Raw genomic sequence first — 105,639 nt, forward strand, 5'->3', positions numbered from 1 at the left:
GCCCAATCTTATCGATACCCGTATAGTCCGACATCACCGGCCCCAAAGCGTGGCCTGCGCTGACTTGCTGCAGAATGATTTCTGGCAGCGGCAGGGTAGCCGAACGGGCTTCACCGCGCTGCTGGCGGTTCTCGATCACCACCCAACTGAAGGTGCTACCTTCGTCGATACCGGCCTCAATGGCGACCCAAAAGTCGGCATCTGGTCTGATCTCCCGGGCATTCGCTACTCTGCATCGTGCGCCAGTTCGCGTTTCCTGACTACCGAAGGGCTGCTCCGGCACGCCACTCTCGACGACCACGGGCTCAATATGGCAGGATCCTTCGCCATAAATCTCGCTAAACGCCTGCAGAATCGCCTGAATTTTGGCGGGATTGGTTGTTGCAGCTACGACATGGTTCATAATAAGTCAGAACTCTCGATATTTCGTGACCGGAGTATAACGGAAAAAACGCATGTTACAGGTATACCTTGTTCGTCATGGCGAAACGCAGTGGAATGCTGAGCGCCGCATTCAGGGGCAGTCAGACAGCGCGCTGACTGAAAATGGAGAACGTCAGGCCTGGCAAGTGGCCGAACGAGCCAGAGCCCTTGGCATCACCCACATCATCAGCAGCGATTTAGGCCGTACTCGCCGCACCGCAGAGATCATCGCCGAAGCCTGCGGGTGCGAGATTATCCTGGATGCCCGCCTGCGCGAGCTCAACATGGGCGTGCTTGAACGCCGCAAAATGGACTCGCTGACCGAAGAGGAAGAGGGCTGGCGCCGTCGTCTGGTGGACGGCACGCCGGACGGGCGTATTCCTGAAGGCGAAAGCATGCTGGAACTGAGCAATCGCATGCACGAAGCCCTGAATGCCTGCCGCGAGCTGCCGGCTGGAAGCCGACCATTGCTGGTGAGTCACGGTATGGCGCTGGGTGGGCTGGTCAGTACGATTCTTGGCTTACCGGCGTGGGCTGAACGTCGCCTGCGTCTGCGCAACTGTTCGATTTCCCGCGTGGATTATCAGCACAGCCCGTGGCTGGCGTCTGGATGGGTGGTTGAAACAGCAGGAGACATCTCGCATCTTGATGCCCCTGCTCTGGATGAGATCCAGCGTTAACGGCGAACCGGGATCAGGTATTCACAGCGGATATGCATCGGCACATCCTGATCCCGCGTTTCATCCTGAGGATAGAAACGTTCGATGTCCTGACCTTTACGGCGCGTCAGGTTGAGTGATGGCATGCAGGTGCCATAAACCGTCAGGATAAAGTCCTGCAGCCCGGTGCCCAGCCCTTCATAGTTAAACTGCACATAATCCCCCCCTTCCAGCACCACCGGATGCGAGTCCGGCAGGAAACCATTCGCCAGCTCCGGCGTCAGCGCCGTAGTGTAGAAGACTTCCTGCTCGTCGTCTTTTTCCGAACTTGGGCGAGGCTCATGCAGGCCGTAAAGCACCCGTGGGATGGTCGGTGAGTTGCCGAGGAACTGTGTCCAGAACTGGATGCGCATCTCGTTACGGAAGTCGGAGATTTGCTCCAGCGTGCAGCTGTAGCTTTGCGTCACCCCAACCAGATGCGTTTCCGGCATCGTGATGAAGTGGGCCTGCGGCGGCGTAAACTCGCCGAGACGCAGCGGCGGTCGCATACCGAAAGCGCTCCAGTCAGGAGAACGACGGTAGAGCGCCGGCGTTTGAGCAAACTGCTTTTTAAACGCACGGGTAAACGTCTGCTGCGAGTCAAAGCGGTACTGAAGCGCAATGTCGAGAATAGGGCGCGCCGTCAGGCGCAGAGCAACGGCGGATTTGGAGAGTCGGCGGGCGCGAATATAGGCACCAATAGCGTGCCCGGTAACCTCTTTAAACATCCGTTGTAAATGCCACTTGGAATAACCTGCCTTTGCCGCCACATTATCAAGGGCGAGAGGCTGGTCGAGGTGGCCCTCCAGCCAGCTAAGAAGATCGCGAATGATCCCAGCCTGATCCATAAAATATCCTCATCCATACAAGCGAATGCCTGTTTACTAAGGTAGCGGATGATAGCATTTTTGTACTTTATGCATTCACCGTTTTTATTTAACAAGTTGTGCCAAATTTGCCGACTATGGAGGCAGGTTTTGCTAATAATGTGATATTCAACGGTTTTTTGTCCGATTGTTGAATAGTCCCGTAGGGTAATTTTTAAACAATGGTAACAATATGAAATATAAAGCTTTAGCACTTTGCAGTGCGCTTCTGGCCGTGAGCTACGGCGCGAGCGCGGAGCAGATCGGATCGGTGGATACCGTGTTTAAAGTCTTTGGCCCCGACCACAAGATTGTAGTCGAAGCGTTTGACGACCCTGATGTGAAGAACGTGACCTGTTATATCAGCCGCGCAAAAACCGGAGGCATTAAGGGTGGCCTCGGATTAGCGGAAGATACGTCTGATGCAGCAATATCCTGCCAGCAAGTAGGCCCGGTTGAGCTCAGCGATAAGATAAAAGCGGGTAAAGCACAGGGCGATGTCGTCTTCCAGAAGCGAACTTCGCTGGTGTTTAAAAAGCTGCAAGTGGTGCGTTTCTATGATGCGAAGCGTAATGCACTGGCCTACCTTGCCTACTCTGATCGCGTTGTAGAAGGCTCGCCGAAGAACGCCATCAGCGCGGTACCAATTATTCCGTGGAGTAAATAATCGGATCTGGTGTCGCTGAGGGAGACGTCCGCGCGCGACCGACATGAGAAGCCTGATGTATTTCTGATGCGTCAGGCTTGTCAGTTCTTACCTTCCTTATTAGTGTGTTATGACCGTGCCGTTGCCTTTTAAGGCTTCTTTGATGCAGATCGAGCCCCTACCGCCCCTGAATACTCTTATTGCTTTCGAATGTGTGGCCCGCTACGGCAATATTTCTCGTGCGGCGGAAGAGCTTAACCTGACGCAAAGCGCCACCAGCCGGCAAATTCTGCAGCTGGAAGAGATGCTCGGCTGCAAACTTTTTACCCGTACCCAGCGGCGAGTGCTGCTTACGCCACGCGGTGAAGCTTATGCCGAGCGGGTCAGGCAGCAGCTTGCAGCACTGTCGCATGCCACAGCGGAAGTGATGGGCTGGACCGGGTTGCCTCAGGTCACTATCGCCTGTACCAGCGCTATGAGTTCGCTGTGGCTGTCATCCCGACTTTCTGCCCTGCATCGTGAACTGCCGGATTTGCAGATTCGCATGAAAATTACCGACAACTTCTCAGAGCTGCGCTCATCGGAATTTGATCTGGCTATTTTTTACCTTCGGGATGTTCCCATCGGCTTTCACGCCACGCCGCTCTTCGATGAAGTCTGCTACCCCATGTGCTCCCCGGCTTTTCTGTCGCGCATTGGTTTGGACGCACCAGCGGAAGCGTTGCTGCAGCACACGCTGCTGATTCAGGACGATCCGCAGCGGGAGTGGACCGGGTGGAGTGACTGGTTTGCCTCGCAAAATGTTTTGAGCTTTGTGCCCCGGCAAACCTGGCGAGCCAATAACTATCCGTTTTTGGTGGAGACGGCGGTCCGAGGCGACGGGATATTACTCGGCTGGGAAGGGCTGGTGCAGGATTATCTTAACCGGGGAGAACTTGTCGCGGCGCACTCCGGAAAGCTGGCCGCCGCCAGTAAATGTTTCCTGCTTATCCCACAGGATCGCTACATGAAGCCGGTTGTTCGCCATGTGATGAGCTGGCTGCAGCGACAGCCGTTGGTGGAATAAGCAGAAAATAGATGTAAATCACAAAAGACGATTATTTTATTATTTTGGTCATCAATAAATTATCTGCTCATTCTATTGGCCATAACATTTTCTTATATAACGTGGCGGGAAATAAGTGACGGGACACTTTTAATCCTTTGGTTTATTTATTGTCTCTAAATCCAGAGGCGGTATTTTATTTTTCATAGCACCACGACGGCGATAAGAAGTATGCATACCTATAAGCGTGAAAACCAGCCACATTGACTGCGATATTACCGACGCTAAATTAAAATCATGGCTGAGGGAATACAGCCCGCCCACGCAGCCTGCGATGTTAAGGCAGGCATAACCATTTGAATCTATTGATAGCCTTCGCATTTGAACCAGCGCGTATGCCAGCAGGTAACAAAACACGCCAATTAAACCTACAAGGGTATGCAGTTCCACTTTTTCTTTCCTGATGTGACTCCGTGAACGGGAAATTATCTTTTTTGTCGTGGTTCTGCCGTGCATTTTTTTCATAGTCTGATACGAAAAACTCATGCCTCAGCGTTTAGCTGTTTTGATATAAATCATAAATAGATGTGCTATGGCATCTGGCCGATGGTCAGACAAACAAATAATAACGGAGAAAAATAAATGAAAGACGATCGTTCAGACGAAAAAAAATACCTGCAAGGCGTGAGCATGAGCCGCCGTTCATTTATCAATACGGCGGCGCTGATTGGTATGGGCAGTGCGTTATCGCTGTCGCCGCTGGCGGGCTTTGCTGCCGAAGCAACGCCTAAGAAGGGCGGTGTGCTGAAGCTGGGCATGTCGGGCGGCAATACCAGCGATTCTCTGGATCCTACGCTCTTTAGCGACTGGGTGCCGCTGAACCAGGCGTACATGCTGATGAACGGCCTGGTGGAAATTGATGAGAATAACCAGGCCACGCCGGAGCTGCTGGAAAGCTGGGAAGCGAAGCCGGGTGCGCAGGAGTGGACCTTTAAAGTGCGCCAGGGCGTGACCTTCCACAACGGCAAGGCGCTTACCGTGGAAGACATTCTTTATTCGATTAATCTTCACCGTGGCGACCAGTCGCGTAGCGCGATTAAAACGCAGCTGGCGGCCATCAAAGATCTGAAGAAGAGCGGTGAGAACGAAATTACCCTGACGCTGGACAGCGGCAACGCTGACTTGCCTTTCCTGCTGGCGGACTACCACCTCGTCGTGGTGCCGGATGGATTTACTGACTGGAAACACCCGATTGGTACCGGTGGCTTCGTCTTTGACCAGTATCAGCCGGGCGTGCGTTCCTACTTCAAACGCAATCCTAATTACTGGAAGCCAAACCGCGCGTTTGTGGATGCCGTAGAAGTGCTGGTCATCAATGATGCGACTGCGCGTACCAACGCCCTTATCTCAGGCCAGGTACACGCCATCAACCGAGTGGACTTTAAAACCGTCGATTTCCTGAAGCGCAGCCCGGCACTGAACATTGTGCGCGCGGCGGGCGGGCAGCATTTCACCTTCCTGATGGACTGCCGCGTAGCGCCGTTTAACAACAATGACGTTCGGACGGCGATTAAATACGGTATCGATCGTGAGAAATTATTGGCCACCGTGCTGCGGGGCTACGGCACGCTGGGCAACGACCATCCGATCCCGAAAACCGATCGCTTCTTCAATAAAAGCCTGGAGCAGCGCGCCTACGATCCTGACAAGGCGAAGTTCTTCCTGAAAAAAGCTGGCCTAAGCGCGCTGCCGCTTGAGCTGTCGTCCTCTGATGCTGCCTTTGCCGGGGCGCTGGATGCCGCCGCCTTGTTCCAGGGCGAAGCCGCTGCAGCAGGGATTCAGGTCAGCATCAAACGCCAGCCGGCGGACAGCTACTGGGATGACGTCTGGATGAAAGCGCCGTTTAGCATGGGCTACTGGGGCGGCCGCCCGACCGCGGATCAGATGTTCTCCACCGCCTGGCAGTCCACCGCCAAATGGAATGACACTCACTGGAAGAACGATAAGTTCGATAGCCTGCTGATTCAGGCGCGATCGCTGCTTGATGACCAAAAGCGCGCAGAGATCTACGGCGAGCTGCAAAGCATTGCCCGGGATGACGGCGGCGCGATGATCCCGCTGTTTGGCGACTATCTGGATGCTGCCAGCAAAAAAGTTGGCGGCGTGAAACCTCATCCACTCTTCAACTTTATGGGCGGTCGCCTGGCTGAACGCGTCTGGCTGGAGTCGTAATGAAAAAACAGATCCTTCATCGTTTATTGCTGGGCGTGCTGACGCTGTGGCTGGTTTCGGTCCTGATTTTCGTCGGCACCGAGCTGTTACCTGGCGACGTGGCGAGCGCCATCCTGGGCCAGAACGGCACGCCGGAGACTATCGCCGCGCTGCGTCTGCAGCTTGGCCTGGACCAGCCGGCGGTTTATCGCTATCTGCACTGGCTGTCCGGTGTCTTGCACGGTGATTTAGGCACTTCGCTTGCCAATAATCAGCCCATTGGTGCCGAGCTGCTGCCTCGCCTGGCGAACACGCTATTCCTCGCGGTGTATGCCGCGCTGATTGCGATTCCTCTGGCGGTGGTATTGGGCATTGCTTCGGCAGTATGGCGAGGCTCCTGGTTTGACCGCCTGGCAAATACGCTGACGCTGATGAGCATTTCGGTGCCGGAGTTTTTTGTCGGCTACGTGCTGGTGATCTTCTTTGCCATCCGACTGGCCTGGTTCCCCAGCCTCGCGCTGGTCGACCCGGATGCCAGCTTGCTCGACAGGCTCTATGCCTGCACGTTGCCGATGCTGACGCTGGTGTTGGTGGTGCTGGCACATATGCTGCGCATGACGCGTGCTTCCGTCGGCGCGGTGATGTCCAGCAGCTACATCGAAACGGCGCTGCTAAAAGGGCTTTCGCGCTGGCGCATTGTGCTGAGCCACGCCTTGCCCAACGCGCTCGCGCCCATCATCAACGTGATTGCTTTTAACCTGGCGTACCTGGTAGTGGGTGTCATCCTGGTTGAGGTGGTCTTTGTTTATCCGGGCATCGGGCAACTGATGGTGGATGCGGTGACAAAACGCGACTTACCGGTCGTGCAGGCCTGTGGACTGCTGTTTGGCGGGACCTACATCCTGCTGAATACGGCGGCAGATCTGCTGGCTATCTGGTGTAACCCACGACTGCGGCATGCGAGGTAGGCCATGAAAAATATCAAAATTCGCACGGTACCGCTGTCGGCAATATTGGGTTTGACCATCATTGCCGTCAATTTGATTGCTGCGCTTTTTGCACCCTGGCTGGCGCCGCACAGCGAAACGGCTCAGGTGGGTGACATCTGGATGCTGCCGTCCACTTCAATGCCGTTCGGTACCGACAGTCTGGGACGTGACATGCTGTCGCGCATTCTGTTTGGCGCCAGAACCACTATTGCGATTGCGCTGGCGATCACCGCTATTTCGTTTGTGGTGGGCATTATTACCGGTTTTACCGCCGCGATTTACGGGCGTTGGGTAGATGTCGTGCTGACCCGCATTGTGGATACGCTGATGTCGATTCCGGTGCTGATTCTGGCGCTGATCGTCCTTTCGGTGCTGGGGACCTCTATTCCGGTGCTGGTCGGCACGATTGCGTTATTAGACGCGACTCGCGTTTTCCGTCTTGCTCGTCTGGTCGCGCAGGGGATCGTCTGCCTTGAATATGTTGAGGCGGCACGCCTGCGTGGGGAAGGGTTGTGGTGGATCGTTCGTAAAGAGTTTCTGCCTAATGCCATGCCGCCGCTGCTGGCGGAATTCGGCATGCGCTTCTGCTTTACCTTCTTGTTTATTGCCGGGCTTAGCTTCCTTGGGCTGGGCATTCAGCCGCCGTGGGCGGACTGGGGCAGTATGGTGCGCGACAACGCGCAGGCCATCAACTTTGGCCAGTTCGCTCCGCTGTACCCCGCTGCGGCGATTGCTCTGCTGACGATCGGCGTCAACCTGGTGGTCGACTGGCTGCTGGTACGTAACAACCTTTCGCTGGGAGAAGAGGGATGACACAACCGATTTTACAAATGCGTGATTTACGCATTGAAACCGAGCAAGGCCTGCCGCTTGTCAAAGGTGTCTCTCTCAGCCTGATGCCAGGTGAAGTATTGGGGCTGATTGGTGAGTCCGGCGCGGGGAAATCAACTATCGGTCTTGCGGCCCTGGGCTATGCCCGACCTGGCTGCCGGATTGCGGGTGGCGAAGTCCTTGTGGCCGGGCAAAACATCGTGGCGCTGTCCAGCAAAGAGAAGCGCGAGTTTCGCGGTAAGCGCGTGGCGTATGTAGCACAGAGTGCGGCGGCGGCGTTTAACCCAGCGCTGACCATCGGCAAGCAGGTATGCGAAGGACCGCTTCGTCATGGCCTGATGAACCCGGAAGAAGCCCAGGCCTGGGCCGTAACGCTGTTTAAGGCGCTGGATCTTCCGGAGCCTGAAACTATCGGCCAGCGCTATCCGCACCAGCTTTCGGGCGGGCAACTGCAGCGGGCTATGGCGGCGATGGCGATGTCCTGCAAGCCGGACGTTCTCGTGCTGGATGAACCGACCACCGCGTTAGATGTGACGACGCAAATCGAAGTGTTGGTGATGCTGCGCAAACTGGTCCGCGAGTTTAATACCGCTGCGCTGTATATCACTCACGATCTGGCGGTTGTCGCACAGATTGCCGACCGCATTATGGTGCTGCGTCAGGGGAGTGAAGTGGAATGCGGCAGCACCGCCGATATTCTGCAAAACCCGGCTGAAGGCTACACGCAGCGGCTGGTGTCCGAACGCGCCCACGCTTTAACGCCGGTGCATGCCGAGAGCAAACCTGAAGGGCAGCTTCTGGCGCTGAATAATCTCTCGAAGGGCTACAACGGCAAAACGGTCGTCCACAACGTTTCCCTCAGCATTGCCAAAGGGGAAACGATGGCCATTATCGGTGAGTCAGGGAGCGGGAAGAGTACGCTGGCCAGGGCGCTCTGCGGCCTGCTGACTGACACTAAAGGCAGCGTCACCTTCGCTGACAAGGTGCTGGCCAACCGCTATCAGCAGCGTGATAAAGAGACGTTGCGCCGTATCCAGATGATCTATCAGCTGCCTGATGTGGCGCTTAATCCGAGGCAAACCGTACTGGAGGCGATTGGCCGCCCGGTAGCGTTCTATTTTGGCCTTGATAAGCAGCAGGTTCGCGCGCGGGTTCTCGAACTCCTGAAACTGACTGAACTCCCTGATTATCTTATTGACCGCTATCCAGGCTCGCTTTCCGGGGGCCAGAAGCAACGCGTGTGTATTGCGCGAGCGCTGGCCGCGAAGCCCGATCTGATTATCTGCGATGAGGCAACTTCCGCGCTTGACCCGCTGGTGGCGGAAGAAGTGCTGAAATTGCTGAGAAATCTTCAGGAGCAGCTGGGGCTGTCTTACCTGTTTATCACTCACGACCTGAGCACGGTGAAACGTATTGCCCAGCAGGTTGCCGTGATGTATCAGGGCAATGTCGTTGCACAGGGCCCAACCGCGCAGGTATTCAGCGCGCCAATGCACAGCTACACCGAAAAACTGCTGACTTCCGTGCCGGAAATGCGCCCTTCCTGGCTGGATGAGGTGCTGGGTCAGCGTCAGTTAAATGCGATGGCAGGAGCTTCATGAAAACTCTTATTACGAAATTCCCCCACAGCGTGAGCGTGACGGAACATTTGTGGATTGTTTTAAAAGACGGGACTCGGCTGGCCGCGCGGATGTGGCTGCCTTTGTCGGCTTCACAGCAGCCAGTGCCCGCTATTCTGGAGTACATTCCCTACCGCAAGCGCGACGGAACGCGTACCCGGGATGAGCCGATGCACGGCTATTTTGCCGGGAATGGCTATGCGGTGCTGCGGGTAGACATGCGCGGCAGCGGCGACTCCGACGGGCTGATGGCCGATGAATATCTTCTGCAGGAGCAGGAGGATGCGCTGGAGGTGATCGACTGGATCAGCCGTCAGGGCTGGTGCAACGGCGCCGTGGGCATGATGGGAAAATCCTGGGGCGGGTTTAACTGCCTGCAGCTGGCGGCTCGCCGCCCTCCGGCACTGAAAGCCATTATTACCGTTTGCTCGACGGACGATCGTTACAACGACGATATCCACTATAAAGGCGGCTGCCTGCTGAACGACAATTTGTGGTGGGGCGGCATTATGCTGGCCTACCAAAGTCGCCCGCAGAACCCGGAGCTGGTCGGGGAGGGCTGGTACCAGGCCTGGCTGAATCGCCTTGAAAATATGCCTTTCTTCCCGGCGCTGTGGATGGAACATCCGCTGAAAGATGATTACTGGAAGCACGGCTCGGTGGGGGAGGACTGGCAGGCGATCACGTGCCCGGTGATGGCCGTGGGCGGCTGGGCGGATTCCTATAGCAACGCGGTTTTCCGCCTGATGGATAACCTTAACGTCCCGCGTAAGGCGATCCTCGGCCCGTGGGCGCATATTTATCCTCAGGATGGCTCACCTACACCGGCCATCGGTTTTCTGCAGGAGGCCGTGAGCTGGTGGGATCGCTGGTTGAAACAGGTCGATAACGATGTACTGGATGGCCCGCGCGTTCAGGCCTGGCTCAACGACAGCCAGCGACCTGATTCGCAGCGGCCGCAGGCCTTTGGGGAGTGGATTGCCATTGAGAATGATACCGACGCTGAAACCTTCCCTCAGCGCTGGCATTTGCAGCCTGGTCGGCTGGCGACATCGCCTTTAGCTGATGAATACCGGCAGGATATCCGTAGCGTGCAAAACCACGGGTTGTTCGCCGGAGAGTGGATGGGCGCGGGTGTGCTGGGAGAAAGTCCGAGCGATCAGCGAATGGACGACGGTCTGGCAGAAAGTTTCGACAGTGCCCCGCTGAGCGAAAGCCTGGCGATTTACGGCTTCCCACAGTTTGATGTCACGCTTTCCAGCGATAAACCTGCGGCAATGCTGTATGTCCGCCTGTCAGACGTTGCGCCCGATGGGGCTTCGACCCGCGTCAGTCACGGCTGGGTGAATCTGAGCCATCTGCAGGGGCAGGAGCAGAACGTCGCGCTGGTACCGGGTGAGAAAGTGAATGTTACCGTGCAACTGGACGGGATCGCCTGGCGCTTTGCTGCCGGGCACCGGCTGCGGGTTTCTCTCGCGACCACCTTCTGGCCGATGATCTGGCCGATGGCCGAGAATGCGACCCTTAGCGTTGATCTGGCCAGCGCTCAACTGCAATTGCCGGTTTGTCGGGAAGTGAAGCCGATTGCTGGCCCGAATCCTCATCCTGAAACAGCAGCCAATACGCCGCTGACAATCCTCTCTCCGGGGCGGGTCGATCGCGAACTGCGCTATGACGTGGTGAAGGACAGCTGGCAGAGCATCACTCAGGGCGTGGGCGGTGTTTTTGGCGAGGGCGTGTACCGCTTTGATGATATCAATACCACCGTCGATCATAGCCTCAGACGTCAGCTGACCGTGCAGAACAGCGATCCGCTCTCGGCGCATTATCTGCTGACTCAGAACATGAAAATCGGCCGGGAAGGCTGGTGGACGGACACAGACATTGTGCTGGAGATGCGCAGTGACCTGACGCATTTTATCGTCAGTGGAAAGATGACGGTTCAGCACAATGGGGAAGTGGTCTTTACCCGCGACTGGAAAGAACGTATTGCCCGTTGAAAGACAGGCATAAAAAAGGGCTGACAGATGTCAGCCCTTTTCGTTATTTCTAACCGCTTATTCCTGCAGATCGCCGCAGAAACGGTAGCCTTCGCCGTGGATGGTGGCGATAATTTCAGGCGTGTCCGGCGTGGATTCGAAATGTTTACGAATGCGACGGATGGTCACATCGACGGTGCGGTCATGCGGCTTCAGCTCGCGACCGGTCATTTTCTTCAACAACTCAGCACGAGACTGAATTTTGCCCGGGTTTTCACAGAAGTGCAGCATCGCGCGGAATTCACTGCGCGGCAGCTTATACTGTTCACCGTTCGGGCTAACCAGAGAGCGGCTGTTGATGTCCAGCTCCCAGCCGTTGAATTTGTAGCTTTCAACGGAACGACGTTCTTCGCTGATGGCCCCTAAGTTCATGGTACGGGACAGCAGGTTACGTGCACGAATAGTCAGCTCACGCGGATTGAAAGGTTTGGTGATGTAGTCATCCGCACCGATTTCAAGACCGAGAATCTTGTCTACTTCGTTGTCACGGCCCGTCAGGAACATCAGCGCCACGTTAGCCTGTTCGCGCAATTCACGCGCCAGCAGCAGGCCGTTTTTACCCGGCAGGTTGATGTCCATAATGACGAGGTTGATGTCATTATCGGCAAGGATTTGATGCATCTCTGCGCCATCGGTCGCTTCAAAAACATCATAGCCTTCCGCTTCAAAAATGCTTTTAAGCGTGTTGCGTGTTACTAATTCGTCTTCGACGATAAGAATGTGCGGGGTCTGCATGTTTGCTACCTAAAATTGCCAACTAAATCGAAACAGGAAGTACAAAAGTCCCTGACCTGCCTGTTACATGCCATAAATTAACATGCCGGGCTTAACATGACTAAAGTACGTAATTGCGTTCTTGATGCACTTTCCATCAACGTCAACAACATCATTAGCTTGGTCGTGGGTACGTTCCCTTTGGACCCGACGGTGTCAAAAACGGCTGTTATCCTAACCATTTTAACAGCAACATAACAGGCTGGAGCTGCTTAGACACCTGATAAAACTACGCTTCGTTGACATATATCAATTTCAATTGTAGCACGTTAACAGTTTCATTAAATCATCGTAGCTCAATGCTAGCTTTTGTCACAACTTTTTAATAATCAAGATCGTAAAGCGTTAAAAAAGTAAGCTGAATCTGGCCTGCAACGGTAATGAGCTTACGGAAAATAAACCATGCTAAACAAGTGGATATAACCGGTGTTTACCCCACTATCATGGTATATAATCACGTAAAAGCATAAGCTTAAGTTATAAGTCCATCGGAAGCCGCTGTCACAATATATGTTGCAACAAAGTAAATTTGCGATGCGTATTATCCAAATTTGTGCATCACTTCGCACGTTTTAACGAATTTTAGAAGAGAGTTCCAATGCGTTTGCCAATTATCCTGGTTTCACCGGCCAGAGCAGAGAACGTCGGGGCCGCGGCCCGGGCGATGAAGACCATGGGGTTTACGGAGATGAGGATCGTTGCCAGTGATGCGCATCTCCAACCCGCCGCGCGCTGGGTGGCGCATGGCGCGGGCGATATCCTTGATGGGATTCACCACTTCGACACGCTCGCGGATGCCTTGAGTGACGTGGATTTTTCTATCGCCACAACGGCCCGCAGCCGGGCGAAGTTTCATTACTACGCGACGCCGCAACAACTGGTGCCAATGCTTGAAGAAAAGCGCCAGTGGGTAGGATGTGCGGCGTTGGTTTTTGGCCGTGAAGATTCCGGGCTGACTAACGAAGAGCTGGAGCTGGCGGATGTTTTAACCGGCGTGCCGATGGTTGCGGATTACCCGTCGCTTAACCTGGGGCAGGCCGTGATGGTTTATTGCTACCAGCTTTCCGCTTTGATGCAGCAACCGCCTGTGGAAAACGTGGCCGTTGACGGGCAACAGTTGAATGCGCTGCGTTTGCGAATGGCGGCGCTTTTGCATCGCCTTGAGGTTGCTGACGACCAAAAAATGGTCGATTGGGTTCAGCAACGTTTGGGCCTGCTGGAGCACAGAGACACGGCAATGCTTCACCGTTTGCTTCATGACATCGAAAAAAAATTGCCAGAATGAAATGTTTTTGAATTTCTCTTTTTTGAGACGTTCATCTAACTTATTGCGCTATTTCTGCTCTTTTACTGTCATTTTTAGTGGTTTTTTCAGCGCGACCGGGCAAGGCGATTTTTTGTGACAGAACTAAAAAAAATTGACTTGGTAAAGGGATTGCTTTAACCAATAGAGCTATTACAAATTTAGAGCACACAACATCCATGTTTCGCTTCAGCCTGATTACCACAATTATCACAACCACCATTACCACAGGTAACGGTGCGGGCTGACGCATACAGGTAAAAATGAAAAAAGCCCGCACCTAAACAGTGCGGGCTTTTTTTTCGGGAAAAAATCAAGGGGTCACAACAATGCGAGTGTTGAAATTCGGCGGTACTTCGGTGGCAAATGCGGAGCGTTTCCTTCGCGTTGCCGATATCCTGGAAAGTAATGCCAAACAGGGGCAGGTGGCGACCGTGCTGTCTGCTCCGGCAAAAATTACTAACCACCTTGTGGCGATGATTGAGAAAACCATCGGGGGCCAGGACGCTGTGCCGAATATCAGCGACGCAGAACGTATTTTTGCTGAACTGCTGAATGGTCTGGCAGAGGCACAGCCGGGATTTCCGCTGGCTGAACTGAAAGGGTTAGTGAATCAGGAGTTTGCCCAGCTTAAGCATGTTCTGCACGGCATCAGCCTGCTGGGCCAGTGCCCGGACAGCATCAATGCGGCGATCATTTGCCGGGGCGAGAAGCTGTCTATCGCTATTATGTCGGGCGTGCTGCAGGCTCGCGGCTACCAGGTGACCGTTATCGATCCGGTTGAGAAGCTGCTGGCGGTGGGGCATTACCTGGATTCCAGCGTGGATATCGCAGAGTCGACCCGCCGTATTGCCGCTAGCCGCATTCCTGAAGATCACATGATCCTGATGGCCGGGTTTACCGCCGGGAACGACAAAGGCGAGCTGGTTGTTCTGGGCCGGAACGGTTCCGACTATTCTGCCGCCGTACTGGCTGCCTGTCTGCGAGCCGATTGTTGTGAGATCTGGACTGACGTCGACGGCGTTTATACCTGCGACCCACGCCAGGTCCCTGATGCCCGACTGCTGAAGTCGATGTCTTACCAGGAAGCGATGGAGCTTTCCTACTTCGGCGCCAAAGTGCTTCACCCGCGCACCATCACCCCGATTGCCCAGTTCCAGATCCCTTGCCTGATTAAAAATACCGGAAATCCGCAGGCGCCAGGTACGCTCATTGGTGACAAGAGCGATGACGAAGGGCTGCCGGTGAAAGGCATCACTAACCTGAACAACATGGCAATGTTCAGTGTTTCAGGCCCAGGCATGAAAGGCATGGTCGGCATGGCCGCTCGAGTGTTTGCCGCCATGTCCCGTGCCGGAATTTCCGTGGTGTTGATCACCCAGTCCTCCTCCGAGTACAGCATCAGCTTCTGCGTTCCGCAGGCTGATTGCGGCCGCGCTCGCAAGGCGATGGAAGACGAATTCTATCTCGAACTGAAAGAAGAGCTGCTGGAGCCGCTGGCGGTGACTGAACGCCTGGCGGTTATCTCTGTCGTAGGCGACGGTATGAAAACGCTGCGCGGTATCTCCGCCAAGTTCTTTGCTGCCCTGGCTCGCGCGAATATCAACATTATTGCTATTGCGCAGGGCTCCTCCGAGCGCTCTATCTCCGTTGTGGTCAATAACGACGATGCTGTGACCGGCGTGCGTGTGACTCACCAGATGCTGTTTAACACCGATCAGGTTATTGAGCTGTTCCTGGTGGGTGTTGGCGGCGTGGGCGCGGCTCTGCTGGAGCAGGTTAAACGCCAACAGGCGTGGCTGAAGGAGAAGCATATCGATTTGCGCGTTTGCGGCGTGGCGAATTCTAAAGCCCTGCTGACTAACGTGCATGGCCTTGATCTCGAAAACTGGCAGCAGGCGCTGGAGCAGGCCAAAGAGCCGTTCAACCTTGGCCGTTTGATCCGCCTGGTGAAAGAGTATCATCTGCTGAACCCGGTGATTGTGGACTGTACCTCCAGCCAGGCGGTGGCGGACCAGTACGCTGATTTCCTGAGCGAAGGTTTCCACGTGGTGACGCCAAACAAAAAGGCCAACACCTCGAGCATGAATTATTACCACCAGCTGCGTAATGCCGCGGAGAGTTCGCGCCGCAAGTTCCTCTATGACACCAACGTGGGGGCGGGGCTGCCGGTGATAGAAAACCTGCAAAACCTGCTGAATGCGGGCGATGAGCTGCAGCGTTTCTCCGGCATTCTTTCCGGGTCGCTTTCTTACATCTTCGGGAAGCTGGATGAGGGAATGAGCTTCTCGCTGGCGACCAGCACTGCGCGCGAAATGGGATATACCGAACCGGATCCGCGTGACGATCTTTCCGGTATGGACGTGGCGCGTAAGCTGTTGATCCTGGCGCGTGAGACCGGGAGCGATTTGGAACTTTCGGATATCGAAATCGAATCCGTACTTCCGGAAAATTTTGATGCGAGCGGAGACGTCGAGTCTTTTATGGCACGCCTTCCTCAGTTGGATGATGAGTTTACGGCTCGTGTGAGGAAGGCGCGTGACGATGGGAAAGTGCTACGTTACGTCGGCATTATTGAAGAAGACGGCAGCTGCAAAGTGAAAATCGACGCCGTAGATGGCAACGATCCGCTGTATAAGGTGAAGAACGGCGAAAATGCCCTGGCCTTCTACAGCCACTATTATCAACCGCTGCCGCTGGTATTGCGTGGCTACGGGGCGGGCAACGATGTTACCGCCGCCGGTGTCTTCGCGGATCTGCTTCGCACCCTGTCATGGAAGTTAGGAGTTTAAGATGGTTAAAGTATATGCCCCGGCTTCCAGCGCCAATATGAGCGTCGGCTTTGATGTGCTGGGTGCGGCGGTCTCGCCGGTTGATGGCTCACATTTGGGGGATTACGTCACGGTTGAAGCGGCAGACAGCTTCAGCCTGACCAACCTTGGACGGTTCGCCAGTAAGCTGCCGGATGAACCACGCGAGAACATTGTTTATCAGTGCTGGGAGCGTTTCTGCCAGGAGATTGGCAAGACTATTCCTGTGGCGATGACGCTTGAGAAAAATATGCCCATCGGCTCCGGGCTGGGGTCCAGTGCCTGTTCGGTGGTGGCTGGCCTGATGGCGATGAATGAATTTTGCGGTAAGCCGTTGAGCGATACACGCCTGCTGGCGCTAATGGGCGAGCTGGAAGGACGTATTTCCGGCAGCATTCATTACGATAACGTTGCGCCTTGTTTCCTGGGCGGCATGCAACTGATGATCGAAGAAAACGGCATCATCAGCCAGCAGGTGCCAGGCTTTGATGAGTGGCTTTGGGTGCTGGCGTATCCGGGCATTAAGGTTTCAACCGCCGAAGCGCGTGCGATTTTACCTGCCCAATACCGCCGCCAGGACTGTATTAGCCACGGTCGCCATCTGGCCGGTTTTATTCATGCCTGTCATACCCGCCAGCCTGCGCTCGCGGCGAAGCTGATGAAGGATGTGATTGCTGAACCATACCGCGCCAAACTGCTGCCGAAGTTTGATGAGTCCCGTAAAGCCGTGGCGGATATCGGCGCGCTGGCTAGCGGGATTTCGGGTTCCGGCCCGACCTTATTTGCACTGTGCGATAACACCGATACCGCGCAGCGCGTGGCTGACTGGCTCAGCCAACATTATTTGCAGAACCAGGAAGGTTTTGTACATATTTGCCGTCTGGATACGGCTGGCGCACGAGTTTTGGGATAAGACATGAAACTGTACAACCTTAAAGATCACAACGAGCAGGTCTCCTTTGCACAGGCGGTTACCCAGGGGCTGGGCAAACAGCAGGGCCTGTTTTTCCCGCATGACCTGCCTGAGTTTGAACTGACTGAAATCGACGCCATGCTGGAGATGGACTTTGTCAGCCGTAGCAGCAAAATTTTGTCCGCATTTATCGGGGATGAGATCCCGCAGGAGATTCTGGAAGAGCGCGTGCGTGCGGCCTTCGCGTTCCCTGCACCGGTGAACATGGTTGAACCGGATGTGGGTTGCCTGGAACTGTTCCACGGCCCAACACTGGCGTTTAAAGACTTTGGCGGGCGCTTTATGGCGCAGATGCTGACCCACATCAGCGGCGACAAGCCTGTGACCATTCTGACGGCAACATCCGGCGATACCGGTGCGGCGGTGGCTCATGCGTTTTACGGCCTTAAGAATGTGCGCGTCGTTATTCTTTATCCGCGTGGCAAAATCAGTCCGCTGCAGGAAAAACTGTTCTGTACCCTCGGTGGGAATATCGAAACCGTTGCAATTGACGGTGATTTTGATGCCTGCCAGGCGCTGGTGAAACAGGCATTTGATGATGAAGAGCTGAAGGTGGCGCTGGGGTTAAACTCGGCAAACTCCATTAACATCAGCCGCCTGCTGGCGCAGATCTGCTACTACTTCGAAGCGGTAGCTCAATTGCCGCAGGAAGCCCGTAATCAGCTGGTGGTCTCCGTACCGAGCGGTAACTTTGGCGACCTGACGGCTGGCCTGCTGGCAAAATCTCTTGGCCTGCCGATTAAGCGCTTTATTGCGGCGACCAATGCCAACGACACCGTTCCGCGTTTCCTGGCTGAAGGCCAGTGGGCGCCTAAAGCGACCGTGGCCACGCTGTCCAACGCCATGGATGTTAGCCAGCCGAACAACTGGCCGCGCGTGGAAGAGCTTTTCCGCCGCAAAATTTGGCGCCTGACCGACCTTGGCTATGCTGCCGTGACCGACGAAACCACCAAAGATACGATGCGCGAGCTGAAGGCAATTGGCTACGTTTCTGAACCGCACGCGGCGATTGCTTACCGCGCTCTGCGCGACCAGCTGCAGCCAGGTGAGTTTGGGCTGTTCCTGGGCACCGCGCATCCGGCGAAGTTTAAAGAGAGCGTGGAAGAGATTCTGGGGGAAGCGCTGCCTCTGCCGGAAGAACTGGCGTCCCGCGCAGATCTGCCGCTGCTGTCCCACAATCTCCCGGCTGATTTTGCCGAACTGCGTAAGTTCATGATGGTTAAAGCGTAATTCTGAAGCCCCATTTTGCTTGTCGAACTGGGGCGTTTTTTCCTGTAAATCAGGGAGAAAATAAGCAGGCATTTAGCAGGAAAAAAGGAGAAATTCCCATAAAATGCGGATGCTTAGAGATTAGGATTGCGGAGAATAACGCGGGCGTGATTTCCGACATAAGCTCATCTTAACGGGCCCACTGGGCCGGCTTAAGAAGTAAGGAGCAAGCTATGTTGAAATCCATTTTTCTGGCGTTGTCCCTGCTGGTGGTGACGCCGCTGGCGGTACAGGCGGGAGAAATCACGCTGGTGCCCGCCGTGACGCTGCACTTTGGCGATCAGGACAACCACGGGCGCTATTGGGACGGTCGTTACTGGCGAGACCACGACTGGTGGGCAAGGCACTATGAGTGGCGTGAACATCGCTGGCAGCGGCATGCAAGATTCGATGGCCCGCCACGGGATCATCACGATAATCGCTGGGATAGATAACCCACGCTAGTTCACAGTAAAACGCCAGCTTAATGCTGGCGTTTTTTTATTGCTCGTGGCGCTTAAACACCAGTTCGTTTTTCTGTGATGCTTCTTCATCAAAGAAATAGCCGTCGGTATTAAACGCTTTCAGTTGTTCTGGCTTCGTCAGGCGATTCTCAATGATGTAGCGGCTCATTAGCCCACGTGCTTTTTTCGCATAGAAGCTGATGACTTTAAATTTGCCGTTCTTTTCATCGAGGAAAACGGGCTTGATGATCTCCGCGTTCAGCTTCTTCGGCTTCACCGCTTTAAAGTATTCATCAGACGCCAGGTTGACCACGATATTGTCGCCCTGGGTGGCCAGCACCTGATTCAGCTTGTCGGTAATTGTCTCGCCCCAGAAGTGATACAGATCTTTGCCCTTCGGGTTTTCCAGGCGAATTCCCATTTCCAGCCGGTAAGGTTGCATTAAATCCAGCGGACGCAGCACGCCGTACAACCCGGAAAGCATACGCAGGTGCTGCTGGGCAAAATCAAAGTCTGCCTCGCTAAACTCTTCGGCCTGCAGGCCGGTATAAACATCGCCTTTAAAGGCGAGAATAGCCGGACGCGCGTTTTGTGGCGTAAATGCCGGGTGCCACTCGTGGAAACGGGTTTCGTTCAGAGAGGCCAGCTTATCGCTGATGCTCATCAGGGAAGCAATTTGCGGGGCGCTTAGTTTGCGGGCAACGCCGATTAACTGCTGTGAATATTCCAACAGTTCCGGCTGTGTATAGCGGTCCGTCGGCAGCTCGCTTTGGTAATCCAGCGTCTTGGCAGGTGAGATAAGAATTAGCATGTCCACTCCTTGCATAGTTTGGCCGTTACTTTAGCAAATTTCCCGCCTGTCGCGGCCTATGGCTGCAATCAGCTAAGGTTTTTTTTCCACGTCTCTGTCCCAAACGCCGGGCGCCAGCTGGTTCTTAATCTCCGGGAAACGGTTGGGATTGAAAATAGGCGATATGCCCAGCTTTTGCTGGCGAAGATAATCTGCTGCTATCGCTTTCACCACCGGTGAAAGCAGCAGGATCGCCGTGATATTGGTTATCGCCATAATCGCCATCGCCACGTCTGCCAACTGCCAGACCAGCGGCAGCGCAGCCTGAGTTCCGAACATCACCATGGCGAGTACCATAAAGCGCAGTAAAAATTTCAGCGCGCGGCTGTCCTGGTTCAGGAACAACAAATTGTTCTCGGCGTAGGTGTAATTCGCCATGATAGACGTGAAGGCGAACAGGAAAACGATCACCACGATAAAGCCGCTGCCCCAGTCGCCCACGGCTGAGCTGAGCGCCTGTTGAACCAGAATAATGCCGCTGCGTGACGTTTCAATGCCGTCCATCATGCCGGACATCAGCACAATGGCGGCTGTCGCGGTGCAGATGATTGCTGTATCAATTAACACCCCAAACATTTGCACCACGCCCTGAGTTGCCGGGTGTGGAGGCCATGCGGCAGCGGCTGCGGCGGCATTTGGTGTGGAACCCATGCCCGCTTCGTTAGAAAACATCCCGCGCTGGAAGCCATTGGTGATGGCCTGGCTGACGGTATAACCCAGCGCGCCCGAAGCGGCTTCGTGCCAGCCAAAGGCGTGGCTGAAAATCAGCCTGATGACTTCGGGGAAACGTTCAATGTGCAGCCCCACAACATACAGGCTCATGCATACCCAGAGTAAGGCCATCAGCGGCACCAGCCACTGGGAGAGGCGAGCAATGGTCCGCATTCCTCGCCAGATGACTAGCGCGGTAACAGTCACCAGGAAAAGGCCCACCCAGATTTTCGGCACATCAAACGCGTAGTGAGTGGCAATCGCAATTGAGTTGGCCTGTACGGCGTTGAACACCATGCCGAAGGCAACGATCAAAAAGACGGAAAACAGCACGCCCATCCAGCGCATACCAAGCCCGCGTTCCATATACCAGGCCGGGCCGCCGCGATAGTTTCCTTCTTTGTCGCGGGTTTTATAGAGCTGGGCGAGGGAGCATTCTGCGAAGGCGGTGGCCATGCTGAGCACGGCGGCAACCCACATCCAGAACACCGATCCGGGGCCACCAGCTGAGATGGCCAGCGCAATGCCCGCAAGGTTACCGCTGCCGACGCGCGCGGCAAGGCTGGTGCAAAGAGCCTGGAATGAGGATATTCCGGAAGGATCCGGCGAGTCGCTGTTGCGCAGGAAAAGGCGCAGCCGGGTAAAGTAACGGAACTGGACGAAGCCGCTGCGGAAGGTGAACCAGATGCCCGCGCCAATCAGCAGCCAAAGCAGGACCGAGCCCCAAAGCACCTCGTTGATAAATAATAAAAAATCTGTCATTAACGTCCCTCTTGTTAATGCGTGATGGCGGCGAGGTTGACGAGCCCGGGCCATGCAATCCATTACGTTACAGATAAATTGGCGGTCGAGTTTAGCATATTCTCGCCCACTGGACGGACAGCACTTGTCGCGGTTGCACCTGATGGGCGGCGTGATATCATCAAGCCAGACCGGTTACATCTCCCTAACAAGCTACACCTGAAGAGAAACACTCATTATGACGGATAAATTGACTTCTTTGCGTCAACTGACCACCGTGGTTGCTGACACCGGAGATATCGCGGCGATGAAGCTGTACCAGCCGCAAGATGCTACTACCAACCCTTCTCTGATCCTTAACGCTGCACAGATCCCTGAGTACCGTAAACTGATCGACGAAGCGATTACCTGGGCTCGTAGCCAGAGCAACGATCGCGCTCAGCAGGTGGTTGACGCTTCCGACAAGCTGGCTGTAAACATCGGCCTGGAAATTCTGAAGCTGATCCCTGGCCGTATCTCTACCGAAGTGGATGCTCGCCTGTCCTATGACACCGAAGCCAGCATCGCGAAAGCCAAACACCTGATCAAGCTCTACAACGACGCGGGCATCAGCAACGATCGCATCCTGATTAAACTGGCTTCTACCTGGCAGGGCATCCGCGCTGCAGAGCAGCTGGAAAAAGAAGGCATCAACTGTAACCTGACCCTGCTGTTCTCCTTCGCTCAGGCTCGTGCCTGTGCTGAAGCTGGCGTGTTCCTGATTTCTCCGTTTGTTGGCCGTATCCTTGACTGGTACAAAGCTAACACCGACAAGAAAGAGTACGCGCCGCAGGAAGATCCAGGCGTGGTTTCCGTGACCGAAATCTACCAGTACTACAAGCAGCACGGTTATGAAACCGTGGTGATGGGCGCAAGCTTCCGTAACGTCGGTGAAATCATCGAGCTGGCTGGCTGCGACCGCCTGACCATTGCTCCTGCGCTGCTAAAAGAGCTGGCAGAAAGCGAAGGTACCATCGAGCGTAAGCTGAGCTACACCGGCGAAGTGAAAGCGCGTCCTGAGCGCATCACCGAGTCTCAGTTCCTGTGGCAGCACAACCAGGATCCAATGGCCGTAGACAAACTGGCGGACGGTATCCGTAAGTTTGCAATCGACCAGGAAAAACTGGAAAAAATGATCGGCGATCTGCTGTAATCATTCTCGTGGCCGGCTTGCGTCGGCCACGCTTTTCACCGCTTTCCCTGTCTGCAACGCCTTTCCCCGTGTATCATTCCTCTCAGACTTGCTGATTTCCGGGATTGATATGAATACCTTACGCATTGGACTTGTGTCCATTTCAGACCGCGCTTCCAGCGGCGTTTATCAGGATAAAGGCATTCCTGCGCTGCAAGAGTGGCTCGAACAGACGCTGACAACACCTTTTAAGATAGAAACCCGTCTGATCCCTGACGAACAATCCATCATTGAACAAGCGCTCTGCGAGCTAGTGGATGAAATGGCCTGCCATTTGGTGCTGACAACCGGTGGGACCGGGCCGGCGCGTCGTGACGTAACGCCGGATGCTACGCTTGCCGTTGCCGATCGTTTAATGCCCGGCTTTGGCGAACAGATGCGTCAGATCAGCCTGCATTTTGTCCCGACGGCGATCCTTTCTCGTCAGGTAGGCGTCATTCGTAAACAGGCCTTGATCCTCAACCTTCCGGGGCAGCCAAAATCTATTCAGGAAACGCTGGAAGGCGTGAAAGATGAAACCGGCAAGGTTGTGGTGCCGGGGATTTTTGCAAGTGTACCGTATTGTATACAGTTGCTGGATGGGCCTTATGTTGAAACGCATGACCATGTGGTAGCAGCTTTCCGTCCTAAAAGTGCTCGTCGCGAGACAAAACCCTGAATAATTAGCTTTTGTGACATAAGATCGAATTGGTATGGAGTGTGAACATTTTACCGTTATAGTAACTCTGGCTTTACAGCTAAACGGAAAAAATAATTAACACTCCTCTTTACAAGCGGTCCCCTATGTCAAAACAGCACGCCAGACCTCTTAACCGGCAGGATTATAAAACCCTGACGCTTGCTGCCCTCGGCGGCGCCCTCGAATTCTACGACTTCATTATCTTCGTCTTCTTTGCGGCAGTGCTGGGAGAGCTCTTCTTCCCGGCTGATATCCCGGAGTGGCTGCGCCAGGTGCAGACATTCGCTATTTTCGCGGCCGGTTATCTTGTGCGCCCACTGGGCGGGGTTGTGATGGCGCACTTTGGCGATCTGGTCGGCCGCAAAAAGATGTTTACCCTCAGCATTCTGCTGATGGCGGTACCGACGCTGGCCATTGGTTTGCTGCCAACGTATGCCTCGTTAGGCATTGCGGCTCCGTTGTTGCTGTTGCTGATGCGTATTCTGCAGGGGGCGGCAATCGGCGGCGAAGTGCCGGGCGCCTGGGTGTTTGTCTCTGAGCATGTGCCGGATAAGCGGATTGGTATTGCCTGCGGCATTTTGACGATGGGTCTGACCGTCGGGATTCTGTTGGGCTCCGTGGTGGCAACCATTATTAATACTTCCATGACCCAGCAGGCGATTCATGATGGCGGCTGGCGCATTCCTTTCTTCCTTGGCGGGATTTTTGGCCTGGTGGCGATGTATCTTCGCCGCTGGTTGCGTGAAACGCCAATCTTCCTCGAAATGCAGCAGCGTAAAGCGTTGGCTGAGGAGCTGCCGCTTAAGTCAGTAGTGGTTGGGCATAAAAAAGCAGTGGTTGTCTCTATGCTGCTGACCTGGCTGCTCTCCGCCTGCATCGTGGTGGTGATTTTGATGTCACCGATTTGGCTGCAAAAACAGCATGGGATCGCGCCTGCCTTAACGCTGCAGGCAAACAGTATTGCCACGATTATGCTGTGCGTGGGTTGTCTGCTGGCAGGACTGGCGGCTGACCGCTTTGGCTCAGGGAAAACCTTTACCGTCGGCAGCGTCTTGCTCGCCATCTGTAGCTGGATGTTTTATCACCTGAGTGGGACGCATCCGGAACATCTCTTCTTGCTCTATGGCCTGGTTGGGCTGAGCGTGGGGGTGGTTGGCGCGGTGCCATTTGTTATGGTGCGAGCCTTCCCGGCGCAGGTGCGATTCACCGGAATTTCGTTTTCTTACAACCTGTCCTATGCCATTTTTGGCGGCCTGACGCCGATTGCGGTCACAATGCTAATGGGCGTTTCGCCGATGGCCCCGGCCTGGTATGTGTTGGCGCTTGCTATCGTGGGTTTGGTGATGGGGATTTGGCTGAGAAAGGATATTCATCATCAGGATAAGATAGAAGAAGGGGCTCTGACGCCTTCCTGAATAAAAAAACGCGGAGCAAGGCTCCGCGTTTTGCTTTCCGCTAAAGGAAGATTAGTGCTTTTCGCCGATCGGCAGCACGGTGCGGCCAAACTGCTCGTTCAGCACTTCACCCATCGCCAGGTAGATAGCGCTTGCGCCACACACCAGGCCAATCCAGCCCGCGACTTTCACCATACCTTCGTTATCTGCCAGGTGGCCAATTGCCAGCAGGGCAAACAGCACGGTCAGGCTGGCAAAGACGAACTGCAGCATACGTGGTGCTTTCAGAGTACCGAAGAACATGAACAGGGTGAATACACCCCACAGGCCCAGGTACGCGCCAAGGAAGTGACCGTTGGCCGCATCGCTAAGGCCCATCTTAGGCATCAGCAGAATCGCCACCAGCGTCAGCCAGAAAGAGCCGTAGGAGGTGAAGGCGGTTAAACCGAAAGTGTTCCCTTTTTTAAACTCCAGCAGGCCCGCGAAGATTTGCGCGATACCGCCGTAGAAAATCCCCATCGCGAGGATAGTAACGTCAAAACCAAAAATACCTGCGTTATGCAGGTTGAGCAAAATGGTGGTCATGCCGAAGCCCATTAAGCCCAGGGGAGCTGGATTAGCCAACTTAGTGTTGCCCATAGTTCCTCTGAAAAATTCATCTGAAATGTAGTGTTAATTAAGGCCCCGCAGCCGGGAGTCCGGTTGCGGGCGCGGCATAATAATCAGGCAGCACGTCGCCGTCTATGATCTGAGCGGGGGGAAAGCGGAAAATTTTTTTTCACCTGCCCCTTGATGGAAAGCGTTGCGACCCCATCTTGTATGCAACCGCAGTTGGCGGACCTGAAAAAAAACGCTTCGGGCAGTTGAAACAGACGCTTTTGCCCGCATAACAGGTTCACAACCACATGATGACGAATTTTTAGTGGAGACGTTTAGATGGGTAAAATTATTGGTATCGACCTGGGGACTACTAACTCTTGTGTCGCGATTATGGATGGTACAACTGCTCGTGTGCTGGAGAACGCCGAGGGCGACCGCACCACGCCTTCTATCATTGCTTACACGCAGGACGGCGAAATCCTGGTAGGTCAGCCGGCTAAACGTCAGGCAGTGACTAACCCGCAAAACACTCTGTTTGCGATTAAACGCCTGATTGGCCGTCGCTTCCAGGACGAAGAAGTGCAGCGTGATGAAGCCATCATGCCTTACAAAATCATCGGCGCTGACAACGGCGACGCATGGATTGACGTAAAAGGTCAGAAAATGGCACCGCCGCAGATCTCTGCTGAAGTGCTGAAGAAAATGAAGAAAACCGCTGAAGATTACCTGGGTGAGCCGGTAACCGAAGCTGTTATCACCGTTCCAGCATACTTTAACGATGCTCAGCGTCAGGCAACCAAAGACGCCGGCCGTATCGCAGGTCTGGACGTGAAACGTATCATCAACGAACCAACCGCTGCCGCACTGGCTTACGGTCTGGATAAAGAAGTTGGCAACCGTACTATCGCGGTTTACGACCTTGGTGGTGGTACTTTCGATATCTCTATTATCGAAATCGACGAAGTTGACGGCGAGAAAACCTTCGAAGTTCTGGCAACCAACGGTGATACCCACCTGGGTGGTGAAGACTTCGACAGCCGCATGATCAACTACCTCGTTGACGAGTTTAAGAAAGATCAGGGCATTGACCTGCGTAACGATCCGCTGGCAATGCAGCGCCTGAAAGAAGCGGCAGAAAAAGCAAAAATCGAGCTTTCTTCTGCACAGCAGACCGACGTGAACCTGCCGTACATCACTGCAGACGCGACCGGTCCAAAACACATGAACATCAAAGTGACCCGTGCGAAACTGGAATCCCTGGTCGAAGACCTGGTGAACCGTTCTATCGAGCCACTGAAAGTTGCCCTGCAGGATGCTGGCCTGTCCGTTTCCGATATCCAGGACGTTATCCTGGTCGGCGGTCAGACTCGTATGCCAATGGTGCAGAAAAAAGTTGCTGAGTTCTTCGGTAAAGAGCCACGTAAAGACGTTAACCCGGATGAAGCTGTTGCTATCGGTGCAGCGGTTCAGGGCGGCGTGCTGACCGGTGATGTAAAAGACGTACTGCTGCTGGACGTTACCCCGCTGTCTCTGGGTATCGAAACCATGGGTGGCGTGATGACTGCGCTTATCAGCAAAAACACCACCATCCCGACCAAGCACAGCCAGGTGTTCTCTACCGCTGAAGACAACCAGTCTGCGGTAACCATCCATGTGATTCAGGGTGAACGTAAACGTGCATCCGATAACAAATCACTGGGTCAGTTCAACCTGGACGGGATCAGCGCGGCACCGCGCGGTATGCCACAGATCGAAGTCACCTTTGACATTGATGCTGACGGTATCCTGCACGTTTCTGCAAAAGACAAAAACAGCGGTAAAGAGCAGAAGATCACCATCAAGGCATCTTCCGGTCTGAACGAAGACGAAATCCAGAAAATGGTTCGTGATGCAGAAGCTAACGCCGAAGCTGACCGTAAGTTCGAAGAGCTGGTTCAGACCCGTAACCAGGGCGACCATCTGCTGCACAGCACCCGTAAGCAGGTTGAAGAAGCAGGCGACAAACTGCCGGCTGACGACAAAACTGCTATTGAGTCTGCGCTGACTGCGCTGGAAGCGTCGCTGAAAGGCGAAGATAAAGCGGACATCGAAGCTAAAATTCAGGCTCTGGCTGAAGTTTCCCAGAAGCTGATGGAACTGGCTCAGCAGCAGCACGCTGAGCAGCAGGCTGGCAATGCTGCTGATGCAGGCAACGCTAACGCCGGTAAAGACGACGATGTTGTCGATGCCGAGTTCGAAGAAGTTAAAGATAAAAAATAATCGCCCTGATGCAGGGTAATTAACTGGCACGGGCGCGGAGTTTACTCCACGCCCGTGCTCGTATGTTAAGGGCAGAAAAAAGAGATGGCGAAGAAAGACTATTACGAGGTTTTAGGCGTTCCGAAGTCAGCGGAAGAGCGTGAAATCAAAAAGGCTTATAAGCGCCTGGCGATGAAGTTCCATCCGGACCGTAACCAGGGCGATAAAGAGGCCGAGGCGAAGTTCAAAGAGATCAAAGAAGCCTACGAAATCCTTACCGACGCTCAAAAACGTGCGGCGTACGATCAGTACGGCCATGCTGCGTTTGAACAAGGCGGTATGGGCGGTGGCAGCGGCTTTGGCGGCGGCGGTGCGGACTTCAGCGATATCTTTGGCGACGTATTTGGCGACATTTTTGGCGGTGGACGCCGTCAGCGTGCGTCTCGTGGTGCAGACTTGCGCTACAACATGGACTTAACGCTTGAAGAGGCGGTTCGTGGCGTCACCAAAGAGATCCGTATCCCGACGCTCGAAGAGTGCGAAGTTTGCCACGGCAGCGGCGCGAAGAAAGGGTCTTCCCCTCAGACCTGTCCAACCTGCCACGGACAGGGCCAGGTGCAAATGCGCCAGGGCTTCTTCACCGTGCAGCAAAGCTGTCCGCACTGTCAGGGCCGCGGCACCATCATTAAAGATCCGTGCAATAGCTGCCACGGCCACGGCCGCGTAGAGAAAACCAAAACGCTGTCGGTGAAAATCCCGGCGGGCGTGGATACCGGTGACCGTATTCGTCTGTCTGGCGAAGGCGAAGCGGGTGAACACGGTGCGCCATCAGGCGATCTGTACGTTCAGGTTCAGGTGAAACAGCACCCAATCTTCGAACGTGAAGGTAATAACCTGTACTGCGAAGTGCCGATCAACTTCGCAATGGCTGCGCTGGGTGGGGAAATTGAAGTCCCAACCCTGGACGGGCGGGTTAACCTCAAGGTTCCGGGCGAAACGCAAACCGGCAAGCTGTTCAGAATGCGCGGTAAAGGCGTGAAGTCCGTGCGCGGCGGTGCGCAGGGTGATCTGCTGTGCCGCGTTGTTGTAGAGACGCCGGTTAGCCTTAACGAAAAGCAGAAAAAGCTACTGCGTGACCTGGAAGAGAGCTTCGGCGGCCCTACCGGGGCGAACAACAGCCCGCGCTCGAAGAGCTTCTTCGACGGCGTGAAGAAATTCTTTGATGATTTAACTCGGTAATTTCTTCCTGTTGTTATGCTTAAAAAAACCTGAACTGCTTCATTCGGTTCAGGTTTTTTTTATGCCTTTTTATATCGATCGGTTTTTTCGATCGTTACTTGCAATATAAGCTGTTTTTAACGATGTGTCATTATCGCTATGCTGGCTACCCTATTAGTGTTCAGGATGAATACTCTACTTAGAGAGTTGGGTGAAATAATGACTAAAAATCTGCAACGTTTTTTTCAGAATGATGCCGCCGGCGGTATTTTTTTGATTGTTGCCGCCGCGCTGGCAATGCTGCTGGCGAATATGAATGCGACCAGCGCCGGCTACGAGGCGTTCCTTGCCACGCCTGTTGAAGTGAGAATCGGGCCACTGGATATCAGTAAAAATCTGCTGCTGTGGGTGAATGATGCCCTGATGGCGATTTTCTTCCTGATGATTGGCCTTGAGGTGAAGCGGGAAATGGTTATTGGCTCACTGGCCGATCGCCGTCAGGCTTCATTCCCGGTCATTGCTGCCCTTGGCGGGATGGTCGTGCCGGCTCTGCTTTATCTGGTTTTCAACTATGCTGATCCTGTAACGCGTGAAGGGTGGGCGATACCTGCGGCAACGGATATCGCGTTTGCTTTGGGGATCCTGGCGCTTCTGGGCAACCGTGTTCCTCTGGCGTTGAAAGTCTTCCTGATGGCGTTGGCGATCATTGACGACCTTGGGGCGATTGTAATTATTGCGCTGTTTTATACCCACGATCTCTCGATGATGTCGCTGGGCGTTGCGGCGGCAGCTATTGTCGTACTGGCATTGCTGAACCTGTTCAACGTGCGCCGTACCGGAGTTTACATTCTGGTGGGCGTCATATTGTGGACGGCAGTACTGAAGTCGGGCGTGCATGCCACGCTTGCGGGCGTGATTATTGGGTTCTTTATTCCGCTGAAAGAAGAGAAAGGACGCTCGCCAGCTCAGGATCTGGAGCATGTGCTGCATCCGTGGGTGGCTTTCTTGATTCTGCCGCTGTTTGCTTTTGCCAATGCCGGCGTTTCTCTCAGCGGAGTGACGGTGCAGGGGCTAACGTCGCTTCTGCCGCTGGGGATTATGGTCGGTTTGTTTATCGGTAAGCCGCTGGGCATTAGCCTGTTCTGCTGGCTGGCGCTCAAGTTTAAACTTGCCTCGCTGCCAGAGGGAACCAGTTTCAGGGATATCATGGCGGTAGGCGTGCTGTGTGGCATAGGGTTTACGATGTCTATCTTTATCGCTTCGCTGGCCTTTGGCGACGTTGACGCGGAGCTGATTACCTGGGCGAAGCTGGGGATACTCCTGGGATCGTTGCTCTCTGCTGTCGTCGGTTTCATGATGCTAAAAGCACGATTGCCTAAGGCGACTTCATGACGTTACTGGCTGCCGGGTCATCGTCAGATGACCCGATAATGGATTAATTTTCAGGGAGTGAAGGGCATGTCCCATATCAATTACAATCATCTTTATTATTTCTGGCACGTTTGCAAAGAGGGGTCGGTTGTTGGTGCCGCCGAGGCGCTGTTCCTGACCCCACAAACAATCACCGGGCAAATAAAAGCGCTTGAAGAACGCCTGCAAGGGAAGCTTTTCCGCCGTCAGGGAAGGGGGCTTGTCCCTTCGGAGCTGGGGCAACTGGTCTTCCGCTACGCCGACAGAATGTTTACCCTGAGCCAGGAAATGCTGGATATCGTTAACTATCGCAAAGAGGCTAACATCCTGTTTGATGTTGGCGTCGCGGATGCGCTGTCCAAACGTCTGGTTAGCGGCGTGCTGGATGCAGCAGTCGTTGGGGACGAGCAAATTCATCTGCGCTGTTTTGAATCCACCCATGAAATGCTGCTCGAACAGTTGAGCCAGCATAAACTGGACATGATCATTTCGGACTGCCCAATTGACTCGACTCAGCAAGAAGGGCTGTTTTCGGTGAAGCTTGGCGAGTGCGGGATCAGCTTCTGGTGTAAAGGTCCGGCGCCGGAGCTACCTTTCCCCGCCTGCCTTGAAACTCGACGCCTTCTTATTCCTGGGCGCCGTTCTATGCTTGGGCGCAAGCTTCTCAACTGGATTAACATCCAGGGGCTGAAGATTGAGATTCTGGGCGAGTTTGATGATGCCGCGCTGATGAAAGCGTTTGGTGCTGCGCACAATGCTATCTTTGTTGCTCCGACGTTGTATGCACGGGATATCTATAGTGATGACGACATCGTTGAGATTGGCAGAATGGATAACGTGCTGGAGGAGTATCACGCCATCTTTGCTGAACGCATGATCCAGCATCCTGCGGTGCAGCGTATCTGCAGCAAAGATTACTCAGCGCTGTTTAAAGTTGACTGAATGACAGGTATAAAAAAACCGGCGTTAGCCGGTTTTTTTATCAAAGCTCACAGCAAAAAGGCGATTAAGCCAGTTTGTTGATTTGCGCAGTCAGGTTTGCTTTATGACGCGCAGCTTTGTTTTTGTGGATCAGACCTTTAGCAGCCTGACGGTCCACGATTGGTTGCATTTCGTTAAATGCTTTCTGTGCAGCAGCTTTATCGCCAGTTTCAATCGCTGCGTATACTTTCTTGATGAAAGTACGCATCATAGAGCGACGGCTTGCGTTGTGCTTACGAGCCTTTTCAGACTGTACGGCACGTTTCTTAGCTGATTTGATATTAGCCAAGGTCCAACTCCCAAATATGATCTATGTGGACAATTCAAAGGCCGAGGAATATGCCCCGTTAGCCTTCTTTTGTCAATGGATTTGTGCAAATAAGCGTCGTTAAATTTCCGACACCTCTTACGTGTGATGGCGCGGATTCTACCAGCATCAGGCTTCGGAATACAGTCTTTCGCATCAAAATTCGTCAAGACAAATGCGAAGTCTGCGCAAAGCCCTTCCCAGTACAATGAATTCATTCAAGCTTTACGTTAAAGGCGGTAATCGCCGGTTAACCTTAATCGCGGTAGTTGGTATAATCCGCCAATTTCCACTGTTTTGAGCCAGCCATGAAGCTGATACGCGGTATACATAATCTGCGCCGGGAGCACCACGGGTGTGTACTCACCATTGGTAATTTCGACGGCGTGCATCGTGGCCATCAGGCGCTGTTAAAGGGCCTGTGCGAAGAAGGGCGTGCGCGCAATCTTCCGGTAATGGTCATGATTTTTGAGCCTCAACCGCTCGAATTGTTTGCACCGGAAAAAGCGCCTGCCCGGTTGACTCGCCTGCGAGAGAAGCTGCGCTATTTGGCCGAGTGCGGCGTGGACTACGTCCTGTGCGTGCGCTTTGACCGTCGCTTTGCCGGACTGAGTGCACAAAACTTTGTGAGCGACCTTCTGGTTGACCGACTCGGGGTGAAATTTCTCGCGGTGGGGGATGATTTCCGCTTTGGCGCTGGTCGCCAGGGGGATTTCTTGTTATTACAGAAGGCTGGCTGCGAATACGGTTTTGATATCACCAGCACTCAAACGTTTTGCGACGATGGGGTGCGTATCAGCAGTACCGCAGTGCGCCAGGCGCTGGCTGATGATGACCTGCAGCAGGCCGAAAATCTGTTGGGGCATCCGTTTATGATCTCCGGCCGTGTCGTGCATGGGGATGAGCTGGGCCGTACTATTGGCTTCCCGACCGCAAACTTGCCGCTGCGTCGCCATGTTTCCCCGGTAAAAGGGGTTTATGCGGTGGAAGTCTCAGGCCTTGGTGACAAGCCGATTGCCGGCGTGGCAAATATCGGGACTCGCCCTACGGTGGCGGGAATACGCCAGCAGCTTGAAGTCCATTTACTGGACGTTGTAATGGACCTTTATGGTCGCCATATAGAAGTAGTGCTGCGTAAAAAGATACGTAATGAGCAGCGATTTGCTTCACTTGATGAGCTGAAGGCGCAAATCGCCAGAGATGTGGTGTCAGCCCGAGAATTTTTTGAGTCAAATGCCTGAAAGGCTAACCGAAATACGGAACCGAGAATCTAATGAGTGACTTTAAATCTACCCTAAATTTGCCTGAAACAGGGTTCCCGATGCGCGGCGACTTAGCCAAGCGCGAACCGGGCATGCTGGCGCGTTGGAATGATGACGATCTGTACGGCATCATCCGTAATGCGAAAAAAGGCAAAAAAACCTTTATTTTGCATGATGGCCCTCCTTATGCGAACGGTAGCATTCACATTGGTCACTCAGTTAACAAGATTCTGAAAGATATTATTATCAAGTCCAAAGGGCTTTCTGGCTTCGACTCGCCGTATGTGCCGGGCTGGGACTGTCACGGCCTGCCTATCGAGCTTAAGGTTGAGCAGGAATTTGGCAAACCGGGTGAGAAATTCACCGCAGCAGAATTCCGTGCAAAATGCCGCGAATACGCCGCTAATCAGGTTAACGGCCAGCGCGAAGACTTCATCCGTCTGGGCGTGCTGGGCGACTGGTCTCGCCCTTACCTGACCATGGACTTCAATACTGAAGCCAACATCATTCGTGCACTGGGCAAAATCATCGGCAATGGTCACCTGCACAAAGGTGCTAAGCCGGTTCACTGGTGCGTGGACTGCCGTTCTGCGTTGGCAGAAGCCGAAGTTGAGTATTACGACAAAACGTCCCCGTCCATCGACGTGACGTTCAATGCTGTTGATGCCGATGTGGTGAAAGCTAAGTTTGGTGCTTCTGCCGTTAATGGCCCGATTTCTCTGCTTATCTGGACCACAACGCCGTGGACCCTGCCAGCTAACCGCGCTATCTCTCTGGGCGCTGAGTTCGATTACGTGCTGGTGCAGATTGAAGGCCAGGCGCTGATCGTGGCGAAAGACCTGATGGAAAGCGTGCTGAAGCGCGCCGGCGTAACTGATTACCAGGTTCTCGGTAGCGTGAAAGGTGCTGAGCTTGAGCTGCTGCGCTTCAAACATCCGTTCATGGGCTTTGACGTGCCGGCTATTCTGGGCGATCACGTCACTCTGGACGCGGGTACCGGTGCGGTACACACCGCCGGTGGCCACGGCCCGGACGACTACACCATCAGCCAGAAATACGGTTTGGAAATCGCTAACCCGGTCGGCCCGGACGGTAGCTATCTGCCGGGGACCTATGAAGGTCTGGACGGCGTTCAGGTGTTCAAAGCCAACGACCTGATCGTTAACATCCTGCGTGATAAAGGTGCTCTGCTGCACGTTGAAAAACTGCTGCACAGCTACCCACACTGCTGGCGCCACAAAACGCCGATCATCTTCCGTGCAACGCCACAGTGGTTTATCAGCATGGATCAGAAAGGCCTGCGCGCGCAGTCCCTGAAAGAGATCAAAGGCGTGCAATGGATCCCTGACTGGGGCCAGGCGCGTATCGAATCTATGGTGGCAAACCGCCCTGACTGGTGTATCTCGCGTCAGCGTACCTGGGGCGTGCCGATGTCCCTGTTCGTGCACAAGGATACCGAAGAACTGCATCCACGCTCGCTCGAGCTGATGGAAGAAGTCGCTAAGCGCGTTGAGCAGGACGGTATCCAGGCGTGGTGGGATCTTGATCCGCGCGACATCATGGGCGACGACGCAGACAACTACGTTAAAGTGCCGGATACCCTGGACGTTTGGTTCGATTCAGGATCGACTCACTCTTCCGTTGTTGACGTGCGTCCAGAATTCCACGGCCACGCGGCGGATATGTACTTGGAAGGTTCGGATCAGCATCGCGGTTGGTTCATGTCCTCCCTGATGATTTCCACGGCGATGAAAGGCAAAGCGCCTTACCGCCAGGTACTGACCCACGGCTTTACCGTGGATGGTCAGGGCCGCAAGATGTCCAAATCTATCGGTAACACCGTTAGCCCGCAGGATGTGATGAACAAACTCGGCGCGGACATTCTACGTCTGTGGGTGGCCTCTACCGATTACACCGGCGAAATGGCCGTTTCCGACGAGATCCTGAAACGCTCCGCTGACGCTTACCGCCGTATCCGTAATACAGCTCGCTTCCTGCTGGCCAACCTGAACGGCTTCAATCCAGAAACTGACATGGTGAAACCGGAAGAGATGGTGGTGCTGGATCGCTGGGCCGTTGGCTGTGCGCAAGAAGCTCAGGCGGATATCATCGCCTCTTACGAAAACTACGATTTCCACGAAGTGGTGCAGCGCCTGATGCGCTTCTGCTCAGTGGAAATGGGGTCGTTCTACCTCGACATCATCAAAGATCGTCAGTACACCGCGAAAGCGGACAGCGTGGCGCGTCGCAGCTGCCAGACCGCGCTGTACCACATTGCTGAAGCCCTGGTTCGCTGGATGGCACCGATCATGTCCTTCACCGCCGATGAGATCTGGGGCTACCTGCCAGGCTCGCGCGAGAAGTACGTGTTCACCGGTGAATGGTACGAAGGTCTGTTTGGCCTGGCGGAAAGCGAAGCAATGAACGGTGAGTTCTGGGACACGCTGCTGACCGTTCGTGGCGAAGTGAACAAGGTCATCGAGCAGGCTCGTGCTGATAAGCGCATCGGTGGTTCTCTGGAAGCGGCAGTGACGCTGTACGCTGACGCAGAGCTGGCGGCGAAGTTGAACAGCCTGAGCGACGAATTACGATTTGTCCTGTTGACCTCCGGGGCTGCGGTTGCCGATTATGCGCAGGCGAGCGATGACGCTCAGCAGAGCGAAATCCTCAAGGGGCTGAAAGTAGCTCTGCGTAAAGCCGACGGTGAGAAGTGCCCGCGCTGCTGGCATTACACCACCGATATCGGTCAGGTAGCGGAGCACGCAGAAATCTGCGGCCGCTGTGTCAGCAACGTAGCCGGTGACGGCGAACAACGTAAGTTTGCTTGATGAAACCCATTTTCTCTACCGGATTGCGCTGGCTGTGGCTGGTGGTGGTAGTGCTGATTGTGGACCTGGGCAGTAAATATCTGATCCTCCAGCATTTCATGCTGGGGGATACGGTTTCGCTGTTCCCGTCCCTGAATTTGCACTATGCCCGTAACTACGGCGCGGCGTTTAGCTTCCTGGCCGATAAAGGCGGCTGGCAACGCTGGTTCTTCGCGGGTATCGCGATCGGTATCTGCGTGGCGTTGGTGTGGATGATGTATCGCGCTAAAGCTAGCCAGAAACTGAATAACATCGCCTATGCGTTAATCATTGGTGGTGCGCTCGGCAATCTGTTCGATCGCTTGTGGCACGGCTTTGTCGTCGACATGATCGATTTCTACGTTGGCGACTGGCACTTTGCCACCTTCAATCTGGCCGATACCGCAATCTGTATCGGCGCGGCGCTGATTGTGCTGGAGGGCTTCTTTGTCTCCTCCGACAAGCCCGCAAAGCAAAAAGGGTAATCCATGGCTGAGTCCGTACAAACCAACAGCGCGGTGCTGGTGCACTTTACGCTAAAGCTTGAAGATGGCTCCACCGCGGAGTCAACCCGTGCGAACGGTAAGCCTGCGCTGTTCCGCCTTGGGGATGAGACATTGTCCCCGGGTATGGAAGACCAGTTGGTTGGCCTGAAGGCTGGTGATAAAAAAGCGTTCTCGTTGGCGCCAGAATCGGCCTTTGGCATTCCAAGCCCGGACATGATTCAGTATTTTTCGCGTCGTGAGTTTGTTGAGGCGGGCGAGCCTGAGCCGGGTGCGATTATGCTGTTTACCGCAATGGATGGCAGCGAAATGCCGGGCGTGGTGCGTGAAGTTAACGGTGACTCTATCACCGTGGACTTTAACCATCCGCTGGCCGGGCAGACTATCCATTTTGATATTGAAGTGCTGGAAGTTAATCCGGTGCTGGAGGCGTTGAATGCAGATCCTGTTGGCTAATCCCAGAGGTTTTTGTGCTGGGGTCGACCGCGCTATCAGCATTGTCGAAAACGCGCTGCAGATTTACGGCGCGCCAATCTACGTTCGCCACGAAGTGGTGCATAACCGCTACGTGGTGGATAGCCTGCGAGCGCGCGGGGCGATTTTCATCGAGCAAATCAGCGAAGTGCCGGACGGCGCGATCCTGATTTTCTCGGCGCACGGCGTTTCTCAGGCGGTGCGTAACGAAGCGAAGAGCCGTGAGCTGACAGTTTTCGATGCCACCTGTCCGTTAGTGACTAAAGTGCATATGGAAGTGGCGCGTGCCAGCCGTCGTGGTGAAGAGTCCATTCTGATTGGCCATGCCGGCCATCCGGAAGTGGAAGGCACCATGGGCCAGTACAGCAACCCGAAAGGGGGCATGTACCTGGTTGAGTCACCGGACGATGTCTGGACGCTTGAGGTCAAAGACGAAAGCAATCTGTCGTTTATGACCCAAACTACGCTTTCCGTGGACGATACCTCGGATGTGATTGATGCCCTGCGTCAGCGCTTCCCGAAAATCATCGGCCCGCGCAAAGACGACATTTGTTACGCCACGACCAATCGTCAGGAAGCGGTTCGGGCGCTGGCCACGGAAGCTGATGTTGTGCTGGTGGTAGGCTCCAAAAACTCCTCGAACTCTAACCGTCTTGCCGAACTGGCGCAGCGGATGGGGAAAGCTGCCTGGCTTATTGATGATGCGTCTGATATTCAGGAGTCCTGGCTCAAAGACGTGAATTGCGTCGGCGTTACCGCCGGGGCTTCTGCACCGGACGTGTTGGTGCAGAATGTTATCACTCGCCTGCGTGAGCTGGGTGGGAGTGAAGCTCAGGAGCTGACCGGGCGCGAAGAGAACATCGTGTTTGAAGTACCTCGTGAACTGCGCGTGGACATCCGTGAAGTGGATTAGCGTCGCTGGTTTCCGTTTATGAGAAGATGCCAGCTGGTGTATGCCCGCTGGCATTTTTTATGGAGAAAAGCATGGCCAGAACCCCGATTATTCTTGATACCGATCCCGGTATCGACGATGCGGTTGCCCTTGCCGCGGCCTTATTTGCCCCCCCAACTGGATTTGAAACTCATCACTACCGTGGCTGGAAATGTCTCGGTGGACAAAACTACGCGTAATGCCCTTCAACTGCTGGAGTTTTGGCAGAAAGAGACACCCGTGGCGAAAGGGGCTTCTGTCCCGCTGCTGCGTCCACTGCGGGATGCCGCTTATGTGCACGGCGAGTCGGGGATGGAAGGGTATGTCTTCACCGAAACATCTCGTCGTGAACTGCCAATTCCCGCATTCCAGGCCATGTACGATTGTCTGAAAAGCAGCGACGAGCCGGTGACTCTGGTTACCATTGGTCCACTGACTAACGTCGCCATGCTGCTGACGCAGTACCCTGAATGTAAGACGCGTATTAAACGCGTGGTCATGATGGGCGGCTCTGCGGGGCGGGGCAACTTTACGCCGACGGCTGAATTTAATATGGCCATTGACCCCGAGGCGGCAGCCCGCGTCTTTGACAGCGGGCTGGATATCGTCATGTGTGGGCTGGATGTGACAAATCGTGCAATGCTTACGCCTGAATTTCTGGCTGAGCTGCCAGCATTGAATCGCACCGGGAAGATGCTGCACGCACTATTCACGCATTACCGCAGCGGAAGCATGGAAACCGGGCTGCGAATGCATGATTTGACCGCCATTGCGTGGCTGGTTAAGTCCGAACTGTTCCAGTCATTCCCTTGCTTTGTCGCGGTAGAAACGCACGGCACTTATACCAGCGGAACGACAGTGGTAGATCTCGAACATCGTCTTGAACGTCCGGCAAACGCTCAGGTTGCGTTGGATATCGACGTTCCCGGTTTTCAGGCGTGGGTTTCTGACGTTCTGGCGCTGGCACCGTGAATAATTATCCCATTAAAAGCAGGGGGATTATCTGCGTAATTGATAACTACCGGGCCATGACAGTAAATTCTAATTATGGGTGTTTTCGGCTGGCGGCCTGCTAGAGGGCTGGTTAACCTGATAACGTTTTTACGAATTATTTAACCAAAGAGTAATGATATGCATGATGCACAGATTCGCGTAGCCATCGCGGGCGCGGGCGGCCGTATGGGGCGCCAGTTAATTCAGGCGGCTTTACAGCTGGATGGCGTTCAGCTTGGTGCAGCGCTTGAGCGTCCGGGCTCTTCCCTGGTCGGTAGTGATGCGGGTGAGCTGGCCGGCGCGGCAAAAACAGGGGTGCTGGTCAGCGATAACCTGGATGCGGTGGCTAACGATTTCGACGTTTTTATTGATTTTACTCGCCCTGAGGGAACGCTGGCTCACCTGGCGTTTTGCCTCAAGCATGGCAAAGGCATGGTCATCGGCACGACGGGTTTTGATGAAGCCGGCAAGCAGGCCATCAACGATGCGGCGCGTGAGATCCCGATTGTTTTCGCGGCAAACTTTAGCGTGGGCGTGAACGTCATGCTGAAGCTGCTGGAGAAAGCGGCAAAAGTCATGGGCGATTACACCGACATTGAAATCATCGAAGCCCACCACCGCTACAAGGTGGATGCCCCGTCAGGCACCGCGCTGGCGATGGGTGAAGCGATTGCTCAGGCGATGGACAAAGATCTTAAAGATTGTGCCGTTTATACCCGCGAAGGCCATACCGGTGAACGTGTGCCTGGCACCATTGGTTTTGCCACCGTGCGTGCGGGCGATATCGTCGGGGAGCATACCGCGATGTTTGCAGATATTGGCGAGCGGGTTGAGATTACCCACAAGGCTTCCAGCCGCATGACGTTTGCTAACGGGGCCGTTCGTTCAGCTTCATGGCTTAAAGGTAAAAAGAACGGTATTTTTGATATGCGAGATGTGCTAGATCTCAATAATTTGTAGTTAAACGTATCCTTATAAATGTGGTTGTTTGTTTTTAATTGATTGATTTTAGGGTGATTAATTTCACCCTTTTATTTTTTAAGTGTTTGGTATTAATTTATATATGTGAGATGTTAAATTAGTAGTTATCATCTGTTTTTGTGTTGTTGTAATGTTAATTTTGACCACTTGGTCCACTTTTTCACTACCCTCTCTCCACTTTTCCAGTATTCATGGTCGGCAACCGATTACTTTCCCCAGGTTAGCTGGTTATTTTGACCTTCAAATCAGATCTTTTTACTCTGAGCGGCAAAAGAGGCATAAAAACTTTGTCTTAAGGTAGACTTTTACCCGGCTTGTCTCTAGAATGCCGCCGTTTGCCAAAAATCCGTAGGGCAGACGCTTTTTGCATTTGATTCAGGCGTTAGTTTTGAATTAATATGCGAATAAATTGAATGTTTATTCCCTGGAGGACGTTTTGATTAAGTCAGCGCTGTTGGTTCTGGAAGACGGAACCCAATTCCACGGTCGGGCCATTGGGGCATCGGGTACGGCAGTGGGTGAAGTCGTTTTCAATACCTCATTGACCGGTTATCAAGAAATCCTCACTGATCCTTCCTACTCCCGCCAGATCGTCACTCTTACTTATCCTCATATCGGTAATGTCGGCACCAATGAAGCCGACGAAGAATCCTCCCAGGTTCATGCGCAAGGCCTCGTCATTCGTGACCTGCCGCTGATTGCCAGCAACTTCCGCAGCACCGAAGACCTTTCTTCTTACCTTAAGCGCCATAACATCGTGGCGATTGCCGATATTGATACCCGTAAGCTGACCCGCCTGCTGCGTGAAAAAGGTGCCCAGAACGGCTGTATTATCGCGGGCGATAATGTCGACGCGGCCCTGGCTCTGGAAAAAGCGAAAGCGTTCCCTGGCCTGAACGGTATGGATCTCGCCAAAGAAGTCACCACGAAAGAAGCTTACACCTGGCAGCAGGGGAGCTGGACGCTGGAAGGCGACCTGCCAGAAGCGGCAAAAACCGAAGAGTTACCTTTCCACGTAGTGGCTTATGACTACGGCGCGAAACGCAATATTCTGCGTATGTTGGTGGACAGAGGCTGCCGCCTGACGGTGGTGCCTGCTCAAACGCCAGCGGAAGACGTGTTGAAGATGAACCCGGATGGCATCTTCCTTTCTAACGGCCCTGGCGACCCGGCTCCTTGCGACTACGCCATCAGCGCAATCAAATCCTTCCTGGAGACAGACATTCCTGTCTTTGGTATCTGCCTTGGCCACCAGCTGTTGGCGCTGGCCAGCGGTGCCAACACCGTAAAAATGAAGTTTGGTCACCACGGCGGCAACCACCCGGTAAAAGACCTGGATAAAGACTGCGTGATGATCACCGCGCAGAACCACGGTTTCGCGGTTGATGAGGCCACATTGCCTGCTAACCTGCGCGTAACCCACAAATCACTGTTCGATGGCACCCTGCAGGGGATTCATCGTACCGATAAAGCCGCGTTCAGCTTCCAGGGGCACCCTGAGGCGAGCCCGGGGCCGCACGACGCTGCACCGCTGTTTGACCACTTTATCGATTTGATTAAGCAATACCGTTCTACCGCTAAATAATCAGGAGCCGAGAAGACCATGCCAAAACGTACAGATATAAAAAGCATCCTGATCCTCGGTGCGGGCCCGATTGTTATCGGCCAGGCCTGTGAGTTTGACTACTCTGGCGCGCAGGCTTGTAAAGCGCTGCGTGAAGAGGGTTACCGCGTTATTCTGGTGAACTCCAACCCGGCCACCATCATGACCGACCCGGAAATGGCGGATGCAACCTACATCGAGCCAATTCACTGGGAAGTGGTACGCAAAATCATCGAAAAAGAGCGTCCGGATGCGGTGCTGCCAACCATGGGCGGCCAGACCGCGCTGAACTGCGCGCTGGAACTTGAGCGCCAGGGCGTACTGGAAGAGTTCGGCGTCACCATGATCGGCGCTACCGCTGATGCCATCGACAAGGCTGAAGACCGTCGTCGCTTCGACATTGCGATGAAAAAAATCGGCCTGGACACCGCTCGCTCCGGCATCGCGCACAATATGGAAGAAGCGCTGGCAGTGGCGGCAGACGTGGGTTATCCGTGCATCATTCGTCCATCCTTTACCATGGGCGGCACCGGCGGCGGCATCGCTTATAACCGCGAAGAGTTTGAAGAGATTTGCGAGCGCGGCCTGGATCTCTCCCCAACCAAAGAGCTGCTGATTGATGAGTCGCTGATTGGCTGGAAAGAGTACGAGATGGAAGTGGTGCGTGATAAGAACGACAACTGCATCATCGTCTGCTCTATCGAAAACTTCGACCCGATGGGGATTCATACCGGTGACTCCATCACCGTGGCGCCAGCGCAAACGCTGACCGATAAAGAATACCAAATCATGCGTAACGCCTCGATGGCAGTACTGCGTGAAATCGGTGTGGAAACCGGTGGCTCAAACGTTCAGTTCTCCGTGAACCCAAAAACGGGCCGCCTGATTATCATCGAGATGAACCCGCGTGTGTCCCGTTCCTCCGCACTGGCGTCTAAAGCTACGGGCTTCCCGATTGCTAAAGTTGCCGCGAAGCTGGCGGTCGGTTACACCCTTGACGAGCTGATGAACGACATCACCGGCGGCCGTACTCCTGCCTCCTTCGAACCGTCCATCGACTATGTTGTGACGAAAATTCCTCGCTTTAACTTTGAGAAATTTGCTGGCGCAAACGACCGTCTGACCACCCAGATGAAATCCGTGGGTGAAGTCATGGCTATCGGCCGTACTCAGCAGGAATCACTACAGAAAGCACTGCGTGGCCTGGAAGTGGGCGCTACCGGCTTCGACCCGAAAGTTAGCCTGGATGACCCGGAAGCGCTGACCAAAATCCGCCGCGAGCTGAAAGACGCGGGCGCAGAGCGCATCTGGTATGTGGCTGATGCATTCCGCGCGGGCCTGTCCGTAGATGGCGTGTTCAATCTGACCAACATCGACCGCTGGTTCCTGGTGCAGATTGAAGAGCTGGTGCGTCTGGAAGAGCAGGTGGCCGAAGTGGGCATCACCGGCCTGGACCATGACTTCCTGCGTATGCTGAAGCGCAAAGGTTTTGCGGATGCGCGCCTGGCTAAACTGGCTGGCGTTCGTGAAGCTGAAATTCGCAAACTGCGCGAGCAATATAACCTGCACCCTGTCTACAAACGCGTAGACACCTGTGCGGCAGAATTCGCGACCGACACCGCGTATATGTACTCCACGTATGAAGAAGAGTGTGAAGCGAACCCGAACCATGACCGTGACAAAATCATGGTGCTGGGCGGCGGGCCAAACCGTATCGGCCAGGGCATTGAGTTCGACTATTGCTGCGTACACGCCTCGCTGGCGCTGCGTGAAGATGGTTACGAAACCATTATGGTTAACTGTAACCCGGAAACCGTGTCTACCGACTACGACACCTCCGACCGCCTCTACTTTGAACCTGTCACCTTTGAAGACGTGCTGGAAATCGTCCGCGTTGAGAAACCAAAAGGCGTCATCGTACAGTACGGCGGCCAGACTCCGCTGAAACTGGCTCGTGCGCTGGAAGCGGCAGGTGTGCCGGTTATCGGTACGAGCCCGGATGCTATCGACCGTGCGGAAGACCGTGAGCGCTTCCAGCACGCCGTTGAGCGCCTGAAGCTGAAGCAACCTGCTAACGCCACCGTAACGGCTATCGAGCAGGCGGTAGAGAAAGCAGTTCAGATTGGCTACCCGCTGGTGGTTCGCCCTTCTTATGTGCTGGGCGGCCGCGCGATGGAAATCGTCTACGACGAAGCAGACCTTCGCCGTTACTTCCAGACCGCGGTGAGCGTTTCCAACGATGCACCGGTGCTGCTTGACCGCTTCCTTGACGATGCGGTGGAAGTGGACGTGGATGCCATTTGCGACGGTGAAACCGTGCTGATTGGCGGCATCATGGAACACATCGAGCAGGCGGGCGTTCACTCCGGTGACTCCGCATGTTCTCTGCCAGCTTACACTCTGAGCCAGGAAATCCAGGATGTGATGCGCCAGCAGGTGCAGAAACTGGCCTTCGAGCTGCAGGTGCGTGGCCTGATGAACGTGCAGTTTGCGGTGAAGGACAACGAAGTTTACCTGATTGAAGTGAACCCACGTGCCGCGCGTACCGTGCCGTTCGTTTCTAAAGCGACGGGCGTGCCGCTGGCGAAAGTTGCCGCTCGCGTCATGGCAGGCAAAACGCTGGTTGAGCAGGGCGTCACCAAAGAAATCATCCCGCCTTACTACTCGGTGAAAGAAGTTGTGCTGCCGTTCAACAAATTCCCGGGCGTTGACCCGCTGTTAGGGCCAGAAATGCGTTCTACCGGTGAAGTGATGGGTGTGGGCCGTACTTTTGCAGAAGCTTTCTCTAAAGCGATGCTGGGCAGCCAGTCCACCATGCGTAAGCCAGGCCGCGCGCTTCTCTCCGTGCGCGAAGGTGACAAAGAGCGCGTAGTTGACCTGGCCGCGAAGCTGCTGAAACAGGGCTTCGAGCTGGATGCGACCCACGGTACAGCGATTGTGCTGGGCGAAGCGGGTATTAACCCACGCCTGGTGAACAAGGTGCATGAAGGGCGTCCGCACATTCAGGACCGTATCAAGAATGGCGAATACACCTACATCATCAACACCACCGCGGGCCGCCAGGCGATTGAAGATTCCAAGCTGATTCGCCGCAGCGCGCTGCAATACAAAGTGCATTATGACACCACGCTGAACGGCGGTTTCGCTACGGCGATGGCGCTGAATGCCGATGCTACCGAGAAGGTGATTTCGGTGCAGGAAATGCATGCCCAAATTAAGGGCTAATCTTTCACATCCTGAAAGAATGTTCCGAAAATAACGCCAACGGCCTCTGAAAAGAGGCCGTTTTATTTTATACCCAGCGAGATAGTCTACAGTTTACCTGCACACAACTGAAAATGACTAAACACGCTGGGAGAACACCATGCAGAAACGAACTTTACTTGCTTCCCTTTTCACTGCCGCAACGCTGCTGACCGTGGCGGGCTGCTCGTCCAATCAGGCGGTTAAAACCAACGATGGCAAAACTATCGTGACCGACGGTAAACCGCAGGTTGATAAAGACACGGGCCTGGTGTCGTACAAAAATGCCGAAACGGGTAAAACCGAGCAGATCAACCGTGACCAGGTGAAAGAGATGAGCGAGCTGGATAACTAGTTAAGAAATATCCAACAACACGCTCAGCAATATTGACTGTTAGCCTGTCGATTAACTGACTAAACTCACTGTCATTAAAGGCAGTAGTGAAGACAGGCTTAACAATGATTCTTATAATTTATGCGCATCCCTATCCCCAGCATTCCCATGCCAACCGGCAAATGCTTGAGCGAGCCAAAGCGCTCCCGGGGGTAGAGATTCGCTCCCTCTATGAGCTTTATCCCGACTTTAATATCGACATTGCCGCTGAGCAGCAGGCGTTAAGCCGCGCTGATTTGGTTATCTGGCAGCATCCCATGCAGTGGTACAGCATGCCGCCGTTGATGAAATTATGGATAGATAAAGTGCTCTCGCACGGCTGGGCATACGGCAAAGGCGGGAATGCCCTGCACGGTAAAGACGTTATGTGGGCCGTGACAACCGGCGGCAGCGAAAAACATTTCGAACTGGGCGATCACCCTGGATTTGACGTTCTCGCCCAGCCTCTGCAGGCCACGGCGCTCTACTGCGGAATGCAGTGGCTTCCTGCCTTCGCGATTCATTTCACCTTTGTTTGCGATGAATTGACGCTTGCCCGCCAGGCGGATGACTATAAGCAGCGTTTAATTGACTGGCAGGAGGCTTACCGTGGATAGCCATAGCTTAATTCAGGCATTGATTTATCTCGGTTCTGCCGCGCTTATCGTGCCTATTGCCGTGCGGCTCGGATTAGGTTCTGTGCTGGGTTACCTGATTGCCGGCTGTATTATTGGGCCGTGGGGGCTAGGGCTGGTGACCGATGCCGAAACCATTCTGCACTTTGCTGAAATTGGCGTGGTGCTGATGCTCTTCGTTATCGGGCTTGAGCTTGATCCTCAGCGGCTATGGACGCTTCGCGCTTCGGTATTTGGCGGCGGTTTTCTGCAAATGGCAGCCTGCGGGTTGGCACTCGGCGCGTTTTGTATCGTGATGGGACTTAACTGGAAGATCGCCTTGCTTATTGGCCTGACGCTGGCGCTCTCATCCACTGCGATTGCCATGCAGGCGATGAACGAACGCAACCTGACCGTCACCCCGATGGGGAGAGGCGCGTTTGCCGTGCTGCTGTTCCAGGATATTGCCGCGATTCCGCTGGTGGCGATGATCCCGCTGCTGGCGAGCAGCGGTGGCACCATGACCTTTGCGACGTTTTTAATTTCCGCGCTTAAGGTAGCGGCGGCGCTTGCTTTGGTTGTACTGCTTGGGCGCTATGTCACCCGGCCAGTGTTGCGGTTTGTGGCGCGCTCGGGGTTACGTGAAGTGTTCAGCGCCGTGGCCCTGTTCCTGGTGTTTGGCTTTGGCCTGCTGCTTGAAGAGGCCGGTCTGTCCATGGCGATGGGGGCGTTTCTTGCCGGGGTGCTGTTAGCCAGCTCCGAATATCGTCACGCGCTGGAAAGCGATATTGAGCCGTTCAAAGGCCTGCTGCTGGGGCTGTTCTTTATCGGGGTTGGGATGTCTATCGACTTCGGGACTTTGCTCGACAACCCGCTGCGCATTCTTGTCCTGCTGGTCGGTTTCCTGGTCATTAAAACGCTGGTGCTCTGGCTGGTCGCTAAGCCTTTAAAAGTGCCTCGCAGGCAGCGCCGCTGGTTTGCCGTTTTGCTGGGGCAGGGAAGTGAGTTTGCCTTCGTTATCTTCGGGGCGGCACATATGGCGCAGGTGCTGGACGACGGCTGGTCGAAGTCTCTGACGCTTGCCGTGGCGCTATCCATGGCAGCCACGCCTTTACTCCTTGTTCTGCTGAACAGGCTCGAGAAAACGGGCAGCGAGCAGGCAGGAGAGGCCGACGAGATTGATGAAGAGCAACCTCGGGTCATCATCGCGGGCTTTGGGCGCTTTGGGCAGATTGCCGGCCGTCTGTTGCTGAGCAGCGGAGTGAATGTGGTTATCCTGGATCACGACCCTGACCATATAGAGACGCTGCGAAAATTTGGCACCAAAGTCTTTTACGGAGATGCCACCCGCGTTGACCTGCTTGAGTCAGCCGGAGCCGCAGGAGCTGAAGTGCTGATTAACGCCATTGACGATCCTGAAGCTAGCATGCAACTCACTGAGCTGGCGAAAGAACATTTCCCGCATCTGCAAATCCTTGCCCGCGCGCGTGATATTAATCACTACATCCGCCTGCGCCAGGCGGGGGTAGAGATGCCGGAACGTGAAACGTTCGAGAGCTCACTGAAGATTGGCCGCCGCGCGCTGGAGGGATTGGGCGTGGGTAAATACGAAGCGCGTGAGCGAGCTGACCACTTCCGCCGCTTTAACCTGCAAATGCTTGAAGAAATGGTGCCGACGGACGACAAGACAGCCGAGCGTGCGGATGTCTTTAAGCGTAACAGCGCGATGCTGACAGAGGTTATCAACGAGGATCGTGCGCACCTGCACGTTATCCAACGTGATGGCTGGCAGGGAACGAAAGAAGGGCTTCACAGCGGTAAGCTTTCCGACGAACCCCCGGTCAGGCCAGCAGAGTGAACTTGCTGAAAAATATTTACTTTTCCTTATAGTGAACGGGGGTTAACGCTAACCCCTTGTTCCATATCCTGCAGTTGAAAATCAGGGCGCGATGGCCGCAGCAGAATAAAAAAAATTCTCGTTACGCGCCTTGCCCCCTGTCGACGAAAGATTGCGCTTTCCGTATAGTGGCGGCAATTTTTTTCATCATCCTTAGGTTATTTAAATGATCAGTCTGATTGCTGCTTTAGCGGTGGATCGCGTTATCGGCATGGAAAACGCCATGCCATGGGATTTGCCTGCCGACCTTGCCTGGTTCAAGCGCAATACGCTTAATAAACCTGTCGTTATGGGGCGCCTGACGTGGGAGTCTATTGGTCGCCCGCTGCCGGGACGTAAAAACATCGTGATCAGCAGCCAGGCCGGAAATGACGATCGCGTTGAGTGGGTGAAATCGGTGGAAGAGGCGATCAAAGCCTGCGGTGATGCCGAAGAAATTATGGTGATTGGCGGGGGACGCGTATACGAGCAGTTCCTGCCCAAGGCGCAGCGCCTGTACCTGACCCATATTGATGCGGAAGTGGAAGGGGACACGCATTTCCCGGATTACGATCCGGATGAGTGGCAGTCAACCTTCAGTGAATTCCACGATGCCGACGAGAATAACTCCCACGGTTATTGCTTCGAAATTCTGGAGCGTCGTTAAGTTTTTAACCCTCTCTCGACAGAGAGAGGGTTAATCTCTAAGAGGCGGCAGCGGTTTGATCTTCGCCGCTATCCTGCTGACGATTTGAAGGCTGTACGAACCAGGTTTTATCTTCCCAACGCAGGCAGGTCAGTTCTCCTCCCCAGCAGCAACCCGTATCCAGGGCATAGATCCCTTCCGGCGTACCTTTCCCTTCCAGCGATGCCCAGTGACCAAAGGCCACCGAATATTCGTCGGTAACGGGGCCCGGAATCGCAAACCAGGGCTTCAGCGGCGAAGGCGCTTTTTCCGGCGTGTCTTTGCAGTACATATCCAACTGGCCGTTCGGGAAGCAATAGCGCATGCGGGTGAGCGAGTTAGTGATGAAACGCAGGCGAGCCAGACCGGAGAGATCGCTGGACCAGTTGTTGGGCATGTCGCCATACATTGCATCCAGGAACAGCGGATAGCTGTCGCTGGACAGAACGGCTTCGACATCACGCGCGCAGGCCAGCGCAGTGTTGATATCCCACTGCGGCGTGATCCCCGCATGTGACATAACAAGTTTTTTCTCTTCATCCACCTGAATGAGCGGCTGACGACGAAGCCAGTTGAGAAGCTCGTCGGCGTCAGGCGCTTCCAGCAGCGGCGTAACGCGGTCTTTAGGCTTGTTTCGACTGATGCCCGCAAAGACGGCCAGCAGATGCAGGTCGTGGTTACCAAGCACCACTCTTACGCTGTCACCCAGACTGCGAACATAGCGCAGCACTTCCAGGGAAGCAGGCCCGCGAGCCACCAGATCCCCTGTCAGCCACAGCGTATCTTCTTCAGGGTTGAAATTAACCTGCTGCAGCAACGCGATCAGTTCATCGTAGCAGCCGTGAACATCGCCAATCAGATATGTAGACATGGTATCAGTGAATGAAAGTTGGAATGGCCAGACGGAAAACCGGGATTTCGACCCTGAAGGCCTCTCCCTGTGCATCGACCATTTCATAATGGCCTTGCATCGTGCCAAGCGGCGTTTCGATAACCGCTCCGCTTGTGTACTGGTAGTCGTTGCCAGGCTCAATGTGCGGCTGTTCGCCGACAACACCTTCGCCCTGAACCTCGGTTTCTCGGCCGTTACCGTTGGTGATTAGCCAGTAACGGCCAAGTAGCTGAACTGCGGTTCGCCCCAGATTGCGAATAGTGACTGTGTACGCAAAGACGAAACGTTCTTCATCCGGTGAGGATTGCGACTCAATATAAACGCTTTGCACCTGTACGCATACGCGGGGCGAATCAAGCATGGTTTAGCTCTCCGATGGCTGTTGTGGGTGTTCAGCCAGATAGTTTGCAAGCTTACAGTACTGGTCAACGGAAATGTTTTCCGCACGCAGTGTCGCATCGACGCCAAGCTCCGCCAGCACGTCGGCACTGAACAGATGGCCGAGGCTATTACGGATGGTTTTACGGCGCTTGTTAAAGGCTTCCGTCGTGATACGGCTCAGCACGCGCAGATCTTTAACCGGGTGCGGTAACGTCGCGTGTGGCACCAGACGCACAACGGCAGAGTCCACTTTCGGCGCTGGCGTAAAGGCAGTAGGCGGTACTTCCAGCACAGGGATAACGTTGCAGTAATACTGCGCCATCACCGACAGGCGGCCATACGCTTTGCTGTTTGGCCCGGCGACTAAGCGGTTAACCACCTCTTTTTGCAGCATGAAGTGCATGTCTGCAATGGCATCAGTATAGCTAAAGAGATGGAACATCAGCGGCGTAGAGATGTTATACGGCAGGTTACCGAAAACGCGCAACGGCTGGCCAATTTTCTGCGAAAGATCGCCGAAATCCATGGTCATAGCATCCTGCTGATAAATCGTCAGCTTAGGAGCCAGGAACGGATGCGTTTGCAAACGGGCAGCAAGATCGCGGTCCAGTTCGATAACGGTCAGTTTATCCATGCGTTCGCCCACAGGCTCGGTCAGTGCGCCGAGGCCTGGGCCAATTTCGACCATTGCCTGGCCTGGCTGTGGGTTAATCGCGGAGACAATACTGTCGATAACGAACTGGTCATTAAGGAAGTTTTGTCCAAATCGTTTGCGGGCAAGGTGGCCCTGGTGGACTCGAGTATTCATTGACTATTTACAATCATTTTAATGGCGAGATTAAGCGCCGTAATAAAACTGCCGACATCGGCTTTTCCCTGGCCTGCCAGCTCAAGAGCGGTGCCGTGGTCAACCGAGGTACGGATAAAAGGTAATCCCAGCGTGATATTTACCGCGCGGCCGAAGCCCTGATATTTCAACACGGGCAGACCCTGATCGTGATACATCGCCAGTACGGCGTCGGCACTATCGAGGTATTTAGGCTGGAATAGCGTATCTGCCGGTAATGGGCCAGAAAGGCGCATCCCCAGAGCGCGCATCTCATTTAACACCGGGATGATGGTGTCTATCTCTTCGGTGCCCATATGGCCACCTTCCCCGGCGTGCGGATTGAGACCGCAAACCAGCACATGCGGCTGCGGGATACCAAATTTGGTTTGCAGGTCATGATACAGGATGGTGACAATCTGGCGTAGTAAATCCGGCGTAATGGCGTCAGAAATTGCTTTTAGCGGCAGATGCGTTGTGGCAAGCGCAACTCGCAGCTCTTCCGTGGCCAGCATCATCACCACTTTTTCGCTGTGCGAACGCTCTTCGAAGAACTCGGTGTGACCAATAAACGGAATACCGGCATCGTTGATAATGCCTTTGTGTACTGGCCCGGTAATCAGCGCGGCAAACTCCCCGCTCAGGCAGCCATCGCATGCCCGGGCGAGCGTCTCGACGACGTAAGCACTGTTACGTACATCCAGTTGCCCTGGAACGACCGGCGCACGTAGCTCAACGGGCAGCACGGTCAACGTACCTGCAGCCTGCGGTTTTGCCGGTTGATTTGCTTCGAAAGGCTGGAGCGTCAGGGGGAGGCCGAGCAGAGAGGCTCTGGCGAGTAGCAATTCTGGAGAAGCGCAGACGACCAGTTCAACGGGCCAGTCGCGTTGCGCTAACGCGACGACCAGGTCGGGACCAATCCCGGCGGGTTCGCCGGGAGTGATGGTCACACGAAAGATGTTAGCCATTGCTGCCTATGATTTTCACGTAAGCGCTGGCGCGCTGTTCCTGCATCCAGGTTTGCGCTTCTTCTGAGAACTTGCGGTTGAACAGCATGCGGTAGGCACGATCTTTTTGCGCCGCATCAGTTCTGTCGACTTTACGAGTATCCAGTAGTTCGATCAGATGCCAGCCGAAGGAAGAGTGCACCGGGGCGCTCATCTGGCCTTTGTTCAGCTTCTGCAGTGCGTCGCGGAAAGCGGGATCATAAATATCCGTTGCCGCCCAGCCCAGATCGCCACCCTGGTTTGCTGAACCAGGATCGTCAGAGAACGATTTCGCGGCAGCAGCAAAGGTGGTTTTCCCGCTCTTAATGTCAGCGGCAATTTGCTCCAGCTTCTGGCGAGCCTGGGTATCGTTCATAATAGGCGACGTTTTCAGCAGGATGTGACGGGCGTGAACCTCAGTCACAGAAATATTCTGATTCTGGCCGCGCATATCGTTAACTTTCAGGATGTGGAAGCCAACGCCTGAACGGATAGGCCCGATAATGTCGCCCTTCTTCGCCGTGCTCAATGCCTGGGCAAAAATAGAAGGCAGTTCCTGGATGCGACCCCAGCCCATTTGGCCGCCTTTCAGCGCCTGCTGGTCGGCAGAATAGCTAATAGCAAGCTTGCCGAAGTCTGCCCCGTTACGCGCCTGATCGACAACGTTACGCGCCTGTTTTTCTGCGTCATCAACCTGAGCCGAGCTTGGGTTTTCTGGCAGCGCAATCAGGATGTGGCTCAGGTTCAGTTCCGTACTGCTGTCGTTCTGGTTGCCAACCTGTTGTGCCAGGGCATCAACTTCCTGCGGCAGGATTGAGACGCGACGACGGACTTCATTGTTACGCACTTCCGAAATCGTCATCTCTTTACGGATCTGACTGCGGTAGGTGTTGTAGTTCACGCCATCATAGGCCAGACGGCTGCGCATCTGATCCATGGTCATGTTGTTCTGTTTGGCGATGTTGGCGATGGCCTGATCGAGTTCATCGTCGGTGATCTTCACGCCCATCTTCTGGCCCATCTGCAGGATGATTTGATCCATGATCAGACGTTCAATGATTTGATGGCGAAGCGTCGCGTCGTCGGGAAGCTGTTGCCCCGCGTCGCGTGAGTTCATTTTGACGGACTGCATTAAGCCGTCAACATCGCTTTCGAGGACTACGCCGTTATTGACTACGGCAGCTACTTTGTCGACAACCTGCGGGGCTGCAAAAGTTGTGTTCGCCACAAGTGCGACACCAAGAAGCAGCGTTCTCCAGTTCTTCATACTTTTTCCATTTTACTTAGCCGCAAAGCGGATTATTTAGAGAATTCGTCAAAGTGAATTACATCGAGCTTTGGTACGGCAGAATGTTAGAACGCAGCATCTGCGGAATACCCAGGCCATAGTTGGAACTCAGACCGCGTAACTCAATGTTAAAGCCGATTACGTTATCGTATTTGCTTTGGTTATTTTCCCAGCCGTTGATTTTACGTTCGACGCCTACGCGAATGGCATAACAGCAAGAGCTGTACTGCACGGCGAACATAGAGTCAGCGGACTGTCGGGCATTGGTATCGTAGTAGTAGGCCCCGACAACTGACCAGCGATCCACGATTGGCCAGCTGGCGACCATACCGACCTGCGAAATCCCTTCTTTATACTGTTCGTAAGTCGAGTATGCTGGCAATGTTGCCTGAATATACTCCGGACTCGCATAACGATAGGTCAACTGCGCAATACGATCGGCGTCACGGCGGTATTCAATGGCGCCGTTACCGTTGGCCACGCTGCCCAGGCGAGCATCATACTGAACGCCGCCACGCAGGCCCCAACGATCGGTCATACGCCAGTAAGTATCGCCGGCCCAAAGCATAGAGCCCGTTTTCTTATCTTTCTCCCAGTTGATGTTGTCATCCCCGGTACGGGACTGGGTGAAATAGTAGATTTGACCCGCGGATATGTTAAAACGTTCAACCGAAGCGTCATCATAAACGCGAGAAGTTACGCCCGTCGTTACCTGATTGGCCGAAGCAATACGGTCCAGACCACCGTAGGTACGATCGCGGAACAGCCCGCTGTAGTCAGACTGCAGCAGCGATGAGTCGTAGTTGTTGATAGCACTTTGGTTGCGATACGGCACGTACAGGTACTGAGCGCGCGGCTCCAGGGTCTGCGTCCAGCCGGCAACGGAGTCCATATCACGATCGAAGATCAGCTTACCATCCACTTTAAACTGAGGCAGCGTGCGGTTGACAGTGCTTTCTAAGGTGCTGGCGGTATTGATATTTTGTTTGTATTTATCAATGTTGTCCTGCTGATAATGGGTCATCATCAGCTTGGTTTCGGTATTCAGACTTGCCCAGCCGTTAGACAGCGGCAAGTTGATGACCGGCTCAAGGTGCAGACGCGTGGCGTCCGGGTAGTTAGAGTTCACGTTGGTGAACTTCACGGCCTGGCCATAAATACGCGTATCGAACGGACCCACGTCGTTCTGGTAGAAGTTGACGTCCAGCTGTGGCTCAGCGCGGTAGGAGCTTTTGCTGGCACCTAACTGGTTAGCAAACACCTGGAACTGTTTAGCTGACAGGGTAGCGTCGAAGTTTTCAACCGCATAGCCGACGCTAAATTTTTGCGTGGCGTAGCCGTCGGTACTGTTCCCGTAAGGGGAGCTAAAGTCGTTGAAGTAGCGAGAGTCGCTAACCTTGGTGTAGTCGACGTTGAAACGCCACACCTGATCCATGACCCCGCTGTGGTTCCAGTAGAACAACCAGCGTCTGTCTTTTTCACCCTGCGACACACCCGGTTCGTTCTTGTATTCGTCATCCGACGGGAGATAGTCAAACTCCATTAGACCCGCACCGGCCTGGGTCAGGTACCGGAATTCGTTCTGCCACTGGATACCGCCCCGCTTATCAATGTAATGAGGCGTGATAGTGGCATCGAAGTTTGGCGCAATGTTCCAGTAATACGGTAGCGTGAACTCAATGCCGTTGTTGGTGCTGTATTTAGCGCTTGGGATCAGGAAGCCCGAACGGCGTTTATCGCCAATAGGAAGTTGCAGATATGGACTGTAGAAAACCGGTACCGGGCCCAGCTTAAAGCGGGCATTCCAAATCTCCGCCACTTCTTCCTGTCTGTCCTGAATCACCTCAGTGCCGACCACGCTCCAGGTATTGGAACCCGGCAGGCAGGAGGTGAACGTCCCGTTTTCAAGAATCGTGTAGCGGTTGTCGCCGCGCTGTTTCATGAGGTCTGCGGTGCCGCGACCTTGGCGGCCCACCATCTGGTAATCACCGCTCCAGACGTTAGTATCTTTGGTGTTTAAATTGGACCATGCTTTCGGACCTTTCAGGATGACCTGATTGTCGTCGTAATGCACATTACCTAAGGCATCCACCGTGCGAACGGGATCCGCTTGACCGTCGACCTGCTTCTGGTGAAGCTGAACTTCGTCTGACTGCAGGCGGCTGTTGCCCTGCTGAACGTCAACATTCCCGGTAAACACGGCATTGTCCGGGTAATCACCTTTGGCGTGATCGGCCTGGATTGTCACCGGCAGGCTATTACCGTCGTCCTTAACCAATGGACGATTATAGCTTGGGATACCCAGCATACACTGCGAGGCAAGGTCGGCAGCCATACCTTGTTGGCTATAAAGGGCTGAACCAATCAGGGTGGCCAGCAAGGTGGGAATACGTTTTTTCATACGTGTTATTTGTTGTTCCGTCATCAGGGTATAGCGAAGGCAAACGGTCAGAGACTAACTTACTCATCACCACAGCGCTAGTGTTAATCCAGCCCATTAGCAGTATGCCGTTAGGCAGCGCTATCAATGGCGGGTATGATAAAGCAAATTCTAGACGACAGCATGACGATTTGGGGAGTATATGCAGTATTGGGGAAAAGTACTCGGTGTTGCTTTGGGTTTAATCTCGGGCGGCGGCTTTTGGGGCGTGGTGATAGGTTTTCTTATCGGCCATATGTTTGATAAGGCGCGCAGCCGTCGCGGGGCCTGGTTTGCTAACCAACAGCAGCGTCAGGCGATCTTTTTTTCTACCACTTTTGAAGTGATGGGGCACCTCACCAAATCGAAAGGCCGGGTAACGGAAGCCGATATTCAAATCGCTTCTTTACTGATGGACCGAATGCAGCTTCATGGTGAGGCTCGAGCAGCAGCTCAGCGCGCATTTCGGGCGGGTAAAGAAAATAATTATCCGCTCAGAGAGAAAATGGGGCAGATGCGCAGCGTCTGTTTTGGCCGCTCTGACTTAATTCGGATGTTTCTGGAAATCCAAATTCAGGCCGCGTTTGCGGATGGCTCGTTGCACCCAAATGAGCGCCAGGTGCTGTATGTGATTGCCGAAGAACTGGGGATCTCACGTGCTCAGTTCGACCAGTTCTTGCGCATGATGGAAGGCGGCCAGCAGTTCGGTGGTGGCCAGTACCAATACCAGCAATCACAAGGCGGCTTCGCGCAGCAGCAAAGGGGCCCGACGCTGGAGGATGCCTGCAAGGTGCTTGGGGTAAAAAGCAGCGATGAGCCAACGGTTATCAAGCGTGCGTACCGTAAGCTAATGAGTGAGCACCACCCGGACAAGCTGGTGGCAAAAGGTCTGCCGCCGGAAATGATGCAGATGGCGAAGCAAAAGGCTCAGGAGATTCAGGGTGCTTACGACCTGATTAAAACGGCAAAAGGGTTTAAATAGAAAAAAGCCTCTCAAATGAGAGGCTTTTCTTTAAAAGTCCGCCGGCGCTCTAAACGTCATTGGCGTACCGTAGCTCGGGTGCGTAATGGTGAGCATCTCAGCATGGAGCTGAAGACGCGGCGCCATGGCAAGCGCTTCTGGCGTCGCGTAGAAGCGGTCCCCGAGAATCGGGTGCCCCAGCGCCTGCATATGCACGCGAAGCTGATGTGAACGCCCGGTAATCGGCATGAGCTGTATACGAGCGGTATTATCCGCCGCGTATTCCAGCACCTGATATCCAGTCTGCGCAGACTTTCCTGTCTCGTAGCACACCTTTTGCTTTGGTCTGTTAGGCCAGTCGCAAATCAGCGGCAGATCCACCAAACCTTCTTCCGGTTGCGGATGGCCCCAAACGCGAGCCACGTACTGCTTTTTAGGCTCGCGTTCACGGAACTGGCGCTTCAGCTCTCGCTCTGCCGCTTTGGTCAGCGCCACCACAATCACGCCACTGGTCGCCATATCAAGCCGATGGACCGACTCCGCCAGCGGGAAGTCGCGCTGAATGCGCGTCATCACGCTGTCTTTGTGCTCATCAAGACGCCCCGGGACGGACAGCAGACCGCTGGGCTTGTTAACCACCATGATGTGCTCATCCTGGTAAAGGATAACCAGCCAGGGATCAAGAGGCGGATTGTAGGGTTCCATCAGCATTTACTCTGCATCCTTCAAGCTGCAGCCGCGTTGGCTGCTCTCACTTATCCCAGTCACTTAGTTTAGTAAGCTCCTGGGAATTCTCTCTTTTGCCGCCTTGCTGCAACTCGAATGATTTGAGTAAAGCGACGCATATTTACTGGTGCGTCACAACAATCAAACGCAGGGCATCAAGACGCCAGTTAGCCTGGCTCAGCGCTTCCATCACCTGCTGGCGATTGGTTTCAATAGCCGCAAGTTCGTCGTCACGAATGTTTGGGTTAACGGCTTTCAACGCTTCCAGACGGGACAGCTCAGCGCTCAGCTTCTCATCGGCTTCTTCACGAGCTGCGTCGATCAGCGCCTGTGCCGCATCGGCAACTTTCTCTTCCGCCACCTGCAGAATAGCGTGCACGTCGGACTGCACCGCATTCACCAGTTTGCTGCCGGTATGACGGTTAACCGCGCTGAGCTGGCGGTTAAAGCTTTCAAACTCCACCTGCGCCGCGAGGTTGGTGCCGTTTTTATCCACCAGCATGCGCACCGGCGTCGGCGGCAGGAAGCGGTTGAGCTGCAGCTGTTTAGGCGCTTTGGCCTCAACAACGTAAATCAGCTCCAGCAGCAGCGTACCCACCGGCAGCGCTTTGTTTTTCAGCAGAGACAGGGCACAGCTACCGGTATCGCCTGACAGGATCAAATCCAGGCCATTGCGGATGATCGGGTGTTCCCAGGTCACAAACTGCGCGTCTTCGCGGGATAAGGCTACGTCACGCTCGAAGGTGATTGTGCAGCCGTCTTCCGGCAGGCCCGGGAAGTCCGGGACCAGCATATGGTCGGACGGCGTAATCACGACCATGTTGTCGCCGCGATCGTCCTGGTTAATGCCGACGATATCAAACAGGTTCATCGCAAAGCTAACGAGGTTAGTGTCGTTATCTTGCTCGGAAATGGCTTCTGCCAGTGCCTGCGCTTTTTCACCGCCGTTGGAGTGAATTTCCAGCAGACGGTCGCGGCCCTGCTCAAGCTGCTGTTTAAGGGCATCGTGCTGCTCGCGGCACTGCTTGATCAGCGCGTCAAAGCCTTCGGTATTTTCCGGGGCCGCGAGATATTCGATCAGCTGCGGATAGACGCTGTCATAGATGGTTCGGCCGGTCGGGCAGGTATGCTCGAAGGCATCCAGACCGGCATGGTACCAGTCCACCAGGACCGACTGAGCGGTTTTTTCCAGGTACGGAACGTGGATCTGGATGTCGTGTGCCTGGCCAATACGGTCGAGACGACCAATACGCTGTTCCAGCAGGTCTGGGTTAAACGGCAGGTCAAACATGACCAGCTGGCTGGCGAACTGGAAGTTACGGCCTTCTGAGCCAATTTCGGAGCAGAGCAGGACCTGTGCACCGGTATCTTCTTCCGCAAACCAGGCTGCAGCGCGGTCGCGTTCGATGATGGACATGCCTTCATGGAAGACGGCGGCGCGGATGCCTTCGCGCTCGCGCAGAACTTGCTCCAGCTGAAGCGCCGTTGCGGCTTTGGCGCAGATCACCAGTACTTTCTGCGAACGGTGACTGGTCAGGTAACCCATCAGCCATTCAACGCGCGGGTCGAAATTCCACCAGGTGCCGGTGTCGCCTTCGAATTCTTGATAAATCTGCTCCGGGTACAGCATGTCGCGGGCGCGATCTTCCACGGACTTACGCGCGGCCATAATACCGGAGACTTTAATTGCCGTCTGGTACTGGGTTGGCAGCGGCAGGCGAATGGTGTGCAGTTCGCGTTTCGGGAAACCCTTCACGCCGTTACGGGTATTACGGAACAGGACGCGGCTGGTGCCGTGCCTGTCCATCAGCATGGAGACCAGCTCCTGGCGTGCGGCTTCACTGCCTTCGCGATCGCTGTTGGCGGTTTGCAGCAGTGGCTCGATATCCTGCTCGCCGATCAGCTCACCCATGGTATTCAGTTGCTCATCGGTCAGACGGTCACCCGCCAGCAGCAAAGCAACGGCGTCTGCGACCGGGCGATAATTCTGCTGCTCGTCGACGAACATAGTGAAATCATGGAAGCGATTTGGATCCAGCAGGCGTAAGCGCGCGAAGTGGCTTTCCATGCCCAGCTGTTCAGGCGTGGCGGTCAGCAACAGAACGCCGGGTACATGCTCGGCCAGTTGTTCAATCGCCTGATATTCACGGCTAGGCGCGTCTTCGCTCCACACCAGGTGGTGGGCCTCATCGACAACCAGCAGATCCCACTCCGCTTCGCAGAGGTTTTCCAGGCGCTGTTTATTGCGGCGCACGAAGTCCAGCGAACAAATGACCAATTGTTCGGTGTCAAACGGGTTACTGCTGTCGTGCTGGGCTTCCGCGTAACGTTCATCGTCAAACAGCGCGAAGCGCAGGTTAAAGCGACGCAGCATTTCGACCAGCCACTGATGCTGCAGGGTTTCCGGCACCACAATCAGAACGCGTTCGGCACTGCCGGCCAGCAGTTGCTGGTGGATGATCATCCCGGCTTCAATGGTTTTACCCAGGCCAACTTCATCCGCGAGCAATACGCGCGGCGCATGGCGGCGGCCAACGTCATGAGCGATGTTTAGCTGGTGAGGGATCAGGCTGGTGCGCATCCCGCGAAGGCCGCTCCAAATCTGGCGCGACTGTTCGCTCTGGTATTTGCGGGCGCGAAAACGCAGCGCAAAACGGTCCATACGGTCGATTTGCCCGGCAAACAGACGATCCTGCGGCTTGCTGAAGACCAGTTTGCTGTCGAGGAACACTTCGCGCAGCAGAACCTCTTGTTCTTCGGTATCGAGACGGGTGCCGAAGTAGGCGAGTAACCCCTTTTCTTCCTTAACTTCATCAACTTTCAGCTGCCAGCCTTCATGGCTGGTAATCACATCGCCTGGGTTAAACATCACGCGGGTGATCGGGGAGTCATTTCTGGCGTACAGACGATTTTCACCCGTTGCCGGGAAGAGCAGGGTAACCATACGCGCATCCAGCGCCACCACGGTTCCCAGTCCCAGTTCGCTTTCGGTATCGCTGATCCAACGTTGACCAAGTGTAAAAGGCATAAGTTTTCGGCTCTATTTCAGTGACTTAAATTTGCAGGCAATAGCATGGCAACCGCGCACAGGCGGCGCAGTTGTTTAAAATTGGGTCTAAGGATTCGAAGAAAGGGCGCTATGGTACTGGATGGCAACGGATTCGTCACGTACTCGTCATGCTTCAAATTACGGCGACGCTGGCTGCGCGCTCTTGGCACCTTGCCGTAAACTGAGTTATGTCGAGTATTTTTAAAATAGCCCCATCTGCCCCGTCATCAGTGTAGCAAAGTCGTCCTCAAGGAAGGGCAAAATCCCCTCGGCGACGGGCTGCAGCTGGCGAGTCAGGTAGTGGTCATAATCCAGCGGAGACTGCTGATAATCAACCGGTTCCGGGCCGCTCAGGGTCATGACATATTTTATCGTACCGCGGTTCTGGTACTGTGCAGGCCTGCCCAGACGCTGGTTATGCTCATCGGCAAGCCTTGCCGCGCGAACGTGCGGCGGCACGTTTTTCTGGTACTCGCTTAACGGGCGACGCAGGCGCTTGCGATAGATGAGCTGTGAATCCAGCTCACCCGCCATCAGGCTGGCAATGGTTTCGCGGATGTAGTCCTGATAGGGCTCGCCGCGGAAAATTCTCAAATAGAGCGTCTGCTGGAACTGCTGGGCGAGGGGCGTCCAGTCGGTGCGCACCGTTTCAAGCCCTTTAAAGACCATACGCTGTTCGTCGCCTTCCTGAATAAGCCCTGCGTAGCGCTTTTTGCTGCCCTGGTCCGTTCCCCGGATAGTCGGCATCAGAAAACGGCAGAAGTGCGTTTCGTACTCCAGCTCCATGGCACAGTCGAGATTCAGCGTGGTTTTCAGATGCTGTTGCCACCAGGTGTTGACGTACTCAACCAGCTTCCTGCCAATTTGCGCGGCGTCTTCTTCTCTATGGGCTTTTTTCAGCCAGACAAAGGTTGAATCCGTATCGCCGTATATAACGTCATAGCCCTGGGATTCAATCAGGGCCTTTGTCTGGCGCATGATCTCATGACCGCGCATGGTGATCGACGAAGCCAGGCGTGGATCGAAAAAGCGACAGGCGCTGGTGCCCAGCACGCCGTAAAAGGCATTCATGATGATCTTGAGCGCCTGAGAGAGCGGTTTGTTACCGTGGCGCTTTGCCTCGTCCCGGCCATGCCAGATCTGGCTCACGATCTCCGGCAGGCAGTGTTTGTCGCGGGAGAACCAGCCGCCAATAAACCCTTCAACGGAGTGCGTCACATCGGGCTGGGCTGTACCTTCGACGAGCCCGACCGGATCGATTAAGAAAGTGCGGATAATCGACGGGTACAGGCTTTTATAATCGAGCACCAGCACTGAATCATACAGCCCTGGGCGCGAATCCATCACATAGCCGCCGGGGCTTGCCTGCGGCGGAACCTCGCCCAGATTGGGGGCGACATAGCCTGCACGGTGCATACGCGGGAAATAAAGGTGGCTGAATGCCGCAACCGAGCCGCCGTGTTTATCCAGCGGGAGCCCGTTGACCGTCGCCCGCTCTAGCAGGAAAGGCATCAGCTCAGTCTTGTGGAAAATACGCGTGACCAGCTCGCAGTCTTTGAGGTTATAGGTCGCCAGCGCGGGTTTGTCTTCGGCAAAGCGGCGGTCGATCTCATCCATACGATCCCAGGGATTATCAATCGACTTCCCTTCACCGAGAAGTTCACGGGAGACCGTTTCCAGCGAAAATGAAGAGAAATTCCAGAACGCCGATTTTAGCGCTTCGATGCCGTCGATAATCACCCGGCCCGCAAGTTGGGCAAAGAAAACGCCCTGCTTAAAGCCGTGCTCACGCCATTCTAGCGGGCTGTTGCCTCGCCCTAAACGAAGCGGAACCTGGTAGCGTTCGGCCATTTTTTGCAGCACGCGCAGGTCAAACTGAACGACGTTCCAGCCGATCAACACATCGGGATCGTGCTCGGCAAACCAGCTATTCAGCTTCTCCAGCAGCAAAGGGCGGCTGGCGACATATTCCAGCGTGAAGTCCAGGCCCGCAGCATCGCCGTTTTCAGGCCCGAGCATATAGACGTGGCGCTGCCCGCAGCCTTCGAGGCCGATGCAGTACAGCTCGCCGTGCCGATTCGTTTCGATATCCAGCGAGACCCATTTCAACGGCGGGCGGTATTCCGGGGCGGGTTTCAGGCGGGTATCCAGCAGCACATCGCCCTGAGGATGACCGCTAAACCAGACCGGCGCGGTAATAAAGCGTTCCATCAGGAAGCGCTCCGGGGGACGAATATCCGCCTCATAGACAGTCACGCCGCCGTCGCGTAGCAGTTTCTCCAGCCGCATTAACTGGCGGTGCTGCTGGCAATACAGGCCCGCCACCGGCTGGCGATGGAAGTCTTTGAGTTCAAGCGGCGTAAGGCGGAACTGGTTTTCACCAGCTAGCAGACGCTGCGCCTGAGCTAGCTGCGATTGGGGAATAAAAGCGACGGACTCCTGTGGCGGCAGGCGCACCTTAAGCGGGCCATCGTCCGTGGCCAGCCAGAAGTCGACTTCGGTACCGCGCGGGGTGTCTCGCCAGTGCCTGGTCAGCAGAAACCCCTGACGAGCTTGAGACACGCTGCATTCTCTCTCAGGAAAAGTGTTTAGATTATAGCGCAAACAACCGTTATTTACTGCATTTATATACAGTGTTGTTGGTCAGGCGTGCGAATTATCCGGAACTTTACCGTCTATTCTTTATTCATAGAAATGAGACCTTGACGCCTGTCACGTTAATTCTGGAGAATCGCCCGCTCGCTCATCGACGGAAAGCTTATGGAATCCTTGCTGGAACACTTTATTACACAGTCAGTGGCATATTCGCTTATCGCGGTGATGCTGGTGGCCTTTTTTGAGTCGCTGGCGCTGGTAGGGCTTATCCTGCCTGGCACGGTGATGATGGCCGGACTGGGTGCGCTGATCGGCAGTGGCCAGGTCAATTTCTATTATGCCTGGGGAGCCGGGATTATAGGTTGCCTGCTGGGCGACTGGATCTCGTTCTGGCTTGGGCAGCGCTTCAAAGGTCCGCTACACCGCTGGTCATTTATGAAGAAGAATAAGGCGCTGCTGGATAAGACCGAGCACGCGCTGCATCAGCACAGCATGTTTACCATTCTTGTCGGACGCTTTGTTGGCCCTACGCGCCCGCTAGTGCCGATGGTGGCCGGGATGCTGGACTTACCGCTGGCGAAGTTTTTGCCACCGAATATTATCGGCTGCCTGTTCTGGCCGCCGCTCTATTTTCTACCGGGTATCCTCGCCGGGGCAGCAATCGACATTCCTGCAGACATGAAAAGCGCGAGCTTCAAGTGGCTGCTTTTGGCGGTGGCTTTACTGCTTTGGCTGGCTGCGTGGCTAAGCTGGCGTTGGTATCGCAGCGGTAAGCAAGGCTCAGATCGACTGGCCCGCTATTTACCGCAGGCCCGACTAAACTGGCTGGCTCCGCTTATGCTGGTGGCGGGCATTGGCAGTTTTGTGGCCTTGCTGCAGCATCCATTAATGCCGGTTTACTGGGACATCCTGTGGAAGGTGCTGTCGCACTAATTGCCTATCCCCAACAGCGCGGAGACGCTTGCCTCACCGCTGAGCAATGTGCCTGTTTCGCCGTCCCATGTAATGCGCCCGTCTTTTACCACGATGCTACGAGGGGCGATACGGGCGGCATCTTCAATACTGTGAGAAACCATCAGCAGCGCCAGCTGTTGCTCCCGACACAGCTCATCGAGCAGCTGCAGCATCTCTTTGCGCAGCGCCGGATCGAGCGCCGAGAAAGGTTCGTCCAGCAGTAAAACGGGCTGCTGACGAACCAGGCAGCGGGCGAGGGCGACGCGCTGCCGTTGGCCGCCGGAAAGCTGAGACGGCAGGCGATCCAGCATGTCAGTTAACCCCACGCGTTCCACTATCTCTATCAGCCGCTGCTTCTGGGCTTCATCAAGTTTCATTCCCGGATGCATGCCCAGGGCGATATTTTGCCGGACGGTCAAATGGCTAAACAGATTATTTTCCTGGAAAAGCATGGAAACCGGGCGGGCTGAAGGCGGTGTCCGCGTGTGATCCACGCCGGCGATGACGATGCCGCCGCTGGCAGGCGGCAGGAACCCGGCGACCAGGCTCAGCAACGTACTTTTCCCTGCGCCGCTTGGCCCCAGGATGGCGATTCGTTCTCCCGCCGCAACCTTCAGGGAAAAGCGCATGGGTAAGTGCTGGTACAGCCAGGTTACATCAGTCAGAGTTAGCATCTTGCCCCGGAAGTTTTTCAATCAAGGTAAACAGCATAAAACAAAGCAGCAGCAGGAGCAGCGCTGTGACCGCGCCGTCCTGGCTGCGGTAAGAGCCGATCTGCTGATACAGCCAGAAGGGCAGGGTTCTAAAGTCTTCGTTACCGAACAGCGCCACTACGCCAAAATCGCCAATCGACAACACGCAGGCAAAGGCCAGCGCCTGAGCTATTGGGCGTTTCAGCGCTTTTAACTCAATGAATCGCAGGCGATTAAAGCCGCTGATATCCAGCGACTGGCAAAGCTGTGTATAGCGTTCCGCTACGTCTCGCATGGGGTTTTCGAGCACTTTCAGGGCATAAGGAATCGCCATCAGCGCATTGGTAAAAATAACAATTCCGTCGGCAGATTGTGGCAGGCCCACGGTGTTGTTTAGCAGCAGGAAGAAGCCAGTGGCGAGGACGATGCCCGGCATCGCCAGAATCAACATGCCGCTAAGTTCAATGGCCTGCCCGGCGAAGCGTTGGTTACGAAGCCGAAGTTCACGCGAGCTCCAAAGCAGCATCAGCGTTAGCGTCACGCTGATAAGCCCGGCGGCAATGGCAATTCTCAGTGAAGTCCAGAGCGCGTTCCACAGGGCAGGCTGCCGCAGCACGCTGCCCATGCTGCCGTTAATCCCGTCGACCATCACCGCCAGCAGCGGTGGGAGAAGCAGCAGCAGGGCGAGCAGAATAAGCAGGCCATCGCTAAGTTTTCGGCGCAGAGAATCCTGAGGATCCCGCCACCCCTGAAGCTGGCTGACGCCGACGGGAATAGCCTTACTTAACTTCTGGCTCAACAACACCAGGCCAAGGCAGCACGCCATTTGCAGCAGGGCCAGCAATGCCGCTTTGGCGGGATCGTAGTCGTAGCTTAATGCCTGAAAGATGGCCAGTTCGATGGTTGTTGCCTGCGGGCCTCCACCCAAGGAAAGCACGGTGGCGAAGCTCGCGAAGCAAAGCATAAAAATCAGAGCACCAACCGGGAGTATTTGTCGGCGCAGCCAGGGCCATTCGACAAAACGGAAGAAATGCCAGCCCTGCATTCCCAGCTGTGCCGCCAACTGGCGCTGTTCCGAAGGGATATTGTTCAGCGCCTGCAGCAGAAGGCGGGTCGCCATCGGCATGTTAAAGAAGACGTGCGCCAGCAGAATGCCCTGCAGGCCATAAGGGGAAAAGTGCCATTCAAAGCCGAGCCAGCCGCAGAGCGTTGCCAGCCAGCCTTCTCGCCCATAAACGGAAAGAATGCCGAAGACGGCAACCAGTACCGGCAGTACCAGCGTCATGGCGCAAAGCCGAAGTAGCGCCAGTCGGCCAGGGAAGCGGCGGCGGTAGAGCGCGCGGGCTAAAAAGATTGCCGGGAAAACGGAAAGTGCCGCAGAAAGAAACGCCTGCCAGAAGGAGAAGCGCAGGACGTGCCAAAGATAGCCGTCCTGCAAGATGGCGAAGACATCCGTCTGCGGAGCGTTAAGCCACAGCGCCAGAAAAGCCGCCAGGGCTACCGCCACGACCAGCGTCGCGGCAAATAGCCCTGGATACAGCCAGCCTGGTATTAGTGGCTGACGGCGCGTTGCCATTCATTGATCCATGCTGCGCGGTGAGTAGCTACCTGCTGAGGGGGGAATTCCAGCGTGGTTTGCGGCTTCACCAGGCTGTCGAAGCCAGCAGGTAACGCTACGTTAGTCACCGGGTACATCCAGTTGCCGGTAGCAATGGTGTTCTGGAAACCTGGTGTGGCGATGAATTTGATAAATTTCTCGGCGAGTTCAGGCTGTTTGCTGTTCGCCAGTCTGCCCGCCACTTCAACCTGCAGGTAATGCCCTTCGCTGAAATCCGCGGCGGCGTAGTTGTCTTTCTTTTCTTCAATGATGTGGTAGGCCGGGGAGGTGGTATAGCTCAGCACCAGGTCGGCTTCCCCTTTCAGGAACAAGCCGTAAGCTTCGCTCCAGCCTTTAGTGACGGTGACGGTTTTCTTCGCCAGCTTTTGCCAGGCTTCGGGGGCTTTATCGCCGTACACTTTTTGCATCCACAGCAGCAGGCCAAGCCCTGGGGTGCTGGTGCGTGGATCTTCGTAAATGACCTTCCATTTTTGATCGCTTTCAACCAACTCTTTCAGGCTTTTTGGCGGGTTTTTTAGCTTGTTCTTGTCGTATACGAAAGCAAAGTAGCCGTAATCGTAAGGCACGAAGGTGCTGTTTTTCCAGCCGCCAGGCACCTGAAGGGTGGCGTTTTCGACGTTAGAGGGGGCAAACAGTTTGGTTTGCGTGGCGGCTTCTACCAGATTGTTGTCCAGCCCCAGCACGACGTCTGCTTTGCTGTTCTTGCCTTCCATGCGTACGCGGTTCAGCAGAGAAACGCCGTCTTCAAGCGCCACAAATTTCAGCTCGCAGTTACAGTCGGCCTCAAAGGCTTTTTTCACCGCCGGGCCAGGGCCCCAGTCGGCGGCGAACGAGTCGTAGGTGTAGACGGTTAATACAGGTTTAGCGAAAACGGGCATGGCGGCCAGCGCCAGCAGCGGCAGAAACTTTTTGAACACTTTGCACCTCAGTAAAAGGGGGCAAAGGAATTGAGTTGATCGTCTCAAATCCCTTCGCCGGCGTTATCCGGATCAGGTTCGACGGGTATTATCTCAGCGCGGACAAACTGTCCTGGCACCCCGTTGAGCAGGAAGGATTCTACTGATTTCCTTTGGGTTACGGAAGTAATGTTACGAAAGCGTTATGGGCCCGGTGGGGCAAACCAGGCGGACTTGAAATCAAACCAGCCTAGCGTGTTCATCCGTACCCCGCGCATACTGCGCTGGCCTTCAATGCGCAACCAATGATGAATCAATGGGATAACGTCATTTCGCTCCAGCATTTGCTTGCACCATTCCGGCAGGGCCAGCGTTTTGCTGTGCCAGCGATGAGCATCGCCCTGCCAGTCGATGGGGATGCATTTTTGAATCAGCGGGACTTCATACAGCTGGGCAAACAGGGAGTATTCCAACGGCACGGTGAAGTTCACGCTGTTCAGCCAGATGTCGCTCTCGGCCTCACCCTGATGCCACTCCGCATAATCTATCTCCTGCACAATCAGCTTCACGCCCTGCTCAGCCAGTAATTCGGTCATGATGCTGCTGATCACCCGATGCTCTACGTGATCGCGGTAGTAGGTGAGCGTAATGCTCTCCAGCCCGGCAGGTTTAGCCAGCAACGGCCCGGGGCGCGAATGGTGCCAGCGCGGGAGTAAACCATAGGCCGGGAACCAGTATTGTTGATACTGCTCGGTCGCGCGGTAGATAAGGTTGACCGGGGAGAGAATATGCCCAATCCACTGGCGAACGTCTTCATTGACGCCGAGGCTGGAGCGGCTGTCGAACAGCAGGTAGTAGCAGCCTTCTTCCGGGCGGCTTTCAACGGCTTTTTCGCTGTCCGGCATGCCCTGGAGCTGCACGCCGCAGCTCGACTCTTCACCCACTTCGGGCAGGACCCAGAAGTTAACCTCGTCAATCAGCGCCCGAAAGCCAAAGTAATCATCAAAGGCGTGGATCTTTAGCTGGTTGCGGTTGTTCCGCGCCACGGAATAGGGGCCCGTGCCGATGGGCTGGCTGGCGAAATTTGTCATCGTTGTCCATTCCCGCGGCAGGATCATGGCGTTCACGCTGCCCAATAGCCACGGCAGCCAGTCATCCGGCTGGCTAAGATGGATATCCAGTGTCCAGATAGTCGGCGAGGTGATTTGTGTGATATGGGCAAAAAGCGGCAGGGCGTTGATGCGCTGCAGGGAAGAGATGATATCGAGCATGTCCAGCTCGCGGCCGTGATGGAAATGGATGCCGGGGCGCAGGAAGAAACGCCAGCGTAATGGGGAAATTTGCTGCCAATGGTGAGCAATATCCGCTTCGAGTTCCCCATTTTCCTCATTTATTCGCGTCAGGCCGCTAAAAATCTGGCGGGCGATGTGGGTTTCGGAACGACGCAGCGCCGAACCGGGCAGCAGATTTAGCAGCGGGCGATAGTAAAGGACACGCAGAATATGTCTGCCCTGGCGAAAGCTGCGGCCTAAATGAGAGATGAGCATCTGGCGGACAGCGGCTTTGTCGCCGACGATTTGGACTAGCTGATCGATACGATCTTGCTCCAGCAGATCTTCCGCCCTCTGCTGCTGAAGCGCCAGCCCGGTATAAAGAAAAGTGAGCTGCGAGCGCTTGCCTCGTCCGGCTTCCGCCTGCCAGCTTAGCCAGCCCTTTTCCTGCATCGCATTAAGCAGCGTACGCATATGGCGGCGGGAACAGCTCAGCAAATCCGCTAAATCATTCAGCGTGGTTTCCTGAGGTTTGCCTTCGCAGCATTGCCACAGGCGGATGAATTGTTGTTGCAGGCGTGACGAAGACATAAAAGAGGAACTCCAGGCGGAAACTCATCAATTTAACTTTCCCTATATTACGCCAATAATCATCCTCGATGAAGCGAGGAGGTGTTTATGAAGCGGTCATCACCTGCGAAGTTTTTCCAACAGTACTTTGCCGCAACACAGTTTGTTTGTTCTGGATGGCTGGCTCGCCTGACGGTGGAGCAAAGACTAAGGATGCTCGAAGACTTGATGCAGTGGGAGGTTACAACCCCGATGCCCGAGAACGCCAACGCGCCGACTCATGTGTGACTGAGTATTGGTGCTTTTCACCGGCCAGCAGCTGTTTACTGCTGGCTTTTTTCGTTTAATCTTTACGCATTTAACAAATACCTCTGACGACATCTCCTTTTAAGGACACTCCATGCTCTGGTTTTTGACCCGCGCACGCCGTTTTAACCCTGTTTACGCTGCCTTCATGGCCGTCTCTTTTATGATTGGCGTGGCCGGTGCGCTACAGGCTCCGACGCTTAGCCTCTTTTTAACTCGTGAAGTTGAAGTCAGGCCGTTTTGGGTCGGCCTGTTTTACACCGTTAACGCGATTGCCGGGATTGGTGTCAGTTTACTGCTGGCCAAAAGGTCAGACAGTCAGGGCGACAGGCGAAAACTGATTATGGTTTGCTGCGTGATGGCGGTGGCAAACTGCGTTCTGTTTGCCTTTAACCGTCATTATCTGACGCTGATTACGCTCGGCGTAATGTTTGCCTCAATAGCCAATACCGCCATGCCGCAGATTTTTGCCCTGGCGCGTGAATACGCCGACCGTTCCGCCCGCGAAGTGGTGATGTTCAGCTCGATCATGCGTGCGCAGCTTTCTTTGGCGTGGGTTATCGGGCCGCCACTCTCTTTTATGCTGGCACTGAAATATGGCTTTACCACGATGTTCCTTATCGCTGCCGGGATATTTGTTATTTCACTGGCGCTGATTATTTTCGCGCTGCCGTCCGTGCCGAGAGTTGAACAGCCCGCAGAGGTGGCGATAACGCAGGTCAGCGGCTGGAAAGACAGTAACGTGCGGATGCTGTTTATCGCTTCGATGCTGATGTGGACCTGCAACACCATGTACATCATCGATATGCCGCTGTGGATAAGCCAGGATCTCGGGTTGCCGGATGAGCTGGCGGGGTTATTAATGGGCACGGCGGCAGGGATTGAGATCCCCGCGATGATCCTCGCCGGCTACTACGTGAAGCGTTTTGGAAAACGTAACATGATGGTGGCGGCCGTTGCGGCGGGCATCCTGTTTTATGTTGGGCTGATCCTTTTCCACTCCAAAACGGCGTTGGTGATCTTACAGCTCTTTAATGCGGTGTTTATTGGGATTATTGCGGGGATAGGCATGCTGTGGTTCCAGGATTTGATGCCGGGAAGACCGGGATCTGCAACGACGCTATTCACCAACAGTATTTCAACGGGCGTGATTCTGGCTGGGATACTTCAAGGCGCGCTTGCGGAAGGTTTTGGTCACTATTCTGTTTACTGGCTGATGGCGGCACTTGCGGTGATCGCACTGTTCCTGACTAGCCGGGTTAAGAACGTTTAAAATTTTCCCCTCTCATGAGCGAGAGGGGAAAATGAGTTACTGCATAAATGTTGGCAGTTTTTGCTCGTAGCCAGAAATAGCGGCTTCGTGCTGCAGCGTCAGGCCGATGCTGTCCAGGCCGTTCAACATGCAGTGACGGCGGAAGCTATCCAGCTCAAACGAATAGCTCTTCTCGCCCGCCAGAACCGTCTGGGCTTCCAGGTCGACGACAAACTTAATGCCAGGCTGGGCTTCGACCAGCTTGAACAACTCATCCACCTGCTCATCGCTCAAGATAACCGGCAACAGCTGGTTGTTAAACGAGTTGCCATAGAAAATGTCCGCAAAGCTTGGCGCAATCACCACTTTGAAACCGTAGTCGGTTAATGCCCACGGGGCGTGCTCACGAGAAGAGCCGCAACCGAAGTTTTCGCGAGCCAGCAGAATTGAAGCACCTTTAAATTCCGGGTAGTTCAGCACGAACTCCGGGTTAGGGACTTGTCCTGCATCGTCCAAAAAACGCCAGTCGTTAAACAGGTGCGCACCAAAACCAGTGCGGGTTACCTTCTGCAAAAACTGCTTCGGGATAATGGCATCGGTATCGACGTTCGCCGCGTCCAGCGGAACGACCAGGCCGGTATGTTGGATAAATTTCTCTGCCATGGTGGTTCCTCTTATTTCAGTGTACGAATATCGGCAAAATGACCGGAAACAGCGGCCGCGGCGGCCATCGCCGGGCTGACCAGGTGAGTACGCCCGCCGCGACCCTGGCGACCTTCGAAGTTACGGTTGCTGGTAGAGGCGCAACGCTCGCCAGGATTCAGGCGGTCGTTGTTCATGGCCAGGCACATGGAACACCCAGGCAAACGCCATTCAAAACCGGCTTCAATGAAGATCTTATCCAGCCCTTCAGACTCAGCCTGCGCTTTGACCGGGCCTGAGCCTGGTACAACCATGGCCAGCACGCCTGGCGCGACTTTACGGCCTTTGGCGACTTCAGCTGCTGCGCGCAGGTCTTCGATACGCGAGTTGGTGCAGGAGCCGATAAAGACTTTATCGATAGCCACTTCGGTCAGCGGAATACCCGGCTTCAGGCCCATATAGGCCAGCGCTTTTTCTGCCGAGGCACGTTCCACCGGATCGCTGAAGGATTCCGGGTTAGGAATATTATCGGTGACGGAAATCACCTGACCTGGGTTGGTTCCCCAGGTAACTTGCGGAGCAATATCGGCGGCGTCTAAGGTGACGATAGTGTCAAATTTCGCGCCTTCGTCGGTGCTGAAGGTTTTCCAGTACGCGACGGCTTCATCCCAGTCGGCCCCTTTTGGTGCATGCAGGCGGCCTTTCACATAGTCGAAGGTGGTTTCATCCGGCGCAACAATCCCGGCTTTAGCCCCCATTTCAATGGCCATGTTACACAGCGTCATTCGGCCTTCCATGCTCAACGCACGAATAGCATCGCCGCAGAATTCAACCACGTGACCGGTGCCGCCGGCGCTGCCGGTTTTGCCGATGATGGCCAGCACGATGTCCTTGGCCGTGATCCCTGGAGCCGCTTTGCCCTGGACTTCAATTTTCATGGTTTTCGCACGGCCCTGTTTCAGGGTCTGCGTCGCCAGAACGTGCTCAACTTCGGAGGTCCCAATCCCAAAAGCCAGTGCACCGAATGCGCCGTGAGTAGCCGTATGGGAGTCGCCGCACACAATGGTCATGCCCGGCAGGGTGATCCCTTGTTCTGGCCCCATAACGTGAACGATGCCCTGATAAGGGTGGTTCAGATCGTACAGCTCAACGCCAAACTCTTTGCAGTTCTTCATCAGTTCCTGCATCTGAATACGAGCCATCTCGCCGGAGGCGTTGATGTCCTTGGTTTGGGTCGACACGTTATGGTCCATCGTGGCGAAGGTTTTCCCCGGCTGACGAACCGGGCGGCCATGGGCGCGCAATCCGTCAAAGGCCTGCGGGGAAGTCACTTCATGCACCAGATGGCGATCGATATACAGCAGCGGTGTCTCTTCCGGGGCTTCATACACGACGTGGGCATCGTACAACTTCTGATATAAGGTTCTGGCCATGATTATTTCCCCTGAGCGATGTAGCGGGCAATGATATCGCCCATTTCGTCGGTGCTGACTGCCTGACCGTCGCGGGCTAAATCGCCGGTGCGGTGGCCTTCTTCTAACGCGCGATTGATGGCGCTTTCGATAGCCTGTGCGGCTTCTTCGGCATCCAGGCTGTAGCGCAACAGCAGCGCCAGCGACAGGATCTGCGCGATAGGGTTGGCAATGTTCTTCCCGGCGATATCCGGTGCTGAGCCACCTGCAGGTTCGTATAAGCCAAAACCTTGTTCGTTGAGGCTGGCAGAAGGCAACATGCCCATAGATCCGGTGATCATGGCGCATTCGTCGGACAGGATGTCACCGAACAGGTTGGAACACAGCAGAACGTCGAACTGCGATGGATCTTTAATTAACTGCATGGTGGCGTTGTCGATATACATGTGAGACAGCGACACATCGGGGTATTCTTTAGCGATTTCGTTGACGATTTCGCGCCACAACAGTGAGGTTTGCAGCACGTTTGCTTTATCAATCGAGGTCACTTTGCTGCGGCGCTTGCGGGCAGACTCAAAGGCGATGCGAGCAATGCGCTCGATCTCAAAGCGGTGGTAAACCTCAGTATCGAAGGCTTTCTCGTGCATACCGCTGCCTTCGCGGCCTTTCGGCTGGCCGAAGTAAATCCCTCCAGTCAGTTCGCGAACGCACAGAATGTCGAAGCCGTTTGCCGCAATGTCGGCTCGCAGCGGGCAAAACTCTTCCAGCCCCTGATACAGGCGCGCAGGGCGCAGGTTGCTGAAGAGCTTAAAGTGTTTACGCAACGGCAGCAGGGCACCGCGCTCAGGTTGTTCCGCTGGCGGCAGATGTTCCCACTTCGGGCCACCTACAGAGCCGAACAGAATTGCATCAGCCTGCTCACAGCCTTCAACCGTGGCCGCAGGCAGAGGGCTGCCGTGACGATCAATGGCTGCGCCACCGACATCATAGGAGCTGGTGCTGATACGGATATCAAAGCGATTGCGAACTGCATCCAGTACTTTCAGGGCCTGAGCCATCACTTCCGGGCCAATACCGTCACCCGGCAAAACTGCAATATGGTAATTTTTCGACATTACACGGTTTCCTGATTTTGTTCTTTATTCTGATGTTGAGCTTTGCGTTGCAATTCTTTTTCGACTTCACCGGCGCGCCAAATGTTGTTCAGTACGTGGACCATGGCTTTGGCCGATGACTCGACGATGTCGGTTGTCAGGCCTACGCCGTGGAAGCGACGACCGTTGTAATCCACCACGATATCCACCTGGCCCAGCGCGTCTTTGCCCTGACCTTTGGCAGTTAAGCTGTATTTCACCAGCTCAATGTTGTAATCGGTGATGCGGTTAATTGCCTGATAGACCGCATCCACCGGGCCGTTACCGTTTGCTGCTTCAGCTTTGATCTCTTCGCCGCAAACCAGCTTCACGGATGCGGTCGCGATACCGTTAGAACCCGACTGCACGCTGAAATAATCCAGGCTGAAGTGCTCTGGCTCTTCCTGTTGCTTGTTGATGAAGGCCAATGCTTCCAGGTCGTAATCAAACACCTGGCCTTTTTTGTCCGCCAGCTTCAGGAAGGCGTCGTACAGGTTATCCAGGTTGTAATCAGCCTCTTTGTAACCCATCTCGTCCATGCGGTGTTTAACTGCGGCACGGCCGGAGCGTGAGGTCAGGTTCAGCTGTACCTGATTCAAGCCGATTGATTCCGGCGTCATGATTTCGTAGTTTTCGCGATTTTTCAGCACGCCGTCCTGGTGGATGCCAGAAGAGTGGGCGAAGGCGCCGGTGCCGACGATAGCTTTGTTGGCCGGAATTGGCATGTTGCAGATTTGGCTAACCATCTGGCTGGTGCGCCAGATTTCCTGATGATTGATATTGGTGTGCAGGTTCATGATGTCCTTGCGCACCTTGATAGCCATGATGACTTCTTCCAGTGAACAGTTACCCGCTCGTTCGCCGATGCCGTTCATTGCGCCTTCAACCTGGCGAGCACCTGCGTGAACTGCCGCCATAGCATTACCTACGGCCAGCCCCAAATCGTCGTGGGTATGTACGGAAATAATTGCTTTATCAATGTTAGGCACGCGTTCATACAAGCCGGTGATGATGTTGGAGAACTCAAACGGCATGGTGTAACCGACGGTATCCGGGATGTTAATGGTGGTTGCGCCTGCGTTGATCGCGGCTTCCACTACACGAGCCAGATCTGCAATCGGCGTACGGCCAGCATCTTCGCAGGAGAATTCCACGTCATCGGTGTAATTACGGGCGCGTTTCACCATATAAACGGCGCGCTCAATGACTTCGTCCAGCGTACTGCGCAGCTTGGTGGCGATGTGCATTGGAGAGGTGGCGATGAAAGTATGAATACGGAAGGCTTCAGCGACTTTTAAGGATTCAGCTGCAACATCGATGTCTTTTTCAACACAACGGGCCAGGCCGCAAACACGGCTGTTTTTGATATTGCGAGCGATAGTCTGTACGGATTCAAAATCACCAGGGGAAGAGACGGGAAAGCCGACCTCCATGACGTCGACGCCCATGCGTTCCAGCGCCATAGCGATCTGCAACTTCTCTTTTACACTCAGGCTTGCCTGTAAAGCCTGTTCGCCGTCGCGCAATGTAGTATCAAAAATAATGACTTGCTGGCTCATGGTTCGGTCCTTTATCTCTTTGGGTGCCTTCGCGACGAGCATAAAAAAACCCGCGCATTGGCGCGGGTTTTTTCTGTCTGAAGGCTTGAATCAACGCTGATTGTCGCCCACCAGTCTACCGCGCAAATAAGATGCGTTTAGTAGTAGACCAAGTAGGCGGACGGTGCGATTCATGTTTCAAGCCCTGTGCAATTTCGTGATGTATTTATTGGTACTTGATCTCAACGCAGGTGTCAACCTTTAGGCGAGCAGCAGGATCGTAGGAAGGATAAGCAGAAGATGTTCATTCAGTGAAAAATACTGTGAAATAATGTTTTCTTAATATCTTAATTAAGATTAGGTTGTTTTTTATTATCTGATAATATGCTGAATTCTTGAAATTAACCTTATGAATATGACGGAACTCATGTATTGTTCCATTGTCTGATGGGCCTCTTATTTTTCGTTAAATATCGAAGTTTTTATGTCGGTGAGTTTTATGACGCGTTTCATCATCATCAATAATAACGGTGCTGGTTACGCGAATTGTTAAAAGAGATGCTTGGCGTGAAATATTAAATGGAATTTCAAACTTATGTATTGTGAAATGGACCCCAATTCATTACTGGAGTAAAAAATGGATTGCAGAAGAAATAAGAGTCGGGAGGCTCTGGATGCCATAAAACCCCGGCTACGTAATGTAGACTTAAATTTGCTGACTGTTTTTGATACGGTAATGAGAGCGCAAAGTATCACCGGTGCCGCTAAGTTGTTAGGGATGTCTCAACCAGCTGTCAGCAACGCTGTTTCCCGGTTGAAAACAACTTTCAATGACGAATTATTTGTACGTAACGGGAGAACCATACAAGCAACGACAAGAGCTTTTCAGCTTTATGACGTGATTCGTGATGCCTTACAGATGGTCCAAAATGAGCTGCCTGAGGGCGATTTTGATCCCTTGATAAGCAAGCGTCAGTTTACGTTTTGCATAGCCAGTCCTTTGGACAGCAAAATAATGTCGCGTATTTTAGATGCTCTTAAATATACTGCGCCGAATGTTCAGTTAATTTTTAAGTCTTCTTTTAATGACGATGTTGAACGGCAGTTACGCTATCAGGAAGTTGACTTTTTGATTTGCTATGATGAAATTATGTGCCCGGAATTTAAAAAAATATCTTTGTTTGATGATGAAATGGTTTTAGTTACGGGCAAAGAACATCCTGGCTTTTGTTCGCCATTAACGGCGCGCGATTTCTATAATCAGAAACATGCAGTAACTTCCCCTGAATGTTATGGTTCGTTCAGTTCGTTCTGGTATGACACGTTGAATAAGCAAAAGGCGATTGCTTATCAGGGGATGGCAATGACCTGTGTATTAAACGTGGTTTCACAAACACGGCTAGTGGCTGTTGCACCACGCTGGCTGGTTGATAACGTATCTACTGATCTGAATCTTAAGGTATTCCCTGTGCCTTTTATCCAGAAAGAGCGCACCTGCTATTTATCGTGGCATAGCTCAGCCGGGCAAGATAAGGGCCATTTGTGGATGCAAAACCAAATAGCAAAAATCTTATACCAATAACATCAGCAGTATGTTGGATTTTCGGGCCTAAACAGCCCGTTTCCACTCCTTGATATAAAAAATCCAGTATTTTCAACTTAAGCATTTTCTGACGCCGATCTCCTGGCTGCAGCATCATGCTAAATTAATAGATAACACACTGTGTTTCTCCGCATCTTTGACATATTCGTCAATAGTCACCCCTCGTATTTAGTTGATCGCTCCGCCATGCACGATTTTTATAGCGGTGAGCGTAATTTCTTCTTTCCCGCTGGCACAGGGGGGTAATTGCCTGACGGATCTTGAGCGGTTATGTTAATGGGCTAAACCTATAAAAACGATACAGGCAGAGACACAACCTGTCGCAACGACGGCGCGGAAATGATTTCTGCGCGCGGTCAAAAACGTGAGCCTGGAGGCAAAACCATGGAGATGTTGTCAGGAGCCGAGATGGTCGTCCGGTCGTTAATCGATCAGGGCGTAAAGCAAGTATTCGGCTATCCGGGAGGCGCAGTTCTCGATATTTATGATGCGCTTCATACTATGGGCGGGATCGATCATGTGCTGGTGCGCCATGAGCAGGCTGCCGTGCATATGGCTGACGGCCTGGCGCGTGCTACCGGGGAGACCGGCGTTGTGCTGGTGACTTCGGGGCCTGGCGCGACGAATGCCATTACCGGCATCGCCACCGCCTATATGGATTCTATTCCGATGGTCGTGTTGTCCGGGCAGGTCGCGACTTCATTGATTGGTTACGACGCCTTTCAGGAATGCGATATGGTCGGTATCTCTCGACCTGTCGTGAAACATAGCTTCCTGGTAAAACAGGTCGAAGACATACCGGGGATCATCAAGAAGGCCTTCTGGTTAGCCTCAAGCGGCCGTCCGGGGCCTGTTGTGGTCGATTTACCCAAAGACATCATGAGTCCGCTGAATAAGTTGCCGTATGCCTGGCCAGACGCCGTTAGTATGCGCTCTTACAACCCAACGACGCAGGGCCACAAAGGGCAGATCAAACGCGCCCTGCAGACGCTGATTGCGGCTAAAAAACCGGTGATGTATGTAGGCGGTGGGGCGATCAATTCAGCTTGTGAGGCAGAATTATTAACGCTTGCTGAAAAGCTCAACATTCCAGTTGTCTCTTCGCTGATGGGGCTTGGTGCGTTCCCGGCCACGCACCGGCAGTCGCTGGGTATGCTGGGCATGCACGGCACCTACGAAGCCAATATGACGATGCATCATTCGGACGTTATCTTTGCCGTTGGCGTGCGCTTTGATGACCGAACCACGAACAATCTCGCAAAATACTGCCCGAATGCGACAGTGTTGCATATTGATATTGATCCTACGTCTATCTCCAAAACAGTTGCGGCGGATATCCCAATTGTGGGGGATGCGCATCAGGTTCTGACTCAAATGCTGGACTTACTTGCCCAGGAAGAGATTCAGCAATCCGGGGATGATATTCGGGACTGGTGGCAACAGATTGAACAGTGGCGCGCTCGTCACTGCCTTGAATTCGATCGCCATAGCCAGGCTATCAAGCCGCAGGCTGTTATTGAAACAGCTTATCGCCTGACGAACGGTGATGCTTATGTCACCTCCGATGTGGGCCAGCACCAAATGTTTGCCGCGCTTTATTATCCGTTCGATAAGCCACGACGTTGGATAAATTCAGGTGGCCTGGGCACGATGGGCTTTGGTCTTCCTGCCGCGCTTGGCGTGAAGATGGCGTTGCCGGATGAAACGGTCATTTGCGTCACCGGCGATGGCAGTATCCAGATGAATATCCAGGAGCTTTCTACCGCGTTGCAGTACGGCTTGTCGGTTCTGGTTTTGAACCTTAACAACCGTTACCTCGGCATGGTGAAACAGTGGCAGGACATGATTTATTCGGGTCGCCATTCCCAATCTTATATGGAGTCGCTCCCGGACTTTGTCCGCCTGGCTGAGGCCTATGGCCACGTAGGGATTAGCATCACTAAGCCAGAAGAGCTGGAAAGTAAACTTGCTCAGGCACTGGAAACGGTGCGCGGTGGGCGACTGGTGTTTGTCGATGTCACAGTTGATGGTACTGAACACGTTTATCCGATGCAGATTCGCGGTGGCGGTATGGATGAAATGTGGTTAAGCAAAACGGAGAGAACCTGATTATGCGCCGGATATTATCTGTCTTACTGGAAAATGAATCAGGTGCGTTGTCCCGGGTCATTGGTCTGTTCTCTCAGCGTGGCTACAACATTGAAAGTCTTACCGTAGCGCCTACGGATGATCCTACGCTTTCTCGTATGACGATCCAAACCGTTGGCGATGAGAAGGTATTGGAGCAGATTGAGAAGCAACTGCATAAGCTAGTGGATGTTCTCCGCGTCAGTGAGCTGGGGCAGGGGGCATACGTTGAGCGTGAAATTATGCTGGTGAAAGTGCAGGCTAGCGGATACGGGCGGGAAGAGGTGAAACGCAGCACGGAAATTTTCCGTGGGCAAATCATTGATGTGACACCAACGCTATACACTGTCCAACTTGCCGGCACCAGCGATAAACTCAACGCGTTCCTTGATACAATCCGCGACGTTGCCAAAATCGTCGAAGTGGCTCGCTCGGGCATTGTTGGCGTTTCGCGCGGCGATAAGATCATGCGTTAGTCACTAATGTGATCTAATTCACATGCCCGGTAATCACTGCCGGGCTTTTTTTTGCAAATAAGAAAACAAGCGCCTGCAAAAGCGGTTGCCGGAGTTATTATTCTGCGTTTAGATGTAAATGTCGTTAACCATAGCCAGGGCATGGTTATGGATCACCTGGAGAGTAAGGGGCTACAGTGAAATTGGATGAAATCGCGCGTCTGGCTGGCGTGTCGCGCACCACAGCAAGCTATGTTATCAACGGAAAAGCAAAACAGTATCGCGTTAGCGATAAAACCGTTGAGAAAGTCATGGCGGTGGTACGTGAGCATAATTACCACCCTAATGCGGTAGCCGCCGGGCTACGTGCAGGACGCACGCGTTCTATCGGGCTGGTGATCCCAGACCTGGAAAACACCAGCTACACCCGTATAGCAAATTACCTTGAGCGTCAGGCTCGCCAGCGCGGCTATCAGTTGTTGATCGCTTGCTCTGAGGATCAACCCGACAACGAAATGCGCTGCATTGAACATCTTCTACAGCGGCAGGTTGATGCCATTATTGTGTCTACCTCCTTACCGCCTGAGCACCCTTTTTATCAGCGATGGGCAAACGATTCGTTTCCGATTATTGCGCTCGACCGTGCGTTAGACCGTGAACACTTCACCAGCGTTGTCGGTGCCGATCAGGACGATGCAGAAATGCTGGCTGAGGAGCTTCGCAAATTCCCAGGTGAAAATATCCTTTACCTTGGCGCGTTACCTGAACTGTCCGTGAGCTTCCTGCGTGAGCAAGGGTTCCGTACTGCCTGGAAAGATGATCCTCGTACTGTCAATTATCTCTACGCTAACAGCTATGAACGTGAGGCTGCCGCTCAGCTTTTTGAAAAATGGCTGGAAACTCACGAGATGCCTGATGCGTTGTACACAACGTCCTTCGCTCTGCTGCAGGGCGTAATGGATGTCACGCTGCGCCGTCAAGGGCGGCTGCCTTCGGAGTTGGCGATCGCCACCTTTGGCGATCATGAGCTGCTGGATTTCCTGCAGTGTCCGGTATTGGCGGTCGCACAGCGTCATCGCGATGTTGCTGAGCGAGTGCTGGAACTTGTGCTGGCAAGCCTTGATGAGCCGCGTAAGCCGAAGCCTGGGTTAACCCGAATTCGCCGCAATCTTTATCGTCGGGGTAGCCTAAGTCGTTACTGATAAAGAGATCATTATCAGCCACTTAAAGTTAATTAAGATTTTTCCCGTATATTTACCCTTATTTTTTAAGGCAATTAATTAGGCGGGAAAAATCGGGTAAAAAAATCCCCATCGAGAAATAAATCTCTTCTTTGTATTATTTTGTTACACACCCGCCGTTAAGAAATGTTGGATTATTAATCATTAGCAACCTCTCTTTACTTCTGTCTTGCGCAGAGCCAGCGCCAGACGGGCATCTGGCGCTGTTCACTCGCCTTGAAATACCTTAAAATGCCGCCCGCGTCGCAAACTGGGTACTTAATATTTCCCTAATCAAGTATTCGGTCGTTTTAACGCTGTTGATGTTTATTGGTCTTTTTCTTTCAAATATTCATAACGTTAATTTTGCCTCGCTATTGCGGGCTTTTTCACGCCAGCCATTTATCAATCGCTTAGGCGCGGGAATTTATTCCCGTAAGCGGCCTGGCTGGCTTGACAAGGTTTTCCTCCCCTCCGTAAACTCCTTTATGTGGGAATTTGTGGGTTAAAGTGGTGAAATGGGTCATTAAAGGGTGAGGCTGGCATGTTCCGTGGGGCAACGTTAGTCAATCTCGACAGCAAGGGGCGGCTCGCCGTACCTACCCGTTACAGGGAAAAGCTGATCGAAACCTCAGAAGGTCAGATGGTTTGTACCATCGACATCCATCACCCCTGCCTGCTGCTTTACACCGTTCCTGAGTGGGAAATCATTGAACAAAAGCTTGCCCGTCTGTCGAGCATGAACCCCGCAGAACGCCGCGTACAGCGTCTGTTATTGGGTCATGCCAGTGAATGTCAGATGGATAACGCCGGGCGATTGCTGTTGGCGCCCGTTTTACGGCAGCACGCCGGGCTTACCAAAGAAGTCATGCTGGTCGGCCAGTTCAATAAGTTTGAGCTGTGGGATGAAGCGACCTGGCATCAACAGGTCAAGGAAGATATCGACGCTGAGCAGGGTTCGACAAACACCTTGTCGGATCGTCTGCAGGACTTGTCACTTTAGAAATGATGGAAAATTTTAAACATACTACGGTGCTGCTGGACGAGGCCGTTAATGGTCTGAATATTCGTCCCGACGGCATCTACATTGATGGCACTTTTGGTCGCGGTGGCCATTCACGCCTGATTCTGTCCCAGCTCGGTGAGCAAGGACGGCTGCTCGCGATCGACCGCGATCCGCAGGCGATTGCTGCGGCGGCTGCTATCGATGACCCACGCTTCTCCATCATTCATGGCCCATTCTCTGCGCTTGCAGATTACGCACGTGAGCGCGAACTGGACGGTAAGATCGACGGCATTTTGCTGGATCTCGGCGTCTCTTCTCCTCAACTGGATGATGCAGAGCGCGGCTTTTCGTTTATGCGTGATGGTCCGTTGGATATGCGTATGGACCCAACGCGAGGTCAATCTGCCGCCCAATGGCTGATGACGGCTGAAGAAACCGACATTGCCTGGGTTATTAAAACTTTCGGCGAAGAACGTTTTGGTAAGCGCATTGCACGCGCCATCGTTGAGCGTAACCGCGAAGAGCCGATGACGCGTACCAAAGAGCTGGCGGCTGTGGTCTCTGCCGCTATGCCGGTCAAAGATAAGTTTAAGCACCCGGCGACCCGAACATTCCAGGCTATTCGGATCTGGATCAACAGCGAGCTGGATGAAATTGAAAAAGCGTTGAATGGCTCGCTGGAAGCGTTATCTCCCGGTGGCCGCTTATCGATCATTAGCTTCCATTCTCTGGAAGATCGTATCGTTAAACGTTTTATGCGCGAAAACAGCCGAGGGCCACAGGTCCCAGCTGGCTTACCGATGACGGAAGCACAATTGAATAAGCTGGGCGGTCGCCAGTTGAAGGCGCTAGGTAAGCTGATGCCAGGTGAAGAAGAAGTGGCGGAAAATCCACGCGCCCGTAGTTCTGTTTTGCGTATTGCGGAGAGGACTAACGCATGATCAATCGGGTGACAGAAACCCTCAGCAGAGTGACGCAGCTCGGTAGCAACGAGCGACATGCGTTGCCTGCCGTGATTGGTGGCGATCTTCTGCGCCATGGGAAACTGGCACTTTGCTTGTTCGTCGCCATTATCGTGACCGCGGTTTCCGTGGTCACAACGGCGCACCATACCCGTCTGCTTACCGCACAGCGTGAGCAGATGGTACTCGAACGTGATGCGCTGGATATTGAATGGCGCAACCTGATTCTTGAAGAAAACGCGCTCGGCGATCATAGCCGGGTAGAACGGATCGCGACGGAGAAGCTGCAACTGCAGCATGTCGATCCTTCACAGGAAAACATCGTAGTTCAGCAATAAGGAATCGTGCGGCAGATGAGAGCAGCGGCAAAAACGCTTAAACCAAAACGTCAGGAAGAACAGGCCAACTTTGTGAGTTGGCGTTTTGCGTTGCTCTGCGGTTGCATTCTGTTAGCGCTGGCTTTCCTTCTGGGCCGTGTCGCCTGGCTGCAAATCATTAACCCGGACATGCTGGTACGCCAGGGTGACATGCGTTCATTGCGCGTGCAGGAAGTGTCTACTTCCCGAGGGATGATAAGCGATCGCGCGGGACGCCCTCTGGCGGTTAGCGTACCGGTCAATGCCGTCTGGGCCGATCCAAAAGAATTGCATGACGCTGGTGGAGTGACGCTGGACAACCGCTGGAAGGCGCTGGCCGACGCACTAAAAATTCCTCTCGACCAGCTTTCATCCCGCGTGAACAGCAACCCCAATGGGCGATTTATTTATCTTGCGCGTCAGGTTAACCCGGATATTGGTGACTACATCAAAAAGCTTAAGCTTCCGGGAATTCACCTGCGGCAGGAATCTCGTCGCTACTATCCATCCGGCGAAGTGACTGCTCACCTTATCGGCTTCACCAACGTGGACAGCGAAGGGATCGAGGGGGTGGAAAAAAGCTTTGATAAATGGCTTACCGGTCAGCCGGGCGAGCGCATTGTGCGTAAAGATCGCTATGGGCGCGTTATCGAAGACATTTCCTCTACCGACAGCCAGGCCGCCCATAACCTGGCTTTGAGCATTGATGAACGCCTGCAGGCGCTGGTTTACCGCGAACTGAATAACGCTGTTGCTTTCAACAAAGCCGAATCGGGCAGCGCTGTTTTGGTTGATGTGAATACTGGTGAAGTCCTGGCGATGGCTAACAGCCCGTCCTACAACCCGAATAATCTGACCGGCACGGCAAAAGACGTAATGCGTAACCGCACCATCACCGACGTCTTCGAGCCAGGTTCCACCGTTAAGCCGATGGTGGTGATGACCGCGCTGCAGCGTGGCGTGGTAAATGAAAATACCGTACTGAATACAATTCCGTACCGCATTAATGGTCATGAGATCAAAGATGTGGCGCGGTACAGCGAATTGACCCTTACCGGGGTCTTACAGAAGTCGAGTAACGTCGGTGTTTCTAAGCTGGCGTTAGCGATGCCCTCCTCAGCGTTAGTAGATACTTACTCACGTTTTGGACTGGGAAAAGCGACCAATTTGGGGTTGGTCGGGGAACGCAGTGGCTTATATCCTCAAAAACAACGGTGGTCTGACATAGAGAGGGCCACCTTCTCTTTCGGCTATGGGCTAATGGTAACCCCGTTACAGTTAGCGCGAGTCTACGCAACGATTGGCAGCTATGGCATTTATCGCCCGCTGTCGATAACCAAAGTTGACCCGCCGGTTCCCGGCGAGCGTATTTTTGCTGAATCGACCGTCCGTACCGTGGTGCACATGATGGAAAGCGTGGCGCTGCCCGGCGGCGGCGGCGTGAAGGCGGCGATTAAGGGCTACCGTATTGCGATTAAAACCGGTACTGCGAAAAAAGTCGGGCCGGACGGTAAGTACATAAACAAATACATTGCTTACACCGCAGGCGTTGCGCCAGCCAGCCAGCCGCGATTTGCGCTGGTGGTGGTTATCAATGACCCGCAGGGCGGTAAGTATTACGGCGGTGCCGTATCTGCACCTGTGTTCGGTGCCATCATGGGCGGCGTACTGCGCACCATGAACATCGAGCCGGATGCGCTGGCAACCGGTGAGAAAAGCGAATTTGTAATTAATCAGAAAGAGGCATCAGGTGGCAGATCGTAATTTGAGCGACCTTCTTGCTCCGTGGGTAGCCGGGCTACCTGCGAGAGCGCTGCGAGAGATGACACTCGACAGTCGCGTGGCGGCTGCGGGCGATCTTTTTGTGGCCGTGGTCGGTCATCAGGCGGACGGGCGTCGTTATATCCCGCAGGCGATAGCACAGGGTGTGGCTGCCGTGATCGCAGAAGCGGACGGTGAAGCGGCGGATGGTGAAGTTCGCGAGATGCACGGCGTACCGGTTATTTACCTGAGCCAACTGCATCAGCGCCTGTCTGCATTGGCTGGCCGTTTCTATCACCAGCCTTCTGAATCCTTGCGTCTGGTTGGTGTTACCGGCACCAATGGCAAAACGACAACGACTCAACTGTTGGCACAGTGGGCACAGCTGTTGGGTGAAACCAGCGCCGTGATGGGGACCGTAGGTAATGGCCTGCTCGGGCAGGTTGTACCAACAGAAAATACCACCGGCTCTGCGGTAGACGTGCAGCACGTGCTGGCGAGCCTGAAGGCTCAGGGCGCAACCTTTGGTGCCATGGAAGTTTCATCCCATGGTCTGGTCCAGCATCGTGTGGCGGCACTGAAGTTTGCCGCGTCGGTGTTTACCAATTTAAGCCGCGATCACCTTGATTATCATGGTGATATGGCGAATTACGAAGCCGCTAAGTGGCTGTTGTTTTCCGAGCATGACTGCGGTCAGGCGATCATCAACGCCGATGACGAAGTGGGTCACCGCTGGCTGGCGCGCCTGCCGGATGCTGTGGCGGTCACCATGGAAAATAACCTTGAGCCGGGTGCACATGGGCGCTGGCTGAAAGCTGATGAAGTGATTTATCACGACGGTGGGGCGACAATTCGCTTCAGTTCATCGTGGGGTGAAGGCGAGATCGAAAGCCGTCTTATGGGCGCGTTTAACGTCAGTAACCTACTGTTGGCTTTAGCCACGCTGCTGGCGCTGGGTTATCCGCTCGAAGCATTAATTGAAACTGGCCCGCTTCTGCAACCAGTTTGTGGGCGAATGGAAGTGTTCAGCACTGACGGCAAACCTACCGTGGTTGTGGATTATGCCCACACGCCGGATGCGCTGGAAAAAGCGCTGCAGGCAGCTCGTCTGCACTGTTCCGGCAAGTTGTGGTGCGTATTTGGCTGTGGCGGCGACCGCGACAAGGGCAAGCGGCCTATTATGGGCGGGATTGCCGAGCAATATGCCGATGTGGTGGTGGTAACAGATGATAACCCGCGCACCGAAGAACCGAAGGCTATCGTCAACGATATTCTGACCGGTATGCTGGATGCTGGCCGTGCGCACGTTGTACTGGGGCGCGCAGAAGCGGTGACCAACGCGATTATGCAGGCCAAAGAAAATGACGTGGTTCTGCTGGCAGGTAAAGGACACGAGGACTATCAGATTGTTGGCAACCGTCGTCTGGATTACTCCGACCGCGTCACCGCGGCTCGTCTGTTAGGGGTTGTGGCATGATTCGCGTCTCCCTGAAGCAACTGGCGTCCATTCTTAATGGACAGCTACATGGCGCAGACGCCGACATTATTGATGTCACAACGGATACCCGCAAGCTGACGGCTGGCTGTCTGTTTGTTGCGCTGAAAGGCGAACGTTTTGATGCCCATGACTTTGCCGCCGATGCGGTGAAAGGTGGTGCTGGTGCATTATTAGTTAACCGTAAGCTGGATATTGATGTGCCCCAACTGGTTGTGGCCGATACCCGCCTTGCATTTGGTGAACTAGGCGCGTGGGTTCGCCAGCAGGTGCCAACTCGCGTTGTGGCACTAACCGGCTCTTCCGGCAAAACTTCCGTGAAGGAAATGGCGGCGTCTATTCTGCGCCAGTGCGGCAATACGCTTTATACCGCAGGCAATCTGAATAACGATATTGGCGTGCCAATGACGCTGCTGCGTCTGACGCCGGAATACGATTATGCCGTTATTGAGCTGGGTGCAAACCACCAGGGGGAAATCGCCTGGACCGTAGGGTTAACCCGCCCGGAAGCGGCGCTGGTGAATAACCTGGCGGCTGCGCATCTTGAAGGCTTTGGTTCCCTGGCTGGCGTGGCTAAAGCTAAAGGCGAGATCTTTACTGGCCTCGCTGCAAACGGCACGGCGATCCTCAACGCCGATAATAACGACTGGCTGAACTGGCAGGCGATTATTGGCGATCGCAAAACCTGGCGCTTCTCACCCAACGCCGCAGGCAGTGATTTCACCGCGACGAATATCCATATCACCTCCCACGGCACAGAATTTACTCTGCATACCCCTCAGGGCGATGTTGATGTCGTTCTGCCGCTGCCGGGTCGCCACAATATTGCTAACTCTCTGGCAGCTACCGCATTAGCGATGGCCGTTGGTGCGACGCTCGAAGCTGCAAAAGCAGGGCTCGCTGAGCTTAAAGCGGTGCCGGGTCGTCTGTTCCCTATCCAGCTTGCAGAGAACCAGCTGCTGCTGGACGACAGCTACAACGCTAACGTGGGCTCAATGACTGCGGCGGCACAGGTATTGTCAGAAATGCCGGGTTACCGTGTGATGGTAGTTGGCGATATGGGCGAGCTGGGCGATGAAGCCGAAGCTTGTCATCGTCAGGTTGGCGAAGCCGCTAAAGCCGCAGGTATTGACCGTGTTTTGAGCGTTGGTGTGTTAAGCAAAACGCTCAGTGACGCATCAGAAGTTGGTGAACATTTTACTGATAAACAGGCCGTGGTGGAGCGTTTGAAAGCGCTTATCGCGGAACATTCAATTTTAACCATTTTGGTGAAAGGTTCACGTAGTGCGGCCATGGAAGAGGTGGTTCGCGCATTACAGGAGAAACAAGCATGCTAGTTTGGCTGGCCGAACATTTGGTCAAATATTATTCCGGCTTTAACGTCTTTTCTTATCTGACGTTTCGCGCCATCGTCAGCCTGCTGACCGCTCTGTTTATCTCCCTGTGGATGGGGCCGCGTATGATCGCACGTTTACAGCAACTCTCCTTCGGGCAAGTTGTACGTAACGATGGCCCTGAGTCTCACTTTAGCAAGAAAGGGACGCCAACCATGGGCGGGATTATGATCCTGACCGCCATTGTGGTGTCCGTACTGATGTGGGCTTATCCCTCGAACCCTTACGTCTGGTGCGTGCTGTTTGTGCTGATCGGTTTCGGGATCGTTGGCTTTGTCGATGACTACCGCAAAGTGGTTCGTAAGGACACCAAAGGTCTGATTGCTCGCTGGAAATACTTCTGGATGTCAGTGATTGCGCTGGTCGTTGCTTTCACAATGTATGTAGCCGGGAAAGGGACGCCAGCAACTGAACTTGTTGTGCCGTTCTTCAAGGACGTGATGCCGCAGCTTGGCCTGTTCTACGTGCTGCTTGCGTACTTCGTTATTGTCGGCACCGGTAATGCGGTAAACCTGACCGATGGCCTTGATGGCCTGGCAATTATGCCGACCGTATTCGTTGCCGCTGGTTTTGCACTGGTGGCATGGGCTACGGGGAACATGAACTTTGCGGGTTATCTGCACATACCTTACCTGCGCCACGCGGGCGAACTGGTTATCGTCTGTACGGCGATTGTCGGCGCCGGCCTGGGCTTCCTGTGGTTCAACACTTACCCGGCTCAGGTCTTCATGGGTGATGTGGGTTCTCTGGCTCTCGGCGGGGCGCTTGGGACGATCGCGGTACTGCTGCGCCAGGAGTTCTTGCTGGTGATTATGGGCGGCGTGTTCGTCGTTGAAACGTTATCGGTAATCCTCCAGGTGGGCTCGTTCAAGCTCAGAGGACAGCGCATCTTCCGTATGGCGCCCATTCACCATCACTATGAATTGAAAGGCTGGCCGGAGCCGCGCGTGATTGTGCGCTTCTGGATTATTTCGCTGATGCTGGTGCTGATTGGCCTGGCTACGCTGAAGGTTCGCTAAACATGGCAGATTACCAGGGTAAAAACGTTGTCATCATTGGACTAGGCCTGACGGGCCTGTCCTGCGTGGATTTCTTTATTGCGCGCGGCATTACGCCACGCGTAATGGATACCCGTATTTCTCCTCCTGGTCTCGATAAACTGCCTGAGAGCGTTGACCGCCATACCGGTTCGCTGAATGAAGACTGGTTGCTGACGGCGGATTTGATTATTGCCAGCCCTGGCGTGGCGCTTGCTACTCCAGCCTTGAATGCGGCGGTGGATGCCGGGATTGAGGTAATCGGTGATATCGAACTGTTTTGCCGTGAAGCCCAGGCTCCGATCGTCGCCATCACCGGCTCTAACGGTAAAAGTACCGTGACTACCCTGGTGGGAGAGATGGCGAAAGCAGCTGGTGTGAATGTGGGCGTGGGCGGAAATATTGGGCTGCCAGCTTTAATGCTGCTGGACAAAGGCTGCGAGCTTTATGTCCTGGAACTCTCCAGTTTCCAACTGGAAACCACCCATAGTCTGAAGGCCGCAGCGGCGACCGTTCTGAACGTGACTGAAGATCATATGGATCGCTATCCGTTCGGGATGCAGCAATATCGTGCGGCAAAACTGAGCATCTATGAAAATGCCAAAGTTTGCGTAGTCAACGCAGACGACGCGCTGACGATGCCGGTTCGTGGTGCGGACGAGCGCTGTATCAGCTTTGGTGTCGACGTCGGCGATTATCATCTTAATCGCCAGCAGGGCGACACCTGGTTGCGGGTGAAAGGGGAGAAAATCCTCAACACCAAAGAAATGAAACTGGTTGGGCAGCATAACTATACCAACGCTCTGGCCGCGCTGGCGCTAGCGGACGCGGTGAATCTTCCCCGCTCCAGCAGCCTGAAAGCACTGACCACCTATACCGGTCTGGCGCATCGCTTCCAGCTGGCCTGGGAACGTAATGGCGTTCGCTGGATTAATGATTCTAAGGCCACCAACGTTGGCAGCACAGAAGCGGCGTTAAATGGTCTGCACGTTGAAGGGACGCTCCATCTGCTGTTAGGCGGTGACGGGAAGTCTGCCGACTTCTCACCTTTAGCTCGCTACCTGCAGGGCGATCGCGTTCGCCTGTACTGCTTTGGTCGTGACGGTGCGGAACTGGCTGAGTTACGCCCGGATATTGCCGAGCAGACAGAAACCATGGAACAGGCAATGAAACTTGCCGCGGGCCGTGTGGAGTCTGGCGATATGGTGTTGCTCTCTCCAGCTTGCGCCAGCCTCGATCAGTTTAAAAACTTTGAACAACGCGGCGACATGTTTACTCAATTAGCGAAGGAGCTAGGCTGATGCGTTTATCTCTCCCTCGCCTTCGCGTTCCTCGCATTCCAGGGTTTGGTATCCTGGCCTGGGTCGCTTCGGCGTTAAAAGGGTGGGTAATGGGCTCCCGCGAGGCCGACGCCAACAGCATGGTCCTGTATGACCGCACGCTGCTCTGGCTGACCTTAGGGCTGGCCGCGATCGGTTTTATTATGGTGACTTCGGCGTCGATGCCGGTAGGTCAACGCCTGGCAAACGATCCGTTCCTGTTTGCAAAGCGCGACGGGCTCTACATCATCGTCGCGTTTGTGCTGGCGATGGTGACGCTGCGTTTGCCGATGGATTTCTGGCAGCGCCACAGTACGGCGATGCTGCTGGCTTCGATCGTGATGCTGCTGATTGTACTGGTCGTCGGTAGTTCGGTTAACGGGGCATCGCGCTGGATTGCTTTCGGCCCGCTGCGTATTCAGCCCGCAGAGTTTTCCAAGCTGTCACTGTTCTGTTATCTCGCAAACTATCTTGTGCGCAAGGTGGATGAAGTTCGAAATAACCTGCGCGGCTTCCTGAAGCCAATGGGCGTGATTCTGGTGATGGCCGTTCTGCTGCTGGCTCAGCCTGACCTGGGTACCGTAGTTGTGCTGTTTGTTACCACGCTGGCAATGCTGTTCCTTGCAGGGGCAAAGCTGTGGCAGTTTATCGCGATTATCGGGATGGGGATCTCGGCGGTTATCCTGCTGATCCTCGCCGAGCCTTACCGTATCCGCCGCGTTACATCGTTCTGGAACCCGTGGGAAGATCCGTTCGGCAGCGGCTACCAGCTAACGCAATCGCTGATGGCTTTCGGGCGCGGTGAATTGTGGGGGCAAGGGCTGGGGAACTCGGTTCAGAAGCTGGAATATCTGCCTGAAGCGCACACTGACTTCATCTTCTCGATCATCGGTGAGGAGCTGGGATATATCGGTGTGGTGCTTGCTCTTTTGATGGTATTCTTCGTCGCTTTTCGTGCGATGTCCATCGGCAAACGTGCGCTGGAATTGGATCAGCGTTTCTCCGGTTTCCTGGCGTGTTCTATCGGGATCTGGTTTAGCTTCCAGGCGCTGGTTAACGTCGGCGCTGCTGCGGGTATGTTGCCGACTAAAGGCCTGACGCTGCCGCTTATCAGTTACGGCGGTTCCAGCCTGCTGATTATGTCGACGGCAATTATGCTGCTGTTGAGAATAGATTATGAAACGCGTCTGGCTAAGGCCCAGGCGTTTACACGGAGTGCCAAATGACGGGCAAAGCGAAGCGATTGATGGTGATGGCGGGTGGCACCGGTGGGCATGTTTTCCCAGGGCTGGCTGTTGCTCATCACCTTCAGGCGGAAGGGTGGGATATTCGCTGGCTTGGTACTGCGGACCGTATGGAAGCCGATCTGGTGCCGAAAAACGGGATTGAGATCGACTTTATTCGCATTTCTGGCCTGCGCGGCAAGGGCGTAAAAGCCTTGTTGCTGGCCCCTGTGCGTATTTTCAACGCGTGGCGCCAGGCTCGCGCCATCATGAAAGCATGGAAACCTGATGTTGTGCTGGGCATGGGCGGTTATGTTTCCGGGCCTGGTGGCCTGGCTGCCTGGTCTCTTGGCATTCCCGTTGTCTTGCATGAACAAAACGGCATAGCCGGTTTGACGAATAAATGGCTGGCAAAGATCGCCACCAAGGTAATGCAAGCCTTTCCTGGCGCATTCCCTAAAGCGGACGTCGTTGGCAACCCGGTGCGGACAGATGTGCTTGCTTTACCGCTGCCGCAAGTGCGTTTTGCCGGAAGAGAAGGCCCGGTTCGTGTGCTGGTTGTCGGTGGTTCTCAGGGCGCTCGCGTGTTGAACCAAACCATGCCGCAGGTCGCAGGGCGTTTAGGTGAATCCGTGACTATCTGGCACCAAACCGGAAAGGGTGGTCAGGCGGTTGTACAGCAGGCTTATGCTGAAGCAGGGCAGCCTCAGCACAAGGTCACCGAGTTTATTGATGATATGGCAGCAGCCTACGAATGGGCTGATGTTGTGGTTTGTCGCTCAGGGGCATTAACCGTGAGTGAAATCGCAGCTGCAGGGTTACCAGCCTTGTTTGTTCCTTTCCAGCACAAAGATCGGCAACAGTACTGGAATGCACTGCCGCTGGAAAAGGCTGGCGCTGCGAAAATACTGGAGCAACCGCAGTTTACCGTGGATGCCGTTACCCGTGCCCTGGCGGGGTGGGACAGAGCAACGTTGCTGGCAATGGCCGAGCGAGCGCGCGCTGCCTCCATTCCTGATGCAACTGAACGTGTAGCAAACGAAGTCAGCGCCGCAGCGCGCGCGTAATACTTGTGGGTGGCAAATTGTCGCCCGTAAATTTGATGTAATGGCGGCATGCCGCTTGCAGGTTTAGAGAATGAATACACAACAACTGGCGAAACTGCGTTCAATTGTGCCCGAGATGCGTCGCGTCCGGCACATTCACTTTGTTGGCATCGGCGGCGCCGGTATGGGCGGTATTGCCGAAGTATTGGCTAACGAAGGTTACCAGATCAGCGGTTCCGATCTGGCGCCGAACCCGGTTACGCAGCAGTTGTCGGCACTGGGTGCCACGATTTATTTCAACCATCGCCCGGAAAACGTGCGCGATGCAAGCGTGGTTGTTGTTTCTACGGCGATTTCTGCGGATAACCCGGAAATTGTTGCTGCCCATGAAGCGCGTATTCCGGTCATCCGTCGTGCAGAAATGCTTGCTGAACTGATGCGTTTCCGTCACGGCATTGCGATTGCGGGGACGCATGGTAAAACCACGACAACGGCGATGGTATCGAGCATTTATGCCGAAGCAGGCCTGGACCCAACCTTTGTCAATGGCGGTCTGGTGAAAGCTGCAGGCGTCCATGCTCGTCTGGGCAACAGTCGCTACCTGATTGCTGAGGCTGATGAAAGCGATGCCTCGTTCCTGCATCTGCAGCCAATGGTCTCAATTGTGACCAATATCGAAGCCGATCATATGGATACTTACCAGGGCGACTTCGAAAATTTAAAGCAGACGTTTATTAATTTCCTGCACAACTTGCCGTTTTATGGACGTGCGGTGATGTGCGTAGACGATCCGGTAATTCGTGAGCTTCTGCCGCGCGTGGGTCGTCAAATCACCACATATGGTTTTAGCGACGATGCAGATGTTCGCGTTGAAAATTATCAGCAGAAAGGCGCTCAGGGCTTTTTCACCATCGTGCGCCAGGACAAGCCTGAGATGCATGTGGTGTTGAATGCACCTGGCCGTCATAACGCGCTGAATGCGGCTGCTGCAGTTGCCGTTGCGACGGAAGAGGGTATCGAAGACGACGCTATTTTGCGTGCGCTCGAAAGCTTCCAGGGGACGGGGCGTCGTTTCGATTTTCTGGGCGAATATCCACTGGAGTCGGTAAATGGAAAAGCGGGCACCGCTATGCTGGTGGACGACTACGGCCACCACCCAACGGAAGTGGACGCCACCATTAAGGCAGCGCGCGCAGGCTGGCCGGATAAAAATCTGGTGATGATTTTCCAGCCACACCGCTATACGCGTACGCGTGATTTGTATGATGACTTTGCTGGGGTGCTGTCCCAGGTTGACTCTCTGGTGATGCTGGACGTTTATCCTGCAGGTGAGGCACCGATTCCAGGAGCAGATAGCCGCTCTTTATGCCGCACTATTCGTGGCCGTGGCAAAGTGGACCCAATTTTAGTTTCCGATCACGCGGAAGTAGCGGAGATTTTGGCACCGGTTCTGACGGGAAATGATTTGATCCTCGTTCAAGGTGCCGGGAATATCGGCAAAATCGCCCGAAACCTGGCTGAAATCAAATTGCAGCCTCAAACTAAAGAGGAAGGGCGTCATGGCTGATAAGATCGCCGTTCTTCTCGGAGGCACCTCCGCTGAGCGTGAGGTTTCTTTGCAATCCGGCAGCGCGGTGCTGGCGGGATTAAAAGAAGCGGGTGTTGATGCACATGCTTTTGATCCGCAAAACGAGTCCGTACTTGAGCTGAAGGCTCGGGGTTTTGACAAGGTTTTTATCGCGCTGCACGGTCGCGGTGGTGAAGACGGGACTTTGCAAGGGCTCCTGGAGTTTCTTCAACTGCCTTATACCGGCAGCGGCGTTATGGCATCGGCGATAACGATGGATAAGCTGCGCAGCAAACTGCTGTGGCAGGGCGCGGGTTTGCCCGTTGCACCATGGGTTGCCGTTAATCGCCAGGATTTCGCTGCGGGACTGAGTACTGCGCTGCTTGAGCGTTTTACTGCGTTAGGTGTGCCGGTTATCGTTAAGCCGAGTCGTGAAGGTTCCAGTGTAGGCATGTCTAAGGTGGATAGCCTGGATGCTCTGCCAGCCGCGCTTGAACTGGCCTTTGAGCATGATGATGAAGTGCTGATTGAAAAATGGTTGAGCGGCCCGGAATACACGGTTGCGATTTTAGGCGAGGAAATTTTACCGTCTATTCGCATCCAACCCGCTGGAACCTTCTATGATTATGAGGCGAAGTATCTCTCTGATGAAACTCAATATTTCTGCCCTGGCGGATTAATTGAGCAAAGAGAGCAGGAATTGCAGGCATTAGTTCTGCAGGCCTGGCAGATTCTCGGCTGTAGCGGCTGGGGCCGTGTCGATGTGATGCTGGATAGCGATGGTCAGTTTTACCTGTTAGAAGTGAACACTTCTCCGGGCATGACCAGCCACAGCCTGGTGCCGATGGCGGCTCGTCAGGCGGGGATGAGCTTCTCACAACTGGTTGTACGTATTTTGGAACTGGCGGACTGATATGTCGCAGGCTGCACTGAACGCGCGTAATCGTGCCGAGGAAAATGCCAGCTCTCGGCGTAGCAACGGGTCCCGTCTGGCAGGGATGATTTTCCTGTGTGCGGTACTGTTGAGCGTGTTTATCGGTGGTTGGATTGTGGTGGGCTGGATGGAAGATGCCCAGCGTTTGCCACTCTCCAGACTGGTGGTGACCGGAGAGCGGCACTACACACGTAATGATGATATACGCCAGTCTATTCTGGCCCTGGGGCCTCCGGGTACTTTTATGACCCAGGATGTCAATATCATCCAACAGCAGATAGAGCGCTTGCCCTGGATCAAGCAGGCAAGCGTTAGAAAGCAGTGGCCGGACGAATTGAAGATTCATCTGGTTGAATATGTGCCGGTAGCGCGTTGGAATGACCAGCATATGGTTGACGCAGAGGGAAATTCCTTCAGCGTACCAGCAGAACGCACCAGTAAGCAGAATTTGCCGATGCTTTCCGGCCCGGAAGGTAGCGAAAACGAAGTTCTGCAAGGTTACCGTGACATGGGCGTGGTGCTGGCAAAGGATAAATTTACGTTGAAACAAGCGGCTATGACCGCTCGCCGCTCCTGGCAGTTGACGCTGAATAACGGAATTAAGCTCAACCTTGGTCGGGGCGACACGATGAAACGTCTGGATCGTTTTGTAGAACTGTACCCGGTTCTGCAGCAGCAGGCGCAGGCTGATAACAAACGGATCAGTTATGTCGACCTGCGATACGATTCAGGCGCCGCGGTAGGTTGGGAGGCACTTCCTCCTCCGGTACCTAATCCGAATCAGCAACAGAATCAGGCACAGGCAGAACAACAATGATCAAGGCGACGGACAGAAAACTGGTAGTTGGACTGGAGATTGGCACCGCGAAGGTTGCCGCTTTAGTAGGGGAAGTTCTGCCCGACGGTATGGTCAATATTATTGGCGTGGGCAGTTGCCCTTCGCGTGGTATGGACAAAGGCGGAGTAAACGACCTCGAATCGGTAGTTAAATGCGTTCAACGGGCGATTGACCAGGCTGAATTGATGGCAGACTGCCAGATATCTTCAGTTTACCTGGCGCTGTCCGGCAAGCATATCAGCTGCCAAAACGAGATAGGCATGGTGCCAATTTCGGAAGAGGAAGTGACGCAAGAAGATGTTGAAAATGTGGTGCATACGGCAAAATCAGTGCGTGTTCGAGATGAACACCGCGTTCTGCATGTGATTCCACAGGAATACGCTATTGATTACCAGGAAGGGATCAAAAACCCGGTAGGCCTGTCCGGTGTCCGTATGCAGGCGAAAGTGCATTTGATTACCTGCCATAACGATATGGCGAAAAACATCGTTAAAGCGGTTGAACGTTGTGGTTTGAAAGTTGACCAATTAATTTTTGCCGGCCTGGCCGCAAGCTATGCGGTACTGACCGAAGATGAACGCGAGCTGGGTGTCTGTGTTGTGGACATCGGCGGTGGTACCATGGATATGGCGGTGTATACCGGAGGCGCGTTGCGTCACACCAAAGTTATCCCTTATGCCGGGAACGTGGTGACCAGTGATATCGCCTATGCCTTCGGGACGCCACCGAGCGATGCGGAAGCGATTAAAGTTCGCCATGGTTGTGCTCTGGGATCTATCGTCGGTAAAGACGAGAACGTTGAAGTTCCTAGCGTGGGGGGGCGTCCGCCGCGCAGCCTTCAGCGTCAGACGCTGGCCGAAGTGATTGAGCCCCGCTACACAGAGTTGCTCAACCTGGTCAACGAAGAGATTTTGCAGTTACAGGAACAGCTCCGCCAGCAGGGTGTTAAACATCACCTGGCGGCGGGGATTGTGTTAACCGGCGGCGCGGCACAAATTGAAGGCCTGGCAGCCTGTGCTCAGCGTGTGTTCCATACGCAGGTGCGTATCGGTCAGCCGTTGAATATTACTGGCCTTACTGATTATGCCCAGGAGTCGTATTACTCGACCGCAGTAGGGTTGCTGCACTACGGGAAAGAATCACATCTCAGTGGTGAAGCAGAAGTGGAAAAAAGGACCTCTGTCGGCTCATGGTTTAAGCGACTGAATAGCTGGCTGAGAAAAGAATTTTAATTTTTATAAGAGACCGGAGACAATTAGCGGTCTCAGGCGACAGGCACAAAACGGAGAGAAACTATGTTTGAACCTATGGAACTGACCAACGACGCGGTGATTAAAGTCATCGGCGTCGGTGGCGGCGGCGGTAATGCCGTTGAACACATGGTGCGCGAACGCATCGAAGGCGTTGAATTCTTTGCGGTTAACACAGATGCTCAGGCACTGCGTAAAACCGCTGTCGGCCAGACGATCCAGATCGGTAATGGGATCACTAAAGGTCTGGGCGCAGGCGCAAATCCAGAAGTGGGTCGTAACGCTGCGGAAGAAGACCGCGAAGCTTTACGTGCTGCGCTGGACGGGGCAGACATGGTGTTCATCGCTGCAGGTATGGGTGGTGGTACCGGTACCGGCGCTGCACCTGTTGTGGCTGAAGTCGCTAAAGACTTGGGTATCCTGACCGTTGCCGTCGTGACTAAGCCTTTCAACTTTGAAGGCAAGAAGCGTATGGCATTCGCTGAGCAGGGCATCGCCGAGCTGTCCAAGCATGTTGACTCCCTTATCACTATTCCGAACGACAAGCTGTTGAAAGTGCTGGGTCGTGGTATTTCTCTGCTGGACGCATTTGGTGCGGCAAACGACGTACTGAAAGGTGCTGTGCAGGGTATTGCCGAGCTGATCACTCGTCCTGGCCTGATGAACGTTGACTTCGCGGACGTACGTACCGTGATGTCCGAAATGGGCTACGCCATGATGGGCTCCGGCGTTGCCAGCGGCGAAGATCGCGCTGAAGAAGCGGCAGAAATGGCTATCTCCAGCCCACTGCTGGAAGATATCGACCTGTCTGGTGCTCGTGGCGTGCTGGTTAACATCACCGCTGGCTTCGACCTGCGTCTGGATGAGTTCGAAACCGTGGGTAACACCATTCGTGCGTTCGCGTCCGACAATGCAACCGTGGTTATCGGTACATCTCTGGATCCAGAGATGAACGACGAACTGCGCGTTACCGTTGTTGCTACTGGTATCGGTATGGACAAACGTCCTGAAATTACCCTGGTGACTAACAAGCAGGTACAGCAGCCGGTGATGGATCGTTACCAGCAGCATGGTATGGCTCCGCTGACGCAAGAGCAAAAGCCGGCCGCTAAGGTGGTTAACGACAATACACCACAGACGGCGAAAGAGCCTGATTATCTGGATATTCCAGCGTTCCTGCGTAAGCAAGCTGATTAAGAATAAACCGGAAGTTGGGAATATTCGCTCTTTGTGCTAAACTGGCCTGCCGTTAGTGATATACACTCTCGGCTAGCTTAGTAATTTGGCGGGATTATACGATGATCAAACAAAGGACACTTAAACGTATCGTTCAGGCGACTGGCGTCGGTTTACATACCGGCAAGAAAGTCACGCTGACGCTACGCCCTGCGCCGGCAAATACCGGGGTCATCTATCGTCGCACCGACTTGAATCCTCCGGTAGATTTTCCGGCTGATGCCAAATCCGTGCGGGATACCATGCTCTGTACTTGTCTGGTAAACGAGCATGATGTACGGATTTCTACCGTAGAGCACCTCAACGCTGCCCTGGCAGGGCTGGGTATCGACAACATTATTGTTGAAGTTGATGCACCAGAAATCCCTATCATGGACGGCAGTGCGGCGCCGTTTGTCTATCTGCTGCTTGATGCAGGGATCGACGAACTGAACTCGGCCAAGAAATTTATACGTCTGAAAGAGACGGTTCGTGTGGAAGATGGCGATAAATGGGCTGAAATGTCACCGTTTAATGGTTTCTCGTTGGACTTTACCATCGACTTCAACCATCCGGCGATTGATGCAAGCACCCAGCGCTATACCATGAACTTCTCTGCTGAAGCATTCATGCGTCAGATTAGCCGTGCGCGTACCTTTGGTTTTATGCGTGATATCGAATATCTGCAGTCCCGTGGCCTGTGCCTGGGCGGCAGCTTCGATTGTGCCATCGTTGTTGACGATTATCGCGTATTGAACGAAGACGGCCTGCGTTTTGAAGATGAATTCGTTCGTCACAAAATGCTGGATGCGATCGGCGATCTGTTCATGTGTGGCCATAATATTATCGGCGCATTTACCGCCTATAAATCAGGTCACGCGTTGAACAACAAACTGCTGCAGGCTGTTTTGGCTAAGCAGGAAGCCTGGGAATGGGCGACCTTCGAAGACGAAGCCGAACTTCCGCTGGCGTTTAAAGCACCTAAACTGGTGCTGGCGTAACGCTTGAATTAGCGATTACGACTGGTTTTGCTGGTACCCTCTCCGGCCAGTGAAGCCAGTCGTTCTATTGTTGCTCTTAATTTCTCCGGGCTACGTTTAGCCACCTCTCTCAACGCTTCCGCACTCTCTTTACTCAGTTGACGATTCACTTCATATTTTTCTGTCCCAGTCTGAGTGGTGTTTTCTTGAACAGAATCCTGCCCTTTTACCGCCAGCGAAGGATTAATCCTGATGTCGATTGATGTCAATGATGGTAATATTTGGGCGCGTAATGCACTCAGCAGCGTGGCTTGTTCATAGCGTAAGCGCATCAGCCAGCTGGCATTTGCGGTTTCAAGGACGAGAATGCCCTGACGAAAGTTGGCCACCCGGCACCAGGGATGCAGTGGAGCAGGTAAAATGCCTTTCACTGCCCGGTTAAGGCGTAGTAGAGCGACGGCACGTTGCTGTACGTTTTGCAGCATGCTTTCCTGACCGGCTTCGTCAAACAGATTTTCTAAAGATTGCGGGCGACTGTCGCGCATACATTAAGCTCCGGCGGAAAAAGTGATTGGTATTCTAAATCGTTGGCGACAATTTGGCAGACGTTATTTCTGGCCGCATCTCCTGTTGGGGATGGTCGCGGCGAGTTTTGGCATGCCTGCGCTCAACGGTAACACAGAAACCGGCGTGCCCGCTGAAGCTTCCGCCAGCCGTCACGATTCGGCACGGCAGCTGCGTTTTGATAGCCTTGTTCAACTGCAAGAAAGCACCCGCCGTCCTTCCTTTAGTGTGGACTATTGGCACCAGCATGCAATCCGCACCGTTATCCGTCATCTTTCCTTTGCTATGGCACCTCAGGCTTTGCCTGTGGCCCAGGAAAATGTGCCGCTTCAGGCACAGCACCTTGCCCTGCTCGACACGCTTAGCGCGCTGTTAACGCAAGAAAGTAAACCTCCCGTTATTGTTCGCCAGACTGCGTTTACGGCATCTCCTGTGGGGGACGTTTTCAGTACCGTGGTGTGGATCCGTCAGGTACAGGGCATCCGTGCAGGCCCGCTTTGCCTCAGCTAATTCATCTTCCAAACTAACAACAATTTATTGACCGCACTGACGGCAGGCGTTTGAGAATTTATTATGCTAATCAAATTATTAACTAAAGTTTTCGGTAGTCGTAACGATCGTACACTGCGCCGTATGCGCAAAGTTGTTTCCGTGATCAACAGCATGGAACCGCAGATGGAAAAGCTCACTGACGATGAGCTGAAGGCTAAAACTGGTGAGTTCCGCGCGCGCCTGGAAAAAGGTGAAGTGTTGGAAAACCTGATCCCAGAAGCTTTCGCCGTTGTTCGTGAAGCCAGTAAGCGTGTCTTCGGTATGCGCCACTTCGACGTACAGCTGCTGGGCGGTATGGTCCTGAACGATCGCTGCATCGCGGAAATGCGTACTGGTGAAGGTAAAACCCTTACCGCAACGCTGCCTGCTTACCTGAACGCACTGAGCGGCAAAGGTGTGCACGTTGTTACCGTGAACGACTATCTGGCGCAGCGTGATGCCGAAAACAACCGCCCTCTGTTTGAATATCTGGGCCTGAGCGTCGGTATCAACCTGCCAGGCATGCCGGCTCCGGCTAAGCGTGAAGCTTACGCCGCAGACATTACCTACGGCACCAACAACGAATACGGTTTCGACTACCTCCGCGACAACATGGCTTTCAGCCCTGAAGAGCGCGTGCAGCGTAAGCTTCACTATGCGCTGGTGGATGAAGTTGACTCCATTCTGATCGATGAGGCGCGTACGCCGCTGATCATCTCCGGCCCGGCGGAAGATAGCTCTGAGCTGTACAAACGCGTGAACAAAATCATTCCACACCTGATGCGTCAGGAAAAAGAAGACTCCGACACCTTCCAGGGTGAAGGCCACTTCTCTGTGGATGAAAAATCTCGTCAGGTTAACCTGACCGAACGCGGTCTGGTGCTGATTGAAGAGCTTTTGGTGCAGGAAGGCATGATGGAAGAGGGTGAGTCATTGTACTCTCCTGCCAATATCATGTTGATGCACCACGTAACAGCTGCGCTGCGTGCCCATGCGCTGTTCACCCGCGACGTTGACTACATCGTGAAAGATGGCGAAGTCATTATCGTTGACGAACACACCGGCCGTACCATGCAGGGACGTCGTTGGTCAGATGGTCTTCACCAGGCCGTCGAAGCGAAAGAAGGCGTCGAGATTCAAAATGAAAACCAGACGCTGGCGTCTATCACCTTCCAGAACTACTTCCGTCTTTACGAGAAGCTGGCGGGGATGACCGGTACTGCAGACACCGAAGCGTTTGAATTTAGCTCCATTTATAAGCTCGATACCATTGTTGTGCCGACTAACCGCCCAATGATCCGTAAAGATATGCCGGATCTGGTCTACATGACCGAGCTGGATAAAATCGGCGCAATTATCGAAGACATTAAAGAGCGTACCGCAAACGGCCAACCCGTTTTGGTTGGGACCATCTCCATTGAGAAATCTGAAGTGGTTTCTCATGAGCTGACCAAAGCCGGTATTAAGCACAACGTACTGAACGCTAAGTTCCACGCCAACGAAGCGGCTATCGTTGCTCAGGCGGGTTACCCAGCTGCAGTGACCATCGCAACGAACATGGCGGGTCGTGGTACGGATATCGTGTTGGGCGGTAGCTGGCAGGAAGAGATTGCCGAGCTGGACGATCCAACCCCAGAACAAATTGCTCAGATCAAAGCGGACTGGAAGGTTCGCCACGACGCGGTACTGGCGTCAGGCGGTCTGCATATTATCGGTACCGAGCGTCATGAATCCCGTCGTATCGATAACCAGCTGCGTGGTCGTTCTGGCCGTCAGGGTGATGCCGGTTCATCCCGCTTCTACCTGTCGATGGAAGATGCCCTGATGCGTATCTTCGCCTCAGATCGCGTGTCCAACATGATGCGTAAACTCGGCATGAAGCCGGGCGAGGCGATTGAACACCCTTGGGTAACCAAGGCGATTGCCAACGCACAGCGTAAAGTTGAAAGTCGTAACTTTGATATTCGTAAACAGCTGCTGGAATACGATGACGTCGCGAACGATCAGCGCCGCGCTATTTATACCCAGCGTAATGAGCTGCTCGACGTTACGGATGTGAGCGAAACTATCGCCAGTATTCGTGAAGACGTCTTCAAAGTTACCATCGATGCACATATTCCGCCTCAGTCTCTGGAAGAAATGTGGGATGTAGAAGGTCTGGAAGAGCGCCTGAAAAACGACTTTGATCTCGAGATGCCGATCAAAGAGTGGCTGGATAAAGAACCTGAGCTGCATGAAGAAACCCTGCGTGAGCGTATCCTGCAGACGGCGATTGAGCTTTATCAGCGTAAAGAAGAAGTTGTTGGTGCAGAAATGATGCGCCACTTCGAAAAAGGCGTGATGCTGCAAACGCTCGATTCCCTGTGGAAAGAGCACCTTGCGGCAATGGATTACCTGCGTCAGGGCATCCACCTGCGTGGTTATGCACAGAAAGATCCGAAGCAGGAATATAAGCGCGAATCCTTCTCTATGTTTGCCGCGATGTTGGAATCACTGAAATATGAAGTGATCAGCACCCTGAGCAAAGTCCAGGTACGCCTGCCGGAAGAAGTGGAAGCGATGGAACAGCAGCGTCGTGAAGAAGCCGAGCGCCTGGCACGTATGCAACAGCTTAGCCATGTGGATGACGAAACTCAGGCCGCACAGGCGCTGGCAGCAGAAACTGGCGATCGCAAAGTGGGGAGGAACGATCCTTGCCCATGTGGTTCCGGTAAAAAATACAAACAGTGCCATGGCCGTCTGAGCTAAGGTCTGACAAAATCGAAAAGGCGCAGCTTGCTGCGCCTTTTTTACGCATGGAGTTTGAGAATATGAAGCAACTGCAAATCGCCGTCGGCATTATTCGTAATCAGCAGGGTGAAATTTTTATCACGCAGCGCGCAGCCGATGCGCACATGGCGAATAAATGGGAATTCCCCGGTGGGAAGATTGAGGCCGGTGAGTCCCCGGAGCAGGCGGTGATCCGCGAATTACAGGAAGAAACCGGTATTGTGGCGCAGAAGCCCAAACTGTTTGAAACTCTTGAGTACCAGTTCCCGGATCGTCATATTTCTCTGTGGTTTTATCTGATAGAGAGCTGGGCAGGAGAACCCTGGGGCAAAGAAGGGCAGCCAGGACGTTGGGTTGCTCAGGGAGAGCTCATCGCTGACGAGTTTCCGCCAGCCAACGAGCCCGTTATTTTAAAACTGCTGAACGCTTAGCGTTCCTGTTCTTCGCTCCAGCCTTCGCTTTCAGAGAGGTCGCCGCTGCTGGGAATACGTTTTTCCTCTGCGGCCCATTCTCCAAGGTCGATAAGCTGGCAGCGTTTGCTGCAGAACGGCCGGTAAGGGCTGCTCTCGTTCCAGATAACGGCTTTACCGCAGCCCGGGCAATTGACGATAGTCTCTTCGCTCATGTTTCTTCCTTAACAGCAGGCTAGCTCAAAGTCGAGGCGTTCTGGAACCAAGCCATTTTCCGAATCCAGCGGCATAAACCGAATCGCAAAGCGGCTTTTATGGCCGGATATCTGCGGATAAAGCTGGTCGCCAAGAGTGAGATGTAGGCGAAGCAGGTCGGCATCATCGCCGTTGTCCTGGTAGAATCCATTGAGGCTGGTTTGTTTCCGGAACGGCGCAGAATTGCGGATGATGTCCAGCAGAAGGTCGAGCGACTGTTTCACAGGTTCGAGACTGTTTAGCCAAAAATGAACCTGAGCATCGCGTTGTTCCTGGGGCAGATAAAGCCAAATGTGCAGGGTAGGCAGGTCGAAGCTGCAGCAGCCGCCTGGGATGCTAAGACGCTGACGTACCAGCGCAATAAGCCGATCTTCTCGCAGTATCTGCCCTATACGCGGCGCGGCCATTAGCACACTGCCACAGCTCTCCAACTGGCTTCGCAGTGAGTCGATACGCTGCATATCAACCCCCGGGACTTCCGACCAGCTCAGCAGTTTACGCTGCTGACGGCTTATCTCTTTGAGAATATCAGTGCGAATTTCGCCCCTTTCAAACACATCCAGTAAGTCACCGACGTTACGAAAAAAATGCAGCGCCTTTGCGCTGTCATTGATAGGAAGTGCTGACTGCATCTGTTGGATCAAAAACTCAATACGCAGCCATGTGCGCATTTTCTCATTCAATGGGTGTTCGAAAAGAACCTGAGTGTTCATTATTCTGCTTCCTGTTGTGCGGCCAGACTAGCCAGTTTCAGGTACTGGCGATGCAGGCGGTCAACATGCACGACAACGTCCTGGGGACTGCCGTCATTATTAATTACATCATCTGCCACGGCGAGACGAGCTTCCCGGGAGGCCTGAGCGTCCAGGATCTGCTGTGCGTGTTCGCGGGAAACATTGTCCCGCAGCATAGTACGCGCAATCTGGGTTTCGGGGGAAACATCCACCACTAAAATCCGGTCTGCCTTTTGTTGCAGATTGTTTTCTACCAACAGAGGGACTACCCACAACACGTAAGGTGAGGTAGCACGGGCAATCTCATCACGGGTTTGCTGCTGGATTATGGGATGTAGCAGGTTATTGACCCATTGCTTTTGCTGCGGGGAGCTGAAGATCGTTTCTCTCAACGCCCGACGGTTTAAAGAACCATCTTCCAGAAGGATCTCTGGGCCAAAATGTTGAGAAATGAGAGCTAACGCACGTTGGCCTGGCTCAACAACCTGACGGGCAATCACATCTGCATCGATGACGGTGACTCCAGCGCGGGAAAAGGCTTCGGCGACGGTACTTTTACCACTGCCAATGCCGCCCGTAAGTGCAACCGTGAAAACCATAAATAACCGATCCTGATGATATATTTATCAATAAGATAAAGGCCTTTCTACAACGTGATTCTCAGTGGGTTTGCACCACATAAAAATCTGATATTCGCCGTCTGAGGGCCTTTTACCGTTTACCAGGTAAATTTAAACGATTGTAGCGTAAAAAAGTCGGTTTTCGCAGTCTTGCGGAGTCATTATTACTGCGTATGATAGCGTCACTGGAGTTGGCTGTTGTTTGCTCGTTTTATTTTAAGCCACAGGTACGTTTACCGTGCTTGCTCACCCCAGTGTCTGATTTCTTTCTCTCTGGGTTTGGGCTTACCTCTGTACTGTGTCTTGAGTAATGAAGAGCCTACCGCCGATCGCGTTCATCGCTATTCGACCCAGGGATCTGCACCATGCGTATTGAAGAAGATTTGAAGTTAGGTTTTAAAGACGTTTTAATCCGCCCAAAACGCTCCACCCTCAAAAGCCGTTCAGACGTTGAGCTGGAACGTCAATTCACATTCAAGCATTCCGGTATCACGTGGTCTGGCGTCCCTATTATTGCTGCAAATATGGACACCGTAGGCACTTTCGCGATGGCGCAGGCGCTGGCCTCATTCGATATCTTTACCGCCGTGCACAAACACTACTCTGTAGAAGAGTGGAGCAACTTTATTCGTTCCGTGCCTGAAAGCCTGCTGCGCCATATCATGGTCTCAACCGGCACGTCTGATGCAGATTTTGCCAAAACTAAGCAGATTCTGGCCCTGACGCCTGCGCTGAAATTTATCTGCATCGATGTGGCAAACGGCTACTCTGAACACTTCACCCAGTTCGTCAGCAAAGCGCGCGAAGCATGGCCTGACAAAGTTATCTGTGCGGGTAACGTGGTTACCGGTGAAATGTGTGAAGAACTGATCCTGTCCGGGGCTGATATCGTGAAAGTGGGCATTGGCCCTGGTTCTGTATGTACCACGCGCGTTAAAACCGGCGTGGGCTATCCTCAGCTTTCCGCTGTCATTGAATGTGCTGACGCAGCTCACGGCTTAGGCGGCCAGATCGTCAGTGACGGTGGCTGTACTATGCCGGGCGATGTGGCTAAAGCCTTTGGTGGTGGCGCTGACTTCGTTATGCTGGGCGGTATGCTGGCAGGGCATGAAGAAAGCGGTGGTACTGTTGTTGAACAGGATGGCGAGAAGTTTATGCTGTTCTACGGTATGAGCTCCGAGTCGGCTATGACCCGTCACGTAGGCGGTGTTGCGCAGTACCGCGCCGCAGAAGGCAAAACCGTTAAGCTGCCTCTGCGAGGGCCGGTGGAAAATACCGCTCGCGATATTCTTGGCGGCCTGCGTTCTGCCTGTACCTATGTAGGTGCCTCTCGCCTTAAAGAGCTGACCAAGCGCACAACTTTCATCCGCGTAGCGGAACAGGAAAACCGCGTTTTCAATAGCCTCTGATGGGCATCGATGACGCAGCTCAGGCTGCGTCATCCTCCTCCGCCCATGGCATCCCCCATCTGGAAAATAGGCAGATACATGGCGATCACCAGTGTGCCAATGATCAAGCCAATGACCAGCATCATGACTGGCTCTAGCGTGGCGGCAAGATTTTCAGCCAGCTCCTGCGTTTTCTCATAATGCCAGCGCGCCAGGCGTTCAAGCATCAAATCCAGAGAACCGGATTCTTCACCAATTCGAACCAGCTGTTGGCAAAGTGGTGTGAAATACCCCGACTGCTCCAGTGCCTGCCATAGGGGCTTTCCCTCGGAAACCCGATCGCGTACATCATTGACATCCTCCCCGCCCTAAAGGGCGAGGATTCCTACTACGCTCAAACCAGGGTCTGAGTCGTTTCGGTGGGTTCCTGCTTCATCGAGCGGCCTAAAGCTGCCATCTCTCCACAGGCTAACGCGGCGTGCCCCGCCGC

At 54.1% G+C, this 105,639-nt stretch carries 93 protein-coding genes, 2 pseudogenes, 1 riboswitch and 1 other annotated feature (1 of these 97 cut by a window edge); of the genes and pseudogenes, 63 read left to right on the forward strand and 32 right to left on the reverse strand.

What is annotated here, in order from left to right; all coding sequences use genetic code 11:
- A protein-coding gene (gene yjjX / locus B9Y90_RS12210; RefSeq protein WP_085541376.1) for an inosine/xanthosine triphosphatase crosses the window boundary here: on the reverse strand, positions 1 to 403 show its 5' portion. The gene continues 125 nt to the left of window position 1, outside the view; only the first 403 of its 528 coding nucleotides appear in the window; it begins with the start codon at positions 401 to 403; the stop codon falls past the left edge of the window.
- 52 nt (positions 404 to 455) lie between these two features.
- On the opposite strand from yjjX, the gene gpmB reads away from it, so the two are divergent.
- Positions 456 to 1,103, forward strand: a complete 648-nt coding sequence (gene gpmB / locus B9Y90_RS12215; RefSeq protein WP_039290109.1) for a 2,3-diphosphoglycerate-dependent phosphoglycerate mutase GpmB — start codon at positions 456 to 458, stop codon at positions 1,101 to 1,103.
- Here gpmB and robA read toward each other — a convergent pair.
- Positions 1,100 to 1,969 (reverse strand): MDR efflux pump AcrAB transcriptional activator RobA, encoded by an 870-nt coding sequence (gene robA, locus B9Y90_RS12220; RefSeq protein WP_008460114.1) that lies wholly within the window; start codon positions 1,967 to 1,969, stop codon positions 1,100 to 1,102. The genes gpmB and robA overlap by 4 nt on opposite strands.
- A 211-nt stretch (positions 1,970 to 2,180) precedes the next feature.
- On the opposite strand from robA, the gene creA reads away from it, so the two are divergent.
- Both creA and B9Y90_RS12230 read left to right on the forward strand, forming a co-directional pair.
- Complete coding sequence (gene creA, locus B9Y90_RS12225) at positions 2,181 to 2,654, forward strand: protein CreA (RefSeq protein ID WP_008460116.1); 474 nt, start codon at positions 2,181 to 2,183, stop codon at positions 2,652 to 2,654.
- A gap of 142 nt (positions 2,655 to 2,796) precedes the next feature.
- Positions 2,797 to 3,699 (forward strand): LysR substrate-binding domain-containing protein, encoded by a 903-nt coding sequence (locus tag B9Y90_RS12230; RefSeq protein ID WP_085541424.1) that lies wholly within the window; start codon positions 2,797 to 2,799, stop codon positions 3,697 to 3,699.
- 129 nt (positions 3,700 to 3,828) lie between these two features.
- Here B9Y90_RS12230 and B9Y90_RS12235 read toward each other — a convergent pair whose 3' ends face one another.
- Positions 3,829 to 4,128, reverse strand: a complete 300-nt coding sequence (locus B9Y90_RS12235) for a CBU_0592 family membrane protein (protein ID WP_071842770.1) — start codon at positions 4,126 to 4,128, stop codon at positions 3,829 to 3,831.
- A 192-nt stretch (positions 4,129 to 4,320) separates the two neighbouring features.
- On the opposite strand from B9Y90_RS12235, the gene B9Y90_RS12240 reads away from it, so the two are divergent.
- From B9Y90_RS12240 to B9Y90_RS12260, 5 genes are read left to right on the forward strand one after another with little or no spacing between them, the layout of a single operon-like run.
- The gene (locus B9Y90_RS12240; RefSeq protein WP_039290117.1) at positions 4,321 to 5,910 is read left to right on the forward strand and encodes an ABC transporter substrate-binding protein; all 1,590 of its coding nucleotides are present in this window, start codon (positions 4,321 to 4,323) and stop codon (positions 5,908 to 5,910) included.
- Positions 5,910 to 6,857, forward strand: a complete 948-nt coding sequence (locus tag B9Y90_RS12245) for an ABC transporter permease (RefSeq protein ID WP_039290121.1) — start codon at positions 5,910 to 5,912, stop codon at positions 6,855 to 6,857. Before B9Y90_RS12240 ends, B9Y90_RS12245 begins: the two co-directional genes overlap by 1 nt.
- Before the next feature lie 3 nt (positions 6,858 to 6,860).
- Positions 6,861 to 7,691, forward strand: coding sequence for an ABC transporter permease (locus B9Y90_RS12250; protein WP_039290124.1), 831 nt, complete (start codon positions 6,861 to 6,863; stop codon positions 7,689 to 7,691).
- Positions 7,688 to 9,310: an ABC transporter ATP-binding protein gene (locus B9Y90_RS12255; protein WP_085541377.1), complete on the forward strand. Its 1,623-nt coding sequence runs from the start codon at positions 7,688 to 7,690 to the stop codon at positions 9,308 to 9,310. Before B9Y90_RS12250 ends, B9Y90_RS12255 begins: the two co-directional genes overlap by 4 nt.
- A complete protein-coding gene (locus B9Y90_RS12260) occupies positions 9,307 to 11,328 on the forward strand; it encodes a CocE/NonD family hydrolase (protein ID WP_085541378.1) in 2,022 nt (673 codons plus the stop codon). The genes B9Y90_RS12255 and B9Y90_RS12260 overlap by 4 nt, the downstream gene beginning before the upstream one ends.
- 57 nt (positions 11,329 to 11,385) lie before the next feature.
- On the opposite strand, the gene arcA is transcribed toward B9Y90_RS12260, so the two are convergent.
- Positions 11,386 to 12,102 carry a two-component system response regulator ArcA gene (gene arcA, locus B9Y90_RS12265; RefSeq protein WP_008461663.1) on the reverse strand — a complete coding sequence of 239 codons (717 nt, stop codon included), beginning with the start codon at positions 12,100 to 12,102 and terminating at the stop codon, positions 11,386 to 11,388.
- 96 nt (positions 12,103 to 12,198) lie between these two features.
- Between arcA and yjjY the strand changes: the two genes are divergently transcribed.
- From yjjY to B9Y90_RS12295, 7 genes are all read left to right on the forward strand, one after another.
- Positions 12,199 to 12,339 carry a YjjY family protein gene (yjjY, locus tag B9Y90_RS26445; RefSeq protein WP_001541509.1) on the forward strand — a complete coding sequence of 47 codons (141 nt, stop codon included), beginning with the start codon at positions 12,199 to 12,201 and terminating at the stop codon, positions 12,337 to 12,339.
- A 400-nt stretch (positions 12,340 to 12,739) separates the two neighbouring features.
- The gene (locus B9Y90_RS12270) at positions 12,740 to 13,426 is read left to right on the forward strand and encodes a tRNA/rRNA methyltransferase (protein ID WP_039290136.1); all 687 of its coding nucleotides are present in this window, start codon (positions 12,740 to 12,742) and stop codon (positions 13,424 to 13,426) included.
- A 197-nt stretch (positions 13,427 to 13,623) separates the two neighbouring features.
- Positions 13,624 to 13,692 carry a thr operon leader peptide gene (thrL, locus tag B9Y90_RS12275; RefSeq protein ID WP_071530522.1) on the forward strand — a complete coding sequence of 23 codons (69 nt, stop codon included), beginning with the start codon at positions 13,624 to 13,626 and terminating at the stop codon, positions 13,690 to 13,692.
- Positions 13,631 to 13,748 (forward strand) — a sequence feature (Thr leader region). (Overlaps the previous gene by 62 nt.)
- A gap of 25 nt (positions 13,749 to 13,773) precedes the next feature.
- Positions 13,774 to 16,236 (forward strand): bifunctional aspartate kinase/homoserine dehydrogenase I, encoded by a 2,463-nt coding sequence (gene thrA, locus B9Y90_RS12280; RefSeq protein ID WP_039290138.1) that lies wholly within the window; start codon positions 13,774 to 13,776, stop codon positions 16,234 to 16,236.
- Between the two features lies 1 nt (position 16,237).
- The gene (thrB, locus tag B9Y90_RS12285) at positions 16,238 to 17,167 is read left to right on the forward strand and encodes a homoserine kinase (RefSeq protein WP_008461668.1); all 930 of its coding nucleotides are present in this window, start codon (positions 16,238 to 16,240) and stop codon (positions 17,165 to 17,167) included.
- 3 nt (positions 17,168 to 17,170) lie between these two features.
- Positions 17,171 to 18,457, forward strand: a complete 1,287-nt coding sequence (thrC, locus tag B9Y90_RS12290) for a threonine synthase (protein ID WP_008461670.1) — start codon at positions 17,171 to 17,173, stop codon at positions 18,455 to 18,457.
- Positions 18,458 to 18,669: 212 nt separating this feature from the next.
- Complete coding sequence (locus B9Y90_RS12295; RefSeq protein WP_085541379.1) at positions 18,670 to 18,930, forward strand: DUF2502 domain-containing protein; 261 nt, start codon at positions 18,670 to 18,672, stop codon at positions 18,928 to 18,930.
- A gap of 46 nt (positions 18,931 to 18,976) precedes the next feature.
- Here B9Y90_RS12295 and yaaA read toward each other — a convergent pair whose 3' ends face one another.
- Positions 18,977 to 19,750, reverse strand: a complete 774-nt coding sequence (gene yaaA, locus B9Y90_RS12300) for a peroxide stress protein YaaA (RefSeq protein WP_085541380.1) — start codon at positions 19,748 to 19,750, stop codon at positions 18,977 to 18,979.
- Positions 19,751 to 19,822: 72 nt separating this feature from the next.
- A complete protein-coding gene (locus tag B9Y90_RS12305) occupies positions 19,823 to 21,262 on the reverse strand; it encodes an alanine/glycine:cation symporter family protein (RefSeq protein ID WP_085541381.1) in 1,440 nt (479 codons plus the stop codon).
- Positions 21,263 to 21,479: 217 nt separating this feature from the next.
- Here B9Y90_RS12305 and tal point away from each other — a divergent pair, with 217 nt between their 5' ends.
- The 3 genes from tal to B9Y90_RS12320 all read left to right on the forward strand — a co-directional run bounded on the left by tal (position 21,480) and on the right by B9Y90_RS12320 (position 24,566).
- Positions 21,480 to 22,433, forward strand: coding sequence for a transaldolase (tal, locus tag B9Y90_RS12310; RefSeq protein WP_039290154.1), 954 nt, complete (start codon positions 21,480 to 21,482; stop codon positions 22,431 to 22,433).
- Positions 22,434 to 22,542: 109 nt separating this feature from the next.
- Positions 22,543 to 23,130 carry a molybdopterin adenylyltransferase gene (mog, locus tag B9Y90_RS12315; RefSeq protein WP_085541382.1) on the forward strand — a complete coding sequence of 196 codons (588 nt, stop codon included), beginning with the start codon at positions 22,543 to 22,545 and terminating at the stop codon, positions 23,128 to 23,130.
- 125 nt (positions 23,131 to 23,255) lie between these two features.
- Positions 23,256 to 24,566, forward strand: a complete 1,311-nt coding sequence (locus B9Y90_RS12320) for an MFS transporter (protein WP_085541383.1) — start codon at positions 23,256 to 23,258, stop codon at positions 24,564 to 24,566.
- A gap of 51 nt (positions 24,567 to 24,617) precedes the next feature.
- Here B9Y90_RS12320 and satP read toward each other — a convergent pair whose 3' ends face one another.
- On the reverse strand, positions 24,618 to 25,184 hold the full coding sequence (gene satP / locus B9Y90_RS12325; protein WP_008461687.1) for an acetate uptake transporter: 567 nt from the start codon (positions 25,182 to 25,184) through the stop codon (positions 24,618 to 24,620).
- A 297-nt stretch (positions 25,185 to 25,481) separates the two neighbouring features.
- On the opposite strand from satP, the gene dnaK reads away from it, so the two are divergent.
- The 4 genes from dnaK to nhaR all read left to right on the forward strand — a co-directional run bounded on the left by dnaK (position 25,482) and on the right by nhaR (position 30,953).
- Positions 25,482 to 27,404, forward strand: coding sequence for a molecular chaperone DnaK (gene dnaK / locus B9Y90_RS12330; protein ID WP_085541384.1), 1,923 nt, complete (start codon positions 25,482 to 25,484; stop codon positions 27,402 to 27,404).
- 84 nt (positions 27,405 to 27,488) lie between these two features.
- On the forward strand, positions 27,489 to 28,622 hold the full coding sequence (gene dnaJ / locus B9Y90_RS12335) for a molecular chaperone DnaJ (protein WP_085541385.1): 1,134 nt from the start codon (positions 27,489 to 27,491) through the stop codon (positions 28,620 to 28,622).
- Between the two features lie 198 nt (positions 28,623 to 28,820).
- A complete protein-coding gene (gene nhaA / locus B9Y90_RS12340; protein ID WP_085541386.1) occupies positions 28,821 to 29,993 on the forward strand; it encodes a Na+/H+ antiporter NhaA in 1,173 nt (390 codons plus the stop codon).
- Between the two features lie 66 nt (positions 29,994 to 30,059).
- Positions 30,060 to 30,953, forward strand: coding sequence for a transcriptional activator NhaR (gene nhaR / locus B9Y90_RS12345; RefSeq protein ID WP_085541387.1), 894 nt, complete (start codon positions 30,060 to 30,062; stop codon positions 30,951 to 30,953).
- 64 nt (positions 30,954 to 31,017) lie between these two features.
- Here the strand turns inward: nhaR and rpsT are convergent, their stop codons facing one another.
- The gene (gene rpsT / locus B9Y90_RS12350; protein ID WP_008461694.1) at positions 31,018 to 31,281 is read right to left on the reverse strand and encodes a 30S ribosomal protein S20; all 264 of its coding nucleotides are present in this window, start codon (positions 31,279 to 31,281) and stop codon (positions 31,018 to 31,020) included.
- Between the two features lie 326 nt (positions 31,282 to 31,607).
- Between rpsT and ribF the strand changes: the two genes are divergently transcribed.
- The 13 genes and pseudogenes from ribF (at position 31,608) to folA (ending at position 47,665) form a co-directional block, all read left to right on the forward strand.
- Positions 31,608 to 32,540, forward strand: coding sequence for a bifunctional riboflavin kinase/FAD synthetase (gene ribF, locus B9Y90_RS12360; protein WP_085541388.1), 933 nt, complete (start codon positions 31,608 to 31,610; stop codon positions 32,538 to 32,540).
- 32 nt (positions 32,541 to 32,572) lie between these two features.
- Complete coding sequence (gene ileS, locus B9Y90_RS12365; RefSeq protein WP_085541389.1) at positions 32,573 to 35,389, forward strand: isoleucine--tRNA ligase; 2,817 nt, start codon at positions 32,573 to 32,575, stop codon at positions 35,387 to 35,389.
- On the forward strand, positions 35,386 to 35,892 hold the full coding sequence (lspA, locus tag B9Y90_RS12370; RefSeq protein WP_039290186.1) for a signal peptidase II: 507 nt from the start codon (positions 35,386 to 35,388) through the stop codon (positions 35,890 to 35,892). Before ileS ends, lspA begins: the two co-directional genes overlap by 4 nt.
- A 3-nt stretch (positions 35,893 to 35,895) precedes the next feature.
- Complete coding sequence (gene fkpB, locus B9Y90_RS12375) at positions 35,896 to 36,366, forward strand: FKBP-type peptidyl-prolyl cis-trans isomerase (RefSeq protein ID WP_038475687.1); 471 nt, start codon at positions 35,896 to 35,898, stop codon at positions 36,364 to 36,366.
- Complete coding sequence (gene ispH, locus B9Y90_RS12380) at positions 36,347 to 37,297, forward strand: 4-hydroxy-3-methylbut-2-enyl diphosphate reductase (protein ID WP_039290194.1); 951 nt, start codon at positions 36,347 to 36,349, stop codon at positions 37,295 to 37,297. The genes fkpB and ispH overlap by 20 nt, the downstream gene beginning before the upstream one ends.
- Before the next feature lie 71 nt (positions 37,298 to 37,368).
- Positions 37,369 to 38,287: pseudogene (gene rihC / locus B9Y90_RS12385) on the forward strand (ribonucleoside hydrolase RihC).
- A gap of 159 nt (positions 38,288 to 38,446) precedes the next feature.
- On the forward strand, positions 38,447 to 39,268 hold the full coding sequence (gene dapB / locus B9Y90_RS12390) for a 4-hydroxy-tetrahydrodipicolinate reductase (RefSeq protein WP_085541390.1): 822 nt from the start codon (positions 38,447 to 38,449) through the stop codon (positions 39,266 to 39,268).
- 457 nt (positions 39,269 to 39,725) lie between these two features.
- Entirely contained in the window at positions 39,726 to 40,874 is a 1,149-nt protein-coding gene (gene carA, locus B9Y90_RS12395) for a glutamine-hydrolyzing carbamoyl-phosphate synthase small subunit (RefSeq protein WP_039290200.1), read from the forward strand.
- Between the two features lie 18 nt (positions 40,875 to 40,892).
- Positions 40,893 to 44,117 carry a carbamoyl-phosphate synthase large subunit gene (carB, locus tag B9Y90_RS12400; protein ID WP_085541391.1) on the forward strand — a complete coding sequence of 1,075 codons (3,225 nt, stop codon included), beginning with the start codon at positions 40,893 to 40,895 and terminating at the stop codon, positions 44,115 to 44,117.
- A gap of 139 nt (positions 44,118 to 44,256) precedes the next feature.
- On the forward strand, positions 44,257 to 44,490 hold the full coding sequence (locus B9Y90_RS12405; protein WP_039290203.1) for a YgdI/YgdR family lipoprotein: 234 nt from the start codon (positions 44,257 to 44,259) through the stop codon (positions 44,488 to 44,490).
- Between the two features lie 104 nt (positions 44,491 to 44,594).
- The gene (gene kefF, locus B9Y90_RS12410) at positions 44,595 to 45,125 is read left to right on the forward strand and encodes a glutathione-regulated potassium-efflux system oxidoreductase KefF (RefSeq protein ID WP_085541392.1); all 531 of its coding nucleotides are present in this window, start codon (positions 44,595 to 44,597) and stop codon (positions 45,123 to 45,125) included.
- Positions 45,118 to 46,980, forward strand: coding sequence for a glutathione-regulated potassium-efflux system protein KefC (gene kefC, locus B9Y90_RS12415; RefSeq protein ID WP_039290210.1), 1,863 nt, complete (start codon positions 45,118 to 45,120; stop codon positions 46,978 to 46,980). The genes kefF and kefC overlap by 8 nt, the downstream gene beginning before the upstream one ends.
- A 205-nt stretch (positions 46,981 to 47,185) precedes the next feature.
- The gene (gene folA, locus B9Y90_RS12420) at positions 47,186 to 47,665 is read left to right on the forward strand and encodes a type 3 dihydrofolate reductase (RefSeq protein ID WP_008461713.1); all 480 of its coding nucleotides are present in this window, start codon (positions 47,186 to 47,188) and stop codon (positions 47,663 to 47,665) included.
- Positions 47,666 to 47,702: 37 nt separating this feature from the next.
- Here the strand turns inward: folA and apaH are convergent, their stop codons facing one another.
- Genes apaH through lptD form a run of 6 tightly spaced genes read right to left on the reverse strand, consistent with a single transcriptional unit; the run spans position 47,703 to position 54,457 of the window.
- Positions 47,703 to 48,554 (reverse strand): bis(5'-nucleosyl)-tetraphosphatase (symmetrical) ApaH, encoded by an 852-nt coding sequence (gene apaH / locus B9Y90_RS12425; RefSeq protein WP_085541393.1) that lies wholly within the window; start codon positions 48,552 to 48,554, stop codon positions 47,703 to 47,705.
- Positions 48,555 to 48,558: 4 nt separating this feature from the next.
- The gene (apaG, locus tag B9Y90_RS12430; RefSeq protein WP_039290216.1) at positions 48,559 to 48,936 is read right to left on the reverse strand and encodes a Co2+/Mg2+ efflux protein ApaG; all 378 of its coding nucleotides are present in this window, start codon (positions 48,934 to 48,936) and stop codon (positions 48,559 to 48,561) included.
- Between the two features lie 3 nt (positions 48,937 to 48,939).
- On the reverse strand, positions 48,940 to 49,764 hold the full coding sequence (gene rsmA / locus B9Y90_RS12435) for a 16S rRNA (adenine(1518)-N(6)/adenine(1519)-N(6))-dimethyltransferase RsmA (RefSeq protein ID WP_085541394.1): 825 nt from the start codon (positions 49,762 to 49,764) through the stop codon (positions 48,940 to 48,942).
- Complete coding sequence (pdxA, locus tag B9Y90_RS12440) at positions 49,761 to 50,750, reverse strand: 4-hydroxythreonine-4-phosphate dehydrogenase PdxA (protein ID WP_085541395.1); 990 nt, start codon at positions 50,748 to 50,750, stop codon at positions 49,761 to 49,763. Before pdxA ends, rsmA begins: the two co-directional genes overlap by 4 nt.
- Entirely contained in the window at positions 50,743 to 52,035 is a 1,293-nt protein-coding gene (surA, locus tag B9Y90_RS12445; protein WP_008461725.1) for a peptidylprolyl isomerase SurA, read from the reverse strand. Before surA ends, pdxA begins: the two co-directional genes overlap by 8 nt.
- 58 nt (positions 52,036 to 52,093) lie before the next feature.
- Positions 52,094 to 54,457: an LPS assembly protein LptD gene (gene lptD / locus B9Y90_RS12450; protein ID WP_085541396.1), complete on the reverse strand. Its 2,364-nt coding sequence runs from the start codon at positions 54,455 to 54,457 to the stop codon at positions 52,094 to 52,096.
- Between the two features lie 181 nt (positions 54,458 to 54,638).
- Here lptD and djlA point away from each other — a divergent pair, with 181 nt between their 5' ends.
- Positions 54,639 to 55,457, forward strand: a complete 819-nt coding sequence (gene djlA, locus B9Y90_RS12455; RefSeq protein ID WP_008461730.1) for a co-chaperone DjlA — start codon at positions 54,639 to 54,641, stop codon at positions 55,455 to 55,457.
- 30 nt (positions 55,458 to 55,487) lie between these two features.
- On the opposite strand, the gene rluA is transcribed toward djlA, so the two are convergent.
- The 3 genes from rluA to polB form a co-directional block, all read right to left on the reverse strand.
- Positions 55,488 to 56,147, reverse strand: coding sequence for a bifunctional tRNA pseudouridine(32) synthase/23S rRNA pseudouridine(746) synthase RluA (rluA, locus tag B9Y90_RS12460; protein WP_085541397.1), 660 nt, complete (start codon positions 56,145 to 56,147; stop codon positions 55,488 to 55,490).
- Positions 56,148 to 56,283: 136 nt separating this feature from the next.
- Positions 56,284 to 59,190, reverse strand: a complete 2,907-nt coding sequence (gene rapA, locus B9Y90_RS12465; protein ID WP_085541398.1) for an RNA polymerase-associated protein RapA — start codon at positions 59,188 to 59,190, stop codon at positions 56,284 to 56,286.
- A gap of 222 nt (positions 59,191 to 59,412) precedes the next feature.
- Entirely contained in the window at positions 59,413 to 61,773 is a 2,361-nt protein-coding gene (gene polB, locus B9Y90_RS12470; protein ID WP_085541399.1) for a DNA polymerase II, read from the reverse strand.
- Between the two features lie 198 nt (positions 61,774 to 61,971).
- On the opposite strand from polB, the gene B9Y90_RS12475 reads away from it, so the two are divergent.
- Positions 61,972 to 62,739, forward strand: a complete 768-nt coding sequence (locus B9Y90_RS12475; RefSeq protein ID WP_039290238.1) for a DedA family protein — start codon at positions 61,972 to 61,974, stop codon at positions 62,737 to 62,739.
- Here the strand turns inward: B9Y90_RS12475 and thiQ are convergent.
- The 4 genes from thiQ to sgrR all read right to left on the reverse strand — a co-directional run bounded on the left by thiQ (position 62,736) and on the right by sgrR (position 67,828).
- Complete coding sequence (thiQ, locus tag B9Y90_RS12480; RefSeq protein ID WP_085541400.1) at positions 62,736 to 63,434, reverse strand: thiamine ABC transporter ATP-binding protein ThiQ; 699 nt, start codon at positions 63,432 to 63,434, stop codon at positions 62,736 to 62,738. The two genes, B9Y90_RS12475 and thiQ, sit on opposite strands and share 4 nt — an antisense overlap.
- Positions 63,418 to 65,028, reverse strand: coding sequence for a thiamine/thiamine pyrophosphate ABC transporter permease ThiP (thiP, locus tag B9Y90_RS12485; RefSeq protein ID WP_085541401.1), 1,611 nt, complete (start codon positions 65,026 to 65,028; stop codon positions 63,418 to 63,420). The genes thiQ and thiP overlap by 17 nt, the downstream gene beginning before the upstream one ends.
- A complete protein-coding gene (thiB, locus tag B9Y90_RS12490; protein WP_085541402.1) occupies positions 65,004 to 65,987 on the reverse strand; it encodes a thiamine ABC transporter substrate binding subunit in 984 nt (327 codons plus the stop codon). Before thiB ends, thiP begins: the two co-directional genes overlap by 25 nt.
- 31 nt (positions 65,988 to 66,018) lie before the next feature.
- Positions 66,019 to 66,120, reverse strand: a riboswitch (TPP riboswitch).
- Between the two features lie 49 nt (positions 66,121 to 66,169).
- Entirely contained in the window at positions 66,170 to 67,828 is a 1,659-nt protein-coding gene (sgrR, locus tag B9Y90_RS12495) for an HTH-type transcriptional regulator SgrR (protein ID WP_085541403.1), read from the reverse strand.
- A gap of 87 nt (positions 67,829 to 67,915) precedes the next feature.
- Between sgrR and sgrT the strand changes: the two genes are divergently transcribed.
- The gene (gene sgrT / locus B9Y90_RS12500) at positions 67,916 to 68,095 is read left to right on the forward strand and encodes a glucose uptake inhibitor SgrT (protein ID WP_008461749.1); all 180 of its coding nucleotides are present in this window, start codon (positions 67,916 to 67,918) and stop codon (positions 68,093 to 68,095) included.
- Between the two features lie 112 nt (positions 68,096 to 68,207).
- Positions 68,208 to 69,386: a sugar efflux transporter gene (locus B9Y90_RS12505; RefSeq protein WP_085541404.1), complete on the forward strand. Its 1,179-nt coding sequence runs from the start codon at positions 68,208 to 68,210 to the stop codon at positions 69,384 to 69,386.
- A gap of 36 nt (positions 69,387 to 69,422) precedes the next feature.
- Here B9Y90_RS12505 and leuD read toward each other — a convergent pair whose 3' ends face one another.
- The 5 genes from leuD to leuL form a co-directional block, all read right to left on the reverse strand.
- Positions 69,423 to 70,028 carry a 3-isopropylmalate dehydratase small subunit gene (gene leuD / locus B9Y90_RS12510; RefSeq protein WP_085541405.1) on the reverse strand — a complete coding sequence of 202 codons (606 nt, stop codon included), beginning with the start codon at positions 70,026 to 70,028 and terminating at the stop codon, positions 69,423 to 69,425.
- Positions 70,029 to 70,039: 11 nt separating this feature from the next.
- The gene (gene leuC / locus B9Y90_RS12515; RefSeq protein WP_085541406.1) at positions 70,040 to 71,440 is read right to left on the reverse strand and encodes a 3-isopropylmalate dehydratase large subunit; all 1,401 of its coding nucleotides are present in this window, start codon (positions 71,438 to 71,440) and stop codon (positions 70,040 to 70,042) included.
- Between the two features lie 2 nt (positions 71,441 to 71,442).
- A complete protein-coding gene (gene leuB, locus B9Y90_RS12520) occupies positions 71,443 to 72,534 on the reverse strand; it encodes a 3-isopropylmalate dehydrogenase (protein WP_039290263.1) in 1,092 nt (363 codons plus the stop codon).
- Positions 72,534 to 74,111 carry a 2-isopropylmalate synthase gene (leuA, locus tag B9Y90_RS12525; protein ID WP_039290265.1) on the reverse strand — a complete coding sequence of 526 codons (1,578 nt, stop codon included), beginning with the start codon at positions 74,109 to 74,111 and terminating at the stop codon, positions 72,534 to 72,536. The genes leuB and leuA overlap by 1 nt, the downstream gene beginning before the upstream one ends.
- A 90-nt stretch (positions 74,112 to 74,201) precedes the next feature.
- Positions 74,202 to 74,285, reverse strand: coding sequence for a leu operon leader peptide (leuL, locus tag B9Y90_RS27555; protein ID WP_139827388.1), 84 nt, complete (start codon positions 74,283 to 74,285; stop codon positions 74,202 to 74,204).
- A gap of 442 nt (positions 74,286 to 74,727) precedes the next feature.
- On the opposite strand from leuL, the gene leuO reads away from it, so the two are divergent.
- From leuO to lpxC, 20 genes are all read left to right on the forward strand, one after another.
- Positions 74,728 to 75,672: a transcriptional regulator LeuO gene (gene leuO / locus B9Y90_RS12530; RefSeq protein ID WP_085541407.1), complete on the forward strand. Its 945-nt coding sequence runs from the start codon at positions 74,728 to 74,730 to the stop codon at positions 75,670 to 75,672.
- A 405-nt stretch (positions 75,673 to 76,077) separates the two neighbouring features.
- Entirely contained in the window at positions 76,078 to 77,802 is a 1,725-nt protein-coding gene (gene ilvI, locus B9Y90_RS12535; protein ID WP_039296477.1) for an acetolactate synthase 3 large subunit, read from the forward strand.
- 2 nt (positions 77,803 to 77,804) lie between these two features.
- On the forward strand, positions 77,805 to 78,296 hold the full coding sequence (gene ilvN, locus B9Y90_RS12540; protein ID WP_008461768.1) for an acetolactate synthase small subunit: 492 nt from the start codon (positions 77,805 to 77,807) through the stop codon (positions 78,294 to 78,296).
- 176 nt (positions 78,297 to 78,472) lie between these two features.
- A complete protein-coding gene (gene cra / locus B9Y90_RS12545; protein WP_008461770.1) occupies positions 78,473 to 79,477 on the forward strand; it encodes a catabolite repressor/activator in 1,005 nt (334 codons plus the stop codon).
- Positions 79,478 to 80,039: 562 nt separating this feature from the next.
- Positions 80,040 to 80,498 (forward strand): division/cell wall cluster transcriptional repressor MraZ, encoded by a 459-nt coding sequence (mraZ, locus tag B9Y90_RS12550; protein ID WP_008461772.1) that lies wholly within the window; start codon positions 80,040 to 80,042, stop codon positions 80,496 to 80,498.
- 2 nt (positions 80,499 to 80,500) lie between these two features.
- On the forward strand, positions 80,501 to 81,442 hold the full coding sequence (gene rsmH, locus B9Y90_RS12555) for a 16S rRNA (cytosine(1402)-N(4))-methyltransferase RsmH (RefSeq protein ID WP_039290267.1): 942 nt from the start codon (positions 80,501 to 80,503) through the stop codon (positions 81,440 to 81,442).
- Positions 81,439 to 81,801, forward strand: a complete 363-nt coding sequence (gene ftsL, locus B9Y90_RS12560; protein ID WP_008461776.1) for a cell division protein FtsL — start codon at positions 81,439 to 81,441, stop codon at positions 81,799 to 81,801. The genes rsmH and ftsL overlap by 4 nt, the downstream gene beginning before the upstream one ends.
- 15 nt (positions 81,802 to 81,816) lie before the next feature.
- Positions 81,817 to 83,583, forward strand: a complete 1,767-nt coding sequence (locus tag B9Y90_RS12565) for a peptidoglycan glycosyltransferase FtsI (protein WP_039290269.1) — start codon at positions 81,817 to 81,819, stop codon at positions 83,581 to 83,583.
- On the forward strand, positions 83,570 to 85,057 hold the full coding sequence (gene murE / locus B9Y90_RS12570) for a UDP-N-acetylmuramoyl-L-alanyl-D-glutamate--2,6-diaminopimelate ligase (protein WP_085541408.1): 1,488 nt from the start codon (positions 83,570 to 83,572) through the stop codon (positions 85,055 to 85,057). Before B9Y90_RS12565 ends, murE begins: the two co-directional genes overlap by 14 nt.
- Positions 85,054 to 86,412 (forward strand): UDP-N-acetylmuramoyl-tripeptide--D-alanyl-D-alanine ligase, encoded by a 1,359-nt coding sequence (murF, locus tag B9Y90_RS12575; protein ID WP_085541409.1) that lies wholly within the window; start codon positions 85,054 to 85,056, stop codon positions 86,410 to 86,412. The genes murE and murF overlap by 4 nt, the downstream gene beginning before the upstream one ends.
- Positions 86,406 to 87,488: a phospho-N-acetylmuramoyl-pentapeptide-transferase gene (gene mraY / locus B9Y90_RS12580; RefSeq protein WP_085541410.1), complete on the forward strand. Its 1,083-nt coding sequence runs from the start codon at positions 86,406 to 86,408 to the stop codon at positions 87,486 to 87,488. The genes murF and mraY overlap by 7 nt, the downstream gene beginning before the upstream one ends.
- Before the next feature lie 2 nt (positions 87,489 to 87,490).
- Positions 87,491 to 88,807, forward strand: a complete 1,317-nt coding sequence (gene murD, locus B9Y90_RS12585) for a UDP-N-acetylmuramoyl-L-alanine--D-glutamate ligase (RefSeq protein ID WP_085541411.1) — start codon at positions 87,491 to 87,493, stop codon at positions 88,805 to 88,807.
- Positions 88,807 to 90,051, forward strand: coding sequence for a cell division protein FtsW (gene ftsW / locus B9Y90_RS12590; RefSeq protein ID WP_039290282.1), 1,245 nt, complete (start codon positions 88,807 to 88,809; stop codon positions 90,049 to 90,051). Before murD ends, ftsW begins: the two co-directional genes overlap by 1 nt.
- Positions 90,048 to 91,115: an undecaprenyldiphospho-muramoylpentapeptide beta-N-acetylglucosaminyltransferase gene (gene murG / locus B9Y90_RS12595; protein WP_085541412.1), complete on the forward strand. Its 1,068-nt coding sequence runs from the start codon at positions 90,048 to 90,050 to the stop codon at positions 91,113 to 91,115. The genes ftsW and murG overlap by 4 nt, the downstream gene beginning before the upstream one ends.
- Positions 91,116 to 91,185: 70 nt before the next feature.
- Complete coding sequence (gene murC, locus B9Y90_RS12600) at positions 91,186 to 92,661, forward strand: UDP-N-acetylmuramate--L-alanine ligase (RefSeq protein ID WP_085541413.1); 1,476 nt, start codon at positions 91,186 to 91,188, stop codon at positions 92,659 to 92,661.
- Positions 92,654 to 93,574 (forward strand): D-alanine--D-alanine ligase, encoded by a 921-nt coding sequence (locus B9Y90_RS12605; RefSeq protein ID WP_085541414.1) that lies wholly within the window; start codon positions 92,654 to 92,656, stop codon positions 93,572 to 93,574. Before murC ends, B9Y90_RS12605 begins: the two co-directional genes overlap by 8 nt.
- Position 93,575: 1 nt before the next feature.
- On the forward strand, positions 93,576 to 94,412 hold the full coding sequence (gene ftsQ / locus B9Y90_RS12610) for a cell division protein FtsQ (protein WP_039290293.1): 837 nt from the start codon (positions 93,576 to 93,578) through the stop codon (positions 94,410 to 94,412).
- Positions 94,409 to 95,665 carry a cell division protein FtsA gene (ftsA, locus tag B9Y90_RS12615; protein WP_008461798.1) on the forward strand — a complete coding sequence of 419 codons (1,257 nt, stop codon included), beginning with the start codon at positions 94,409 to 94,411 and terminating at the stop codon, positions 95,663 to 95,665. Before ftsQ ends, ftsA begins: the two co-directional genes overlap by 4 nt.
- A gap of 63 nt (positions 95,666 to 95,728) precedes the next feature.
- On the forward strand, positions 95,729 to 96,880 hold the full coding sequence (gene ftsZ, locus B9Y90_RS12620; protein ID WP_008461800.1) for a cell division protein FtsZ: 1,152 nt from the start codon (positions 95,729 to 95,731) through the stop codon (positions 96,878 to 96,880).
- A 101-nt stretch (positions 96,881 to 96,981) separates the two neighbouring features.
- Positions 96,982 to 97,899, forward strand: a complete 918-nt coding sequence (gene lpxC / locus B9Y90_RS12625; protein ID WP_085541415.1) for a UDP-3-O-acyl-N-acetylglucosamine deacetylase — start codon at positions 96,982 to 96,984, stop codon at positions 97,897 to 97,899.
- A gap of 8 nt (positions 97,900 to 97,907) precedes the next feature.
- On the opposite strand, the gene B9Y90_RS12630 is transcribed toward lpxC, so the two are convergent.
- Entirely contained in the window at positions 97,908 to 98,423 is a 516-nt protein-coding gene (locus B9Y90_RS12630) for a DUF721 domain-containing protein (protein ID WP_085541416.1), read from the reverse strand.
- 22 nt (positions 98,424 to 98,445) lie between these two features.
- Here B9Y90_RS12630 and secM point away from each other — a divergent pair, with 22 nt between their 5' ends.
- The 3 genes from secM (at position 98,446) to mutT (ending at position 102,173) form a co-directional block, all read left to right on the forward strand.
- Positions 98,446 to 98,952 (forward strand): secA translation cis-regulator SecM, encoded by a 507-nt coding sequence (gene secM, locus B9Y90_RS12635; protein ID WP_039290302.1) that lies wholly within the window; start codon positions 98,446 to 98,448, stop codon positions 98,950 to 98,952.
- Positions 98,953 to 99,015: 63 nt separating this feature from the next.
- The gene (gene secA / locus B9Y90_RS12640; RefSeq protein ID WP_085541417.1) at positions 99,016 to 101,721 is read left to right on the forward strand and encodes a preprotein translocase subunit SecA; all 2,706 of its coding nucleotides are present in this window, start codon (positions 99,016 to 99,018) and stop codon (positions 101,719 to 101,721) included.
- Between the two features lie 62 nt (positions 101,722 to 101,783).
- On the forward strand, positions 101,784 to 102,173 hold the full coding sequence (gene mutT, locus B9Y90_RS12645) for an 8-oxo-dGTP diphosphatase MutT (RefSeq protein WP_085541425.1): 390 nt from the start codon (positions 101,784 to 101,786) through the stop codon (positions 102,171 to 102,173).
- Here mutT and yacG read toward each other — a convergent pair.
- The 3 genes from yacG to coaE are packed head-to-tail and all read right to left on the reverse strand — an operon-like array spanning position 102,170 to position 103,740.
- Positions 102,170 to 102,367 (reverse strand): DNA gyrase inhibitor YacG, encoded by a 198-nt coding sequence (yacG, locus tag B9Y90_RS12650; protein WP_038475555.1) that lies wholly within the window; start codon positions 102,365 to 102,367, stop codon positions 102,170 to 102,172. The two genes, mutT and yacG, sit on opposite strands and share 4 nt — an antisense overlap.
- 9 nt (positions 102,368 to 102,376) lie before the next feature.
- Complete coding sequence (zapD, locus tag B9Y90_RS12655; protein ID WP_008461814.1) at positions 102,377 to 103,120, reverse strand: cell division protein ZapD; 744 nt, start codon at positions 103,118 to 103,120, stop codon at positions 102,377 to 102,379.
- A complete protein-coding gene (coaE, locus tag B9Y90_RS12660; protein ID WP_085541418.1) occupies positions 103,120 to 103,740 on the reverse strand; it encodes a dephospho-CoA kinase in 621 nt (206 codons plus the stop codon). The genes zapD and coaE overlap by 1 nt, the downstream gene beginning before the upstream one ends.
- 386 nt (positions 103,741 to 104,126) lie before the next feature.
- On the opposite strand from coaE, the gene B9Y90_RS12665 reads away from it, so the two are divergent.
- Entirely contained in the window at positions 104,127 to 105,170 is a 1,044-nt protein-coding gene (locus B9Y90_RS12665) for a GMP reductase (RefSeq protein WP_085541419.1), read from the forward strand.
- Positions 105,171 to 105,199: 29 nt separating this feature from the next.
- Here B9Y90_RS12665 and B9Y90_RS12670 read toward each other — a convergent pair.
- Both B9Y90_RS12670 and B9Y90_RS27660 read right to left on the reverse strand, forming a co-directional pair.
- Positions 105,200 to 105,499: pseudogene (locus B9Y90_RS12670) on the reverse strand (type II secretion system F family protein); the annotation flags it as partial.
- 44 nt (positions 105,500 to 105,543) lie between these two features.
- The coding region (locus tag B9Y90_RS27660) for a hypothetical protein (protein WP_441302653.1) at positions 105,544 to 105,639 on the reverse strand (96 nt) is incomplete at its 5' end.

The sequence above is a fragment of the Cedecea sp. NFIX57 genome (genome assembly GCF_900177785.1).
Classification (GTDB): Bacteria; Pseudomonadota; Gammaproteobacteria; order Enterobacterales; family Enterobacteriaceae; genus Cedecea; species Cedecea neteri_C.

Bases quoted from the DNA above. Each gene is read 5' to 3' on its own strand.
- ftsL (WP_008461776.1), top strand. From the start codon at position 81,439: ATGATCAATCGGGTGACAGAAACCCTCAGCAGAGTGACGCAGCTCGGT.
- mraY (WP_085541410.1), top strand. From the start codon at position 86,406: ATGCTAGTTTGGCTGGCCGAACATTTGGTCAAATATTATTCCGGCTTT.
- B9Y90_RS12245 (WP_039290121.1), top strand. From the start codon at position 5,910: ATGAAAAAACAGATCCTTCATCGTTTATTGCTGGGCGTGCTGACGCTG.
- leuA (WP_039290265.1), bottom strand. From the start codon at position 74,111: ATGAGCCAGCAAGTCATTATTTTTGATACTACATTGCGCGACGGCGAA.
- murD (WP_085541411.1), top strand. From the start codon at position 87,491: ATGGCAGATTACCAGGGTAAAAACGTTGTCATCATTGGACTAGGCCTG.
- B9Y90_RS12250 (WP_039290124.1), top strand. From the start codon at position 6,861: ATGAAAAATATCAAAATTCGCACGGTACCGCTGTCGGCAATATTGGGT.
- creA (WP_008460116.1), top strand. From the start codon at position 2,181: ATGAAATATAAAGCTTTAGCACTTTGCAGTGCGCTTCTGGCCGTGAGC.
- thrB (WP_008461668.1), top strand. From the start codon at position 16,238: ATGGTTAAAGTATATGCCCCGGCTTCCAGCGCCAATATGAGCGTCGGC.
- leuL (WP_139827388.1), bottom strand. From the start codon at position 74,285: ATGAATCGCACCGTCCGCCTACTTGGTCTACTACTAAACGCATCTTAT.
- surA (WP_008461725.1), bottom strand. From the start codon at position 52,035: ATGAAGAACTGGAGAACGCTGCTTCTTGGTGTCGCACTTGTGGCGAAC.
- dnaJ (WP_085541385.1), top strand. From the start codon at position 27,489: ATGGCGAAGAAAGACTATTACGAGGTTTTAGGCGTTCCGAAGTCAGCG.
- B9Y90_RS12260 (WP_085541378.1), top strand. From the start codon at position 9,307: ATGAAAACTCTTATTACGAAATTCCCCCACAGCGTGAGCGTGACGGAA.
- ftsW (WP_039290282.1), top strand. From the start codon at position 88,807: ATGCGTTTATCTCTCCCTCGCCTTCGCGTTCCTCGCATTCCAGGGTTT.
- arcA (WP_008461663.1), bottom strand. From the start codon at position 12,102: ATGCAGACCCCGCACATTCTTATCGTCGAAGACGAATTAGTAACACGC.
- yacG (WP_038475555.1), bottom strand. From the start codon at position 102,367: ATGAGCGAAGAGACTATCGTCAATTGCCCGGGCTGCGGTAAAGCCGTT.
- leuC (WP_085541406.1), bottom strand. From the start codon at position 71,440: ATGGCCAGAACCTTATATCAGAAGTTGTACGATGCCCACGTCGTGTAT.
- rsmH (WP_039290267.1), top strand. From the start codon at position 80,501: ATGATGGAAAATTTTAAACATACTACGGTGCTGCTGGACGAGGCCGTT.
- ribF (WP_085541388.1), top strand. From the start codon at position 31,608: ATGAAGCTGATACGCGGTATACATAATCTGCGCCGGGAGCACCACGGG.
- sgrR (WP_085541403.1), bottom strand. From the start codon at position 67,828: ATGTCTTCGTCACGCCTGCAACAACAATTCATCCGCCTGTGGCAATGC.
- mutT (WP_085541425.1), top strand. From the start codon at position 101,784: ATGAAGCAACTGCAAATCGCCGTCGGCATTATTCGTAATCAGCAGGGT.
- gpmB (WP_039290109.1), top strand. From the start codon at position 456: ATGTTACAGGTATACCTTGTTCGTCATGGCGAAACGCAGTGGAATGCT.
- murC (WP_085541413.1), top strand. From the start codon at position 91,186: ATGAATACACAACAACTGGCGAAACTGCGTTCAATTGTGCCCGAGATG.
- B9Y90_RS12295 (WP_085541379.1), top strand. From the start codon at position 18,670: ATGTTGAAATCCATTTTTCTGGCGTTGTCCCTGCTGGTGGTGACGCCG.
- leuB (WP_039290263.1), bottom strand. From the start codon at position 72,534: ATGTCGAAAAATTACCATATTGCAGTTTTGCCGGGTGACGGTATTGGC.
- thrA (WP_039290138.1), top strand. From the start codon at position 13,774: ATGCGAGTGTTGAAATTCGGCGGTACTTCGGTGGCAAATGCGGAGCGT.
- rluA (WP_085541397.1), bottom strand. From the start codon at position 56,147: ATGCTGATGGAACCCTACAATCCGCCTCTTGATCCCTGGCTGGTTATC.
- murG (WP_085541412.1), top strand. From the start codon at position 90,048: ATGACGGGCAAAGCGAAGCGATTGATGGTGATGGCGGGTGGCACCGGT.
- carB (WP_085541391.1), top strand. From the start codon at position 40,893: ATGCCAAAACGTACAGATATAAAAAGCATCCTGATCCTCGGTGCGGGC.
- ftsA (WP_008461798.1), top strand. From the start codon at position 94,409: ATGATCAAGGCGACGGACAGAAAACTGGTAGTTGGACTGGAGATTGGC.
- robA (WP_008460114.1), bottom strand. From the start codon at position 1,969: ATGGATCAGGCTGGGATCATTCGCGATCTTCTTAGCTGGCTGGAGGGC.
- thrC (WP_008461670.1), top strand. From the start codon at position 17,171: ATGAAACTGTACAACCTTAAAGATCACAACGAGCAGGTCTCCTTTGCA.
- ilvI (WP_039296477.1), top strand. From the start codon at position 76,078: ATGGAGATGTTGTCAGGAGCCGAGATGGTCGTCCGGTCGTTAATCGAT.
- folA (WP_008461713.1), top strand. From the start codon at position 47,186: ATGATCAGTCTGATTGCTGCTTTAGCGGTGGATCGCGTTATCGGCATG.
- B9Y90_RS12605 (WP_085541414.1), top strand. From the start codon at position 92,654: ATGGCTGATAAGATCGCCGTTCTTCTCGGAGGCACCTCCGCTGAGCGT.
- nhaA (WP_085541386.1), top strand. From the start codon at position 28,821: ATGACTAAAAATCTGCAACGTTTTTTTCAGAATGATGCCGCCGGCGGT.
- B9Y90_RS12230 (WP_085541424.1), top strand. From the start codon at position 2,797: ATGCAGATCGAGCCCCTACCGCCCCTGAATACTCTTATTGCTTTCGAA.
- apaH (WP_085541393.1), bottom strand. From the start codon at position 48,554: ATGTCTACATATCTGATTGGCGATGTTCACGGCTGCTACGATGAACTG.
- nhaR (WP_085541387.1), top strand. From the start codon at position 30,060: ATGTCCCATATCAATTACAATCATCTTTATTATTTCTGGCACGTTTGC.
- B9Y90_RS12475 (WP_039290238.1), top strand. From the start codon at position 61,972: ATGGAATCCTTGCTGGAACACTTTATTACACAGTCAGTGGCATATTCG.
- tal (WP_039290154.1), top strand. From the start codon at position 21,480: ATGACGGATAAATTGACTTCTTTGCGTCAACTGACCACCGTGGTTGCT.
- ilvN (WP_008461768.1), top strand. From the start codon at position 77,805: ATGCGCCGGATATTATCTGTCTTACTGGAAAATGAATCAGGTGCGTTG.
- fkpB (WP_038475687.1), top strand. From the start codon at position 35,896: ATGGCTGAGTCCGTACAAACCAACAGCGCGGTGCTGGTGCACTTTACG.
- thiP (WP_085541401.1), bottom strand. From the start codon at position 65,028: ATGGCAACGCGCCGTCAGCCACTAATACCAGGCTGGCTGTATCCAGGG.
- B9Y90_RS12665 (WP_085541419.1), top strand. From the start codon at position 104,127: ATGCGTATTGAAGAAGATTTGAAGTTAGGTTTTAAAGACGTTTTAATC.
- secA (WP_085541417.1), top strand. From the start codon at position 99,016: ATGCTAATCAAATTATTAACTAAAGTTTTCGGTAGTCGTAACGATCGT.
- B9Y90_RS12630 (WP_085541416.1), bottom strand. From the start codon at position 98,423: ATGCGCGACAGTCGCCCGCAATCTTTAGAAAATCTGTTTGACGAAGCC.
- rsmA (WP_085541394.1), bottom strand. From the start codon at position 49,764: ATGAATACTCGAGTCCACCAGGGCCACCTTGCCCGCAAACGATTTGGA.
- lpxC (WP_085541415.1), top strand. From the start codon at position 96,982: ATGATCAAACAAAGGACACTTAAACGTATCGTTCAGGCGACTGGCGTC.
- thiQ (WP_085541400.1), bottom strand. From the start codon at position 63,434: ATGCTAACTCTGACTGATGTAACCTGGCTGTACCAGCACTTACCCATG.
- dapB (WP_085541390.1), top strand. From the start codon at position 38,447: ATGCATGATGCACAGATTCGCGTAGCCATCGCGGGCGCGGGCGGCCGT.
- yjjY (WP_001541509.1), top strand. From the start codon at position 12,199: ATGACTAAAGTACGTAATTGCGTTCTTGATGCACTTTCCATCAACGTC.
- B9Y90_RS12320 (WP_085541383.1), top strand. From the start codon at position 23,256: ATGTCAAAACAGCACGCCAGACCTCTTAACCGGCAGGATTATAAAACC.
- mraZ (WP_008461772.1), top strand. From the start codon at position 80,040: ATGTTCCGTGGGGCAACGTTAGTCAATCTCGACAGCAAGGGGCGGCTC.
- B9Y90_RS12305 (WP_085541381.1), bottom strand. From the start codon at position 21,262: ATGACAGATTTTTTATTATTTATCAACGAGGTGCTTTGGGGCTCGGTC.
- yaaA (WP_085541380.1), bottom strand. From the start codon at position 19,750: ATGCTAATTCTTATCTCACCTGCCAAGACGCTGGATTACCAAAGCGAG.
- murF (WP_085541409.1), top strand. From the start codon at position 85,054: ATGATTCGCGTCTCCCTGAAGCAACTGGCGTCCATTCTTAATGGACAG.
- djlA (WP_008461730.1), top strand. From the start codon at position 54,639: ATGCAGTATTGGGGAAAAGTACTCGGTGTTGCTTTGGGTTTAATCTCG.
- B9Y90_RS12565 (WP_039290269.1), top strand. From the start codon at position 81,817: ATGAGAGCAGCGGCAAAAACGCTTAAACCAAAACGTCAGGAAGAACAG.
- mog (WP_085541382.1), top strand. From the start codon at position 22,543: ATGAATACCTTACGCATTGGACTTGTGTCCATTTCAGACCGCGCTTCC.
- B9Y90_RS12505 (WP_085541404.1), top strand. From the start codon at position 68,208: ATGCTCTGGTTTTTGACCCGCGCACGCCGTTTTAACCCTGTTTACGCT.
- kefF (WP_085541392.1), top strand. From the start codon at position 44,595: ATGATTCTTATAATTTATGCGCATCCCTATCCCCAGCATTCCCATGCC.
- leuD (WP_085541405.1), bottom strand. From the start codon at position 70,028: ATGGCAGAGAAATTTATCCAACATACCGGCCTGGTCGTTCCGCTGGAC.
- zapD (WP_008461814.1), bottom strand. From the start codon at position 103,120: ATGAACACTCAGGTTCTTTTCGAACACCCATTGAATGAGAAAATGCGC.
- leuO (WP_085541407.1), top strand. From the start codon at position 74,728: ATGGATTGCAGAAGAAATAAGAGTCGGGAGGCTCTGGATGCCATAAAA.
- B9Y90_RS12240 (WP_039290117.1), top strand. From the start codon at position 4,321: ATGAAAGACGATCGTTCAGACGAAAAAAAATACCTGCAAGGCGTGAGC.
- apaG (WP_039290216.1), bottom strand. From the start codon at position 48,936: ATGCTTGATTCGCCCCGCGTATGCGTACAGGTGCAAAGCGTTTATATT.
- ftsZ (WP_008461800.1), top strand. From the start codon at position 95,729: ATGTTTGAACCTATGGAACTGACCAACGACGCGGTGATTAAAGTCATC.
- rapA (WP_085541398.1), bottom strand. From the start codon at position 59,190: ATGCCTTTTACACTTGGTCAACGTTGGATCAGCGATACCGAAAGCGAA.
- ftsQ (WP_039290293.1), top strand. From the start codon at position 93,576: ATGTCGCAGGCTGCACTGAACGCGCGTAATCGTGCCGAGGAAAATGCC.
- lptD (WP_085541396.1), bottom strand. From the start codon at position 54,457: ATGAAAAAACGTATTCCCACCTTGCTGGCCACCCTGATTGGTTCAGCC.
- ispH (WP_039290194.1), top strand. From the start codon at position 36,347: ATGCAGATCCTGTTGGCTAATCCCAGAGGTTTTTGTGCTGGGGTCGAC.
- sgrT (WP_008461749.1), top strand. From the start codon at position 67,916: ATGAAGCGGTCATCACCTGCGAAGTTTTTCCAACAGTACTTTGCCGCA.
- B9Y90_RS12270 (WP_039290136.1), top strand. From the start codon at position 12,740: ATGCGTTTGCCAATTATCCTGGTTTCACCGGCCAGAGCAGAGAACGTC.
- ileS (WP_085541389.1), top strand. From the start codon at position 32,573: ATGAGTGACTTTAAATCTACCCTAAATTTGCCTGAAACAGGGTTCCCG.
- pdxA (WP_085541395.1), bottom strand. From the start codon at position 50,750: ATGGCTAACATCTTTCGTGTGACCATCACTCCCGGCGAACCCGCCGGG.
- coaE (WP_085541418.1), bottom strand. From the start codon at position 103,740: ATGGTTTTCACGGTTGCACTTACGGGCGGCATTGGCAGTGGTAAAAGT.
- B9Y90_RS12255 (WP_085541377.1), top strand. From the start codon at position 7,688: ATGACACAACCGATTTTACAAATGCGTGATTTACGCATTGAAACCGAG.
- dnaK (WP_085541384.1), top strand. From the start codon at position 25,482: ATGGGTAAAATTATTGGTATCGACCTGGGGACTACTAACTCTTGTGTC.
- B9Y90_RS12405 (WP_039290203.1), top strand. From the start codon at position 44,257: ATGCAGAAACGAACTTTACTTGCTTCCCTTTTCACTGCCGCAACGCTG.
- satP (WP_008461687.1), bottom strand. From the start codon at position 25,184: ATGGGCAACACTAAGTTGGCTAATCCAGCTCCCCTGGGCTTAATGGGC.